106 protein-coding genes and 1 tRNA gene (1 of these 107 running past the window's edge) are annotated in these 111272 nt (G+C 62.0%); 70 read left to right on the top strand and 37 right to left on the bottom strand.

Annotated features, from left to right (window positions below):
• From CSE6_RS16335 to CSE6_RS16230, 22 genes are all read left to right on the top strand, one after another.
• Window positions 1–659, top strand: a 659-nt coding sequence (locus CSE6_RS16335; protein ID WP_152668593.1) for a phage portal protein, incomplete at its 5' end; no start/stop codon positions are given.
• A complete protein-coding gene (locus tag CSE6_RS16330; protein ID WP_059441001.1) occupies window positions 631–1329 on the top strand; it encodes an HK97 family phage prohead protease in 699 nt (232 codons plus the stop codon). The genes CSE6_RS16335 and CSE6_RS16330, both read left to right, overlap by 29 nt.
• A 12-nt stretch (window positions 1330–1341) precedes the next feature.
• A complete protein-coding gene (locus CSE6_RS16325; protein WP_059441000.1) occupies window positions 1342–2736 on the top strand; it encodes a phage major capsid protein in 1395 nt (464 codons plus the stop codon).
• Between the two features lie 52 nt (window positions 2737–2788).
• The gene (locus CSE6_RS16320) at window positions 2789–3082 is read left to right on the top strand and encodes a HeH/LEM domain-containing protein (RefSeq protein WP_059440999.1); all 294 of its coding nucleotides are present in this window, start codon (window positions 2789–2791) and stop codon (window positions 3080–3082) included.
• On the top strand, window positions 3079–3531 hold the full coding sequence (locus CSE6_RS16315; protein ID WP_059440998.1) for a head-tail connector protein: 453 nt from the start codon (window positions 3079–3081) through the stop codon (window positions 3529–3531). The genes CSE6_RS16320 and CSE6_RS16315 overlap by 4 nt, the downstream gene beginning before the upstream one ends.
• Entirely contained in the window at window positions 3528–3851 is a 324-nt protein-coding gene (locus tag CSE6_RS16310) for a phage head closure protein (RefSeq protein WP_193751132.1), read from the top strand. Before CSE6_RS16315 ends, CSE6_RS16310 begins: the two co-directional genes overlap by 4 nt.
• Window positions 3844–4392 carry an HK97 gp10 family phage protein gene (locus CSE6_RS16305; RefSeq protein WP_059440996.1) on the top strand — a complete coding sequence of 183 codons (549 nt, stop codon included), beginning with the start codon at window positions 3844–3846 and terminating at the stop codon, window positions 4390–4392. The genes CSE6_RS16310 and CSE6_RS16305 overlap by 8 nt, the downstream gene beginning before the upstream one ends.
• Window positions 4392–4733 (top strand): DUF3168 domain-containing protein, encoded by a 342-nt coding sequence (locus tag CSE6_RS16300; RefSeq protein WP_059440995.1) that lies wholly within the window; start codon window positions 4392–4394, stop codon window positions 4731–4733. Before CSE6_RS16305 ends, CSE6_RS16300 begins: the two co-directional genes overlap by 1 nt.
• 42 nt (window positions 4734–4775) lie before the next feature.
• Window positions 4776–5129 carry a hypothetical protein gene (locus CSE6_RS16295; protein WP_152668592.1) on the top strand — a complete coding sequence of 118 codons (354 nt, stop codon included), beginning with the start codon at window positions 4776–4778 and terminating at the stop codon, window positions 5127–5129.
• A gap of 99 nt (window positions 5130–5228) precedes the next feature.
• The gene (locus CSE6_RS16290) at window positions 5229–5882 is read left to right on the top strand and encodes a phage tail tube protein (RefSeq protein WP_059440994.1); all 654 of its coding nucleotides are present in this window, start codon (window positions 5229–5231) and stop codon (window positions 5880–5882) included.
• A gap of 2 nt (window positions 5883–5884) precedes the next feature.
• Window positions 5885–6280, top strand: a complete 396-nt coding sequence (locus CSE6_RS16285) for a phage tail assembly chaperone (RefSeq protein ID WP_059440993.1) — start codon at window positions 5885–5887, stop codon at window positions 6278–6280.
• Between the two features lie 8 nt (window positions 6281–6288).
• Complete coding sequence (locus CSE6_RS16280; protein ID WP_059440992.1) at window positions 6289–6597, top strand: DUF1799 domain-containing protein; 309 nt, start codon at window positions 6289–6291, stop codon at window positions 6595–6597.
• Window positions 6597–9548: a phage tail tape measure protein gene (locus CSE6_RS16275; protein WP_083994749.1), complete on the top strand. Its 2952-nt coding sequence runs from the start codon at window positions 6597–6599 to the stop codon at window positions 9546–9548. Before CSE6_RS16280 ends, CSE6_RS16275 begins: the two co-directional genes overlap by 1 nt.
• Before the next feature lie 15 nt (window positions 9549–9563).
• Window positions 9564–10175: a DUF2460 domain-containing protein gene (locus CSE6_RS16270; protein ID WP_059440991.1), complete on the top strand. Its 612-nt coding sequence runs from the start codon at window positions 9564–9566 to the stop codon at window positions 10173–10175.
• Window positions 10172–11056, top strand: a complete 885-nt coding sequence (locus CSE6_RS16265; RefSeq protein WP_059440990.1) for a DUF2163 domain-containing protein — start codon at window positions 10172–10174, stop codon at window positions 11054–11056. The genes CSE6_RS16270 and CSE6_RS16265 overlap by 4 nt, the downstream gene beginning before the upstream one ends.
• Window positions 11053–11472, top strand: coding sequence for a C40 family peptidase (locus CSE6_RS16260; protein WP_059440989.1), 420 nt, complete (start codon window positions 11053–11055; stop codon window positions 11470–11472). The genes CSE6_RS16265 and CSE6_RS16260 overlap by 4 nt, the downstream gene beginning before the upstream one ends.
• A 2-nt stretch (window positions 11473–11474) precedes the next feature.
• A complete protein-coding gene (locus CSE6_RS16255; RefSeq protein WP_059440988.1) occupies window positions 11475–14231 on the top strand; it encodes a phage tail protein in 2757 nt (918 codons plus the stop codon).
• Window positions 14228–14935 (top strand): hypothetical protein, encoded by a 708-nt coding sequence (locus CSE6_RS16250; RefSeq protein ID WP_059440987.1) that lies wholly within the window; start codon window positions 14228–14230, stop codon window positions 14933–14935. The genes CSE6_RS16255 and CSE6_RS16250 overlap by 4 nt, the downstream gene beginning before the upstream one ends.
• Window positions 14932–15948: a hypothetical protein gene (locus CSE6_RS16245; RefSeq protein ID WP_059440986.1), complete on the top strand. Its 1017-nt coding sequence runs from the start codon at window positions 14932–14934 to the stop codon at window positions 15946–15948. The genes CSE6_RS16250 and CSE6_RS16245 overlap by 4 nt, the downstream gene beginning before the upstream one ends.
• A gap of 60 nt (window positions 15949–16008) precedes the next feature.
• Window positions 16009–16305, top strand: a complete 297-nt coding sequence (locus CSE6_RS16240) for a hypothetical protein (RefSeq protein WP_059440985.1) — start codon at window positions 16009–16011, stop codon at window positions 16303–16305.
• Window positions 16302–16772 (top strand): lysozyme, encoded by a 471-nt coding sequence (locus tag CSE6_RS16235; protein WP_059440984.1) that lies wholly within the window; start codon window positions 16302–16304, stop codon window positions 16770–16772. The genes CSE6_RS16240 and CSE6_RS16235 overlap by 4 nt, the downstream gene beginning before the upstream one ends.
• Window positions 16769–17263 carry a hypothetical protein gene (locus tag CSE6_RS16230; RefSeq protein WP_059440983.1) on the top strand — a complete coding sequence of 165 codons (495 nt, stop codon included), beginning with the start codon at window positions 16769–16771 and terminating at the stop codon, window positions 17261–17263. The genes CSE6_RS16235 and CSE6_RS16230 overlap by 4 nt, the downstream gene beginning before the upstream one ends.
• Window positions 17264–17327: 64 nt before the next feature.
• Here the strand turns inward: CSE6_RS16230 and CSE6_RS16225 are convergent, their stop codons facing one another.
• The 6 genes from CSE6_RS16225 to CSE6_RS16200 all read right to left on the bottom strand — a co-directional run bounded on the left by CSE6_RS16225 (window position 17328) and on the right by CSE6_RS16200 (window position 24201).
• On the bottom strand, window positions 17328–17540 hold the full coding sequence (locus CSE6_RS16225) for a hypothetical protein (protein ID WP_059440982.1): 213 nt from the start codon (window positions 17538–17540) through the stop codon (window positions 17328–17330).
• Window positions 17527–17844: a hypothetical protein gene (locus CSE6_RS16220; protein WP_083994750.1), complete on the bottom strand. Its 318-nt coding sequence runs from the start codon at window positions 17842–17844 to the stop codon at window positions 17527–17529. Before CSE6_RS16220 ends, CSE6_RS16225 begins: the two co-directional genes overlap by 14 nt.
• Window positions 17845–18040: 196 nt before the next feature.
• A tRNA-Ser gene (locus tag CSE6_RS16215) sits at window positions 18041–18130 on the bottom strand.
• A gap of 273 nt (window positions 18131–18403) precedes the next feature.
• Window positions 18404–20701: an NADP-dependent malic enzyme gene (locus tag CSE6_RS16210; RefSeq protein WP_034359675.1), complete on the bottom strand. Its 2298-nt coding sequence runs from the start codon at window positions 20699–20701 to the stop codon at window positions 18404–18406.
• A 169-nt stretch (window positions 20702–20870) separates the two neighbouring features.
• Window positions 20871–22358, bottom strand: a complete 1488-nt coding sequence (locus CSE6_RS16205; protein WP_003063711.1) for a nucleobase:cation symporter-2 family protein — start codon at window positions 22356–22358, stop codon at window positions 20871–20873.
• Window positions 22359–23016: 658 nt separating this feature from the next.
• Window positions 23017–24201, bottom strand: coding sequence for an MFS transporter (locus tag CSE6_RS16200; protein ID WP_045840331.1), 1185 nt, complete (start codon window positions 24199–24201; stop codon window positions 23017–23019).
• Between the two features lie 127 nt (window positions 24202–24328).
• On the opposite strand from CSE6_RS16200, the gene CSE6_RS16195 reads away from it, so the two are divergent.
• Window positions 24329–25303, top strand: a complete 975-nt coding sequence (locus tag CSE6_RS16195) for a LysR family transcriptional regulator (RefSeq protein WP_059440980.1) — start codon at window positions 24329–24331, stop codon at window positions 25301–25303.
• Between the two features lie 84 nt (window positions 25304–25387).
• On the opposite strand, the gene CSE6_RS16190 is transcribed toward CSE6_RS16195, so the two are convergent.
• From CSE6_RS16190 to CSE6_RS16175, 4 genes are read right to left on the bottom strand one after another with little or no spacing between them, the layout of a single operon-like run.
• Entirely contained in the window at window positions 25388–26665 is a 1278-nt protein-coding gene (locus CSE6_RS16190) for a M20/M25/M40 family metallo-hydrolase (RefSeq protein WP_003063718.1), read from the bottom strand.
• The gene (gene uraD / locus CSE6_RS16185) at window positions 26662–28437 is read right to left on the bottom strand and encodes a 2-oxo-4-hydroxy-4-carboxy-5-ureidoimidazoline decarboxylase (protein WP_034359668.1); all 1776 of its coding nucleotides are present in this window, start codon (window positions 28435–28437) and stop codon (window positions 26662–26664) included. Before uraD ends, CSE6_RS16190 begins: the two co-directional genes overlap by 4 nt.
• A gap of 7 nt (window positions 28438–28444) precedes the next feature.
• On the bottom strand, window positions 28445–29401 hold the full coding sequence (gene puuE / locus CSE6_RS16180) for an allantoinase PuuE (protein WP_059440979.1): 957 nt from the start codon (window positions 29399–29401) through the stop codon (window positions 28445–28447).
• A complete protein-coding gene (locus tag CSE6_RS16175) occupies window positions 29398–30075 on the bottom strand; it encodes a GntR family transcriptional regulator (RefSeq protein WP_019043607.1) in 678 nt (225 codons plus the stop codon). Before CSE6_RS16175 ends, puuE begins: the two co-directional genes overlap by 4 nt.
• Window positions 30076–30287: 212 nt before the next feature.
• Here CSE6_RS16175 and CSE6_RS16170 point away from each other — a divergent pair, with 212 nt between their 5' ends.
• Entirely contained in the window at window positions 30288–31640 is a 1353-nt protein-coding gene (locus CSE6_RS16170; RefSeq protein WP_059440978.1) for a glycerate kinase, read from the top strand.
• 248 nt (window positions 31641–31888) lie between these two features.
• Here the strand turns inward: CSE6_RS16170 and CSE6_RS16165 are convergent, their stop codons facing one another.
• Window positions 31889–32806: a LysR family transcriptional regulator gene (locus CSE6_RS16165; RefSeq protein WP_003052436.1), complete on the bottom strand. Its 918-nt coding sequence runs from the start codon at window positions 32804–32806 to the stop codon at window positions 31889–31891.
• A gap of 109 nt (window positions 32807–32915) precedes the next feature.
• On the opposite strand from CSE6_RS16165, the gene gcl reads away from it, so the two are divergent.
• The 3 genes from gcl (at window position 32916) to glxR (ending at window position 36652) form a co-directional block, all read left to right on the top strand.
• Entirely contained in the window at window positions 32916–34706 is a 1791-nt protein-coding gene (gene gcl / locus CSE6_RS16160) for a glyoxylate carboligase (protein ID WP_003063995.1), read from the top strand.
• A gap of 146 nt (window positions 34707–34852) precedes the next feature.
• Window positions 34853–35656: a hydroxypyruvate isomerase gene (gene hyi, locus CSE6_RS16155; RefSeq protein WP_059440977.1), complete on the top strand. Its 804-nt coding sequence runs from the start codon at window positions 34853–34855 to the stop codon at window positions 35654–35656.
• An 84-nt stretch (window positions 35657–35740) separates the two neighbouring features.
• The gene (gene glxR / locus CSE6_RS16150) at window positions 35741–36652 is read left to right on the top strand and encodes a 2-hydroxy-3-oxopropionate reductase (RefSeq protein WP_003063991.1); all 912 of its coding nucleotides are present in this window, start codon (window positions 35741–35743) and stop codon (window positions 36650–36652) included.
• 96 nt (window positions 36653–36748) lie between these two features.
• On the opposite strand, the gene ggt is transcribed toward glxR, so the two are convergent.
• Window positions 36749–38578 (bottom strand): gamma-glutamyltransferase, encoded by a 1830-nt coding sequence (gene ggt / locus CSE6_RS16145; protein ID WP_059440976.1) that lies wholly within the window; start codon window positions 38576–38578, stop codon window positions 36749–36751.
• 304 nt (window positions 38579–38882) lie between these two features.
• On the opposite strand from ggt, the gene uraH reads away from it, so the two are divergent.
• Window positions 38883–39233 (top strand): hydroxyisourate hydrolase, encoded by a 351-nt coding sequence (gene uraH / locus CSE6_RS16140; RefSeq protein ID WP_003070903.1) that lies wholly within the window; start codon window positions 38883–38885, stop codon window positions 39231–39233.
• Window positions 39234–39368: 135 nt separating this feature from the next.
• On the opposite strand, the gene CSE6_RS16135 is transcribed toward uraH, so the two are convergent.
• The gene (locus CSE6_RS16135) at window positions 39369–39758 is read right to left on the bottom strand and encodes a DoxX family protein (RefSeq protein WP_034353709.1); all 390 of its coding nucleotides are present in this window, start codon (window positions 39756–39758) and stop codon (window positions 39369–39371) included.
• 326 nt (window positions 39759–40084) lie between these two features.
• On the opposite strand from CSE6_RS16135, the gene CSE6_RS16130 reads away from it, so the two are divergent.
• Entirely contained in the window at window positions 40085–40669 is a 585-nt protein-coding gene (locus CSE6_RS16130; protein WP_034353706.1) for a YSC84-related protein, read from the top strand.
• Between the two features lie 84 nt (window positions 40670–40753).
• On the opposite strand, the gene CSE6_RS16125 is transcribed toward CSE6_RS16130, so the two are convergent.
• A complete protein-coding gene (locus CSE6_RS16125; RefSeq protein WP_080746093.1) occupies window positions 40754–41164 on the bottom strand; it encodes an energy transducer TonB in 411 nt (136 codons plus the stop codon).
• Between the two features lie 265 nt (window positions 41165–41429).
• On the opposite strand from CSE6_RS16125, the gene xdhC reads away from it, so the two are divergent.
• Together xdhC and CSE6_RS16115 are read left to right on the top strand one after the other, a co-directional pair.
• Window positions 41430–42260, top strand: a complete 831-nt coding sequence (xdhC, locus tag CSE6_RS16120) for a xanthine dehydrogenase accessory protein XdhC (RefSeq protein ID WP_059440975.1) — start codon at window positions 41430–41432, stop codon at window positions 42258–42260.
• A gap of 291 nt (window positions 42261–42551) precedes the next feature.
• Window positions 42552–43868, top strand: coding sequence for a urate hydroxylase PuuD (locus tag CSE6_RS16115; RefSeq protein WP_059440974.1), 1317 nt, complete (start codon window positions 42552–42554; stop codon window positions 43866–43868).
• A gap of 240 nt (window positions 43869–44108) precedes the next feature.
• Here CSE6_RS16115 and CSE6_RS16110 read toward each other — a convergent pair whose 3' ends face one another.
• Complete coding sequence (locus CSE6_RS16110; protein ID WP_059440973.1) at window positions 44109–44906, bottom strand: helix-turn-helix domain-containing protein; 798 nt, start codon at window positions 44904–44906, stop codon at window positions 44109–44111.
• Between the two features lie 94 nt (window positions 44907–45000).
• Here CSE6_RS16110 and CSE6_RS16105 point away from each other — a divergent pair, with 94 nt between their 5' ends.
• The gene (locus tag CSE6_RS16105; RefSeq protein ID WP_238585725.1) at window positions 45001–45672 is read left to right on the top strand and encodes an MSMEG_1061 family FMN-dependent PPOX-type flavoprotein; all 672 of its coding nucleotides are present in this window, start codon (window positions 45001–45003) and stop codon (window positions 45670–45672) included.
• 59 nt (window positions 45673–45731) lie between these two features.
• Here CSE6_RS16105 and CSE6_RS16100 read toward each other — a convergent pair whose 3' ends face one another.
• Entirely contained in the window at window positions 45732–46373 is a 642-nt protein-coding gene (locus tag CSE6_RS16100; protein ID WP_034380552.1) for a TetR/AcrR family transcriptional regulator, read from the bottom strand.
• 243 nt (window positions 46374–46616) lie between these two features.
• On the opposite strand from CSE6_RS16100, the gene CSE6_RS16095 reads away from it, so the two are divergent.
• The 20 genes from CSE6_RS16095 (at window position 46617) to CSE6_RS16000 (ending at window position 73423) form a co-directional block, all read left to right on the top strand.
• A complete protein-coding gene (locus tag CSE6_RS16095; RefSeq protein ID WP_370545712.1) occupies window positions 46617–48311 on the top strand; it encodes an ABC transporter ATP-binding protein in 1695 nt (564 codons plus the stop codon).
• Window positions 48305–50074 carry an ABC transporter ATP-binding protein gene (locus CSE6_RS16090; protein WP_059440970.1) on the top strand — a complete coding sequence of 590 codons (1770 nt, stop codon included), beginning with the start codon at window positions 48305–48307 and terminating at the stop codon, window positions 50072–50074. The genes CSE6_RS16095 and CSE6_RS16090 overlap by 7 nt, the downstream gene beginning before the upstream one ends.
• The gene (locus CSE6_RS16085; protein WP_034353672.1) at window positions 50074–51015 is read left to right on the top strand and encodes an ABC transporter permease; all 942 of its coding nucleotides are present in this window, start codon (window positions 50074–50076) and stop codon (window positions 51013–51015) included. Before CSE6_RS16090 ends, CSE6_RS16085 begins: the two co-directional genes overlap by 1 nt.
• Window positions 51015–51971: an iron chelate uptake ABC transporter family permease subunit gene (locus CSE6_RS16080; RefSeq protein WP_034380543.1), complete on the top strand. Its 957-nt coding sequence runs from the start codon at window positions 51015–51017 to the stop codon at window positions 51969–51971. The genes CSE6_RS16085 and CSE6_RS16080 overlap by 1 nt, the downstream gene beginning before the upstream one ends.
• Window positions 51968–52744, top strand: a complete 777-nt coding sequence (locus CSE6_RS16075) for an ABC transporter ATP-binding protein (RefSeq protein WP_059440969.1) — start codon at window positions 51968–51970, stop codon at window positions 52742–52744. The genes CSE6_RS16080 and CSE6_RS16075 overlap by 4 nt, the downstream gene beginning before the upstream one ends.
• A complete protein-coding gene (locus tag CSE6_RS16070; protein WP_059440968.1) occupies window positions 52741–53682 on the top strand; it encodes a siderophore ABC transporter substrate-binding protein in 942 nt (313 codons plus the stop codon). The genes CSE6_RS16075 and CSE6_RS16070 overlap by 4 nt, the downstream gene beginning before the upstream one ends.
• Window positions 53683–53780: 98 nt before the next feature.
• Window positions 53781–55985 carry a TonB-dependent siderophore receptor gene (locus CSE6_RS16065; RefSeq protein ID WP_059440967.1) on the top strand — a complete coding sequence of 735 codons (2205 nt, stop codon included), beginning with the start codon at window positions 53781–53783 and terminating at the stop codon, window positions 55983–55985.
• Window positions 55986–56298: 313 nt separating this feature from the next.
• Window positions 56299–56778: a sigma-70 family RNA polymerase sigma factor gene (locus CSE6_RS16060; RefSeq protein WP_059441008.1), complete on the top strand. Its 480-nt coding sequence runs from the start codon at window positions 56299–56301 to the stop codon at window positions 56776–56778.
• A 1-nt stretch (window position 56779) separates the two neighbouring features.
• The gene (locus CSE6_RS16055) at window positions 56780–57733 is read left to right on the top strand and encodes a FecR domain-containing protein (RefSeq protein ID WP_059440966.1); all 954 of its coding nucleotides are present in this window, start codon (window positions 56780–56782) and stop codon (window positions 57731–57733) included.
• Between the two features lie 266 nt (window positions 57734–57999).
• On the top strand, window positions 58000–60417 hold the full coding sequence (locus tag CSE6_RS16050) for a TonB-dependent receptor (protein WP_238585724.1): 2418 nt from the start codon (window positions 58000–58002) through the stop codon (window positions 60415–60417).
• A 390-nt stretch (window positions 60418–60807) separates the two neighbouring features.
• Window positions 60808–61446 (top strand): Crp/Fnr family transcriptional regulator, encoded by a 639-nt coding sequence (locus CSE6_RS16045; protein ID WP_034353656.1) that lies wholly within the window; start codon window positions 60808–60810, stop codon window positions 61444–61446.
• Window positions 61447–61694: 248 nt separating this feature from the next.
• Window positions 61695–63770, top strand: coding sequence for a diguanylate cyclase domain-containing protein (locus CSE6_RS16040; RefSeq protein ID WP_059440965.1), 2076 nt, complete (start codon window positions 61695–61697; stop codon window positions 63768–63770).
• 155 nt (window positions 63771–63925) lie between these two features.
• Window positions 63926–64858, top strand: a complete 933-nt coding sequence (locus tag CSE6_RS16035) for a LysR family transcriptional regulator (RefSeq protein WP_003067150.1) — start codon at window positions 63926–63928, stop codon at window positions 64856–64858.
• Window positions 64859–64934: 76 nt separating this feature from the next.
• Window positions 64935–66494, top strand: a complete 1560-nt coding sequence (locus CSE6_RS16030) for an ABC transporter ATP-binding protein (protein ID WP_034409603.1) — start codon at window positions 64935–64937, stop codon at window positions 66492–66494.
• Window positions 66487–67581: an ABC transporter permease gene (locus tag CSE6_RS16025; protein WP_034409601.1), complete on the top strand. Its 1095-nt coding sequence runs from the start codon at window positions 66487–66489 to the stop codon at window positions 67579–67581. Before CSE6_RS16030 ends, CSE6_RS16025 begins: the two co-directional genes overlap by 8 nt.
• 3 nt (window positions 67582–67584) lie before the next feature.
• A complete protein-coding gene (locus CSE6_RS16020; protein ID WP_003052482.1) occupies window positions 67585–68505 on the top strand; it encodes an ABC transporter permease in 921 nt (306 codons plus the stop codon).
• Between the two features lie 52 nt (window positions 68506–68557).
• Entirely contained in the window at window positions 68558–69703 is a 1146-nt protein-coding gene (locus CSE6_RS16015; RefSeq protein WP_059440964.1) for a BMP family ABC transporter substrate-binding protein, read from the top strand.
• 194 nt (window positions 69704–69897) lie between these two features.
• A complete protein-coding gene (locus tag CSE6_RS16010) occupies window positions 69898–71055 on the top strand; it encodes a BMP family ABC transporter substrate-binding protein (RefSeq protein WP_059440963.1) in 1158 nt (385 codons plus the stop codon).
• Window positions 71056–71236: 181 nt separating this feature from the next.
• The gene (locus tag CSE6_RS16005) at window positions 71237–72211 is read left to right on the top strand and encodes an aromatic ring-hydroxylating dioxygenase subunit alpha (RefSeq protein WP_059440962.1); all 975 of its coding nucleotides are present in this window, start codon (window positions 71237–71239) and stop codon (window positions 72209–72211) included.
• A gap of 168 nt (window positions 72212–72379) precedes the next feature.
• The gene (locus CSE6_RS16000) at window positions 72380–73423 is read left to right on the top strand and encodes an adenosine deaminase (RefSeq protein WP_059440961.1); all 1044 of its coding nucleotides are present in this window, start codon (window positions 72380–72382) and stop codon (window positions 73421–73423) included.
• A 105-nt stretch (window positions 73424–73528) separates the two neighbouring features.
• Here the strand turns inward: CSE6_RS16000 and CSE6_RS15995 are convergent, their stop codons facing one another.
• The 3 genes from CSE6_RS15995 to glaH all read right to left on the bottom strand — a co-directional run bounded on the left by CSE6_RS15995 (window position 73529) and on the right by glaH (window position 76287).
• On the bottom strand, window positions 73529–73969 hold the full coding sequence (locus tag CSE6_RS15995; protein WP_034353633.1) for an HIT family protein: 441 nt from the start codon (window positions 73967–73969) through the stop codon (window positions 73529–73531).
• Window positions 73970–74021: 52 nt separating this feature from the next.
• Entirely contained in the window at window positions 74022–75263 is a 1242-nt protein-coding gene (locus tag CSE6_RS15990) for an alpha-hydroxy acid oxidase (protein WP_059440960.1), read from the bottom strand.
• A gap of 100 nt (window positions 75264–75363) precedes the next feature.
• Window positions 75364–76287, bottom strand: coding sequence for a glutarate dioxygenase GlaH (glaH, locus tag CSE6_RS15985; RefSeq protein WP_059440959.1), 924 nt, complete (start codon window positions 76285–76287; stop codon window positions 75364–75366).
• A 104-nt stretch (window positions 76288–76391) separates the two neighbouring features.
• On the opposite strand from glaH, the gene CSE6_RS15980 reads away from it, so the two are divergent.
• The 3 genes from CSE6_RS15980 (at window position 76392) to dcd (ending at window position 79453) form a co-directional block, all read left to right on the top strand.
• Window positions 76392–77288 (top strand): LysR family transcriptional regulator, encoded by an 897-nt coding sequence (locus CSE6_RS15980; RefSeq protein ID WP_059440958.1) that lies wholly within the window; start codon window positions 76392–76394, stop codon window positions 77286–77288.
• A gap of 242 nt (window positions 77289–77530) precedes the next feature.
• Complete coding sequence (gene guaD / locus CSE6_RS15975) at window positions 77531–78823, top strand: guanine deaminase (RefSeq protein WP_034380513.1); 1293 nt, start codon at window positions 77531–77533, stop codon at window positions 78821–78823.
• 63 nt (window positions 78824–78886) lie between these two features.
• Window positions 78887–79453, top strand: a complete 567-nt coding sequence (gene dcd, locus CSE6_RS15970) for a dCTP deaminase (RefSeq protein WP_003052512.1) — start codon at window positions 78887–78889, stop codon at window positions 79451–79453.
• A 77-nt stretch (window positions 79454–79530) separates the two neighbouring features.
• Here dcd and nadB read toward each other — a convergent pair whose 3' ends face one another.
• From nadB to CSE6_RS15955, 3 genes are all read right to left on the bottom strand, one after another.
• Window positions 79531–81057 carry an L-aspartate oxidase gene (nadB, locus tag CSE6_RS15965; RefSeq protein WP_059440957.1) on the bottom strand — a complete coding sequence of 509 codons (1527 nt, stop codon included), beginning with the start codon at window positions 81055–81057 and terminating at the stop codon, window positions 79531–79533.
• A 15-nt stretch (window positions 81058–81072) separates the two neighbouring features.
• On the bottom strand, window positions 81073–82206 hold the full coding sequence (gene nadA / locus CSE6_RS15960; RefSeq protein ID WP_059441006.1) for a quinolinate synthase NadA: 1134 nt from the start codon (window positions 82204–82206) through the stop codon (window positions 81073–81075).
• Between the two features lie 213 nt (window positions 82207–82419).
• Window positions 82420–83379 carry a delta(1)-pyrroline-2-carboxylate reductase family protein gene (locus CSE6_RS15955; RefSeq protein ID WP_034380508.1) on the bottom strand — a complete coding sequence of 320 codons (960 nt, stop codon included), beginning with the start codon at window positions 83377–83379 and terminating at the stop codon, window positions 82420–82422.
• Between the two features lie 157 nt (window positions 83380–83536).
• On the opposite strand from CSE6_RS15955, the gene CSE6_RS15950 reads away from it, so the two are divergent.
• The 3 genes from CSE6_RS15950 (at window position 83537) to CSE6_RS15940 (ending at window position 86509) form a co-directional block, all read left to right on the top strand.
• Window positions 83537–83857: a hypothetical protein gene (locus CSE6_RS15950; RefSeq protein WP_059440956.1), complete on the top strand. Its 321-nt coding sequence runs from the start codon at window positions 83537–83539 to the stop codon at window positions 83855–83857.
• Window positions 83858–84000: 143 nt separating this feature from the next.
• Entirely contained in the window at window positions 84001–84876 is an 876-nt protein-coding gene (locus tag CSE6_RS15945) for a neutral zinc metallopeptidase (RefSeq protein ID WP_034353614.1), read from the top strand.
• A gap of 211 nt (window positions 84877–85087) precedes the next feature.
• On the top strand, window positions 85088–86509 hold the full coding sequence (locus CSE6_RS15940) for a DEAD/DEAH box helicase (RefSeq protein WP_059440955.1): 1422 nt from the start codon (window positions 85088–85090) through the stop codon (window positions 86507–86509).
• A 60-nt stretch (window positions 86510–86569) separates the two neighbouring features.
• On the opposite strand, the gene CSE6_RS15935 is transcribed toward CSE6_RS15940, so the two are convergent.
• Window positions 86570–87424, bottom strand: a complete 855-nt coding sequence (locus CSE6_RS15935; protein ID WP_059440954.1) for a symmetrical bis(5'-nucleosyl)-tetraphosphatase — start codon at window positions 87422–87424, stop codon at window positions 86570–86572.
• A 272-nt stretch (window positions 87425–87696) separates the two neighbouring features.
• Between CSE6_RS15935 and CSE6_RS26505 the strand changes: the two genes are divergently transcribed.
• The 4 genes from CSE6_RS26505 (at window position 87697) to CSE6_RS15915 (ending at window position 90436) form a co-directional block, all read left to right on the top strand.
• Window positions 87697–88047, top strand: a complete 351-nt coding sequence (locus CSE6_RS26505) for a hypothetical protein (RefSeq protein WP_238585722.1) — start codon at window positions 87697–87699, stop codon at window positions 88045–88047.
• Window positions 88028–88441 carry a hypothetical protein gene (locus CSE6_RS15925; RefSeq protein WP_238585721.1) on the top strand — a complete coding sequence of 138 codons (414 nt, stop codon included), beginning with the start codon at window positions 88028–88030 and terminating at the stop codon, window positions 88439–88441. The genes CSE6_RS26505 and CSE6_RS15925 overlap by 20 nt, the downstream gene beginning before the upstream one ends.
• A 391-nt stretch (window positions 88442–88832) precedes the next feature.
• Window positions 88833–89123, top strand: a complete 291-nt coding sequence (locus tag CSE6_RS15920; RefSeq protein ID WP_003052529.1) for an H-NS family nucleoid-associated regulatory protein — start codon at window positions 88833–88835, stop codon at window positions 89121–89123.
• Window positions 89124–89245: 122 nt separating this feature from the next.
• Window positions 89246–90436, top strand: coding sequence for an FAD-dependent monooxygenase (locus tag CSE6_RS15915; RefSeq protein WP_034353607.1), 1191 nt, complete (start codon window positions 89246–89248; stop codon window positions 90434–90436).
• 61 nt (window positions 90437–90497) lie between these two features.
• Here the strand turns inward: CSE6_RS15915 and CSE6_RS15910 are convergent, their stop codons facing one another.
• Complete coding sequence (locus tag CSE6_RS15910) at window positions 90498–91763, bottom strand: MFS transporter (RefSeq protein WP_059440953.1); 1266 nt, start codon at window positions 91761–91763, stop codon at window positions 90498–90500.
• A gap of 114 nt (window positions 91764–91877) precedes the next feature.
• A complete protein-coding gene (kynA, locus tag CSE6_RS15905; RefSeq protein WP_003067178.1) occupies window positions 91878–92753 on the bottom strand; it encodes a tryptophan 2,3-dioxygenase in 876 nt (291 codons plus the stop codon).
• Between the two features lie 155 nt (window positions 92754–92908).
• Here kynA and CSE6_RS15900 point away from each other — a divergent pair, with 155 nt between their 5' ends.
• A complete protein-coding gene (locus tag CSE6_RS15900; RefSeq protein WP_052088300.1) occupies window positions 92909–93787 on the top strand; it encodes a methylated-DNA--[protein]-cysteine S-methyltransferase in 879 nt (292 codons plus the stop codon).
• 89 nt (window positions 93788–93876) lie between these two features.
• Window positions 93877–94869: a DNA-3-methyladenine glycosylase gene (locus CSE6_RS15895; RefSeq protein ID WP_059440952.1), complete on the top strand. Its 993-nt coding sequence runs from the start codon at window positions 93877–93879 to the stop codon at window positions 94867–94869.
• A 21-nt stretch (window positions 94870–94890) separates the two neighbouring features.
• Here CSE6_RS15895 and CSE6_RS15890 read toward each other — a convergent pair whose 3' ends face one another.
• Window positions 94891–95466, bottom strand: a complete 576-nt coding sequence (locus tag CSE6_RS15890; protein WP_003052541.1) for a helix-turn-helix domain-containing protein — start codon at window positions 95464–95466, stop codon at window positions 94891–94893.
• Window positions 95467–95563: 97 nt separating this feature from the next.
• On the opposite strand from CSE6_RS15890, the gene CSE6_RS15885 reads away from it, so the two are divergent.
• Complete coding sequence (locus tag CSE6_RS15885) at window positions 95564–96973, top strand: SLC13 family permease (protein WP_059440951.1); 1410 nt, start codon at window positions 95564–95566, stop codon at window positions 96971–96973.
• A 34-nt stretch (window positions 96974–97007) separates the two neighbouring features.
• Here CSE6_RS15885 and kynU read toward each other — a convergent pair whose 3' ends face one another.
• The 5 genes from kynU to CSE6_RS15860 all read right to left on the bottom strand — a co-directional run bounded on the left by kynU (window position 97008) and on the right by CSE6_RS15860 (window position 102138).
• Window positions 97008–98315: a kynureninase gene (gene kynU, locus CSE6_RS15880; RefSeq protein WP_059440950.1), complete on the bottom strand. Its 1308-nt coding sequence runs from the start codon at window positions 98313–98315 to the stop codon at window positions 97008–97010.
• A 140-nt stretch (window positions 98316–98455) separates the two neighbouring features.
• Window positions 98456–99088 (bottom strand): arylformamidase, encoded by a 633-nt coding sequence (gene kynB / locus CSE6_RS15875; RefSeq protein WP_059441005.1) that lies wholly within the window; start codon window positions 99086–99088, stop codon window positions 98456–98458.
• A 138-nt stretch (window positions 99089–99226) separates the two neighbouring features.
• The gene (locus CSE6_RS15870; protein ID WP_059440949.1) at window positions 99227–100606 is read right to left on the bottom strand and encodes an amino acid permease; all 1380 of its coding nucleotides are present in this window, start codon (window positions 100604–100606) and stop codon (window positions 99227–99229) included.
• Between the two features lie 94 nt (window positions 100607–100700).
• Window positions 100701–101501, bottom strand: coding sequence for an AraC family transcriptional regulator (locus CSE6_RS15865; protein ID WP_059440948.1), 801 nt, complete (start codon window positions 101499–101501; stop codon window positions 100701–100703).
• Window positions 101502–101511: 10 nt separating this feature from the next.
• The gene (locus CSE6_RS15860) at window positions 101512–102138 is read right to left on the bottom strand and encodes a LysE family translocator (RefSeq protein WP_059440947.1); all 627 of its coding nucleotides are present in this window, start codon (window positions 102136–102138) and stop codon (window positions 101512–101514) included.
• A gap of 226 nt (window positions 102139–102364) precedes the next feature.
• On the opposite strand from CSE6_RS15860, the gene CSE6_RS15855 reads away from it, so the two are divergent.
• Window positions 102365–103096 carry a Stp1/IreP family PP2C-type Ser/Thr phosphatase gene (locus CSE6_RS15855; RefSeq protein WP_059440946.1) on the top strand — a complete coding sequence of 244 codons (732 nt, stop codon included), beginning with the start codon at window positions 102365–102367 and terminating at the stop codon, window positions 103094–103096.
• A gap of 22 nt (window positions 103097–103118) precedes the next feature.
• Here CSE6_RS15855 and CSE6_RS15850 read toward each other — a convergent pair whose 3' ends face one another.
• A complete protein-coding gene (locus tag CSE6_RS15850) occupies window positions 103119–103439 on the bottom strand; it encodes a YkgJ family cysteine cluster protein (protein ID WP_034353576.1) in 321 nt (106 codons plus the stop codon).
• Between the two features lie 258 nt (window positions 103440–103697).
• Here CSE6_RS15850 and CSE6_RS15845 point away from each other — a divergent pair, with 258 nt between their 5' ends.
• From CSE6_RS15845 to CSE6_RS15835, 3 genes are read left to right on the top strand one after another with little or no spacing between them, the layout of a single operon-like run.
• Window positions 103698–104030: a FeoA family protein gene (locus CSE6_RS15845; RefSeq protein WP_034409559.1), complete on the top strand. Its 333-nt coding sequence runs from the start codon at window positions 103698–103700 to the stop codon at window positions 104028–104030.
• Window positions 104027–105961: a ferrous iron transport protein B gene (gene feoB / locus CSE6_RS15840; RefSeq protein ID WP_059440945.1), complete on the top strand. Its 1935-nt coding sequence runs from the start codon at window positions 104027–104029 to the stop codon at window positions 105959–105961. The genes CSE6_RS15845 and feoB overlap by 4 nt, the downstream gene beginning before the upstream one ends.
• 13 nt (window positions 105962–105974) lie before the next feature.
• Complete coding sequence (locus tag CSE6_RS15835) at window positions 105975–106169, top strand: hypothetical protein (RefSeq protein WP_003067100.1); 195 nt, start codon at window positions 105975–105977, stop codon at window positions 106167–106169.
• 146 nt (window positions 106170–106315) lie between these two features.
• On the opposite strand, the gene CSE6_RS15830 is transcribed toward CSE6_RS15835, so the two are convergent.
• The 4 genes from CSE6_RS15830 to CSE6_RS15815 form a co-directional block, all read right to left on the bottom strand.
• Window positions 106316–106681, bottom strand: a complete 366-nt coding sequence (locus CSE6_RS15830) for a YkgJ family cysteine cluster protein (protein ID WP_059440944.1) — start codon at window positions 106679–106681, stop codon at window positions 106316–106318.
• Window positions 106682–106803: 122 nt separating this feature from the next.
• The gene (locus CSE6_RS15825) at window positions 106804–107067 is read right to left on the bottom strand and encodes a hypothetical protein (RefSeq protein WP_034353567.1); all 264 of its coding nucleotides are present in this window, start codon (window positions 107065–107067) and stop codon (window positions 106804–106806) included.
• Window positions 107068–107281: 214 nt separating this feature from the next.
• Window positions 107282–108202 carry an ornithine carbamoyltransferase gene (gene argF / locus CSE6_RS15820; protein ID WP_059440943.1) on the bottom strand — a complete coding sequence of 307 codons (921 nt, stop codon included), beginning with the start codon at window positions 108200–108202 and terminating at the stop codon, window positions 107282–107284.
• An 18-nt stretch (window positions 108203–108220) separates the two neighbouring features.
• Window positions 108221–109417 carry an aspartate aminotransferase family protein gene (locus tag CSE6_RS15815; protein WP_034380459.1) on the bottom strand — a complete coding sequence of 399 codons (1197 nt, stop codon included), beginning with the start codon at window positions 109415–109417 and terminating at the stop codon, window positions 108221–108223.
• Between the two features lie 236 nt (window positions 109418–109653).
• Here CSE6_RS15815 and CSE6_RS15810 point away from each other — a divergent pair, with 236 nt between their 5' ends.
• Window positions 109654–109980 (top strand): DUF3579 domain-containing protein, encoded by a 327-nt coding sequence (locus CSE6_RS15810; RefSeq protein ID WP_003052588.1) that lies wholly within the window; start codon window positions 109654–109656, stop codon window positions 109978–109980.
• 78 nt (window positions 109981–110058) lie between these two features.
• On the opposite strand, the gene CSE6_RS15805 is transcribed toward CSE6_RS15810, so the two are convergent.
• Window positions 110059–111272: the 3' portion of an MATE family efflux transporter gene (locus tag CSE6_RS15805; protein WP_059440942.1), read on the bottom strand. 163 nt of this gene lie beyond the right edge of the window; only the last 1214 of its 1377 coding nucleotides appear in the window; its start codon lies off the right edge, out of view; the stop codon is at window positions 110059–110061.

Here is a 111272-nt window from a genome sequence, read left to right as displayed (position 1 = left end):
CAGCCATCGGCCTGGCCATCGCCACCGAGCGCAGTCAATCTTCCATGCATGCCAACGGCTTGCGTCCAAGCGGCACCTACACCGTGACGGGCAGCCTGACCGAAGAGCAGCACACGCGGCTCAGCAAGTGGGTGAAGGACCAGGGCGGCCCCGAGAACGCTGGCACCCCCCTGGTGCTGGACCGGGATGCCAAATGGTTGAGCACCTCGGTGAGCGGCGTTGACGCTCAGCACGTCGAAACACGGCGCCTACAGGTTGAGGAGATCTGCCGTGGCTACGGGGTGTTCCCCATCATGGTGGGGCACTCCGACAAGACCAGCACGTTCGCCAGCTCCGAGGCCTTTTTTGCTGCCCACCGGATCCACACGCTGGCGCCCTGGCACAAGGCCTGGCGCGACCGACTGGACGAAACGCTGCTCGATGGCTCCGGATCGCTGTTTGTCGACTTCGACACCCGTTACATGGTGGCCGGCTCCTTGAAGGACCGCGCAATGTGGGCTCGGACCATGGCAGAGACCGGCATCTGGACCCGCAACGAAATCCGCGACGAGGACGGCAAGGATCCCCTGCCGGGCCTCGATGAACCGCTGACGCCACTCAACATGAGCACCGGCAAGCAAGGGAGCGACGATGAAGATCAAGACAATGCAGCGCCTTGAGCGCAAAGACGGGCCCGGCGGCCGCGAGGTTCGCTCCTATGCGCTGCAGATCAAGGCTACGGGTGACGATGGCTCTATTGAGGGATATGGATCCGTCTTCGGGGAGCGAGACTCTTACGACGATGTGATCGCGGTGGGTGCCTTTGTGGATAGCCTGAAGGCGCACAAGGCGGCGGGCACCATGCCGGCCATGCTCTGGCAGCACGACGGCGCCAAGCCAATCGGCATCTGGACGGAGATGGTTGAAGACAGCAAGGGTCTGCGCATCAAGGGCCAGCTGGCGCTGGAAACCAGCCTGGGCAAGGAGGCCCATGCACTGCTCAAGATGGGCGCGCTCAATGGCCTGTCCATCGGGTTCATATCCAAGCAGTGGGCCTATGACCGAGATACCGACGTTCGCACCTTGACCGAGGTGGACCTGTGGGAGGTGTCACTGGTGACGTTCCCTGCTAACGGCAAGGCCCGAGTGACGAACGTGAAGGCGGCCGACGATCTGGCCGCCCCGAAAGATGCTGAGCGGCTCCTGCGTGATGCAGGTTTCAGCAAATCTGATGCGACGGCCTTTGTGTCGCGCGTCATGCGGATGGGAGAAGCGCGGAGAGAGTCCGCAGATTCGACCGCTGCGGCAATGCGTTCGGCCGACCGGCTGCTCGCTTCCCTCCAATCCTGAAGAAAGCACATCATGAAGAAAACTGTTCTGGCCCTGATGGCCATCCACATGGCCGCCTTCCAGACCAAGGCCGACGCCCTGGGCGTGTACGAGCGCCGCGACGATCCCACCATCAAGACCGTCTCCGACGCTCTGGACAAGATCGCCACGGCCTTCGAGGAATACAAGAAGACCAACGATGCGCGCATCGAGGCCATCAAGACCGGCAAAGGCACGGCCGAACTCGATGCGAAGCTCTCGCAGATCGATGGCCACATCGAGGCCCTGGGCGAGGTCAAGTCCAAGCTGGAGAAGATGGAGACCAAGCTCTCCCGCCCCGGCGCGATGGACCCAGCCCGCCAGGAAGGCGAGAGCAAGGAGGCGGCTGAATACCGCAACGCCTTCATGGGCTGGATGCGCAACCCCGGCGACCCGGAGCGTCGCACCGCCCTGCAACAGCGCGCCCGCGAGCTGAAGAAGTCGCTGCGCGTCGAGGGCAATGATGACGACGGCTGGGAAACCCGTGCCACGCAAACGACCACAACCACCGGCTCGGCTGGTGGCTTCGCGGTGCCCGAGATCATCGAGCGCCAGATCGCGCGCCTGGGCCTGGAAATCAGCCCCATCCGACAACTCGCCACGGTGCGCACTGTGGGCAGCACCGACTACAAGGAGCTGTTCGACGTGGGTGGCGCCGGCTTCGAGTGGGTGGGTGAGACCGATACCCGCAACCAGACCGACACCCCCAACCTGGCCGAGGTGACTCCCACCTTCGGCATGGCCTCTGCCAAGCCCCAGGCATCGGAGGAGTCGCTGGACGATATGTTCTTCAACGTCGAGGACTGGCTGATCTCCAGTGCCTCCGAAGCCATTGCCCAGGGCGAGGGTGCAGCCTTCGTGCTTGGCAACGGCACCAAGAAGCCCACAGGCTTTCTGGCGGGTCCTGCCCCGGTGGCTACGGATGACAAAACCCGCGCCTTCGGTGCGCTGCAGTTCATTGCCTCTGGCGAAGCCGGTGCGATGCCCACGAACCCGGATGTGTTCCTGGATCTGGTCTATGCGCTGCGCGCCCGCTACCGCACGAATGCCAAGTGGGTGACAAACCGCCTGGTGCAGGCCGTGCTGCGCAAGTACAAGGACGCCCAGGGGCAATACCTCTGGCAGCCTTCCCTGCAGGCGGGCCAGCCCGCAACGTTTCTGGGCTACGGCATCACTGAAGCAGAGGACATGCCGGGCGTCGCCGCCAACGCCTTCCCCTTGGCCTTCGGCGACTTCAAGGAGGGCTATCTGATCGCCGACCGAGTGGGTATGCGCATCACCCGCGACGAGATCACTACGCCTGGCTTCGTCAAGTTCTACGTTCGCAAGCGCGTGGGCGGCAAGCTGCGCAACACCCAGGCGATCAAGCTGCTGAAGATCTCGGCCTGATCCTGCGAACGGCAACAAGGGCCCCGGCGGGGCCCTTTCATTGGAGAGCACCATGCAACTGAAAGTGATCAAGGCGTTCGACTGGGCGCATCGCGGCGTTCAGGTCGAGCATTTCGAGGCCGGCAGCATCATCGATACCGAAGACGAGGATCTGATCCGTGTGGCCACAGGCGAGGGATGGGCGGCTGAAGACGATGGAAGCGCGCCGCAGGCCAAGCCTTCTGCAGGTCTGAAAGTCGATGAGCTCAAAGCGGCTTTGGCGGCCAAGGGCATTGAAATCCCTGAAGGCGCCAAAAAGGACGAGCTCGCCGCACTGCTGGACGCTCAAGGTAGCGAGCAGCAATGAGCCTGATTGCCATCGAGCGTGCCAAGCAGCACCTGCGCGTGGATGGGCTTGATGAGGATGCCCTGATCACAGGGCAGCTCATGGCGGCTGAGCGCCTGGCCATGGCCTGGATCCGTCGCAACGTGTATGCCGATGCTCAGGCGTTGGCGGCTGCGGTGGCGGCGGTGCCGGCAGTGCTCTCGGAGGCGACAAGCGCCTACGAGGGTGCGCTGGAGCAGGCCATGGCGCTGCCGAATGCACTCGAGCGGCACGCGGCCATTGCTGCCGCTCAGGAAAACTACGACGACGCCCAGGGCGAGGCCAAGCGCACGCGCCGCGGGCGGGTTCTGGATGACCTGTTTACCTCGGGGGTGCTGCTCACGCTGGGGGCGCTCTACGAAAACCGCGAGATGCTGGAGCCGCCGCCCGTGGCCCAGTTGCTTCTCGATCCACTGAGGGCATATGGATGAAAGCCGGCACTCTTCGAGACCGCATCCGCATCCAGCGCCGTTTGCCCGGCGGAAGCTATGGGCAGCCGTCCAACACCTGGGAGGATGCGCTGCCAGGGCCCATCTGGGCCAACATCCGCTTTGCTTCCGGAAGTGAGACTATCCGGGCCGGGCAGATTGCCAGCAAGGCCCAGGCCAGTATCCGTATCCGCAAGCGCGCGGGCATCACGGCCGAGATGCGTGCGGTGTGCGATGGGGTGGAATACGCAATCAAGGCAGTGCTCCCTGATCACCAGCACCGCGAATATGTGGATCTGGTCTGTGAGGTAACCAATGGCTAGGGGAGCCAACTCCCTGATTGCTGCGGTCGATCTTTCGGGCCTTGAGTCGCTGTTCGATGATCTGGGAGACGCTGCCGAGGAGGCTGCCCGGCCGGCTGCCCAGGCTGCGGCCCAGGTGTTCTATGACACCGCGAAGGCCAACGTCGGCAGGATAAAGAAGCTCTCTGGCAACCTGGACAAGGCCATCTATCAGGCGTTCTCGCCCGAGAACAGTGGGCAGGGCGTTGCCGAATATCACATCAGCTGGAACGCCAAGACCGCGCCGCACGGCCATTTGCTGGAGGTCGGATTCTGGCAGCGCTACCAGGTGGTGCTGACCCGAAAGGGCTGGGTGACGCTGGCGCGGCCGCAGAGCGCCGGCAAGAAAAAGCCGCGCCGCCGGGCCAGCCAGGCGGAGAAAGATGCCTACTACCTGCCACGCCCAGGCGGGCCGGTCTACGTCCCTGGCAAGGCCTTCATGCGCGGCGCGCTGCGTGCGGAGCCGGCGGCTGTACTGGCCTCTGCTGATGTGCTTTGGCAGGCATTGGAAAGGGTGAAGTGATGGATGAAGCTCTGCATGAAGCCATTGCGGCCGTGATACCGAGCTGCTACAGAACCGTAGCCCCAGCCAATGCGCCTACGCCTTACGTGATCTGGCAGCGAATCGGCGGCGACACCAGCGAATACCTGGACAACGAGGATTCTCAGGTGGATACCGCCGATGTGCAGATTCGGATCTTCAGCCCAGACATTCGAGACCCAGAGCGGCTGATGCAGCAACTGGTGAGCGCGCTGCGGCGGCACCCCGACCTGACCATTCGCCCGGTCGGCAACTTCCGCGATGACTTCGACCACGACATGGAGCTGTTTTCTGCAGATCAGGATCTGTTAATTTTTTACTGAAGCACCTTTGATAGCATTCCTTCCTTCTATTAGGAGGTGGGAATGCGTTCTTCTGCGCTGTTTGTTTCTTTGGCACTGTCTTCAGCGGCCTCATTTGCGCAGTCCGTGCATTTGAAGTGTGATGTAGACAGTGTGAATGGCGGCCCTCGCAACGAGCGCTGGGTTGAAATTGATCAGACACATAACTTGCTACGTGATGGTGGAGTTTCAATGCCGCTTGTTTCGACCGTCGATGTGTATGGAGGCATTACCAGCCCGGTAGCCGGATTCCGAACCAAATATGAAATCAATCGGAGTACGGGTGAGATCTTAATAACTGAATATAAGAATCGCACTGTTGCATGGGAGCTCAAGGGCACATGTGACAAAGCAGAGCCTCCAAAGAGAAAATTTTAAGTACCAGTCCGCCTTTCAGGCGGCATTTTTGCCCGAAAGGGCCATTAACCCGCCACGGGAAGCCTGGCGGGTTTTTCTTTGCCTGAAAGGGGCACAACCATGCGCAAAGTTCCTCTGCCCGACGGGGCAAAACTCTATCTGTACACCGCCGCTCTGACGGCCTTGGCTGCCGGTGAAATGTCCAATGCAGCGCACGCGGTGGTGGAGGTGGCCAACACCTTGATGGTCAACGCTGTCGTGGTCATTACCAGCGAAGACTATCCCGAGTTGGAAGGGCGTGTAGCCAGGGCCAAAGCTGTGACCGCTGATAGTGTGACTCTGGACGGCGTCGATACCCTCGACCTCTCCAAATTCCCGCCCGGCGGCACTGTAGCCCTGATTCCGCTGGTGGCTGACGAATGGCAGCGCCTGCCTTATGTGCCTACTTTTGGGCTGACCGGCGGCGATATCAAGACCGGCACCAGCTCTTACCTGGACGTCCCTGATGACCAGGAGTTCGGCCTGGGCCGCAACGCGCGCCGCCTGGAATACACCATCAGCTGGAAGCAGGACGGCGAGGCCCGTGCGGCACTGCAGGCCTCCGATGGCATGGAGTCTGTGCACCGTTTGCAGTTCAAGGACGGCTCTGCTAGCTACTACGTGGGCGAGCTTGCCTACGACGATGTGCCCAGCACTGAAAAAGGCAGCGAGCAGACCACCAAGTCCACGGTGCTGCTGCGCGGTGCACCCACCAACCTGGCCAAGGCAGCTTGATCATGAGCGAGCAGATCGCACGCCAGATCGTGCTGGGCCAGCGGCCCAAGGGCATCGTCCATTCCCTCAAGATCACCATGCTGGATGGCACGGAGGGGCTGTTGCCCGTGACGTTCCGCTACCGCGACCGCGTGGAGTTTGGCGAGTTCCTGGACAGCCTTCACGGGGTCCAGGTCCCGAACTTCGATGGCACGGCTGCCAATGCCTCCAAGCAGTTACAGCGTGGGGCTGTGCAGATCAACGGCCAATACATCTTGAGCTGCCTGGAGGATTGGGGGCTTGACGTTCCCTTGACTCTCGACAACTGCATTCAACTGGCGCGTGAGATCCCTGCCGCCGTGCAAGCGGTGATGGAGACCTATCGTCAGATCTGCATCGAGGGCCGCCTGGGAAACTGATTGCGGCAGTGCGCGCCCGGTACACGCAGCTCCCGGATGCCCAGTACCTCAAGGACTGGGGGCTGCCTGTGAGCCAGTACGCCGACATGTTCAGCGTCGAGGTATGGCCTGAAAACTGGACCGCCTGGCGCCTGTTCGAGGCCCTGCAGACGCAGTGGCGCGTCGGCGCAGGCGGTGTTGTGGGCCTGGACTACGGCGTGCTGGCCGATGAACTGCGCGCGCGCGAAATCCCCCATGAAGACCACGACCGGCTGCGCGCCGAAGTGAGGGTCATGGAGGCTGCCGCACTTCAAGAAATCTATGCCGAGGCCGAATAATGAGCGATACCGACCGCCGTAAAGTCCAGATTGAGGCCTCGATGGACGCCACAGGCGTGCGCGAGGGCGGCGCCGATGCAGTGGCCGCCGCCAAGGAAATGGCTGCAGGCGTGGAGGCTGCAGGCAAAAAAGCGGCACAGGGTCTCAAGCCACTGGAGACCCAGCCGCAGCAGGCTGCTGCAGCCATGTCTCGGGCTGAAAAAAATATGGTCGGCAGCATCCAGCGCGCGACCGCGGCTCTGCAGTCCGGCGGCAAAGCCGGATCTGACTACTACGACATGCTGGCCAAGCAGCGCGGCATCTCGGGTGACGTACTTAAGCCCTATATCGACCAACTGCGCCAGGCTGAGGCCGCGCAGAAGGCCCTCAAGCAGTCCGGCGGCATCAGCGAGGGGCAGCGCAATGCGGCATTGCGCGGCGTTCCCGCCCAGCTTCAGGACGTGGTTGTTTCGCTGGCCGGCGGTCAAAACGCCATGACAGTGTTCTTGCAGCAGGGGTCGCAGCTGCTCACCACGTTCGGCACTGCTGCTGAAATGATCAAAGGCCTGGGTGGGTACATCCTTGGCCTGGTCAACCCTCTGACGGTCCTTGGAACTGCTGCGGGCCTGCTTGCTGTTGCGTTCTACCAAGGAAGCCAGGAGGCCCGTGAATATTCCAAAGCGCTGATTCTGTCGGGCAACGCTGCCGGCACGACGGCAGGGCAGCTCGCCCTCATGGCCGAAAGTCTCGGCTCCAAGAAGGGCCTCACCCAGTCCGGCGCGGCGGAAGCGCTGACGCAGATTGCTGCAACCGGCAATGTGGCGACCGAGACCATTTCCAAGGCCGCTGAGGCGGCTTTGCGCTTTGACCAAGTGGGCGTGCCTATCAAAAACACGGTCAAGGACTTTGAGGAGTTGGGCAAGTCTCCCGTCGAGGCTTCTTTGAAGCTGACTGAGCAGCACCGCTATCTCACTGCCGAGATCTTCAGCCAGATCAAGGCCCTTCAAGACCAGGGGCGTGAGGCAGAGGCGGCCAAGCTCGCCCAGGAGGCCTATGCGGACTCCATCATCGGCCGCACGACCCAGCTGCAGGAGCATGTGGGTTTGCTGGAGCAGGCCTGGAAAGGTTTGGCCAAGGGCGCAAAAGCTGCCTGGGATGCCATGGCTGGCATCGGTCGTGGAACGACGGTCGAAGAGCAATTGCAGCGGCAAATGCAAGTCGTGGCGACTTTGCAGGAAAAGCATGATGACTATGTCGCGCGCTACGGCAGTGGCCGAAACAACAGCGAGGCTCTACTCAATGCAGCCCAGGCTCGCATGCTCGAGCTGCAGGGGGAGGTCAATGAGGCTACGACGAAAGCCATGGCTGAAGGTCATGCGCAGCAGGTTCAGAAGGCCGGAATCAAAGCCATTGAGGCCGTGAGCAAAGCCAATGAGCGCGCACTCACCAAGCAGGAGCAGAAGGTAAAGGCGCTTGAGGACTATGAAAACAACATCGCCAAGATCAGAGCAGCCAACCCCAATGACGCGCTACTAGATCCCAAGCTCATTGCCAAAACCAAGGCCAGCATTGAAGAGCAGTTCAAGGAGAAGGGCGGCGGCAGGGGTGGCAGCACGGCTCCTGCCTCGCGCCGGCTTGACCTCTCCGAGATCCAGAATGCTGCCCGCGAGGAAGTGCGCATCATCGACGGCAAGCAAAAGGACCTTGACCGCCTGCGTCAGTCCGGTCTGATTGATGACCAAGGCTACTACAGCCAAAAGCGTTCCCTGATCGAGGAGTCCAGCAAGGTGGAAGAAACCGCCCTGCAGGAGCAGATAGCCCGTCTTCAGCAAGAGAAGGTCAAGGGCAGCGATGCGCTGGCCGTCAAAAAGCAGATTTCGGATACCGAGTCCAAGCTGGCCGCCAAGCGGCTGGAGACTGGCGAGAAGCTCAAGGCTCTGTCCTTTGAGGAGACTCTTGCTTTGGACCGTCAGCGGTTAGCCATGGAGTCTTTGGCCGAGTCTCATGCTCGATCACTGGAGCTAATTGAGCGCTGGCAGCAGCGCGAGGTGAGCACCGCATGGATGGGGAGCAAAGATCGGCGCAGAGCTGAAGAATTGTGGGGTATTCAAGATCGTTATCTGTCGGAGGAGCGGCGACTTAAGGATCAGAGGATGTACACCGTTGGTCTATCAGAGGGCCAGCGGGTACAGATTGATCAGCGGTTGGCTGATTTGAAAAAGGAAAAAGAGCGCGAGCTTGGTATTCATAGAGATACATACGCTCAGCTGGATTTGCTGCAAAGCAAGTGGGAGCTGGGCGCGGGTTTTGCCATGCAGAACTATGTGGACCAGGCGGCCAATGTGGCACAGCAAACGGCAGATGCGTTCTCCAATGCCTTCAGGGGTATGGAGGATGCACTGGTCAAGTTCGTGACCACGGGAAAGCTGTCGTTCACGGATCTGGCCAACAACATCGTGGCCGACATCACCCGCATCATCATCAAGCAGCAGCTCAGCAATGCGCTGGGCGTGGCTGGTACTGGTGGGAGTGGTGGCAGCGGCCTCATGGGGCTGTTGGGCCAGGGTCTGGGTCTGCTGACGGGGGCGCCTTCTATCGGCAATGCTGGCTGGGGCGATTACAGCGCAGAGGGCTTGGCAGCAGCGTTTGGCGCGGTCCCCAATGCGCTGGGCGGTGTCTACGACAGTCACAGTCTGAGCGCTTACCGCAACCAGATCCACGACACGCCTCAGTTCTTTGCATTTGCCAAGGGGGCGGGGGTGTTTGGAGAGGCCGGGCCAGAGGCAATCATGCCGCTGACCAGGGCTCCTGACGGCAATCTGGGTGTCAGAGCACTGTCTACTGCTGTGGGTGGCGCGACAAATTTCAACATCACTGTGCAAATGCCGCAAGGCGCAAGCCGGGAGACCGCGCTGCAGTTCGGCCGGACGGTGGGCCGGCAGATCGCTGTCGCGCAGTCCAGAAACGGCTAGAGAAACGGAAACGCCATGGCATTTTTTGAAGAGCTGTTCCCGCCGCGCATCAGCCGGGAGGCAGAGGGCGGGCCGCGCTTTATCAACAGCAAGGCCTACTCTGCATCGGGCCAGCGCATCACCAACCGGGAGGCGAAGTACCCGCTGCATGAGTACACCATCGCGCACCCGCCGCGCAAGCAAGAAGACTTTGAGGCCCTACGGGCCTTTTTTTATGTCGTGGGCGGCGATGCCGATGCTTTCCGCTTCAAGGACTGGAGCGACTTTCAGGCCACCGATGCCAACACCACGCTGACCGCCGTGGCAGGTGTTGCCAACACCTGGCAGCTGTGCCGCACCTATGTCTTTGGCAGCCGCATGTTTGTGCGCCCCATTTCAAAGCCCGCCAAGGGCTGCAAGGTGCAGCGCATGCGCGCCGGTGTGCCAAGCATGCTGGCAGTGGTGCCGGACATCAGCACGGGCCGGGTGGTCATTGCCGACCACATGGCTGGTGACAGCTACCGCTGGATGGGCACTTTTCATGTGCCGGTGGCCTTCAAAGACCCGTCCGCCGTCTGGAAGGTGCTGGGCGGCACAAAGTTGATCACCGAGTGGTCCGGCATCGAGCTGGAGGAGATACGCGTATGAAGCAGATCCCCGCAGCCCTGCAGGCCCACTATGACAGCGGTGGCACCAGCTTGGCCAGTGCCATTGTGATCAAGCGCACGGACGGCAAGGTGTTCGCCTTCACCAGCCACGATCAGCCCCTGGTGCTGGACGTCAGGGCCTGGGGCACAGACAACGCTGCCCTGGTGTTTGACTGTAAGCAGGGTCTGAGCGCCAGTGGCATCACGGCAACCAGCGGCTTTGCCGTGGACAACCTGGAGCTGACCACGCTGGACGATGGCAGCCTGTTTGTGCGCGAAGAGGTGGCTGCAGGCCTGTGGCAGAACGCCGAGTTCCGCCTGTTCCGCTACCGCTGGGATGTGGCGGCTCCCACCATCACCAACGATGTGGAGCCGCTGATGCGCGGATGGCTCGGCGAGATCACGCTGGGCGCGGCCACGCTGACCGTGGAGCTGCGTGGCCTCAAGCAAAAGCTCCAGCAGTCCCTGGGCATGGTCTCGCAAAAGACCTGCCGCAGCCGCCTGGGCGCCACGGGCTTGGCTCAGTGCAATCGCAGCCTGGTCGACCTGACCCATGCCGTGACGGTGATAGCGGTCACTGACAAGCGCACGTTCACCGTGAGCGGTGGCCTGCCCGAGGACTACCTGGGCGAGGGGCTACTGACCTGGAAGACCGGCGCCAATGCCGGCCTAACCCAGAAGGTGCGCAGCCAGAGTGCCGCCGGCGTGGTCACTCTGGTGCTGCCCATGGTGCTGCCCATTGCAGTGGGCGACCAGCTCACGGCCGTGGCCGGCTGCCGCAAGCGCCTGACCGAAGACTGCAGCGGCAAGTTTGGCAACGCCATCAATTTTCAGGGGGAGCCGCACCGGCCCAGCCCTGACGTCATCACGAGGCCTGTATGAATCTCATTGTGCAAGCGGCCCGCCGCTGCATTGATACGCCGTACCACCACCAGGCGCGCAAGCCCGGGGTGGGCCTGGATTGCGTGGGCCTGGTGGTCTGCACGGGGCAGTCTGTGGGCGCCCTTGGTGCCGGCTTTGATGTGCGCGGCTACCGCCGGGTGCCGGATGGCTTCTCGCTCATGCACCACCTGGATGAGCAGCTGGACCCCATCGAGCGCGCCGACATGCGCCCGGGCGATGTGATCTGCGTGGCCTTTGACGGCTATCCGCAGCACATCGGTGTGCTGGGCGATTACGCCCATGGCGGGCTGTCCATCATCCATGCCAGCAGCTCGGCGGGCCGGGTGATCGAGACCCGTCTTTTGTTCTCCGCTGCCATGCGCTTTGTGGCGGCTTTCCGTTTCCGAGGGGTATAGCCATGGCGCAGTTGGTTGTTTCTGCTGTGGGGGCAGGCGTCGGCTTCATGGTCGGTGGCCCCGCAGGTGCCAAGGTGGGCTGGATTGCAGGTGCTCTGCTGGGTGCCTATGCCTTTGCCGAGAAGCAGACCCAGGAAGGTCCGCGCCTGAGCGATCTCAAGATCACGGGCACGGACTATGGTGAGCCGCTGCCCTGGGTGCAGGGCTCGCCTCGCATTGCAGGGCAGATCATCTGGGCCAGTGAGCGCCGTGAGCACAAGCACACGGAGAGCCAGGGCAAGGGGGGCGGCGCCGAGAGCACCAGCTACACCTACACCTGCGATCTGCTGATTCTGCTGTCCGAGAACCCCATTGCGGGCGTGGGCAGGGTGTGGGCCAACAGTGAGCTGGTCTACGGCCAGGGGGAGGCCAAGGACGGCTTCTGGCGGGAGATGCGGGTCTATGCCGGCACGGCCGACCAGATGCCCGACCCGCTCTATGAGGCAGCCGTGGGCACGGGCAATGCGCCCGCCTACCGGGGCCACGGCTATGTGGTGATCGAGAACCTGGACCTGGGCGGCAGCGGGAACATCCCCAATCTGACGTTTGAGATTGGCACCTCGACCACCAGCAGCAATATCACCTGCATTGCCGTCATCGACGAGAACGACGCTCAGGATTCGCAGGAGGGAGTCGATGCCAAGTGGGCGGACTTCAGCGAGCGCTTCCCCAAGCGCCGCATGTTCCTGCTATGCCCGACGCATCCCTATCTGCCGCTCTATACCCCGCAGGACCCAGGCCCGAACTTCATTGGCCCGATCCCTGTAGCCCGTGATGAGGGCAGTGTTGCTCTGCGCTCGGATTGGTATGACCTGTGCGGCCTGGATGCGCTGCCGATGCACAGCTCGATTGCCCTGTTCGTCGATAACTCGGGCTCGATGACCACCAATACGGTGCGCGCCTCCTATAACTACTTTATGCAACGCTTGCAGGAGCGCAGCATCAGCGTGGTGGTGGTCGAGAACGGTGATGAGGACTACATCACGCCGTTCAACCGCTATCTGGATATTCCTGGCGGCAGCGATGTCATCAGCCGAGATCTGGAGGGTGTGGCCAGCAGCATGCTGTTCCGGGCCGGCTACGCGGCAGCCGACTTTGATGCGGTGCCGCTGCGGGACCTGGAGAAGCCCCTGCGGGCGCTGACGCTGTCCCAGACCGCCAACACCCGCAGCGCCCTCGAAGTGCTGCAAAAGGGCTGGTTCTTCGAGTGTTCGGCGACCGACAAGCTGACCCTGCGCCCGCGCGCAGTGGCACCCGTGGTGCGCATCCCGTTCGTGGATCTGGGCTTTGGCAATGACTTAGGTGGCGCCGAGGAGCCGCTGGCGCTCAAGATCGGCAACGACCTGGAGCAGCCTGCCCAGCTCGCGTTGACCTACGCCAATATGGCGGCCGACTACAACGCCGACACGCAGTTCTCGGACCGCCTGGTGACCGGGCAGGCCAGCACCGAGACTCTGCAGGTGCCCTTGGGCATGCTGCCGGCAGAGGCCAAGGCGGTGGTTGATGCGCTGCTGTTCGACATGGCGGCCAGCATGCACAGCACCACGCTCAGTGTGCCGCTGCGCTACGCCTACCTGGAGCCCGGCGATGTGATCGAGGCCGTGGCCCTGGATGGCCGGGTGCTGCGCATGCGCATCATCACACGCAAGGACCAGCAGATGTTTCTGGAGCTGGAATGTGTGCTCGATGACGTGGGGGCGCTTGAGAGTGCGGCCATCACGGATGAAGGCTATGTGAGCGTCACCGAGCCGACCCGGGTGCCGGACACGGTCTGGGAGGCCATGGACATTCCCATCCTGCGCGATGCCGATAACGCTTCAGGTTTCTACCTGGCCGCAGCGCCTGAGAGCATCAACTTTGCCACCGACCAGTGGCGCGGCGCCGTGGCGGCGGCCTCCTGGGATGGGGTGGACTACATGCACCTGCAGACCCTGCTGGATGCCGCCGTGCTGGGCCAGAGCACCACGGTGCTGCCGGCCTGGGCCGGCGGGGCGGTGTTTGACGAGGCCAGCACGCTGACCGTGCGCGTCTGGGGGCAGCTGGCCAGCAGCACGCGAGAGACCATGCTCCTGGACGACTCGGTCAATGCACTGCTGGTGGGCTCCGAGATTGTGCGCTTCAGGTATGCCGAGCTGCTGGCCTCCGATGTGCCGGCCAATGTCTACACCTACCGGCTCAGCAGCCTGTTGCGTGGTCAGCGTGGCACCGAGTGGGCCATGGCCGGGCATGCCGTCAACGAACGATGCGTGCTGCTCAACACCCGGCTGCGCCGCCAGGCTACCCAGCCCAATGAGGTCAACATCCCCGTGCAGCTCAAGGTGCTGACCAGCGGGCAGCTGCTCAGCAGTGTGGAGCCCCGCACGTTCACCGATACCAGCGTGGCCCTCAAACCCTTCAGCCCGGCCGGCCTGCGCGGCCTGGTGGATACGCAGGGCGTGCACCTGAGCTGGCAGCGCCGCACCCGGCTTGCATACCGCTACGGCGGCATTGCGCCGGTGGTTCCGTTGGGGGAGGCGACGGAAAGCTACCGGGTGCAGGTCCGGAATGGGGCAACGCTTGTGCGAACCGCAACCGTCTCCAGCTCTGCCTTTGTCTACACGCCGGCCATGCGCGCAGCCGATGGGCTGGCCGGGGGCGAGTTGCTGCGCTTTGCGGTGGCGCAGATGTCGGCTGCTGCCGGCGCAGGCTACGAATCAACCATAGAAAGGGTCTGCACATGAGTCTGCAGCAATGGCTCCCGGCGCAGGACTCGCCGGAAGTGATCGTCAACGAGAACTTTGCGGCCGTGGCGCACATGGCGGTCTACGCCAAGGACGCCACCACCACCACGGCCCTGACCTGGGGCTACCTGGGTGGGCGCTGGGGCGGCTTTGCGGTAGCGGCGGGCACGCTGACCCTGGCGGCCAGCAGCACGCTCTACCTCACGGTCAACCGCGCAACCGGTGTCATCAGCGCAAGCAGCAGCAATGCGTCATGGACCAATACGGACGCTCATGCCCGGGCATACAAGCTCACGACCGGCCCAGCCACGGTGACAGCCATCGAGGACCATCGCGCCGGCCTGGGCGGCGTGCACGGCATCAGCAACACTGGCGGCTCGTCGGGTGGCGGCGCAGCGCCGGTGGTGCCCGATGCAACGACCAGCCGCGCCGTGACCTTGGCCGATGTGGGCAGCTATCTGCGCTTCACAGCCTCTGGCGCCAAGGCCTGCACGTTTGATGTCGCCGCGGGCTTCACCACGGGCCAGGAGGTGCACATTGCCAACCGCTCGGCCAGCGGCAATGTGACCCTGTCGGCAACGGGCATCACGCTCAGCCCGCCCAAGGGTGGCACTCTGAAGCTGGAGCCGGGCGACACCGTCACGGTGAAGTTTGTGAGCACTGCCAGCGCCGATGTGTTCGGCAGCACGGAGGCTGCAGCATGATCCCTGGAATCACAGCAAGCCGGATCAAGGCCGGTGGCTCAGGCAGCGCAGGAACGGTCTTTTTAACGGTGCCCGCGCAGTCGGAGACCATGGCCGGGTTCCCGCTGACCATCGATCTCTCTGGTATGCCGGGGAGCTGGTGGGACAGCCTCAAGCATGCCGACGGTGGAGATATCCGCATCGAGCAAAGCGGGGTGCGCATTCCTGTCGACATTGTCTCGATCAACGCAACGGCCAAGGCGGGATTCCTCGTTGCGCGTGTCGATTTGTCCGGCACTTCCGTCAGCACGATCAAGGTCTCGTGTGGCGATGCTGCCAACGTCTTGCCGCCCCATACCGATCCCTATGGGCGCTATGCCGTATGGGCCGGATATGCGGGGGTCTGGGCTCCCGGTATCAGCATGGCAAGCCGCGCACAAAGTGGTAGCGCGCTATCCAATTCCGGTGGCGCGGCAGTCATCGTTGATGCCTCGAAGCCATTCCTGGGGAAGGCGATTTCTCATGCGGACTCACGATACCTGTACGCCAGTGCCGTGCAGAGCACTCAAGTCTGGACGGTTTCCTGCACAGCGAGTGTCTCTTCTATTGAAAGCTTTTACTCCAGGGGCGCCATGTCTCTGAACAATCAGGGCTCAACCAGCACCCGGTTTTCAGTTGCTGGTAGGCCTGCGACGGTTTGGGACGCCTGGAGTTCATCCGGTTCTTGGATGGGGTCGACTGCAGCATTGACTCTTTCAGATCCGACCAGACTTGCGCTTCGCTCGAATGGAAGCACTCAGGTGGATCTGTTTGTCAACGGTAGCAACGTAAGAACGAGGACCGGTTACGGCGCTCTGCCTACTTCTGAAGCCGCGGACTTTCTTCTCGGTGCGACCGGAAATGCAGGGGAGAACTTGGTCGGACTGACTGGCGGCATCTGCTATGTGTTTCCCGGACTTCGCTCAAACGCATGGCTGTCCGCAGAGTCCCAGAGCATGAAAAACCCCGGTGGCTTTTACGCCATCACCGGCTAGATCAACCCGCTTCGGCGGGCGGCATTGACGCGCGCAAAGCATTTATTGCCTGGGAGGGCTATGGACGACTACGGCGACGAATTGCCGGCGGTGACGCGCCAGCAGATCAATGAACGTTTTGACAAGGGGAGTGAGCGCATGGCCGCCATCGAGCGCGATTTGAAGGCAGTCACGCAGCAGTTGCAGGAGCGCGATCAGCAACTGGCGGATCTGCTGGAGTTTTTTACCGCCATGAAGGGCGCATTCAAGGTGCTGAACTGGGTGGGCAAGGCATCCAAGCCGCTGGCGTACATCGTCATGCTGGGTGGGGCGTGTGTTGGCTTCTGGACGGCCGTAAAGGCGGGAGGTACTCGATGAACTGGAAAGAAAAACTCATTGCCACTATCGGCGGCGCTGCCGTAGTCCTGGCTGTGCCGCTTGTGGAGAAATACGAGGGCACAGTGCTGCGCAGCTACCGCGACCCGGTGGGCATCATCACGGCCTGCACGGGTCACACCGGCCCCGAGCTCAAGATGGGTCAGACCTACACCCGCCAGCAGTGCGAGGAAATGCTCTACAAGGACTTGGCCAAGCATGCCGACGCGCTGAGCTGCGTGCGTGCGCCGCTGACGGACGGGCAGCGTGCGGCATTCCTAAGCTTCGCCTTCAATGTGGGGGATGACGCCTTCTGCCGCAGTACCCTGGTGCGCAAGGCCAATGCGGGCGACTTCGGCGGCGCTTGCGCCGAGCTGAGCCGCTGGATCTATGCCAGCGGCAAAGAACTGCCCGGCCTGGTCAAGCGCCGCGCGGCAGAGCGGCAACTGTGTGAGGCGGGCCTGGGATGACCGGCGCATCCCGTATCTGGCCGTGGCTGGCTCTGGCCCTTGCCCTGCTGCTGGCTGTGCAGACCCAGCGGCTGGCCAAGGTCGAGACTTCACATGCAAAAGCGGATGTGGCTCAAGCCCAGCAATCGCAAGCTGCTACAGAAAAGAAAGCGGAAGCCGTGGTGAAGCACGGTGCCGCCCAACAGGGAAACACCCATGACTACACGCAAGAAATGGCCCGCCTGGCGGCTGGCCGCGCTGCTGATGCTGCCCGCATTACAGGCCTGCAGCACGACATCAGGAGCGCTGCAACCCGCAACGCCCAGCTTGCGAGTGACGCCGCTGCCTGCCGAGGTCTCGCAGATCAGCACCAGCGACTCGCAGCCATTGCTGCAGAGGGCGCAGGCCTGGTTGGAGACCTTGGCAGCCTGGTCCAAAAGCGAAACGCCCAGGTGATCCTATTGCGCGGCCAGATTGCAGCCGACCGAACATTGCTCGAGCAGTTGAAATGAAAATCCTCCCCGGTGCTTCGGCATTGGGGAGGCTTTTTTGCTTATGCGCTGGCCGGTGGTTGCATCAGGGCTCGCAGTCCTCGTAGATCCAGGCTTTCATTTCTTCGTACACGTCCGCACTGTGAAAGTCCAGGCACTGGGGGTGCTTGGACTGCAGAAACTCATAAAACAGATGCATGGCTACACCCATGGCCATGTAGTCCGATTCGGCCATCAGGTCGCTCCAGCTGTACCAATGGTCAATGATGGCGCTGCGCGCATCTTCACGTCGCATCATTTTTCTCCCCTGGGATGCATATCCATGCTTGCCTGATAAAACTCTGCGTATACGTACGACTGCCATTCAGTCTCATGCTGCCCTTGTCGATGGCCACGAGATTGCAGCAGTTCAGCGCCTCGATGACATCGTTAATACCTGGAGGGGCGCCGGGTTCTGGAAGTAGGTGCGCTTGGTTCTTGGGCATGCCGGTGCCGGGCAGCTTTGAATGCATATACAGCCATCCATACGCGCCGTTCGCCTGCGCGATTTCAGGCGGCAGCCGCTGTCCGTCTTCGTACAGTTGATAGATGGTGCACCACATACTGTGCATTTATACAGTATTTCATTTACCCCAATTGCAAGCGAGCGCTTGCGATCACGCGCGGATCTCTTGCGGGGGTTGGCTGAGATGCAAAAAAGCCCCGACACCTAGCGATGTCAGGGCTCTTTTTTAATGTGGGCAGGTTTGTGGGCGTGCCATCGAACCAATATGCAAGTAGTTGATTTTATTGATCAACTGGCGGAGGCTGTGAGATTCGAACTCACGGAAGGATCACTCCTTCGGCAGTTTTCAAGACTGCTGGTTTAAACCACTCACCCAAACCTCCGGATGGCAGGATTCTACACAAGGATTGTGCGCCGTTCGGCATTGCGCGCATTTTGCTTTGTCTATGAAAACCATAGCACATGGCGCTTGCTGTATCTCGACTGGCGTTCACTTTTCATCATGGCGCCTGACATGAGCGTTTGCTGCGCGCGTTACAGGCAGTCGTGAATGAGCGCAGGGTTCAAAGCTCAAGGCTCGGCATGGGGCAAAACAAAACGCCCCTAAGGGCGTTCTGTTGCTGCCTCGGGCGGGATGCCCGAGAGATTGCGCAGGATCAGCTGCGCAGTGCGATGGCCTGAGCTGCTGCCAGAGCGGTCATGTTGACCACACGGCGCACGGTGGAGGAGGGGGTCAGCACGTGGGCGGAAGCCGAGCAGCCCATCAGGATGGGGCCGATGGTGGTGCCATGGCCGCCCGTGGTCTTGAGCACGTTGAACAGAATGTTCGCGGCGTCGAGGTTGGGGCAGATCAGCACGTTGGCTGCGCCGGTCAGCGAGGACTCGAGCAGTGAGTGGCTGCGCACGTTGGCGTCCAGGGCCGCATCGCCATGCATTTCGCCATCGCATTCGATGCCGGGGTTGGCGGCAGCGAACAGGTCGCGTGCAGCGCGCATCTTGCGGGCCGAGCCGCGTGTGGACGAACCGTAGTTGCTGTGCGAGAGGAAGGCCACCTTGGGTGGCAGGCCGAAGCGGGCCACTTCGTCGGCAGCCATCTTGGCGATCTCGGCCAGTTCTTCGGCGCTGGGAGCGTCGTTGATGTAGGTGTCGGCCACGAACAGCGTGCCGGATTCCAGCATGACGGCGTTCACCGTTGCGAACTCGTTGGTGCCCTTCTTCAGGCCCAGCACGTCTTCCAGATGGGCCAGGTGGCTGTCGAAACGGCCCACCAGGCCACACAGCATGGCGTCGGCATCACCCAGGTGCACCATCAGGGCAGCGATCAGGGTGTTGGAGCGGCGCACCGCAGCCTTGGCGGCTTCGGGGGTGACGCCGTTGCGGCCCATCAGCTTGTGATAGGTTTCCCAGTACTGGCGGAAGCGGGGATCATCTTCGGGGTTGCAGATTTCCACGTCCTTGCCCAGTTGCATGCGCAGGCCGGCCTTGGCAATGCGGGCTTCGATGACGGCGGGGCGACCGATCAGGATGGGCTTGGCCAGGCCGTCGTCCACGGCAACCTGCACGGCACGCAGCACGCGCTCGTCTTCACCTTCGGCATAGGCCACGCGCTGCAGATTGGCCTTGGCGGCTGCAAACACGGGGCGCATGAACATGCTGGTCTGGTAGACAAAGCGCGTCAGGCTCTCGCGGTAGGCGGCGATGTCTTCGATGGGGCGGGTGGCGACACCGGATTCGGCGGCAGCCTGGGCCACGGCGGGAGCGATGCGCAGGATCAGGCGCGTATCGAAGGGCGTGGGGATCAGGTAGTCGGGGCCGAAGGTCAGCTCCTTGCCCTGGTAGGCGGCGGCGACTTCGTCGCTGACGTCCTGCTTGGCCAGAGCGGCGATTTCACGCACGCAGGCCAGCTTCATGGCTTCGGTGATCTTGGTGGCGCCGCAGTCCAGCGCGCCACGGAAGATGTAGGGGAAGCACAGGACGTTGTTGACCTGGTTGGGATAGTCGGAGCGGCCGGTGGCCACGATGCAGTCCGGGCGGATGGCCTTGGCCAGTTCGGGGCGAATTTCGGGCTCGGGATTGGCCAGGGCCAGGATGATTGGCTTGTCGGCCATGGTCTTGACCATGTCGGCAGTCAGCACGCCGGGAGCCGAGCAGCCCAGGAACACGTCGGCGCCGTCGACCACGTCGGCCAGGGTGCGGGCTTCGGTGTTCTGCGCGTAGCGCTGCTTGGAGGCGTCCAGACCACCGGGGCGGCCTTCGTAGATCACGCCCTTGGAGTCCACCATGTAGACATTGGAGCGCTTGATGCCCAGGCCCACCATCACGTCGACGCAGGCAATGGCTGCCGCGCCGGCGCCGGAGACGGCCACCTTGACGGAGCCGATGTCCTTGCCAACCAGTTCCAGGCCATTGAGCAAAGCGGCGCTGGAGATGATGGCCGTGCCGTGCTGGTCGTCATGGAACACCGGAATGTTCATGCGCTTGGACAGCTCCTGCTCGATGTAGAAGCACTCGGGAGCCTTGATGTCTTCCAGGTTGATGCCGCCCAGGGTGGGTTCCATCGAGGCAATGATGTCGATGAGCTTGTCGGGATCGCGCTCGGCCAGTTCGATGTCGAACACGTCCACGCCGGCAAACTTCTTGAACAGGCAACCCTTGCCTTCCATCACGGGCTTGGAAGCCAGCGGGCCGATATCGCCCAGACCCAGCACGGCGGTACCGTTGGTGATCACGCCGACCAGGTTGCCGCGCGAGGTGTACTCGGCTGCGGTCGAGGGGTCTGCCTCGATGTCCAGGCAGGGATAGGCCACGCCCGGCGAATAGGCCAGGGACAGGTCACGCTGGTTGGACAGGGGCTTGGTAGGAGTGACGGAAATCTTGCCTTTGACGGGGCTGCGGTGGTATTCGCGGGCCGCATCGCGCAGGGCTTGTTCGGCGGAGGACAGGTTTTGTGTCATACGAAATATTTATCAGCAAGTTGCTTCTCGGAGCTTACCGGATGGCAAGAAGCATTTTGAGTCAGGTCTGTTTTGCTTCAACTATATCGACAACAAACCCCCTGGCGCACTGTGGGGCGGCAGGGGGCTTGGGCCGGCCGGTAAGCCAGCGTTTGCTTCGGGCTGGCGTTTAGTGAGCGTCAGCCTCACGTGCTGCGTTGATGGCAGCGCTGTTGTCTTTGGCGGCTCCGTTAAAGAAAAGATTCAATGCCACGGCGGTAATCGAGGACAGCAGGATACCGGATTCAATCAGCGGATGGATGGAATGGGGCATCCACTGACGGAAATTAGGGGCAACCAGAGGAATCATTCCCACGCCGATGGACACTGCCACGATCATGGCGTTGTTCTTGTTGTTGCGGAAATCCACGTTGGCCAGGATGCGGATGCCGGTGGAGGCCACCATGCCGAACATCACCAGACCCGCGCCGCCCAGAACCACGGTGGGCAGGGATTCGATCAGCGCGCCCATCTTGGGCAGCACGCCCAGAACGATCAGGATCACGCCACCGGCCACGCAGACCCAGCGGCTGAGCACGCCGGTCACGGCCACCAGACCCACGTTCTGGGAGAAGCTGGTGTAGGGGAAGGTGTTGAAGATGCCGCCGATCAGGGTGCCCAGACCGTCGGTGCGCAGACCGCGGGTCAGTTCGTCCTGTGTGATGTCGCGCTTGGCCATGTCGCCCAGGGCCAGGAACATGCCTGTGGATTCGATCATCACGACCACCATCACCAGACTCATGGTCAGGATCAGGATGGGGTCGAAGACGGGCATGGCGATCTGGAAGGGCAGTACCAGCGTGAACCACTCGGCCTTGGCGACCTTCTCGAAGTTCATCAGGCCCATGGCCACGGAGATCACGCCGCCGATCAAGATGCCCATCAGCACCGAGATATTGGCCAGGAAGCCCTTGGCAAAGCGTGCGATCAGCAGGATGGACAGCAGCACGATGCCGGAGACCGCAGCGCCTTGCAGATCGGCGTACTTGGGGTTGGGCATGGTGGGCAGCACCGAGAAGCCCTTGGGGATGGCGGGCAGCGAGGAGCCGGGAGCGCCGGCCATGGCCTGGGCCTCGGCCAGCCACTTCAGGTGCTCGGGGTTGGGCACGGAGGGGGCGGTCGGGCCCACGGGGTTGCCGAAGATCCAGTTGATGCCCACACGCATCAGGCTGATGCCGATGACTGCGATGATGGTGCCGGTCACGACCGGTGGGAAGAAGCGCAGCATGCGGCTGATGAGCGGCGCAATGAGGATGGAGATCACCCCCGCGCCTATCACCGAGCCAAAGATCAGGCCTGCGCCGGCATTGCCGCCGGTGCTCTGTGCCATGGACACCATGGGGGCCACGCTGGCAAAGGTCACGCCCATCATCACAGGCAGTTTGATGCCGAACCACTGGGTCGCACCCATGGCCTGGATCAGGGTGACCAGGCCGCAGACGAACAGGTCGGCGGAGATCAGGTGCGCGACCTGCTCAGGGGGGAGGTTCAGGGCACGGCCAACGATCAGCGGCACGGCGACGGCGCCGGCATACATGACCAGAACGTGCTGCAGACCTAAGGCGGTGAGCTTGCCAAATGGCAGAACCTCATCCACGGGATGCACTTGGGATGTCATAAAAACATGTCTCCTCACTCTATATTGGCTTCAGGTTGGCATGCGATTCGCGAATGGCATGCAATCCATACAAAAAGTGTATACAGCTCATAACGCACAGCATCTAGCGGTAAACCCTGCTCAAAATTCAGTTTCTGGATGGGGTATCAATAGTTATGTTTTTCACGCATAACCATCTAAGGTAATTACTGATTGCTATTAAATGTGTAGCTTCTGACTCTTTGTTTTTCTAATTTTCAGAATGAAACATATTGAAATCATTTGATATCAAGCGATTGATGCTTTGTTTTTAATAGCAAAAATTGCGCGATATGCAATTGCAAGGGATCTGGCTCCGGTTATGCGTGCGTAGGTTTCGGGTCTTGAAACATCTAGTGAAAGAAAGTGCGTTGCCACCTTGAGGCAGCTTGCATGCATTAGCGTTGAAGAAGGTGAAAAAAAAGGCGTCAAGCCCAGAATTGGTGCACCGCTGTGCAAAAGCGTGCATGGGGCCTGCAAAGAGTTCATGCCTTGCCATGGGGCCTAAGCTGCTGCAAAAACCATGCCGAGTTGCTGCACAAGCAAAAAAGGCGACCTTGAGGTCGCCTTGGAGTGGAGTTCGTTTGCGTTGCTGCAGGCAGGCTGCCGCCTTGTGCCGCCTTGGTGCCGCGCCTGAGTTTCAGTGCATTCCCGCCGCCATGGCCGAAGTCTGATCTGGACTGCTCTGACGTGGCGCGAAGCTGGCCATGAGCAGCGCTGCTGCTGCAGGCATGGCGGCAGCCCAGGCCAGCCAAGTCAGGCTCATGCCCTGCGCGATCACCGCTCCGCCTAGCCAGGCACCCAGGGCATTGCCCAGATTGAAGGCCGCGATATTGAGGCTGGACGCCAGATTCATACCGGCCTCGCCTGCAGATTGCAGCACGCCCATCTGCAGCGGCGCCACGGTGGCAAAGGCGGCAATGCCCAGCAGCAGCACAAAGGCAATGGCCAGGGGCGTGCTGGCAAACATCCAGCGGCCCGCGATCAGCACCAGCATCAGGGCGGCCAGCGATACCCATAGTGCGCGCTGTACGCCAAAGCGGTCGGCCAGCTTGCCGCCCGCATGGTTGCCCAGGGCCAGGCCCGCCCCGAACAGCAGAAGGGTGAAGGCGATCATGCGGTTGTCCATTCCCGTGATCTGGGTCAGCAGCGGCTCTATATAGGTATAGAGGGTGAAGACGCCGGCAAAGCCGATCACCGTCAACAGCAGACCACGCCACATGGCGCCATTGCGCAGAACGGTCAGCTCCTGGGTCAGGCCCTGAGGGCTGGGCATGCTGAGTGCGCGTGGCACATGGCGCAGCAGGATCAGCAGTGCGACCACGCCTATGCCGCTGACGCTGGCAAATGCCATGCGCCAACCCCAGTGCTGGCCGATCCAGGTGCCGAAGGGAACGCCCAGCAGCGTGGCCAGGGTCAGGCCGGAAAACATCAGCGCGATGGCCGAGGCTTTCTTCTCGGGCGCCACCAGTTGCGTGGCGACGACTGCGCCCACGCCGAAGAAGGTGCCGTGGGTCAGCGAGGTCAGCACGCGTGCTGCCAGCAGCCAGCCATAGCTGGGCGCCAGGGCGGCGGCGGCATTGCCGGCGATGAACAGCAGCATCAGGCTCAGCAGCAGCAGCTTGCGCGGCCAGCGGCGCGAGGCCAGAGTGAGAACGGGAGCGCCCACGGCGACGCCCACGGCATAGCCCGAGATCAGCGTGCCCGCCGTGGGGATGGAGATATGAAGATCCTGGCTGACCTGGGTCAGCAGGCCCATGATGATGAATTCCGTGGTTCCGATGCCGAAGGCACCGGCGGCCAGAGCAAGCAATGCTGCAGGCATGAAAACGTCCTTGTGAAAATTCCGCGAAGGGCTGAACTGTGAACCTGTGGCAGAAGGTGCGCTAGCCCTTGATGCGGACATGCATTTGTTCCTGTGGGGAATAAATGGCATCTTTATGATGTGATTCATGAAGAATTCCATGGCTATGCCTTCGCTGCAGGAGCACAGCGCGGACCGCTTTGTGGAGCTGCAGACCTTTGTGCAGGTGGCCCAGCAGGGCAGCTTCTCGGCAGCGGCGCGTCTGCGCGAGGTCTCGCCCTCGGCGGTCAGCAAGATCGTGGCCAGGCTCGAAACCCGGCTGGGCGTGCAACTGCTGCGCCGCAGCACCCGGCGGCTGGAGCTGACGGCCGAGGGAGAGCAGTTGCTGGAGCAGGGCCGGCAGTTGCTGGTGGACTGGCTGGCGCTGGAATCCTCGGTCACCCGGCAGGGCCAGCCCACCGGCGTGGTGCGCATCAATGCCAGCTCGTCCACGGGCAACCGCCTGCTGGTGCCTCTGGTCGGTCCGCTGATGCGGACCTGGCCGGGCCTGCAGCTGGACCTCAGCTTTACCGATCATGTCGTGGACCTGATAGCGGCTCGCGCCGATATCGCCTTGCGCTGGGGAGAGCTGCCGTCTTCGGACATGGTGGCGCGCAAGCTGGGGCACACGCGCCAGGTGATCGTGGCCTCGCCGGACTATCTGCAGCGCTTTGGCAGACCGGCGCATCCCGATGAGCTGGCAGGCCATGTGCGCATCGGCTGGAACTACCCGCGAGCCATACCGCACTGGCCGTTTGTGGTGGCGGGCAAGGCGGTGACGGTGAGCATGGGGGAGGTGCTGCGCGTCAACGATGGCGAAGCCATGGCCAATCTGGCCAAGGCCGGGGCGGGCCTGGCGCGGCTGTCGCTCTATCACGCCTGGGACGATTTGCATGCGGGCAGGCTGCAGGTGTTGCTGGAGGAATTCAATCCCGGGGATCTGCAGCCCATCCATGCCGTGTATGTGGGCAAGCCCGGCCAGTTGCCAGTAAGGACGCGGGCGGTGCTGGATTTTCTGGCCAGCCATGTGGACCTGAGCCATGCCGAGCAAATGCCCGCCGGCCTGCTGGTGTCGCGCACATAAAAAAAGAGCCCGGACGAATCCCGGCTCCTTGAAAAACCTCCATCCAGACAGAAGAAGGCTAGGCGTTCAAACGGTGTTTGGTGCTCAGGCAGTCAGGTCCACCAGCGAGCGGGCCACCACCTTGGTGGCACGGCGCAGGTCTTCCAGCACCAGGCGCTCGTCGGAGCGCTTGGCATGCGATTCCAGCACGGTGCGGGGGCCGGCGCCGTAGATCACGCCGGGGATGCCGCGCTCGACGTACAGGCGCACGTCGGTGTACAGAGGCGTGCCCACTGCAGGAGGCACTTCGCCGAAGATGGCTTCGCCATGCTTCTGGATGGCGTCCACCAGGGGCTTGTTGCCGTCCAGGGGGGTCATGGCGTTGGCCAGCAGCAGGCGCTTGATGTCCACGCGCACGGCGTCTTCGCCGGTGTAGCCGCCCTGGGTATTGAAGTCTTCGATGGCCTTGGCGATCACAGCACGGATGCTGGCTTCGACTTCCACGGGATTCTCTTCAGGAATCATGCGGCGGTCGATCTTGAGCATGACCTTGCCGGGCACCACGTTGGTGTTGGTGCCGCCGTCGATGCGGCCGACGTTCAGGTAGGGGTGCTTGATGCCGGGCACTTGCGAAGTGACTTGCTTGTACTTGACGTTTTCGCCGTACAGAGCAGTCAGCAGCACGGCCGTGGCTTGCAGCGCGTCCACGCCGGTGTGGGGCACGGCGGCGTGCGCCATCTTGCCCTGCACGGTGATTTCCATCTGCAGGCAGCCGTTGTGAGCAGTAACGACTTCGTAGCTGAAGCCTGCTGCGATCATCAGGTCGGGCTTGGTCAGGCCCTTTTCCAGCAGCCAGCCGGGGCCCATGATGCCGCCGAACTCTTCGTCGTAGGTGTAGTGCAGCTCCACCGCGCCCTTGGAGGGCTTGGCCACGGCTTCCAGAGCACGCACGGCGAAGGTGAAGGAGGCGAAGTCGCTCTTGCTCACGGCAGCGGCGCGGCCATAGAGCTTGCCGTCTTCGATCTCGGCGCCGTAGGGATCCTTGGTCCAGCCTTCGCCCGGAGGCACCACGTCGCCGTGGGCGTTCAGGGCGATGGTGCGGCCACCGTCACCGTAGGGGCGGCGCACGATCAGGTTGGTGATGGACTCCATGCCATAGGCCTTGACGTCGGCTTCGGGCACGACGTGCTTCTCGGCGTCGAAGCCGAAGCCCTTGATCAGCTCGGCAGTGCGTTCGGCGTGGGGTGCGTTGTTGCCGGGAGGCGTGTCCGTGGGCACTTGCACCATGGCCTGCAGAAACTTCACTTCTTCGTCGAAGTGCTCGTCAATCCATGCATCGATGGCGGCGTAGGTGGCTTGCTTGTCTTGATTCATATTGGTCATTGCTGTTCTTGAGCCAGTTGGTGGAGGAGGTGGGTGAAGGCATCCACGGACAGTTGCATGTCGTCGGAGGTGGAGGCTTCCAGCGGGTTGTGGCTGATGCCGGCGTTCATGCCGCGCACGAACAACATGGCCTGAGGCATGATTTCGTGCAGCTTCATGGCGTCGTGACCGGCGCCGCTGGGCATGCGGAACAGGGGCACGCCCAGTGCGTCGACAGCGTTTTCCCAGCGTTTCTGCCATTCGGGAGCGCTGGGCGCAGCCGCTGCCTTCATGGACAGATCGGTGGTGTAGCGAAGGCCGCGGCGTTCGGCGATCGCAGCCATCTCGGCCATGATGTCGTTGATCATTGCGTCGCGCTGCTCGTTGGTGGGCGCGCGCAGGTCCAGCGAGAACTGGCAGCGGCCGGGCACCACGTTGACCGAGCCTGAAGGCACGTTCAGCTGGCCGATGGTGGCCACGCTGTCGCCATCCTGGCCGGCGCGCTTTTCGATGTACAGCGACAGCTCGGCCACGCCGGCGGCGGCGTCGCGGCGGCGGTCCATGGGCGTGGTGCCTGCGTGGCTGGCCATGCCGATGAATTCGCAGACATAGCGGGCACTGCCGTTGATGGAGGTGACGATGCCCAGGGGAATGTCCAGCTCGTTGAGCACGGGGCCCTGCTCGATGTGAACTTCCACAAAGCCCAGGTACTTGGCGGGGTCACGTTCCAGCTTGGGGATGTCGTCGATGCACAGGCCGGCATGCAGCATGGCTTCGCGCAGCGTGATGCCGTCGGCGTCCTTTTGCTCCAGCCATTCCTGCTTGAAGTCGCCCACCAGGGCGCCCGAGCCCAGGAAGGTGGCCTTGTAGCGTTGACCTTCCTCTTCCGAGAAACCCACCACTTCGATGTTGAAGGGCAGACGCTTGCCTTGCTCGGCCAGTTGCTTGACGCAGGCCATGGGCACAAAGATGCCCAGGCGGCCGTCGTACTTGCCGCCGTTGCGCACGGTGTCGTAGTGGCTGCCGGTCAGCAGGGTCTTGGCGCCTTCGGTGGCGGCCTTGTAGCGGCCCACCACATTGCCCACGGCGTCGATCTCGACCTCGTCGAAGCCGATCTCGCGCATCCAGTGGCTGATGCGCTGGGCGCAGGCGCGGTGGGCGTCGGTCAGATAGGTCACCGTCAGCTGGCCTTTTTCGGCGTAGCCGGGGTCGCTGTTGGTGGACAGGCGTTCCTGCCAGTCCCAGACTTCGTTGCCTTCGACGGGCTCGTAGCCGAACTTGTCGTTCAGGCGGATCTCGGCGATGCGGTGGATGTTGCGCAGTGCCTCGGCCTGTTCGTAGGCAGGGTGGTTGAACATGCGGCGCTCGAAGGTCGCAATGATCTCGGCCTTGCTCAGACCCAGACCGCGCGCGCCGCGCACGGCCAGGATGAAGGGGAAACCGAAGCGTTTGCCGTATTCGGCATTGAGCTTGCGGATGTGCTCCAGCTCTTCGGGCGTGCAGTTGGTCAGGCCTGCCTTCTTCTGCTCATTCGTCGATTCGGCGGTGAGCGTGTTGGTCTCCATCTGCTTGCCGGCCAGCTCCGGGTGAGCGCGGATCAGATCGAGCTGGGCCTGTTCGCTGGACTCGGCCAGCACCTTGGCCATGGCGTGCTTGATATGCGCCATGGACTTGAAGGGTCGCTGCTCCAGTGCCTTGGCGGCAATCCAGGGCGAGTGCTCGTACAGGCCATCGAGCAGGTCGGTGGCGGTGGCCGCATCGGCGGCATTCAGTTGTTCCAGGGTCAAAGCCATGTCGCAATCAATCCTTGCAAGGGAAACGCTCGGCCCAGTGACGAGCCAAATCAATACGGCGGCACACCCACACGTTGTCGTGCTTCTGGATGTGGTCGAGGAAGCGCTGCAGCGCTGTAATCCGGCCGGGACGGCCCAGCAGTCGGCAGTGCATGCCTATGCTCATCATCTTGGGGGCGTTGTCGCCGCTGGCATTGCCCTCGGCGTACAGGACATCGAATGTGTCCTTCATGTACTGGAAGAACGGATCGGCATGCGAGTAGCCCTGGGGCAGGGCAAAGCGCATATCGTTCACGTCCAGCGTGTAGGGAACGATGAGCTGGTTGTGCGTCGTGCCGTCGCTCTTGGCGACCTTCATCCAGAAAGGCAGGTCGTCGCCGTAGTAATCGCTGTCGTAGGTAAAGCGACCGGCATCGGCCACGATGCGGTGGCTGTTGGGGCTGTCGCGGCCGGTGTACCAGCCCAGGCCGTGGTCGCCGCCCGCGCCGTACAGCTCTTCAAAAATGTCCACGCATTGCAGCATGTGGGCGCGCTCGATCTCTTCGGGCACGTTCTGGTAGTGAATCCACTTCAGGCCGTGGCAGGCCACTTCGTGGCCGAGTTCCTCAAAGGCCTGGGCCAGCTCGCGATGCTTTTGCAGCGCCGTGCCCACGCCGAACACGGTCAGCGGCAGGCCGCGCTTCTCGAACTCTTTCAGAATGCGCCAGACGCCTGCTCGCGAGCCGTATTCATAGATGCCGTCCATGCTCATGTGACGGGCCGGGTAGCTGGCGGGATTGAACATCTCCGACAGAAACTGCTCGCTGCCGGGGTCGCCATGCAGGATATGGTTCTCACCGCCTTCTTCGTAGTTCAGCACGAACTGAACGGCCACGCGGGCTTTGCCGGGCCATTCGGGATGGGGCGTGTTGCGGCCGTAGCCAATCAGGTCGCGTGGGTAGGAGGCGGTGGAATCGTAAGTCATAGGGATACGGATGAAAGTGCCATCGACAAATCGTTCGTTGGCAAATCGCGGTCGAAGGTCAGGCCTGCTTCCACGTGGTCCAGGTGCAGCTGCATCAGCTGCACCGCATGTTCGGCATCGCCCGCAGCCAGTGCGGTCACGATGTCGGCATGTTCTTCGTGCGAATGCTCGGCCGCCGATGCAGACTGGTACATCAGGGTGATCAATGCGCAGCGGGAAATCAGCTCGCCCAGCAGCTGAGCCAGCACCTCGTTGCCCATGAGCTCGGCCATGCGCACGTGGAAGTCGCCCAGCAGTTCGGTGCGCTGGCCCACGTCATTGGCTTCCATGGCCTTCTTCTCGGCAGCCACATGCTGCTTGAGGGCGCGAATCTTGGCGGCACTGCTTTGCTTGACAAAGCTGCGCACCATCTCGGCTTCGAGCATGCGGCGCACGGCAAACACCTGGCGCGCCTCGTCCACCGAAGGCGTGGCCACAAAGGCGCCGCGGGCGGGCTCGAGCCGGATGAGACGGTTTTGTGAAAGCTGAAACAAGGCCTGGCGCACCAGGGTGCGGGAAACTCCAAAGTGGTCGGCCAGCTTTTGCTCGGCGAGCTTGGTGCCGGGCATCAGGCGATGCTCGACGATGGCCTTGGTCAGGCTTTCGACAATGAAACTGGTGGTGGAAGTTTCCATAAATCCATCATAGCGGTTGAAGACAAGTTTTGTATACAGTTTCTGTTCACCAAACATGGTGTTTGTATCGATGTTCAGGCGCAGAAAGCTGTGCGCAAGCGCGCAAACCCAATGGGAGCAAGGGCTTGCAACATTGGTATTGCAAAGATCAGCAGTGTTGTGACTGGGGGGCCTCTGTAAGGGAAAAAAGCCCGAATGCACAATGCGCAGCTATGCAAGCACAGAATACATCCTCGCGCGCGCAGGCCGCGGCAACGCCTGTTCCCCAGCAAGACCCGGCTGGCTTTCTGCGTCATCTGTATGACGTGGCAGTGCGCAATGCCCTGCCCATCGAGGGTCTGGCGCGTCATCTGCCCAAGCCGCCCAAGGGCCGCACGCTGGTCCTGGGCGCCGGCAAGGCCGGCGGCTCCATGGCGCAGGCGCTGGAAGCTCTGTGGCCGCAGGATGCGCCACTGTCGGGCCTGGTGGTGACGCGCTATGCACATATTCCCCCACGCCCCGAAGGGCTGGCTCAGCGCCTGGAGGTGGTGGAAGCCGCCCACCCCGTGCCGGACGCGGCCGGTCTGGCTGCGGCCGAGCGCATTCTGGCGCTGACCGAGGGCCTGACGGCCGACGATCTGGTGATCTGCCTGATCTCCGGCGGCGGCTCCTCCCTGCTGACGCTGCCCGCCGAAGGCATCGACCTGGCCGAGAAGCAGCGCATCAACAAGGCGCTGCTGGAGAGCGGCGCGGCGATTGGCGAGATGAACTGCGTGCGCAAGCACCTCTCGCGCATCAAGGGCGGCCGTCTGGCCACTGCCTGCCATCCCGCCAAGGTGGTGACGCTGACCATCAGCGATGTGCCCGGAGACGATCCTTCGGTGATCGCCAGCGGGCCCACGGTGCCGGACGCGTCGACCTGTGCCGACGCACTGGCCATCCTGGACCGCTACCAGATCGGCATTCCCGAGTCCGTGCGCGCTGCGCTGAAAGCCGGCGAGCTGGAGACGCCCAAGCCCGGCGACGCCCGCTTTGAAGGCCATGAGGTGCATCTGATCGCCACGCCCCTGCAGTCGCTGGAAGCGGCGGCCGCCGCAGCCCGCGCGGCAGGCATTGCCGTGCATGTGCTGTCCGACGAGATGGAGGGCGAATCGCGCGAGGTGGGCAAGGTCCATGCGGCGCTGGCGCGTGCCGTGGCCAGGCATGGCCAGCCTTTTGCCAGGCCCTGCGTGATTCTCTCGGGGGGCGAAACCACGGTGACCATCCGCCCGCGTCAGCCCGGTGCGGCCAAGGGGCGCGGCGGGCGTGCCGGCGAGTTCTGCCTGGGTCTGGCCCAGGCCCTGCAGGGTCAGGAAAAGGTCTGGGCGCTGGCGGCGGACACCGACGGCATCGACGGTGTCGAGGACAACGCGGGAGCCCGTGTCTCGCCCTGCACGCTCAAGCGCGCGGCAGAGCTGAACCTGCGCATCAGCGATCACCTGGATCGCAACGATGCCTATGGCTATTTCTCGGCACTGGGCGATCTGGTGATCACCGGCCCCACGCACACCAATGTCAACGACTTCCGCGCCATTCTGATTCTTTGAAACCATCAAATTGAATAGCTGCTTGCGCAGGCTATTCAGCGGTTTCAAATAGAAAAATATCTGCAGCCACCGTTCATCAAGCAGTAGCTGCTATTTTTATATAGCTGCAGTGTAAAACTGGCGCTACCTATCCCAGTGCTCCGAGCAAGAGCCGCCTCGCGGCGAAGGAGCAGTCCCCTCCGTTAGCGCGCAGCGCGTACAGAAAGGGGAAGGCGGGGCCGCCTAGGCGCGAAGCGCCTCAGGGGGAGCTAGCCCCCTCTTGGCAGATCCTCCCACCAGGCATCGTCGAACTTGCCCTGCAAAAAGGCGATGAAGGACTGCACCTTCTGCGGCACCAGGCGCGGTGAGGGGTAGACGGCGTGGATCTCCTGCTCGGGCAGGCGGCAGGTCTTGAGCACTTCCACCACGCGGCCGTCCTTGAGCGAGTCCTGGGCCACATAGCGCGGCAGGGCCGCAATGCCCATGTGCGAGCGGGCAGCGGCCAGCAGGGCCGAGAGATTGTTGGAGCGCAGCCGCCCGGTGACGGGAATCGACACCGGCTCGCCGCTGGCATTGCGCAGGCGCCAGATATCGTTGCCCTGCACGCTGCTGTAGATCAGCGTGGAATGCTCCTTGAGGTCCGAGGGGCGGCGCGGCGTGCCGTGCTTGCGCAGATAGGTGTTGGAGGCCACCAGCACCCAGGGGTTGACGCCCAGCATGCGCGCGCCCAGCGAGGAGTCGGCCAGCTTGCCCAGGCGCAGTGCCACGTCGATGCCGTTGGCCACCAGATCGGTGTAGCGGTCCTCGAAGCTCAGATCGACCTGCACCTGCGGGTTGTGCTTCATGAAATCCATGGCCAGCGGAATGAGTACACGGCGCCCGAACGCCACCGAGCTGCCGATGCGCAGCTGACCCTGGACCTGGGTCTGGCGCACCTTGACCACGTTCTCCGCCTCGGCCACGTCGCTGACGATGATCTTGCATTTTTCGTAGTACAGCGCGCCGGCCTCGGTCAGGCTCACGCCGCGCGTGTTGCGGTTGAGCAGGCGCACCTTGAGGCGCGCCTCCATGGCCGCGACCTGCTTGGTGACGGTGGGCTGGGTGGTGGCGAATTCCTGCGCCACCTTGGTGAAACTGCCGGTCTCCACCACGCGCACAAACATGTGCATCGCGTCGAGTCTGTCCATGGATTTGTCTCCTATTTATTCTTGGGTGGAATAAATTTTATGGTCTGAGAGCGCCTTCCAGCAAGCAAAGGTCTTGACTAAAGTTCAACCAAGTTTTTAGGAGACCCTCATGGCCAAAATGAAAGCAATCGACGCCGCAGTCCTGGTGCTCGAAAAAGAAGGTGTAACCGTGACGTTTGGTGTGCCCGGCGCGGCCATCAACCCGCTGTACGCTGCAATGAAGAACCACGGCGGCATCGGTCACATTCTGGCCCGTCACGTGGAAGGCGCGAGCCACATGGCCGAAGGCTACACCCGTGCGGTGGCCGGCAATATCGGCGTGTGTATCGGCACCAGCGGCCCCGCCGGCACCGACATGATCACCGGTCTGTACTCGGCCAGCGCCGACTCCATTCCAATCTTGTGCATCACCGGTCAGGCACCTCGCTCGCGTCTGCACAAGGAAGACTTCCAGGCCGTGGACATCGCCTCCATCGCCAAGCCCGTGACCAAGTGGGCCACCACCGTGCTGGAACCCGCCCAGGTGCCACGTGCCTTCCAGCAGGCTTTCCACCTGATGCGCTCCGGCCGTCCCGGCCCCGTGCTGATCGATCTGCCCATCGACGTGCAACTGGCCGAGATCGAATTCGACATCGACACCTACGAGCCCCTGCCTGCCTACAAGCCAGCCGCTTCGCGCAAGCAGGCCGAGAAGGCCATCGAGATGCTCAACGAGTCCGAGCGTCCCCTGCTGGTTTCCGGTGGCGGTGTGATCAACGCCGATGCTTCCGAGCTGATGGTCGAGCTGGCCGAGATCCTGAACGTGCCCGTGATCCCCACCCTGATGGGCTGGGGCACCATCCCCGACGATCACCCCCTGATGGTCGGCATGTGCGGTCTGCAGACCAGCCACCGCTACGGCAACGCCAACATGCTGGCTTCGGACTTCGTGTTCGGCATCGGTAACCGCTGGGCCAATCGCCACACCGGCTCGGTCGAGGTCTACACCAAGGGCCGCAAGTTCATCCACGTGGACATCGAGCCCACGCAGATCGGCCGCGTGTTCGCCCCCGACTACGGCATCGTCTCCGACGCCAAGGCTGCTCTGGAGCAATTCGTTGCCGTTGCCAAGGAGTGGAAGGCTGCCGGCAAGCTCAAGTGCCGCAAGGCCTGGGTGGCTGAGTGCCAGGGTCGCAAGAACAGCGTCGAGTACCTGCGCAAGACCAATTTCGACAACGTGCCGATGAAGCCCCAGCGCGTCTACCAGTGCATGAACCGCACCCTGGACCGCGACACCACCTATGTGTCCACCATCGGTCTGTCGCAGATCGCCGGCGCCCAGTTCCTGCACGTGTACAAGCCCCGCAACTGGATCAACTGCGGCCAGGCCGGTCCTCTGGGCTGGACCACTCCCGCCGCCCTGGGCGTGCGCGTGGCCGACCCCCAGCGCAAGATCGTGGCCCTGTCCGGCGACTACGACTTCCAGTTCATGATCGAAGAGCTGGCCGTGGGCGCGCAGTTCAAGCTGCCCTATGTTCACGTGCTGGTGAACAACAGCTATCTGGGTCTGATCCGTCAGGCACAGCGCGCTTTCTCGATCGACTATTGCGTGCAATTGGCGTTCGACAATATCAACATGGATGAGGGTGATGCGACCCGCGGCTACGGTGTTGACCATGTTAAGGTCGTTGAAGGTCTGGGTTGCAAGGCGATCCGCGTTCATCGCGCCGAAGACTTTGCCCCCGCCATGCAGCAGGCCGAAGCCTGGATGGCCGAGCACAAGACCCCTGTGGTGATCGAGTGCATCCTGGAGCGTGTGACCAACATCTCCATGGGCGCCGAAATCGACAACGTGGTCGAGTTCGAAGACCTGGCGACCGAAAAGGCCGACGCGCCCAGCGCACTGGCCCTGCTGGACTGATAGGAAAACTCCCCCGGAGCGGCTTTGCCGCTTCCCCCTCTCTGCGCGGGAGGGGGCGACGCCTTCGCTGGGGGGGCGCGGCCGGCTTAGGCCCTTGCTTGGCGTCTAGCGCCTGCAACTATTAACGATTACCGGAGACTTTTATCATGCCCCGTTTTGCAGCCAACCTGAGCATGTTGTTCACCGAGGTGCCTTTCCTCGAGCGTTTTGAGCGTGCCGCAAACGCAGGCTTTGAAGCCGTGGAGTTTCTCTTTCCCTACGCTCATACCGTGGAAGAGATCAAGGAGCGTCTGGACGCCACCGGCCTGAAGATTGTTCTGCACAACCTGCCCGCCGGCGACTGGGACGCGGGCGAACGTGGCATTGCCTGCGACCCCAAGCGCGTGGACGAGTTCCGCGCCGGCGTGGCCAAGGCCGTGACCTATGCCCACGCCCTGGGTGTGCCCCAGCTCAACTGCCTGGCCGGCAAGGTTCCTGCCGGTGTTGACGCTGCCGTGGTGCGCCGCACTTTCGTGGAAAACCTGCGTTTTGCTGCCGCCGCCCTGAGCGCCGCCAACATCCGCCTGCTGATCGAGCCGATCAACCCCTTCGACATCCCCGGCTTCTACCTGAACCGCACTGACGATGCCCTGTCCATCCTGGACGAAGTGGGTGCGTCCAACGCCTTTGTGCAGTACGACATCTACCACGCCCAGCGCGTGGAAGGCGAGCTGGCAGCCACCATGCAAAAGCAGCTGGGCCGCATCGGTCACATCCAGCTGGCCGACAACCCCGGCCGCAACGAACCCGGCACGGGCGAGATCAACTACCCCTTCCTGTTCGCACACCTGGATCGCATCGGCTACGACGGCTGGATCGGTTGCGAATACAAGCCCGCCAACGGCACCGAGTCCGGCCTGGGCTGGCTGCAGAAGATCGGCGGCTGGAACAAGGTTGCCGTGGCTGCATGAATGGATGACCCGGTCTGTGGCGCCGGCTCGCAAAGCGCCATTGGCCATCGAATTTGAGTATCAAGAAAACTGAGGAGTACAACCATGAACGCATCGTCTCTCAAGCTGGGCTTTATCGGTCTGGGCATCATGGGCGCGCCCATGTGCGGCCATCTGATTGCTGCCGGCCACCAGCTGTTTGTCAACACCGTGGGCAAGGTGCCTGCCAACATCGCCGAAACCAGCGCCACCCAGTGCACCACTGCTCGCGGTGTGGCCGAGCGCGCCGACATCATCTTCATCATGGTGCCCGACACTCCCGACGTGGAGAAGGTGCTGTTCGGTGAAGACGGCGTGGCAGCTGGCCTGAAGGGCAGCTCCGGCAAGATCGTGGTCGACATGTCCTCCATCTCGCCCGTGGCCACCAAGGACTTTGCCAAGCGCATCGAAGCCGCTGGCGCCCAGTACCTGGACGCTCCCGTCTCCGGCGGTGAAGTCGGTGCCAAGAACGGCACCCTGTCCATCATGGTCGGCGGCCCCGATGCAGCCTTCGAACGCGTCAAGCCCCTGTTCGACAAGATGGGCAAGAACATCACCCTGGTGGGCGGCAACGGCGACGGCCAGACCGCCAAGGTGGCCAACCAGATCATCGTGGCTCTGAACATCGAAGCCGTGGCCGAAGCCCTGCTGTTTGCATCGCGCGCCGGTGCCGATCCAGCACGTGTGCGTGAAGCCCTGCTGGGCGGTTTTGCCTCTTCCAAGATCCTGGAAGTGCATGCCGAACGCATGATCAAGCGCACTTTCGACCCTGGCTTTCGCATTGCCTTGCACCAGAAGGACCTGAACCTGGCCCTGTCCAGCGCTCGTCAGCTGGGCGTGTCCCTGCCCAACACCGCTCAGGCTCAAGAGCTGTTCAACAGCTGCGTGGCCCACGGCGGCGCTGCCTGGGATCACTCGGGCATGGTGCGCGCCCTGGAAATCCAGGCCAACTTCGAAATCGGTCAGAAGGCTGAATAAAGAGAGGTGGGGAGGGCGGCCACTGGCCAAGCGTACGGCCAGCAGCCGCCTCAAGTGAAAGCCGCGCTCGGGGGAGCGCGGCTTTTTTGTTCAGCGTCAGTAACCCATGGTCTTTCCGTCAGGGTTGCGCGGGTCCGAAGCGCCGCGCAGCAGGCCGTCGCGGATCTCGATGGTCTGCGTGCGGCCCATGGATGCCTTCAGTGTCACCTTGTGGCCCCATTGTCTGAGCAGGGCCAGCGTATCGGGGCTGAAGCCTTTTTCAACGCGCAACTCGTCTGGCGTCCACTGGTGATGAAAGCGCGGCGTGGCAGCCGCTTCGGCCGGGTTCATGCCGAAGTCGATGTGATTCACGACTTGCTGCAGCACCGTGGTGATGATGCGCGCTCCGCCCGGACTGCCGGTGACGAGAACCGGCTTGCCGTCCTTGAGTACCAGGGTCGGTGTCATGGAGGACAGCGGCCGCTTGCCGGCCTGCACGGCATTCGCGTCGCCGCCCACCAGACCATAGGCATTGGCCACGCCGGGCTTGGCCGAGAAATCGTCCATCTCGTTGTTGAGCAAAATCCCCGTGCCCTTGGCGACGATGCCGCTGCCGAAATTGGTGTTCAGCGTATAGGTCACGGCCACCGCGTTGCCGGCCTTGTCCACCACGGAGTAATGGGTGGTCTGGTCGCTTTCATAAGGCTGGGGCCTGCCGGGCCGGATGTCCTTGGCGGGCCTGGCTTGCTGGGGCTTGATGCTGGCGGCCAGCTCGCTGGCATAGCTCTTGGAGATCAGCCCCTTGAGCGGAATCTTCACGAAGTCCGGATCGCCCAGATACTCGGAGCGGTCGGCATAGGCGAGCTTCATGGCCTCGGTCATGTAGTGCACGCTTTGCGCGCTGTCGGCACCCCATTGATTCATGGGCCAGCGCTCCATCATGTTCAGGATCTGAATCAGGTGCGCGCCGCCCGAAGAGGGCGGAGGCATGGTCACGATCTGGTAGCCGCGATAGCTGCCGCGCACGGGCTCGCGCTCTGCAACCTTGTAGTCGCGCAGGTCCTGCAGGCTGAGGGCATTGGCGTGCGGCGCCATCTCTGTCACGATCTTCTGTGCGATCGCCCCTTCGTAGAAGGCCTTGGCGCCCTGCTGGCTGATCAGGCGCAGGGACTGAGCCAGATCCTTTTGCACCAGCCTCTCGCCGCTTTGCAGCGGAGCGCCGTTCCTCCAGAAAACGGCCTGGGTGGCGGGCCAGCGGCCCATATTCCTTTTTTCCTGATCCAGAGTCTTGGCCAGGGTGACGCTGACGGGATAGCCCTTGTCTGCCAGCGCAATCGCCGGTGCCATGACCCTGGCCAGCGGCATGCTGCCCCAGCGCGAGAGCGCGTGCGTCATGCCCGCCACGGTGCCGGGCACGCCTACGGCGTAATGGGTGTAGAGCGATTTGCCGTCGATGACCTTGCCGGCGGCATCCAGATACATATTGCGTGACGCGCCTTTGGGTGCCACTTCGCGGAAGTCCAGCGCAATGTCCTTGCCGCTCCGCGCGTCGTGCACCATCATGAAGCCGCCGCCGCCGATATTGCCGGCATTGGGCAAGGCCACGGCCAGGGCAAAACCCACGGCCACGGCGGCATCGACGGCATTGCCGCCCGCCTTGAGAATATCCACGCCGATCTGCGTGGCCAGCTCCTGCTCCGAGGCCACCATGCCGTTCTTGGCGATGACGGGGTGAAAGACATCCAGCTCGAAGTCATATGCGGCAGCTGCAGCCTGGGCGGCGGCGGTCTGGGTGACGGCTGGCGCTGCGGCCTGAGCGGTGGCGTCGTTACGGATGGCCGCGCGTTCGTTGCTGGCGGGCTCTAGCGTGGCCGTGCTGCTGCAGGCGCTCAGGCCGGCCAGGGCGATGAGCAGGCTGGCTGCCAGGGCGGTGGTGCGCAATTGCATGCGTTGTCTCCTGTTCGCTTGATGAATCGGGCCAGTGTATAGAGGCTTGCACAGATGCCAACCGGACAGAGCTGGCTATGTGCCTGAAAGTCAAGGCAGAAAAGCCTTTGATGGAGTACAGGAACTGTATACACTTTAGCGATCAAAGCGCTGCGCTCATGCGCGAGCAGACTTTGTGATGGCATAGATGTTTCAGGGCTTACGCAAACAGGAATGCAACAACGGTCTGCCTGAACCCGTTTTGCGTAAGTCGTGTGTTTGATACAACCAAGGGCAGTGGCAAACTGCCTGTGAGGAGATTTCCATGGGCCTGAGCACCCACGTTCTCGACACCATGAATGGCTGCCCCGCCGCAGGCATGGCTGTCGAGCTGTTTTCCACCGAAGGCGACAAGGCCACGCTGATCAAGAGCCTGGTGCTCAATCATGACGGCCGCACCGACGCGCCGCTGTTCGACAACAACACGCTCAAGGTCGGCACTTACCGTCTGACCTTTGATGTTGCGGCCTACTTCAAGGCCCGTGGCGTGCAACTGCCAGAACCCAGCTTTCTGAACAAGGTGAGCCTGGACTTCGGCGTGGCCAATGTGGAGCAGCACTACCATGTGCCTTTGCTGGTCAGCCCCTGGAGCTACTCCACCTATCGCGGCTCCTGAGCGGGACGTGAGTCTCTCGAAGCGGGAGACATGGCAAAAACAAGAGCGGCTTGCGCAGGTCATTTCAAGGTTTCAGCATTAAAAGGCATTGAAACCAAGATATGACAGGCGCAAGCCGCTCCTGTTTTTAAGGACTTATTTGCCCTTGGAATACGCCATGGCCACGACCAGGGCGCTCACGAAATAAAAGGCCTGCAGCTCCAGCGCCCAGCCGCCGGTGTTGTTGAGCATCAGAATCTGCCGGGTGTGCATCAGCGCAAATGCCACCACCATATTCACCGCAATCACCAGTGCGGCAGGCACCACCCACAGGCCCACCAGCAAAAGCAAAGGCGCGACCACTTCGCCCAGATAGACGGCATAGGCCAGAAATCCCGGCGCACCCAGGCTCTCGACCTTCGCCTCAATGCTGCCTATGCCATAACGAATCTTGGCCCAGCCGTGCAGCAGCATGAGCAAGGCCAGGGTGACACGCAGCACAACCAGAGCTGCCTTGGGGTGGTGAAAGTAATTCCAGAACTTCATGAACTTCCTGTCGTCCGCGCGATGCTTATATCAACAATGCTAGCGCCTGTTTCAGACAATTCGTCGGATTGCCTATGGATGGGGCCAAGTCTTGTCTTATGTTCATGTTGTAGGTCTTTTTCGACAACTGCTCTTGCCTTCTGTAGGCCAATGGCGCAAGCTGTAACCGCTGAGTTTTATCGGCAACGCTGCGCACTAGCATCGTGCCAACCCTGTTTCTGACAGCTTTGCATCGGGGGGATGTGCAAAAGCGACTCAATGTCGGACTGCAGGACCTTCTACCTCTGAAATGTGTCTGCACATTCATCCCATGAAAGGATATAGGTATGCGTCAAATTTCTCTGCGTTCTGTTGCGATGGCTGCTGCACTGGCTGCCGGTGCCATGACCATGACGGCCTGCACCACGACCAAGCCTGACACGGCATCGGCTCCCCGTGCCGATTCCACAACGGTCAATACCCGTGCCAATGCAGCTCTGGAGCGCCTGTACCAGACCGCACCAGGATCCAAGGAAATGGTGCAACGCGCCAAGGGTGTGCTGATCTTCCCGTCGGTGATTGGCGGCAGCTTTGTGGTCGGGGTGGAGCATGGCCGCGGCGTACTGCGCGTGGGCGGTCAAAACCGTGGTTTCTACAGCACGACAGCGGCCTCTATCGGATGGCAAGCTGGTGGTCAGTCCAAGGCTGTGATCTATGTGTTCAACACACAGGAGGCGCTGGACAAGTTCCTCAAGAGCGACGGCTGGTCCGTGGGGGCTGATGCCACCGTGGCAGCTGGCAAGATCGGTGCCAATGGCAGCGTGGACACCACGACTGCTCAGGCTCCGGTCACCAGCTATGTGCTGACCAACGCGGGCCTGGAGGCCGGCGTATCGCTGCAGGGCACGAAGATCACCAAAGTGGTCGAATAAGCCTCGCCTGGCTTGTGACAACAAAAAACCGGCCTTGGCCGGTTTTTTGTTGTCCGATGCATCGGGTTGCATCGCTGTGCGCTTTTACTGGCCCAACTGACCTTCGGTCAAGGTGTCGAGCTGGAAGCGTCCCGACTTGTCCCACAGCCAGGTGTCGGTATAGGTCACGCTGCGACCCGGAGCCGGGAAGGGGGCGGCGGAGCGAACGGCTCGCTCGATCTCGGCCACCACTTCGGGGGCATGGCCTGGCTTGCGCATCCAGTGCAGGTTTTTCACGCGGCCCTGGCCGTCGAGTTGAACCTGCAGCACGCCGATCGCATACAGCATAGGCGGCAGCATACCCTGGTAGATGCGGCCGGAGTTGCGTTCATACAGATGCTGGGCGGCCTGCTTGCGATAACTGGGGCTGGCCTTGTCGGCGGGCGTCGTGCCGATGGATGGGCTTTGAGGTGCGATCTGACAGGCGGTCAGCACCGCTGCAACGGCAGCCATCATCCCGGTCCGCAGCCAGTTCAGGGGGCGGCGGGCTGGTGTGGTGCGGGTGGGGTTGTGGGTTTCAGACATGACGCCAAGCGTAGCCGCAAATGGATGGAGGCAGCAGCCTGGGGACACAATTCTGAAGCCTCCTCGTGAAAAATCTGCAACGACTCGTCAAATCCGGTCCGGATATGCATCCGATTAATGTGCTCATACGCTTGTCTGTCTATTGCGACTCGCAAAATGCATGAACATCGGTCATCAAAGCAATCGGCGTTCAGTCATGTGGAGCGAAACACAGCAAGGAATCTTGAACCGTCTGGCGCAGCAGCCGCTGTGCTGGGTGCAGGTACAGGCCACTCGTGGCTCCGTGCCCCGCGAGGAGGGGGCCTGGATGGCGGTGTTCGCCGATGAGGTGATGGGGACGATCGGCGGTGGTCATCTGGAATGGCAGGCCATTGCCCAGGCGCGCCAGCTGCTGGCGCAGTGGGACGCAGACCCCTCAGCCTTGCGCGAGCATATCCAGCGGTATGCGCTTGGCCCCAGTCTGGGGCAATGTTGCGGCGGTGCGCTGGAGCTGCACTTTGCATGGTTTGACGCCCGCGATGCGCAACGTCTGCGGGCCTTGATGCCCGAGCCGTCGCAATGTGTGGCCTTGTTCGGCGCTGGCCATGTGGGGCATGCGCTGGTGCGCATTTTGCGCAGCTTGCCGTACCGCGTGGTCTGGGTGGACAGCCGTGATGCAGTCTTTCCCGTGGAGGAGCAGATAGGGGTGCAGTGCGAGCACTCCGATCCGGTGCAGGCCGCGGTGGCAGAGCTGCCGCCGCAGTCGCAGGTGCTCATCATGAGCTTCAGCCATGCCGAAGACCTGGAGGTGGTGGCGCGATGCCTGCTGCGCCAGCGCGAGCGAGGAGATCTGCCTTTTGTGGGGTTGATTGGCAGCAAGACCAAATGGGCCAGTTTCAGCAGCCGCTTGCGCAGGCGAGGGTTCAGCGATGCAGAGCTGGCTCACATCACCTGCCCGATCGGTGTGCCGGGCATTACCGGCAAGGAGCCCGAGGTGATCGCTGTGGCGGTGGCGGCGCAGCTTCTGCAGCGCTTGTCTGCGAGCTGATGGTGCAATGAATGCCCTGATCTGGTGCGTGTGGCCGCAAACATGCGGTTACCTGCCCTAAAAATCAGGCCCGATCCTTGCATATCGCTCTTGTATTAGGGAAATCTCTAGGGTGATTTATCCCTGATTCGAGAGTTGCGGCAGCAAAAATTGCATACACTTTCGGTCGACAGAATGGTCGCAGCGGTGCCCCGTGTGTAACGTCCGGGAGCGCGGCCTTTTCTTCTGCTCAGAGCGCCCGCAGTGGTGAGCAGGTTGTTCGGCAGCCCCACGCTGCCAAGGTTGAGAGCTATGGAAAGCTACATTCTCGACTGGGCCGGCCTGCTGTTGCGGTGGCTCCACGTCATTACCGCGATCGCCTGGGTCGGTTCCTCCTTCTACTTTGTGTTCCTGGACAGCAGCTTGACGCCGCCCGTGGATGACGACCTGAAGAAGCAGGGCGTTAACGGCGAACTCTGGGCTGTGCACGGTGGCGGTTTCTACCACCCCGTCAAGTTCAATGTGTCTCCTCCCAAGATGCCGGATCACCTGCACTGGTTCTACTGGGAAAGCTACACCACGTGGCTGTCCGGCTTTGCCCTGCTGACGGTCTCCTACCTCTGGAACGCCAACATCTATCTGGTCACTCCCGGCGACCCCAATGCCATGAGCACCGGCGCTGCCGTGGCTTCGGCTCTGGGCTTCCTGGTGGTCTTCTGGCTGCTGTATGACTTCATCTGCCGCACTTTCGGCCAGAAGAAGAATGGCGATGCCACCGTCGGTGCCATGGTTCTGGTGCTGGTGTGTATCGCAGCCTACCTGGCCTGCCACATCTTCCCCGGCCAGGCAGCCTTCCTGCTGATGGGCGCGATGATCGCGACGTCCATGAGCGCCAACGTGTTCTTCTGGATCATCCCTGGCCAGCGCAAGGTGGTGGCTTCGCTCAAGGCTGGTGAGCCTGTGGACCCACGTCACGGCCAACGTGCCAAGCAGCGCAGCGTGCACAACACCTATTTCACGCTGCCCGTGCTGTTCGCCATGCTGTCCAATCACTATGGCTGGTTGTACAGCCACAAGCTGAACTGGCTGGTGCTGATCGGCATGATGTTTGCCGGTGCTGCCATTCGCCAGTTCTTCGTGATGCGCCACGGCTACAAGCTGGGTCGCAACAGCCACCCCTGGCCTTACGCTGCTGTCGGCGTGGCTGCTCTGCTGGCCGTGTTTGTCTGGCTCAAGCCTGCACCTGTGGCAGCAACTGCTCCAGTAGCGGCTGCTCCAGCGGCACCCGCAGCCGGACAGGTTGCAACTCCCGCGGCCCCTGCAGCTGAAGTCGCAACTCCTGCAGCCGAAGCCGCGTCACCTGCTGCTGCTCCCGCAGCCGCTGGCGGAGAAGGCTTTGCCAAGGTCAATGCCGTCTTCCAGCAGCACTGCGTGGTGTGCCACGGCACTGCCATCCAGCAAAAGGCTGTCCGTCTGGACTCCCCCGAAGCTGTGAAGTCGCATGCCCAGCAAATCTACCAACAGGTGGTGCAGCTGAAGAAGATGCCTTTTGGCAACCCTGCGGCTCTGTCCGACGACGAACGCAACCTGATCAAGACCTGGTACGAGTCCGGCGCTGCCGTGAACTGACTATCAGCTGTTCGGGGTAATTGAAGTCGTAGGCAGCGATCTGGTATCCATGCGGCTTTCTGTGGAGCTAGGTTGCGTCAGCAAAGCCTAGACTCCTTCTCCTCGTAAAAAGCGCTCCTTGTGAGCGCTTTTTTTATTGAAATTCAACATTAAGGCTGCGGTGATGCGGTGTTGAACAAGACGACTGCAGCAAATGAAAGTGTGAAGTCCGCCTTGGGCTGAGGACTCAACTGATCCCTGCTAAACGGCTTTCAAGCGTGATCGATAACATGCCGGCGTTTCACCGAAGGTCCGGCGAAACAGGCTGATGTAAGCGCTGATACTGGCATAGCCGAGATCCAGTGCAATGGCTGTAATGCTTATGCCTTCGGCAAGCATTTCAAGTGATCGCAATAGGCGTACGCGCTGGCGCCAGGCAGTGAAATTAAAGCCTGTCTCGCTGACAAACCTGCGACTGAGAGTGCGCGAGCTGATGGCCCCGAAACTTGCCCAGTCATCGATGTTGCGCTCGTCGGCTGGATTGGCTATCAAAGCTTTGGCGATACGTTGCAGACGCGCATCTGCTGGTATGGGCAGACCAAACTCCTCAACCGGCAGGCTTCTGATCTCGTCCAGAACCACAGCGCATATATGTGACTGTGCTTGACTCGATAGATCGGAGGCTTGCGGCATGGAGCTGGCAATACGCAGCACCGCTTCGCGCAGCAGGCCCGATACCCTGATGATGCAGGGTTGTGCCGGCAAATTGGCGCATGCGGCTTCTGCCACATAGGCGCTCCAGCCATGGTAGGGGCCGAAGGAGCGCCCAGCGTGAGCATGATGGGGAGGAAGCCAAACGGCATGTATGGCCGGCACCACCCAGAGACCGCCATCGACCTGCACCGAGATCAGGCCTTTGATTGAACCAAACAATTGACCGCGTGCATGCTGATGCATCTCGGAAGAGAGTTCACTCTCCAGCATTCGAGTGGCCGCTACAACACTGGGCCCGTCAGGGGAGTCCATATAGGAGCCCAACAGATGCATGAGATCAGGCATGGCGGATTTGAGTTATCTAATGGCCGATAAATTCTACAGCCGCCACATCACCTAGGCCTACGCTTGCAACTTTCCTCAAACACAGGAGTTTCACGTGCCTTTATCAAAAGACTCGGCGGATCAAGGGTTGCACGAGAGCAGTCAGTCAGATGCAGTTGATCTGAATCGGCTGTACGCGCGCCCAACGGAGCGAATTCAGAAAGCGGTTCTCGATCATTTGATGGATTTCCACAAGGCGTATTTGGCAAAAGCGACGTTTTTCTGTCTTGCCACGGGAGATGGGAATGGCTTGGATGCATCGCCACGCGGAGGTCCTCCCGGTTTCGTGCGGGTACTGGATGCACGCACCTTGGTTTTTGCGGACTGGCCCGGCAACAATCGCATTGCCTCCTTGCGCAATCTTCAGAATGACGACCGGTTGGCGATGCTGTTTCTCTTCCCTGGTCTGGAAACCTTTTTGCGAATCAATGGACGCGGTCGAGTTTCATCCGATGGTGACCTGATGCAAGAGTTGCGAGAAGGGATCAAGGTGCCAAAAACTGCAATAGTGATTCGGATCGATGAAGTTTTGTTCCACTGTGGACGTGCCATCAATCGCGCTCGGTTGTGGCGTGACGAGAGTCATCTGGACCCCAATCATCTGCCTACAGTCGGAGATGTGATGGCTGGCCTGGCCCAATTGCAGGGTGACGCTCAATTCACATCAGAACAGATCGTTCACGCAAATGAGCGCTACTCAAGTGCCGTAAGAACTGAGCTTTATTGAGCACTCACAGCTTCGCCACATCTCTGCCGCATGCCCCCTGCGGTCTCGCAGGACTCAAATTACTTGTTTATGCGGGCGCCGATCTTGGGGTCTGGCCTGCTTTCGAGTAGCCCCAGGGCTCCTGCTATCAAGGCATGGGTTCCCTCAAGCAATTCTGCCTCCATCTCTGCCTCTTGCAGTTGCCCGTCCGCTTCGTCAAGCGGCTCCAGGCGGGCTGCGGCATACACCGTGTCGGCCGCAGAGATGCAAAAGAAGGTCACGGTGGAGAGCAGCCAGCGTGATTGTTCCTTGGTGATGCCGTAGGCCTGTGCAATATGGGCCTGATGGGCGCTGATCTTCTCCAGCATGGCCGGTGTGGCCGCCAGGCGGCGAATCACGAAGGGAGTGACGCCGGGGTGCGCTTTTACGAACTGTCGTGTGGACGCAGTGAACCCCATAAGGTATTCCTCCAGCCCGATCTGCTGAGGGCTTGTTGCCTGCGGCAACTCCCAGCGCTTGAAGATTTCCTCTGCAATCAGGTGTTTGAGTGCTTCCAGGCTTGGCACATGCTTGTAGAGCGCCATGTGGCTGACGCCCAGTGCAGCGGCAACGCCGACGAACGTAATGCCAGGAAGGCCGATGGAAATTCCGGCGTCTGCAATTTTCTCTCTGGTGATGGAGCGTGGTCTCCCACGAGTCGAGGGCTTGGGTGTGTGGGGCATACGCTGGTTCTCAGTCTCTGGGCGAGATTGTCGGTGATTCACATCACTCGTCGTAGACCTATTGCTTGAATCGTTTTGAATTAGTTTATCATCATGAAACTAATTATCGTAAAGCTTCTCGTTCGCATCTTTGTGAGAGATAGCCTTCTTCCATATCGAATGTCTACCTCTGAATCGCTTGCAGTTGCTGCCAGACCCGCGCAGCCGATCGCCCGGATATTCGCGCCTGTTCGCGGGCGCTTGATGCTTGCTGGCCTGAGCGCTGCAGTTGGCACCATGTTCACGCTGGTGCCACTGGCGGTCATCGCGCATATCGTCAAGCAAGCCTTGCTCGATGACTTGGGGGGCATATGGGTCAGCATCGCTGTCGGAGTGCTGTGCATGTTCGTAGGCATGGGTTTGGTGATCGTCGCCGAGCTGATCGCGCACCTGGCAGACAACCGCCTCACTTACGATCTGCGCCTTGCTGTAATCAAGCGGCTGTCGCAAGTGCCTTTGGGCTGGTTTACTGCCCGCGCCTCAGGGGAGGTCAAGCAGGCGCTGCAGGACGATATCGCGACGCTGCACAGTCTGACTGCGCATTTCTATACCGCCGTGGGGCGTGCGGCCGGGGCGATCGTGATTGCAGTGATTTATCTGTTTGTGCTGGATTGGCGCATGGCGATCTTTGCGCTGCTGCCATTTCCCGGATTCTTCGTTTTTCTCAAGCGCGCAATGAAAGCCAGCAATGCGCACATGCAGGAGTTCGTTGCGCGACTGGGGCGGATCAACAGCGCTACGGTGGAGTTTGCGGGGGGGATTCCGGTCATCAAGGCATTTGGTGGAGCGAGCCCGGTCCACGCAGGTTACAGAGATGCCGTGGATGGATTTGCCAGTGCCTTTACGGATTTCACTCGCCCGCTGGTGATCTCCATGGCTCGTGCGCATGCATTGATTGCGCCTGTGACCGTGCTCGGTGTGGTGCTGGCTTCTGGCGCTGCGTTTGTTGCCATGGGCTGGATGCAGCCTCTTGATGTATTGCCGTTCGCACTCGTCGCGCCCGGTATTTGTGCGCCGCTTTTGCTTTTGCATACCTTGCTGCATGACCTGCAGGGTGCAACCGGTGCGGCCCAGCGCGTGCTGGCATTGCTGGACACTCCGGTGCTGCCGCAACCGGCGCCGGGGCAGCCATCGCATCCTGAAGGCAATGCCGTGCGTTTCGAGCAGGTGGGTTATGCGTATGCGGCAGAGCATCAGGTGCTGTCCGGCATCAGCTTTGACATGCAGCCCGGCACCGTCACGGCCGTGGTCGGCCCTTCGGGTTCAGGAAAATCCACGCTGGCACGTTTGCTGTTGCGGTTTTTCGATCCCGCACAGGGGCGCATCACTCTGGGTGGAGTCGATTTACGGCAGATCACCAGCACAACCCTGTATCAACGCATTGGCTTTGTGCTGCAGGAAGTGCAGCTGATTCACGCCAGTGTGCGCGAGAACATTGCGCTGGCCAGTCCATCGGCCACTATGGAGGAAATCGAGGCAGCAGCCCGCGCAGCTCACATCCACGATCGCATTCTGGCGTTGCCGCGTGGCTACGACTCCGTGGTTGGCGAGGATGCGCAGCTCTCTGGTGGTGAACGCCAGCGCCTGAGCATTGCCCGGGCAGTGCTGCTGAATCCGCCCATTCTCGTGCTGGATGAAGCTACCGCATCTGCAGATGTGGAAAGCGAAGCCTTCATTCAGGACGCACTTTCTCGCTTTGCACGCGGGCGCACCTTGCTGGTGATTGCACACCGGCTCGACACCATTGTGCATGCGGATCGCATTCTGGTGCTGCGCGATGGAGAGATTGCCGAGCAAGGCGGACATGCGCAACTGCTGGCTGAAGACGGTCTCTATGCGCGGCTGTGGCAGCTTGGTGCTTATGTCAGCCCGATGCCAAAGAGTGAGCTGCCATGCTGAAGACCTTTTTGAAGTTGCTGGGTGATGATGCACGCCTGCTGCACCGCTACTCATGGATGGCTGCTGCCTACGGTGTGCTGTGCGGTCTGACGATGGCTGCGCTGCAACCGTTGCTGACGCATTGGTTGCAAGGTGACTGGCGTGCAGCCATGGGCTGGCTATGCGTGCTGCTGCTGGGTGTGCTGCTGTCATGGATTGCCAGACGTGTCGTGGAGCAGGCGGGCATCCGTGTCGGCGTGGCGGTTTTGCAAAGCGGACGCCATCGCCTGGGCCTTCATATGGCGAGCCTGCCCATCGGCTGGTATACGCCGAAAAATACCGCGCGCATCGGCCATGTGGTGACGCAGGGGATGATGGGCATTGCGCAATTGCCAGCGCATGTTTTCACTCCGCTCATCAGTGGTGCGGCCACGGCCGTGATCGTGTTGGTGGCACTTCTGGTTGTGAGTCCGGTCCTGGGGCTCACTGCGCTGATTGCGCTGCCATTGCTTGCAGGATCGTTTGCATTGACCTCGTCGATGTCGGCGCGCGCCAATGCAGCTTTTCAGCGCGACTTTGCCCAAGCCAGCCAGCGTGTGGTGGAGTTTGCCCAGGCCCAATCCGTGCTGCGCGCGTTCAGCGGTGATGGCCGCAGCACACGCTTTCTGGAGCAGGCCATCACCGAGCAACGTCAATCCGGACTGCGGCTGGTGGTGTTGTCATCGCTGTCCTCCGTATTCTGTGTATGGACCGTGCAGCTGATCTTTGCCGTGCTGTTGGTGGTCGCGATATCCGGTTTGAACGCAGCGTCCGGTGGCTCTTTGTCCACAGCGCAAATCATTGCCTTGGCGGTTGCGTTATTGCTTGTGGTGCGTTTTATCGAGCCCTTGCAGGAAATCGCCGGCTACGCAGAAGAGCTTAGGAGTGCAGGCTCGCAGCTGCAAGCAGTACAGGAGCTATTTTCCGTGCAGCCGCTGCCGCAACCGAAGCAGGCAACACTTGTTGGCGATTCTTCCGTGGAGTTGCGTGATGTGCGGTTTCAATATCCAGGGTCTGCAGATGAAGTGCTGCACGGTGTGAGCTTGCATGTGCCGCCGCGCAGCATGACGGCGCTGATAGGTGCATCTGGTTCCGGCAAGTCCACGGTGATGCGACTGATCGCCCGTTTCTTCGATGCCACGCAGGGGAAGGTCTTGATCGCAGGCGTGGATGTCCGTGACATTGGCGATGCGCAACTGGCCGGGCAAATCAGCCAGATCTTTCAGGACAGTTACCTGCTTTGCGGCAGCATTGCCGACAACATCCGCATTGGCAAATCGGACGCCAGCGATGCGCAAGTTCTGCAAGCTGCGCATCAGGCCGGGCTTGATGAAGTCATTGCGCGATTGCCAGACGGGGTGCTGACGATGGTGGGCGAAAACGGCGCACGTCTTTCCGGAGGCGAACGCCAGCGCATAGCGATTGCCCGGGCCTTGATCAAGGAGTCCCCCATCCTGCTGGTGGATGAAGCCACTGCTGCGCTGGACGCAGAGAACCAGTCCATCATCGCTCAAATACTTGCACGGCTGAAGGGGCAGCGCACGCTCATTGTGATCGCGCACCAGCTCTCCACCATTGCCATGGCCGATCAGATTGTGGTGCTGGAAGGCGGCGGCGTGGTAGAGAGCGGATCACCTGCGCAGTTAAAGGCAAGTCAGGGTCGCTATGCCCAATTGCTTGCGCAGAGCCGCGCTGCCAAAGGCTGGCGCATGGACGCAGTGCAAATGTCTGGGGATTCCGTGTGATGCGCAAGCGTTGGTTGCTGGTGTTTGCTGTGCTGTGCGTGGTGTCCGTGCTGCTGGGGGCGCGGCAGATGGTGTGGTCGGACGTGCTTTCATTCTCCGGCGATGCCTGGCTCACCCTGACTGCAAGCCGCTTGCCGCGTTTGGCGGCGCTGGTGCTTACGGGGGCGGGTCTGTCGGTGTGCGGCGTGATCCTGCAGCACATCGTGCGCAACAAGTTTGTGGAGCCGGGCACCACAGGGGGGCTGGATGCGGCCAAGCTCGGTATCTTGGTGGCGCTGACCGTGATGCCTGCTGCGGGAACCCTGAGCCGGATGCTGTTTGCGCTGGTGTTCTGCCTGATGGCAAGTCTGCTGTTCATTGCCGTGATTCGACGTATCCAGTTTCGCAATCTGGTGCTGGTGCCCGTCGTCGGTCTGATGTACGGCAGCGTGCTCACCTCGATTGCCGAGTTCTATGCATACAGCCACAACATTCTGCAAAGCATGCAGGGCTGGTTGCTGGGTGACTTTTCCCGCGTGGTGCAAGGCCATTACGAGATTCTCTACATTATTTTTCCGGTAGTGATGCTGGCCTATCTGTATGCGCACCGCTTCACTGTGCTGGGCATGGGCGAAGACATCGCCACGAGTCTGGGCCTGGGTTATGCAGCCACGGCCATCATCGGTTTGGTGCTGGTGGCATTGACGATCTCTGCCACGGTGATTGCCGTGGGGGCGATTCCTTTTGTGGGCCTTGTCGTGCCCCAGCTGGTTGCCATGCGCTGTGGTGAGAACTTGCGACGCACATTGCCATTGGTGGCTTTGGGAGGTGCATCACTGCTGCTGGCCTGCGACATTGCAGGCCGCCTGGTGATGTACCCGTTCGAGGTGCCTATCGGCCTTACTGCCGGTGCGGTGGGCGGTGTGATGTTCCTGGTGCTGATTGTGCGGGGACTTCGCTGATGCGCATGTCGTTGACCAAGACCTGCTGGTTCGCAGCGCTGTCGATTGCACTCCTGGCGCTTGCTTTTGTGCTGCTGGGCTCGGGACTGGATACGGATTATGTGATCCCCAAGCGCCTTGTACGCCTTGCGTCGATTGTCATCGGCGGCATCTGCGTGGCAGTGTCGGCCATAGTGTTTCAGGCGCTGGTGAACAACCGCATTCTGACGCCTTCCATCATGGGTTACGAGGCCGTGTATCTGCTGTGGCAGGCCATGCTGCTGTTGCTGCTGGGTACACATGGCTTGAGCATGCTTGGCGTACACGGGAATTTCCTCGTCTCCGTGCTGTTGATGCTGACCTATTCATGGGCACTTCAATGGTGGCTGTTGCGCCGCGGCCGCAATGATGTCTATGTGCTGCTGCTGCTCGGTCTGGTGCTGACCATGGTGATCGGCACGTTCACCCAGTTTGTGCAACTGCGCATCAGCCCCGGCGAGTTTGCAGTGTTTCAGGGCGTGAGCTACACATCCTTCAATCGTGCCAAGCCGCAGACTTTGCTCTATGCAGCCATTGCGGTAGCGGTCGCCTGTGCCGTGGTCCGCAAGACGCTGGCGGTGCTGGATGTGCTGGCTCTGGGGCGTGAGCAGGCCATTTCTCTGGGCGTGCCGCATGGCCGGTATTTGCAGATCTACCTGGCGCTGATCGCCATTTTGGTGGCGCTGTCCACCAGCCTTGTGGGACCCACAGCCTTCATGGGCATCTTTGTGGCCAACATCGTCTACGCCCTGGTTCCGCATGCACGCCACCGCGTCACGCTGCCGCTGGGGTGTGTGGTTGCCATTGCCATTTTTCTTGCCGCTCAACTGCTGGTTGAGCATGTTTTCAACTACAAGACCACCGTCAGCATCCTGGTGAATCTGGTGTGCGGTGTGTATTTCCTGGCACTGATTGTGCGCAAACGGGGTGCAGCATGATGGGTGTCAACCATCTTTCCAAGCAATATGGCGGCAGGACGGTGTTGTCAGACGTGAGCGTGGAGTTTCCTGCTCAGCGCGTCACATCGCTGATCGGACCCAATGGTGCGGGCAAGTCCACGCTGCTCATGCTGATGGCGCGCTTGCTGGAGCCCAGCAGCGGTGCGATTCAGTGGCAGGCACGTGACGTCAGCCGAATTCCCGTTGCCGAATACGCACGGCATGTTGCCACGCTGCGCCAGGCCCCCGGCTTCAATATGCGCCTGACGGTGGAAGAGCTGGTCGCTTTTGGACGTTTCCCGCATAGCCGTGGCGCGCTGACTGTTCAGGATCGCCGAGCCATGGATGAGGCAATCGCCTTTCTGTCTTTGGAGTCGCTGCGTCACGCTTTCATCGATGAGATCAGCGGCGGCCAGCGGCAGATGGCATTTCTCGCAATGACGATTGCGCAGCAGACAGATGTGCTGCTGCTCGACGAGCCACTCAACAACCTCGACATGAGGCATGCCGTACAGATCATGCGCGCACTGCGTCGCCTCTGCGACGAGCAGGGCCGCACCGTGATTTTGGTGATTCACGACATCAACTTTGCGGTCAATTACTCGGACCACATAGTCGCGCTCAAGAACGGAGCCCTGCGCTTTCATGGCACCGCTCAGGACGTGGTGACCGAGACGCGCATGGCCGATCTGTACGAGCTGGATTTCGAGATCACGCGCAATCAGCGTGGCTGTTTCTGCAATTACTTCACATTCAGGGAAGATCACTCATGAATTCGTTGCGCAGGCAAATCCTGCTCTCTGTTGCCGGCATGGCGGCTTTGTCCTCCGCGCCAGGCATGGCCCATGCCTATGAGACTGTTTCCATCCGTCACAAACTGGGCACCACGCTTATCAAGCGTCTGCCGCAGCGTGTGGCGGCGCTGGAGATGAACGAGGTGGACTTCCTCGATCAGCTTGGCGTGCCCGTTGCGGGAATGGTGAAGGACTACGTTCCCCATTTCCTCGCCAAGTACAAGGGCGACGCCAAGGTGCAGGACCTCGGCGCCATCGTTCAGCCCAATCTGGAGCGTGTGCACGCGCTGCGGCCGGATCTCATCCTGATGACATCGCTGCAGGCCGACAAATACGAGGAGCTGGCTGAAATTGCCCCCGCCTTGTACTACGAGGTGGACTTCAAGAACAGCGAGAAGGGACATATCGAAGTCGTCAAGAACCATCTGCTGACCCTGGGCCGCATATTCAACAAGGAAGGGCTTGCCAGCGCCAAGGCTGCAGAGCTGGATGCACAGGTTCAACAGGTGCGGCGCATCACGCAAGGTCGGCCGGAGCGGGCCATGATCGTGTTGCACAACAACGGAGCTTTCAACTCCTTCGGCCTGCAATCGCGTTACGGCTTTGTGTTCAGCGCGCTGGGCGTGAAGCCCGCAAGCTCTGCGCTGGAAACCAGTCTGCATGGGCAACCCATCTCCAGCGAATTCATCCAGCAGGCGGATCCGGAGATCCTTTATGTGGTGGATCGCACTGCGGTGATGGAGCGCCGCCCCGTCATCAATGCCGATGGCATTGCCAATCCCTTGCTGCGCCAGACCAAGGCCTGGAAGAACGGGCGCGTGGTGTTTGTCGATGCAGATGCCTGGTACACCACAGGTGCCAGCCCAAGCTCACTGAAGCTGTTGTTTAGCGATGTGCTCAAGGGCTATTCGCGCTGATTGCTTCTTTATTTGTCATAGCCAGGTCCATACCCAGCCAGCAGTTCTATTAAGCATGCGGTGCAAAAACGTCATGCATGTATCGACAGGAATCGGGTATGCCCAAGAACCCAGGTCTCATTTCACAAAATTTTCTGACGACTCCTCCATTTGCGCGCCGGCGTAGCGTGATGTGCCCCTATGTGCTGCTGGGACTGGCCATGGGCAGTCAGCTGGCGGGAGCGGCGCACGCCCAAGTGCAAACCAGCGAGGTCGAGGCCACTCTGCCACAGGTCACCGTGCAAGAAAAAGTCGCTCCCGTCACCGCTCCCTATGCGGGGGGCCAGGTCAATTCCGGCGGTCGTGTCGGCCTGTTGGGAGACAAGGACTTCATGGAGACGCCCTTCAACACCATCAGCTATACGGAAAAGTTCACGCAGGATCGTCAGGCAAAGACCATTACCGATGTGATCTCTGCCACCGATCCCACGGTGTTCAGCAATGGGGTTGCCGCGTCATGGAGCGAGAACTACTCGATTCGCGGTTTCTCTTCGAGCAGCTCGGACATGACGCTGGGCGGTCTCTACGGCATGGCTCCTTACTACCGCACCACGCCGGAGATGTTCGAGCGCATCGAAGTCCTCAAAGGACCGTCCGCATTGCTCAATGGCATGCCCCCTGGAGGATCAGTAGGGGGGGCCGTCAACCTGGTTCCCAAACGCGCTGCCAGCGATCCCATCACGCGGCTGACTACCACCTATATGTCGGATTCGCAGTTTGGCGGCCATATTGATCTGGGACGCAGATTTGGCGCAGACAAGCAGTTCGGCATCCGCTTCAATGGTGTTTACCGTGGAGGTGAAGGGGCGGTAAACCAGCAGGACAAGAAATCCAGGCTTGCATCATTGGGCCTTGACTGGCGTGGCGATCGAGCCCGGATCTCCGCCGACTTCTACACCAGCGATGACCGCGTGAACGGCGTGACGCGAGGCATCAGTCTGGCTCCGGGCGTGGCCATTCCCAGGCCGCCCAAGCCTGAGACCTTGCTGAACCCCAACTGGTCGCATGTACACAACCAGGACAAGGCGGCGATGGTGCGCGGTGAATTCGATGTGAACGATCAGGTAATGGCCTACGCGGCCTTCGGCGTCAGCAAAACCGACTATGAATACAACGGCGCGATGTCGGCTCAGGTGCTCAACGCTGCGGGCGATTTCAAGACCGCCATGGGACAACTGGCCTTCGAGCAGAAAAAGCGTTCGGCTGAAATTGGTCTCAAGGGAAGGCTCCAAACCGGAGCCATCAAGCATCAATGGGCGCTCAATGCAACGCACTATGCTCACAAGCAGGACGACTATGGTCGCCGCAGCGTGCCGGGTGCAGACTGGACTACCAACCTCTACAACCCGGTCTGGGGACCGGAAGCGCCCTTTGTTGCGCCGCACATCTCGCACACCGAGGTGCGCCTGAGCAGCTATGGCCTGGCGGACACCATGTCATTTGCCGAAGATCGTGTGCAACTCACCCTGGGTGTGCGCCGCCAGCAAGTGGTCAGCGACGCCTTCAGTATCACCACGGGGGCGCGCACTTCGCGATATGACCAAAGCGCTACATCGCCTGCTGCAGCATTGCTGTTCAGGGCGACAGAACATGTTTCGGCCTATGCCAATTACATCGAAGGCCTGAGCCAGGGCGCAACCGCACCAATGACCGCGGCGAATGCGGGCGAAGTATTTGCGCCTTACAAGACCAAGCAGAAAGAAGTGGGTGTCAAACTTGATCTTGGGGAATTCGCGCACACACTCAGTCTGTTCGAGATCACACGCCCCAGCAGCTATACGGACCCGGTCACCAATATCTTCTCGTTCGGCGGCGAGCAGCGCAATCGCGGCATCGAATGGGGCTTCTGGGGATCGCCGCTGCGTGGCGTACGCCTGATAGGCGGGATTGCCTACACCGCGCCCAAGCTGACGCAGACCGCAGGTGGCGTCAATCAGGGCAAAGTCGCCACGGGTGTACCCAAGCTGCAAGGAAAATTGGGTGCTGAATGGGATGTTCCTGCCATTGCCGGGCTGACTGTTACGGGTAATGCCACGGCGGTGTCCAAGCAATATATCAGTGCGGACAACAGCCTTTGGGCGGCAGGTCGTGTGACCTACGACCTCGGTGCACGCTATGCAACCAAGGTCGCCGGCAACCCAGTCACGTTTCGCGCGACGCTGCTGAACGTTTCCAACAAGGCCTATTCGGGCATGCCACTGCTGTCCAGCTTGGCACTGGGGGCGCCGCGTACGCTTGCACTGTCGGCAACGGTTGACTTCTGACGAGGGTGTGCTGGAGCGGGGCTGGAGGGGTTGCTGGAGTTTGCAGCCAGGCCTCTGGTCTCCAGGTGGATGACGCTCTTGCTAATTCAGAGCAGGTACGGATCCGAGATCCTTTGACGACGGCCGCGCAGTTGATGCATCTGCGCGGCTGCTATGACTCTTGGCCGGACCGGGTCTGGCTTGGCGGAGGGCTGTGGGGCTTTTGCATAGGTGAGAATGGGTATCATTTATGTAGAATCGTTGCATTTCCAATGCACGAGAGACTTCGGTGCCTACCCACGCCAACAGCATCGCCAGTGAAGCACTTGGCAGCATGTACACACTGCACAACCGCTGGCTGATCTCCTGGCTGCAGCGCAAGCTTGGCAACCGTTGTGATGCGGCAGACATTGCGCAGGACACATTCACGCGCATTTGGACAACTGCCAGAACGCAAGCAATCGAAGACATCAGAGAGCCCAGGGCTTATCTGACAATCGTCGCCAGGCGATTGATGATCAATCACCTGGAACGCCGCTCGCTCGAACAGGCATATCTTGCCTCCTTGCAGCTGTTGCCTGAGGCCACCGCGCTCTCTGCGGAGGCTCGAGCCATCTTGCTGGAGACCCTGGAGGAGCTGGATGCATTGCTGGGAGAGCTTCCAACGAAAGTTCGCACTGCATTCCTGCTTTCGCAGCTCGAAGGGCTTGCTTATGAGGAGATCGCCACGCAGATGAAAGTAAGCGTGCGTACGGTCACCCGCTATATGGCGCAGGGCTTCCGGCAATGCCTGCGCGTGATGCTGGACGCCTGAAATGAGTGCAATCGATGCAAGCATTCTCGATGAGGCCGCTCAATGGCTGGCTCGTCGGCATGCATCGGATTTCAGCGAGGCAGAACAGGCCGAGCTTGCCCGATGGCGCAGCCTCAGTGCAACCCACGAGGAAATCTGGCAACGCATAGAGCAACTGAAATTCCGAATGGATGGTGTTCCCTCGGCAGTCGGCATGGCCGTTCTGGATCGTCCACGTGCTGCGGGAAATCGCCGGCAGATTCTGCGGGCATCGGCACTCGCTCTGGCAACTCCAATGCTTGGCTGGTTCTCCTACCGCTATCTGCCATGGCACATCTGGAATGCAGACTTCAGAACAGCAACAGGCGAAAGACGCGAACTGACCTTGGCTGACAACAGTCAGGTGCTGTTGAATACGGCTTCCGCAATAAGCGTTCAGTTCGATGGCAAAGAACGTCTGATCCAGCATCTTGCTGGTGAGATTCTGGTGGAAACCGCACACCTGAGCGAATACAAGACCTTGCCCTTTGTTGTCCAGACTGCCGATGGGCGGCTGCAGGCACTGGGCACCAAATTCATCGTTCGAAAGCATGCACGAAGCACGACGCTGTCGGTGCTGCAAGGCGCGGTGCAGGTAATGCCTGCGCATTCCAGGCAATCGCTTGTCGTGCAGGCTGGCGAGCAAGTGAACTTCGATGCTCACAAGGCGGGGGCCTTCACCTCGCTGCAATCCCACGCCGATGCCTGGACTCGGGGTGTGCTGTATGCCGAGAACATGCGCTTGGCTGACTTCCTGGAGGAGTTGCAGCGCTATCGCGAAGGAATCCTGCGCTGCGATCCAAGTGCTGCTGAGCTGCTTGTGTCCGGCACATTCCATTTGCGCGACACAGATCGTATTCTCGAGCTGCTGGCTCGGACCCTGCCAATCCATAGGCAGCAACGCACCCGTTACTGGATAAGCATCACGCGTTCCTGAAGTTTCCCGGGATCAGGTTCTCGCATGCTGCCCTCGGAAATTCAGGTCGCAGCGATGACTCTTTTAAATCGCTGTCCTGTTTTTCAATCTCGCCTGTCAAGTGCATCAAGACCCGTTTATTGACAGCCAAGAGGATTGAGCAGATGCCCGAAAATTACGTCCGAAAACCCAACAGGAACGCCAATGCGATGCGACTGCGCCCGGTCGCAACGGCAGTCAGAGGAATTTTTGTTGCCATTGTCGGCGCAGCCGCTATCGGTTTGCACATGCCAGAGGCTTTTGCTGCAGATCCGGTTACCAGTCCTGCGCAGAAGTCCTATCAGGTGGCCGCTGGCCCAATTGGCCCCGCGCTGATGGACTTTGCAGCTCAGGCAGGTATCAATCTCAGCATGGATCTGAGCAAGCTCAAGGACAAGCGTACTCCTGGCCTGTCTGGTTTCCACACCGTCGATAGCGGTTTTGCACATTTGCTCCAAAGCTCGGGACTGAGTGCACGTCGTCTAAGTGAAGGCAACTATGCACTGGAAGTCCCGGGGACCACCAAGGCATCCATCGAGCAAAAGAGCAGTGCTTCCGTGCCCGTCAGCGGCCAAGGCTCTCCGGAGCTTGCCGCCGTGACGGTGACGGCACGTACCCAGAATAATCTCGTTGCGCCGTCCCGGCAGGTCAGTATTCTCGAAGCTGAAGAAGTTCAGCAGCTTCGGCAAGGCTCCGACAGTCTGGCAACCATGCTCAGCAAAGTCGTCCCAGGGATGGCCGATTCCAGCCACACAATCACCGACTATGGGCAGACTCTGCGCGGCCGGAACATGCTGATCCTTGTGGACGGGGTTCCACTGAACACCAATCGCGACTCATCCAGAAACCTCGCCAACATCAATCCTGCAGACATCGAACAGATCGAGGTGCTTCGCGGCAGCAGTGCCATCTACGGCAGCGGCGCAGCAGGCGGCATCATCTCTGTGCGTACCAAACGCCCCTCGGGTGAGACCAAAGCAGAGACCATCGTGACGGGATCTGCACCGCTGTCCAAACTCAGAGGCGCCGGGCTTGGAGCCGAAGTCCAGCACTATCTTTCTGGCGGCGGCGATGTGGTCGACTATTCCGTCAGCCTGGGCGCAAAGCATGTCGGAGGCTCTTTCGATGCCAAGGGGAACCGCATTGCACCAGAGCCCAGCCAGGGAGACTTGTTCGACTCCAATATCTACAACGTGTCGGCCAAGATCGGCTTCAAGCTGGACGCAAATCAACGGTTTCAATTCTCCGCGAGCCACTACAACGCGAGCCAGGACACTGACTATGCATCCGATCCGTCAGTGGCCCGCTTGCCCGCAGGTACGGCAGCCGCCAGGCCTATCAAGGGCTTGGTACTTGCAGATCAAAACCAGATCAAGAACACCATGCTGGGTCTTGACTATGAGAACCGCGATCTCGCAGGCAGCGCCGTGGCGGCTCAACTCTATTACCGGGATTTTTATACGCGCTTTGCGCCCTTCGATGCACGAGCCGTTCCTGTGCGAGGCGCCAACGTCGATCAGTCCATGCAGAACTCCGATGTGTTCGGTGGTCGCCTGACCATCAAAACACCTCTTGGACAAGAGAAGAACACCTTGCTGATCTGGGGGGCGGACTTCAATCACGAGCGCACCGACATGCCGATCGATATCTTTGATCCCAAGGCCTATGACGCCAGTGGAGGTCTGGTGTTCAACAAGATTGGCCGCCTGATCTATATGCCTCAGGTCACGACCCGAAGCATTGGCGCTTTTGCCCAGCTGCAACACAAATTCAACGATCAGTGGTCTGTGGAAGGCGGAGCGCGCTACGACCGAGCTCAGGCCAGCTTCAACGACTTCACCCCTTTGTCGCAATCGAAACTGCCCAGTCCCCAGTCCGTCTCTGGCGGTACCGTTAAATATGGCTCATGGTCTTACAACCTGGGCACGGTTTTTGCACCTATCAAGGGACACGAGTTCTATGCGTCCTACAGCCAGGGCTTTGAGCTACCGGATATCGGGGTCGTGGTACGCAATGCCACAGCGGGCTTCAACATCGGCAACTCCAACCTGCAGGCCGTCAAAACAGATACCGTGGAAGTCGGTTGGCGCGGCAAGTTTTCCAACGTCATTACCAACCTGGGAGCCTTTCAATCGAGCTCCGACCTCGGTGCCGTGCAGAGCTTCAACAACGGACTCACGCTGCTGCGAACCAAAGAAAAAATCAGGGGGATCGAAGGCGGCCTCGATTACTTCAGCGACGATGACCGCTGGAGCAGCGGTGGGAGCTTTACCTGGATGAAAGGTCGTGAACTCCCGCAGGGCTCAAGCCTTTATCAGGGCATGACGGGCTATCGTATTCCGCCCCTCAAACTGACTGCCTATGTGGAATACCGTCCCAATGCCAGCTGGAGCCACCGTATCCAGGCAAGCGCATATGCCTCCAAGGATTACCGCCTGGATGGCAAGACCAGCTTTGGGCGCCATGACACCAAAGGCTACACCACAGTGGACTTGATCAGCCAATGGAAAATCGACTCCAAGAACCGCGTATCGCTCGGTGTGGAAAACCTGCTCAACCGCAACTACTTCCCGCTATACAGCCAGCTGCTTCGCAATAACAACAACACCAGCCGTCTCCCTGCAGCGGGCACTGTGTTGCGAGTCAGCTATGCACACACTTGGTAGGTGCGCGTCATACAAGCCGGTCGAAGGTTGGCGGTGATTTGCGCGCCTGATCTGCTTGAGCTGTCTTGACGTAGGGGCACTTCGGCGACTGCTTGCCGTTTTTGTCAGTGTTCCCTGAGAGTCTGCTGCCTTAGCTGGCTTCCTGTGTCCGGTAAGGAATGACAGCTATCGGCAATCCATGGTCGACGGGCAAAAAGATGCAGTGATATGAGGCGCCTGGACGAGTTTGTTTCCGGGGCTGAGTTGTGTTTACGACGTTGTTGATCTGGAATATCGACTTGTCAGGTCCAAAGGGCCGCAGTTTCGACTGCGGCCCTTTTTGCTGCTCGGCCCGGCTTGTTGACTTGGCTCAATATGAGCCGGGGCAAAGCCCGGCACAGTGTGGCGCATATGTTCACCATGCCCTCCATGTCGCAAATCGCTTCCACGTTTGGGCAGCCTGAGAGCTTTGCTCCAGGCTCTTGGCTCAGGCAACGTCGCCAACCCCTCGATTCGGTGCTGTATCTGGAAAGCGGCAGCGTGATGCTCGGGGTCGGGCAGGATTCGGCCATGCGCCATCAACTGGGGCAGGTGGAAGGGCCGACCTGGCTGGATGCCGCTTTTGCGCTGCAAGAGCGTCCTTCCTGCCTCGATATGCAGGCGCAGACGGCCGGGCGCATCTACATCATTCCTCTGGCGCGCTTTCTAAGCTCTGTGGCGGAGCTTGCACCCGCCGTGCAGCACTTGCTCAAAGATCTGGCCAGGGCCTATTGCTCGCAGACCGAGCTGGCGGTCAGCCGCCTGGCTCAGGACGCCGAAGCTCGCTGCGCCCAGTGGCTGCTGAACCATGCGAGCCCGGGAGGAAATGACAATGCCCTGCATGTCACCCTCAAGGCACGTAAACGCCTGATTGCAGCGCAACTGGGTATTGCGCCGGAAACATTCTCGCGCGTGCTCCGACAGTTGCGAGAGCATGGGCTGATTGCCGGGCGAGGCAATGTCATTGAATTGCCCAAGCCCGGCGCACTGGAGGTGCTGGCGCTGGGGTAAATACCGGGCCGGGTTGCAGGCCATGCAGCGCTTGGCTTCTGCTCTGAGCAGGAGCTTGCGGCGTAGCATTTGTCGACAATCTCCGGGGTTTCCTCTCGTTGGGTTGCAGACATCGGCTCTCTATATTGAGGCCCATGTCAGATGCTGTCTTCTCCCTGCAAGCAGAGCCGCCATGGGTTGCGCCGTCGCAGCCAGAGGAGGTTGCTGCCGCGCCACAGTCTGGGCGGATACGCAGAGGCCCAGGCCCCATGCTGCGCAGCATGGTGCTTGTTGCCATGATTGCCGTGCTGCTGGCTGGAGCTGGCGCTGCGGGCTGGGTGGCTTATTCACTGCGCCGGGCGGTCATGGACGGAGCGCTGCCGGCGCAGACCAAGGCGTTGGAATACGCGGCTCGTTCGCTGGCCTTCAGAGTCGAGCAGCAGCAAAAGCCCCTGCATAGTCTGTCCTCTGTGCTGGCGGGCCATATGCATGATTCTCCGGAATCACTGCAGGCCATGCTCAAGCAGCCCACATCCATGGCACAGCAGTATGAGCAACTTCAACTGGCTGATGGAAAAGGGCAGTTGCTGGTCAATCTGCATCAGGAGCAGGCGCTGGCCGCAGAACAGCTTGAAGAGCCGCTGCGTGAAGTGCTCAAGCGTTCGTTGGCGGAGGGCAAGCCGATCACCCAAGCCTGGGTGCGTGCCAGTGATGCGGGCCTGCAGCTGGAGTTTCAGAATGTCGTGCCGGTGCGTGATCTGCAAGGCAAGTTGCAAGGCGTTCTTGGCGGCAGCTACCGGACGCCTTTGTCGGTGTTGTTTTCGCTGGAGGTTGCCTCTGCCGAAGCGGGTAGCCAGTTGCTGCTGATCGACCGTGATCTGCGTCCGCTGGCTCTCAGCAGCAAAGGGCAGTGGCAATTGCCCCCTGCCTTGGGAGATGCTGCGCTACCTCGCGGGCTGGATCAAGCCTGGCTCAAGACGGCACAGACCGGTGCGGTCAGTGAACAGAGAAATAACCAGCTCTGGAGCGCCATGCCGCTGCCTTGGGCGCAATGGACTCTGCTGAAGGTCAGCAACGTTCAGGAATGGGTGCCGGGAGTCTCGGTCAAGATGATGGGCTGGCTGGCCACGGCCCTGCTGTTACTGGCTGGACTGCTTGGAGCGGTGCTTTGCCTGATCGCCTATCCGCTGACGGCCTTGTTCCGCTCGGCAGAGCAGGCTTCTCGACGCGGGCTGATGTTGGAAGTGGACTTGGGCAGCCGGGGGGACAACTGGTGGCATGGCCTGTCCGATCATGACTGGGGAGAGGCCCAGACCCTGCGCACTGCCTTGCAGGCCCTGGGCGGTGGATATGAGGCGCATGGCGAGCTGGAGCGTGATTTGCAAATGCAGTTGCAGACCTTGATGGACTATGCCCCCGTAGGTTTGATCGTGACGCATGGCTCGAAAGTGCAGCGTGTGGGCATGCAGGCAGCCAGAGTACTTGGCTATCAGCCTCAGGAAATGCAGGGCCTGGCTGTGCGAGATCTGTGTGCCAGCGATGCCGACTATGAGGATCTGATGGGGCGGGTCCGGCGGGCTCTGGATACTTACGGACAATTTGATAGCGAAGTCTGCTTGGTACGCAAGGATTCAAGGCCGATATGGGTAAGAATTCACGGTCAGAGCATGCAGCGCATGCACAGGGCCTGGGAGCAGTCGGGCAAGGCGCTGGATGGTCAATACCTGGTCTGGGAGCTGGAGGATGTGACCACGCAGCGGCAGTTGCGCGAGCAATCGAGCTGGAAAGCCATGCACGATCCCTTGACCCGTCTGCCCAACCGAACGGCGTTTGCTCTGCGGCTCAAGGAATGGCTGCGCGAATATACGACTCCAGACTATCTGGAGAGCCTGGGCGGTGCGAATGTGATCGCCCGTTCGCAGAGCGAGCCCAAGGCGCATGGCATCGTGCTGTATGTGGACCTGGACCACTTCTCCCAGGTCAATCGCCAGGGCGGGCGTGAAGTGGGTGACGAGGTGCTCGGCCATATCGCCCGGTTGATCGAATCAACGGTACGCCCTCATGGCTGGGTGGCCAGGGTTGGGGGCGATGAATTTGCCATTCTCATGGCTGGAATCAGCCGGGAAGAGGGCATGCGCCATGCGCAGCTGCTGTGCATGGCCATCCAGGACTGGGAGGGCTCCTACCAGGGGCAGCGCTATATGTTGAGTGCCAGCATCGGCATGTTGCTGCTGGATGCCAGCTACCACACGGCGGCCAGCGCCTTCAAGGGGGCCGATATGGCCTGCTACGCCGCCAAGCGCAAAGGGCGCAACCGTGTGGAAGTGATGACGGCTGCGGTCTGAGCCGGATTGCGCATGCTGAATTCAAGGCAGATATGACAGCCTAGAGGGCAATCCCTTGGCTGCTCAAAGGGGCTGACTGAGTTACGCTCTGCGGCTGCTTTGTATACAAAATGGATGAGGCTGGCCGTGCCAAAGCGCCCGGATGGCCGTGACCTATGCGTGACCAGACCTTGTTCGACAAGATAGATTTGCACCTGATCAGGGTGCTGCACACGGTGCTGACGGAGCGTAGCGTCTCCAGGGCAGCGCTGCGACTGGGCATGCACCAGCCGGCGGTGTCTGCAGCACTGCGGCGTCTGCGCGAGCTCGCTGGCGACCCTTTGCTGGTGCGCTCCGGGGCACAGATGCAGCCTACCGATGTGGGGCTGCGCATGGTGCAACCCTCGGCAGACATTCTGCGTGCGGCCGAGGGGCTGTTCAGCGATGCGCGGCAGTTTGACCCGCGCACCTCGACTCGTACCTTCCGCATTGCGGCCAGCGACTATCTGGATCCCCAGTTCCTGCCGCGGCTGATGTCGGCCATGAAGGCACAGGCCCCGCATTGCCCGGTGGACTTTCTGCCGCTGAGCGCCGAGGCGCATTACGAGGGGCAACTGGCCGATGGCGAGATCGACGTCGTCATCGGAAACTGGCCGCAGCCACCGGAAGGCCTGCACATGGCCAAGCTGTTCGAGGACGAGGTGGTCTGTCTGGTCAGTCCCAAGCATCCGGCAGTGCGCAGGGGCTGGGATGTACAGCAATGGCTGCAGGCCGAGCACATTGCGCCAACCCCGGCCTATCCCGGTGCCCTGGGCGTGATAGACGAACAATTGGCAGGCATGGGCTTGAGCCGCCAGGTGGTGGCACGCTGCGCGCATTTCAGCCTGATTCCCGACATGGTGGCATCAAGCTTGCTTGTCATGACCTCGGGCAGATTGTTCTGTGAGCGTTTCAGCGAACGTCTGTCCCTGGCCATACTGCCTTGCCCCGTGGAATTCCCTCCGTTGGTCTATTACCAGCTCTGGCATGCGCGTTCGCATGCCGGAGCCGCCACACGCTGGCTGCGAGAGGTGGTTCGCAACGTTGCACTAACGCTGCGAAATCAATAGCTTGTATCGTATTCCTGTTCAGCGCATAGAGCCTGTTTGAGTCAATTTGTTATTTGAATTGAGAGACAATCCAGCGATGAATCCCCCCCCGACACATTCCCCATCTGCGAGTGCGCCTGCGCGTTTGCAGCTGGAGGGTATTACCAAGCGGTACCCGGCTGTGGTTGCAAACAGCAAGGTATCGCTGAAAGTTAAGCCCGGCGAGATCCACGCCATCCTGGGCGAAAACGGCGCTGGCAAGTCCACGCTGATGAAGATCATCTACGGTGCGGTCAAGCCTGACGAGGGAGCCATCCTGGTCGACGGCAAGCCGGTGCAGATCCGCAATCCGCAGGAAGCCCGGGCACTGGGCATTGCCATGGTGTTCCAGCATTTCAGCCTGTTCGACACGCTGACCGTGGCCGAGAACGTCTGGCTGGGCCTGGACAAGAGCATTGCACTGGCCAAGGTGATCGAGAACATTCAGGCTACGGCCCGCGATTACGGTCTGGAGGTGGACCCGCATCGCCCCGTGCACACGCTTTCCGTCGGCGAGATGCAGCGTGTGGAAATCATCCGCGCCCTGCTGACCAATCCCCGCGTGCTGATTCTGGACGAACCCACCTCGGTGCTCACGCCCCAGGCGGTGGAGATGCTGTTTGTGGTGCTGCGCCGCCTGGCTGCGGAAGGCTGCTCCATCCTCTATATCAGCCACAAGCTGCATGAAATCCGCTCGCTGTGCACGGCCTGTACGGTGCTGCGCGGCGGTGTGGTGACGGGGGAGTGCAACCCGGCCAACGAGACCAATGCTTCGCTGTCGCGCATGATGATCGGCTCGGAGCCGCCGGAGCTGGAGCACCGCACGGCCAATACCGGCGATACGGTGCTGCGTGTGCAGGGGCTGACGCTCAGGAGCCAGGACCCCTTCGGTGTCGATCTGCAGAGCATTGCGCTGCAGGTGCGTGCGGGCGAAGTCGTCGGTATTGCAGGCGTCTCCGGCAACGGTCAGAAAGAGCTGATGTATGCGCTGTCCGGCGAGGACACACGCGCCGAGGCCGAGGCCGTGCAGTTGCTGGGCAAGGGCGTGGGACGCATGGGGCCGAGTCGGCGCCGTGGCATGGGCCTGCACTTTGTGCCTGAAGAGCGCCTGGGGCGCGGTGCCGTGCCCAGCATGGGCCTGGCCCACAACCTGTTGCTGACGCGCAAGACCGCAGTGGGCAAGGGCGGCTGGATTCGCATGGCGGCGCTGCAGGCGCAGGCGCGGGACATCATCGGCCGCTTCAACGTCAAGGCCGGCGGTCCGAACTCGGCCGCGCAGTCGCTGTCGGGCGGCAATCTGCAGAAGTTCATCGTGGGTCGTGAAATCGATGCCAGGCCGCGTCTGCTCATCATCTCTCAGCCCACCTGGGGGGTGGATGTGGGGGCTGCGGCGCAGATTCGGGGCGAGATTCTCAAGCTGCGCGATCAGGGTTGTGCCGTGCTGGTGGTCAGTGAGGAGTTGGACGAGTTGTTTGAGATTTGTGACCGCCTGCATGTGGTGGCCAAGGGCCGCCTGAGCCCCTCGGTGGATAGAACAGCTGCCACGGTGCAGCAGATTGGTGAATGGATGAGCGGCCTGTGGGATGCGGCAGTCGTGCAGGGAGGTGCCCATGCTTAAGCTGGAACAACGCCCCCAGGCATCGAAGTTCTGGACCTATGGCTCGCCGATTCTGGCGTTGCTGATCACCGTGCTGGTAGGGGTCTGCCTGTTCGCCCTGCTGGGCAAGGATCCGGTCAAGGGCTTGCAGGCCTTTTTCTGGGAACCCATCAAGTCGGGCTATGCCCTGGGCGAGCTGGCTGTCAAGGCCACGCCTTTGCTGCTGATTGCGCTGGGGCTGGCCGTATGCTTTCGCTCCAATGTCTGGAATATCGGTGCCGAAGGCCAGTTCGTCATCGGGGCGGTGGCTGCAGGCGGCATTGCCTTGCTGGCTGACAAGACCACAGGGCCCTGGATCGTGCCGGCCATCCTGATCGCCGGCATGCTCGGCGGCATGCTCTGGGCGGGCATCGTGGCCTTGCTGCGCGACCGCTTCAACGCCAACGAGATTCTGGTCAGCCTGATGCTGGTCTATGTGGGCACGCTGGTGCTGGGCTATCTGGTCTATGGTCCCTGGAAGGACCCCATGGGATACAACTTCCCGCAGACCAAGAGCTTTGAGCGCGTCACGCAGATTCCTCGGCTGGTGCAGGGCATGCGCATGAATATCGGCGTCATCATCTCGCTGGTGGGTGCCGGTCTGCTGTGGGCGTTTCTGTTTCGCACGCGTGCAGGTTTTGCCTTGCAAGTCGGCGGCCTGGCGCCGTCGGCGGCACGCTATGCCGGCTTTTCCTCGCGCAAGGCGCTGTGGACGGCGTTGCTGATCTCCGGCGCCACAGCCGGTCTGGCGGGAGCGCTGGAAGTCGCTGGCCCTCTGGGTCAGCTCACGCCCTATGTGCCCGCCGGCTACGGCTTTGCGGCCATCATCGTGGCCTTTGTGGGGCGCCTGCATCCTGTGGGCATGATTTTCTCGGCCATTCTCATGAGCATGTTTTATATCGGTGGCGAGCTGGCGCAGTCGCGTCTGGGCCTGCCCAAGGCGCTGACCGGCGTCTTCCAGGGACTGCTGCTGTTCGCGCTGCTGGCCTGCGACACGCTGGTGGCCTATCGCATCCGCTGGGTGGCAAAAAAAGCCGGCAGCGCCATTTCTGCAGTTAAGGGAGCCTGATCCATGGAATCCTATGCACTGCTGCTGGGCTCCACCCTCAGCGCCGGCACCGTTCTGGCGCTGGCGGCCCTGGGCCTGCTGATCAATGAAAAATCGGGCATCGTCAATCTCGGTGCCGAAGGCATGATGCTTTGCGCCGCCATTGCCGGTTTTGCTGCTACCGTGCACACCGGCAATACCTGGATGGGCTTTGGCGCGGGCATGCTGGCAGGGGCCTTGCTGGCCGCCATCTTCGGGGGACTGGTGATCTGGTTCAACACCAATCAGTACGCAACCGGTCTTGCACTTTCGCTGTTCGGCGCGGGCTTCTCGGCTTTCGTGGGCCTGGGCTATGTGCAGGCCAAGCTGCCCGAGCTGCCCAAGTACTCCATCCCGGGCCTGGCAGATCTGCCGGTCGTGGGCCCGGCCTTGTTCACGCTGCACCCGCTGGTCTACGGCGCCATCGTGCTGGCTGCCCTGATGGTCTGGTTTCTGTACCGCACGCGTGCGGGCCTGGTGTTGCGTTCGGTCGGCGAGTCGCCCTCGTCAGCCCATGCCCTGGGCTACCCTGTGCGCCGCATCCGTCTGATGGCCGTGATGTTTGGCGGTGCCATGTGCGGTCTGGCGGGGGCGTTCATCTCGGTGGTCTACACGCCGCTGTGGGTGGAGAACATGGTGTCGGGTCGAGGCTGGATTGCTCTGGCGCTGACGACTTTTGCGACCTGGCGGCCGGCTCGCGTCCTGCTGGGCGCCTATCTGTTTGGCGGCGTGACCATGTTGCAGTTCCATCTGCAGGCCACAGGGGTTCAGGTGCCTAGCCAGATTCTGTCCATGCTGCCGTATCTGGCCACCATCGTGGTGCTGGTGCTGATCTCCCGGAATCCGACCTGGATTCGAGCCAATATGCCGGCTTCCCTGGGAAAACCCTTCTACCCTGGAGCGTGATGCCCAAATGTGGTGCAATCCGTTTTTCAAAAATAATGAGAGGACAACTTCAATGACAACTCTGGGCAAACGCGCTCTGATCAAGATGATCGGCCTGTCGGCTGTTTCCATGGCTGTGCTGACCGCTTGCGGCAAGAAGGAAGAAGCACCTGCAGCTCCTGCCGCCGCACCTGCGGCGGCTCCTGCTGCTGACAAGCTCAAGATCGGCTTCATGTATGTGAGCCCCATCGGCGACGGCGGCTGGACCTTCCAGCACGAGCTGGGCCGCAAGGCCATCCAGGAGAAGTTCGGCGACAAGATCGAGACTTCCATGGTCGAGAGCGTGCCAGAGTCTGCAGACGCCGAGCGCGTGATGCGCGACATGATCGGTCAGGGCAACAAGCTGGTCTTCGCCACCAGCTTCGGCTATCAGGACTTTGTGCAAAAGGTCGCCGCTGACGTCAAGGATGTGAAGTTCGAGCACGCCACCGGCTACAAGACGGCCGACAACGCAGCCGTGTACGACACCAAGACCTTTGAAGGCGCTTATCTGGCCGGCATCGTGGCGGGTGCCATGACCAAGACCAAGACTGTGGGCGTGGTGGCTTCGGTGCCAATCCCCGAAGTGGTGCGTAACATCAACAGCTTTGTGCTGGGCGCTCAGAGCATCGACCCCTCCATCAAGGCCAAGGTGGTCTGGGTGAACGAGTGGTTCGCTCCTCCCAAGGAATCCGAAGCCGCCAACAGCCTGATCAACGGCGGCGTGGATGTGATGTACCAGAACACCAATTCTCCAGCCGTGCTGAAGACGGCCGAGGAGCGCGGTGCCCGTGCCTTCGGCAAGGACGGCGACATGAGCGGCTTCGCGCCCAAGGCTCATCTGGGCTCGGCCGTGATCGACTGGACTCCTTACTACAGCAAGGTGGTGGAAGACACGCTGGCAGGCAAGTGGCAGACCGGCAACTTCTGGTGGGGTGTGAAGGAAGGCGCCATCGACCTGAAGAAGATCGCTGACGACGTGCCCCAGGAAATCAAGGACAAGGTTGAGAAGGCTCGCGCCGGCCTGAAGGACGGCTCCTTCGCCGTCTGGACCGGTCCCATCAAGGACAACACCGGCAAGGAACTGCTGGAAGCCGGCAAGGTTGCCGATGACGCCTGGCTGCGCAGCATCAACTTCTATGTGAACGGTATCGAGGGCAATGTGCCCGGTGCCAAATAAGCACTGTTTGCGGGGCGCCTGAGCTGCGTCCGATCAAAGGCCCCTAGGGGCCTTTCTTTTTGCGCTGTCGTTTTCAGGATACCTATCTGCAATTTGGCGCAGTTTATGCATATATTGCCCAAGGTGTAACCGGTATCCATGGGCTTGCGCTCCTGTCGGTTTCAAACCTCACTCTTTGTTCCAAGGAAACTTTAATGACTGATTTGCACAAGCGTTCATTGATCAAGGTCGCCGCACTGACGGCTATTGCCTCGGCCGCTCTAGTGGGCTGCGGCAAGAAGGAAGAAGCAGCTGCGCCGGCAGCAGCCCCCGCTGCCGCTCCTGCGGCCGCTGCTCCCGAACCTCTGAAGATTGCTTTTGCTTATGTCGGCCCGGTGGGCGACGGTGGTTGGTCCTTTGCCCATGACCAGGCCCGCAAAGCCCTGGAAAAAGAGTTCGGTGACAAGATCAAGACCAGCTATGTGGAGAGCGTGCCCGAAGGTGCCGATGCCGAGCGCGTGCTGCGCGACATGGCCTCGCAGGGCAACAAGCTGGTGTTCGGTACCACCTTCGGCTATATGGACGTGATCCAGAAGCTGGCCCCCGAATTCGCCGATGTGAAGTGGGAACACGCCACCGGCTACAAGACCGCCGCCAATGTCAGCACCTATGACAGCCGCACTTACGAAGGTGCCTATCTGGCCGGCATCATTGCCGGTGGCATGACCAAGTCCAACACCCTGGGCGTGGTGGGCTCGGTGCCTATTCCCGAAGTGATCCGCAATATCAACAGCTTCACCCTGGGCGCCCAGTCCGTGAATCCCAAGATCAAGACCAAGGTGGTCTGGGTCAACGAATGGTTCAGCCCTCCCAAGGAGACCGAAGCTGCGACCAGCCTGATCAACGGCGGCGCCGACATCCTGTTCCAGAACACCGATTCGCCGGCGGTGCTGAAGACGGCCGAGGAAAAGGGCAAGCGTGCCTTCGGCTGGGATTCGGACATGACTGCCTATGGTCCCAAGGCTCACCTGGGCTCGTCCATCATCAACTGGGCGCCTTACTACATCGACTCCACCCGCAGCGCGCTGGAAGGAAAGTGGAGCAGCCGCCAGACCTGGTGGGGCGTCAAGGAAGGCGTGATCGACATCGTTTCACTGGCTGACGACATTCCAGCCGACCTCAAGGCAAAGGTTGAGGACGTGAAAAAGGGACTGAAGGAAGGTACATTCACCATCTGGAAGGGCCCTATCACCGGCCAGGACGGCAAGGAACTGATCGCTGTCGACAAGGTTGCCGATGACGGTTTCCTCAAAGGCATCAATTTCTACGTCAAGGGCGTGGAAGGCAAAGTGCCCGGCGGCGACGCCAAGTAAGCACTGCTGATCAGGCATCGCGCCGCCTCGTCGCACCGATTGCGGCCTGTGGCGCATGTCTTCAAGGCAGACCCCGGGTTTGCCGGGTAGTGTTGGCTGTTAGCAGTCGTCCAGACACGACTTGCAGCGACAGGGCCGCCGCAGAGCGGCCCTTTGTATTTCGATAATGACGAGTATCCCCATGACTGAACGTACCCTCTGGCATCCTGTTGCCCAATCCTCCGAGGTGGTGAGCGCGCCGTTTTCCGTGCTGCTGCTGGAACAGCCGCTGGTGCTGTGGCGCAATACCGAGGGATTGGTGCAGTCCTTTGTGGATCGCTGCCCGCATCGCGGTGCACGCCTGTCCATGGGGCGCGTGGAGAACGGACATCTGGAGTGCCCCTATCACGGCTGGCAATTCTCCTCCGGTGGCCAATGCGTGAAAGTGCCCGCCGTGCCCGATTTCACTCCCCCCGCATCGCAGCGCGTACGGGCCTTCGAGGTGCAGGAAGCCTACGGACTGATCTGGGTGCGCCTGGAGTCTTCCGGCAGCCAGCTGCCCGTGTTCGCTGCCGAGACGGATGAACATCTGCGCAAGGTGAACTGCGGGCCTTACGATGTGGCGGCCAGTGCACCGCGCATCATCGAGAACTTCCTCGACATGTCCCACTTCGGCTTTGTGCACGAAGGCTGGCTGGGCAGCCGTGACGCCACGGTCATTGCCACTTACAAGGTGGAGAGCACCTCCACCGGCGTGCTGGCGACAGGCTGCAAGGCCGTGCAGCCCCAGTCCAATCTGCACTCCACCCAGGCGGCCGAGGTGGAGTACACCTACGAGGTGACCGCGGCCTACACTGCCGTGCTGACCAAGATTCCCGAAGAGGGCACTTCCAAACAGGGCTGGCGTGAGCAGATCGGCCTGTTCATCTGCCCTGTCACTCCCGAAACCAGCCGCGTCTGGTTCCGTCTGGCGGTCGCGGACTTCGAATCGACCGATGAGCAGTTGCAGACCTTCCAGCACACCATCTTTGTGCAGGACCAGCCTGTGCTGGAGTCGCAACTGCCCAAGGCCCTGCCGCTGGATCCGCGCGCAGAAATGCACTCGGCGGCCGACCGCATGTCGTCGGCTTATCGCCGTTTCCTGAAGGCCCAGGAGATCGCCTTCGGAACCTGCTGAGACAGGCCTGCCCGGCCTGGCGTCCATGCGGCTCGCCGGGAGGCCGCGCCAAGGGCTTGTGGCCGCCTGGCCGAAGTCACAGACTCGTCGGGGCTGGCCATATGGCTTGAGCTGCGCCGGTTTGATAGGCTAGACATTGAATGGCGCGTAGCGCCAAGGAGAATAAAGATGAACACCGTGCCTGCCGTAGATGTTTCCCGTCTGCCGGAGCTGCTGCGAGCCATGCCCAAGGCCGAGCTGCATATGCATATCGAGGGTTCGCTGGAGCCCGAACTGATTTTTGCGCTGGCGCAGCGCAACAAGGTGGCTCTGGCCTATGACAGCGTGGAAGCTCTGCGCGCGGCCTATGCCTTTACCGATCTGCAGAGCTTTCTGGACATCTATTACGCGGGTGCCAGCGTGCTGCTGCACGAGCAGGACTTCTACGACATGGCGCGCGCCTATCTGGACCGCGCCGTGGCCGACAATGTGGTGCACACGGAAATCTTCTTTGACCCGCAGACCCACACCGAGCGCGGCGTGGCCATGGAGACCATCATCAACGGTCTTTACCGCGCCTGCCGCGATGCGCAGATCGAGCAGGGCATTTCCTCCTCGCTGATCCTGAGCTTTCTGCGCCATCTGAGCGAAGAAAGCGCCCTGCAGACGCTGGAGGCCGCGCTGCCGCTGCGTGACCGCTTCATCGGCGTGGGGCTGGACAGCAGCGAGCTGGGCAATCCGCCCGAAAAGTTCGCCCGCGTTTTTGCGCGCTGCAAGCAACTGGGCCTGCACCTGGTGGCCCATGCCGGGGAGGAGGGGCCGCCTGCCTATATCTGGGGTGCTCTTGATGTGCTGAATGTGGAGCGCATCGACCATGGCGTGCAATCAGAGCAGGATGCGCTGCTGATGCAGAGGCTGGTCAAGGAGCAGATTCCGCTGACGGTCTGCCCTTTGTCCAATCTCAAGCTCTGCGTGATCAAGGACCTGGCCGATCACAATTTGCCGCGCCTGCTGGCGGCCGGGCTCAAGGTCATGATCAACTCGGACGACCCTGCCTATTTCGGCGGCTATGTCAACGAAAACTACACCCAGCTATTTGCTGCCACGGGCATGGGCGCGCCCGAGGCCTACCAGCTGGCGCGCAACAGCCTGGAAGCGAGCTTTGCCAGCGAGGCGCAGAAGGCCGAGTGGATTGCAAAGCTGGATGCAATATTCGCGCAATTTTCGGCTTAAAAATAGGAGCTTCTAGCGCTTGCTATATGTGGATTTCAGATGGTTTTCTATCTGAAATCTATGAATATCAAGCGCTGACAGCTCTTTTTTTATCAGTGGCTTGCTTCAGGAAAGCTGGGCCTTGATGCGCTCAGCCAACTCTCCCAGTGCCGCAAAGCCAGGCTCCTCGCGCTTCCAGACCACGGACAGGCCATCGCCCTCGAAACGCGGCAGCACATGCAGATGAAAGTGGAACACCGTCTGCCCCGCAGGCGCGCCATTGGCCTGGAAGATATTGATGCCGTCTGGATCGAAAGCCTTGTTCACCGCAGCCGCCACGCGCTGGGCCGTCTGCATCACCGCGCCGGCTTCCTCGGGCGTCAGCTCCAGCAGATTGACGGCATGGCGCTTGCTGGCTACCAGCACATGGCCGCGCGTGGCCTGGCCGATGTCCATGAAGGCGATGGTCAGATCATCCTCATAGACCTTGGCCGATGGAATCTCCCCTTTGACGAGCTTGCAGAAAATGCACTCGCCAGGGGGCGAGTGGTCTACAAACATGGGCATGACGCTCTCCTTTTTTATGGTTCAAGCGTTCTATCTTAGAGGCTGAGCGGTTTCAGCCCCGCGTCGCGCGTAGGCAGCCTGGGGTGATCTCGGCCATGGATGTCGCGCCCAGCATGGCCATATTGCGGTCCACTTCGTCGCGCAGCAAGGTGATGGCGTGGTCCACGCCCTGTGCACCGCCAACTGCGGCTGCGTACATGAAGGGGCGGCCCAGAAACACCATGCGCGCGCCCAGGGCCACGGCCTTGAGCACATCGCTGCCGCGGCGAATGCCGCTGTCCATCATCACGGCCGTGCGGTGGCCCACGCGGTCCACCACATAGGGCAGCATCTGCAGCGGCGCGACCACGCCGTCGAGCTGACGGCCGCCGTGGTTGGAGACCACGATGCCTTGCGCACCGATATCGGTGGCCATCACGGCATCGTCTTCGTTGAGGATGCCCTTGATGATGAGGTTGCCTTTCCAGCGCTGGCGAATGCGTTCGATGTTCTTCCAGTTCAGGTGGTCACGGCCCGAGGTGTCGCGGATGGCGGTACCCGACAGCAAAGGCGCGCCGCGCGTGGCAAACGAATTCTCGAAGTGCGGCATGCCGTGGTTGATCAGCGTGCGCAGCATGGTGCCCACCATCCAGCGCGGGCGGGTGATGCCGTCATAGGCCAGGCGAAGCGAAGGGCGCAGCGGCATGGAGAAGCCCGTGCGCACATTGTTTTCGCGGTTGGCCCAGACGGGGATGTCCACGGTGATGACCAGGGTGCCGAAGCCTGCGGCTTCGATGCGGTCGATCAGGCCGTCGATGCGCGTGGTGTCGCCGGGCAGATAGGCCTGGAACCAGGTAGACGGTGCGGCCTTGGCTACATCTTCCATGGGGATCAGCGAGGTGCCGCTCATGATGGCGGGAATGCGGTTGGCAGCCGCCGTCTGTGCCAGCACCAGATCGCCTCGGTAGGCATTGATGGCGCTGATGCCCACGGGGGCTACGCCGAATGGCGAGTCCCAGGTCTGGCCGAACAGCTCGACCTTCTGGTTGCGCTGCGACACATCCACCATGACCCTGGAGCTGAAGCCGTATTGCTGGAAGCTGTCACGGTTGGCCTGCAGCGAGACGCAGTCTTCAGCCGCGCCGGAGACATAGCCAAACAGAGGGCGGGGCAGGTGCTTGCGTGCGGCGGCCTCGAAGTCATGCAGCGACAGAATGTTCTGCAGATGACGGGGAAGCCCTGCGCGTTGGCCGTAGGCGGCTTGCGCTTTGGGGGCGGAGGCTGCGTTTGCAGCAGGGGCTTGTGACGATGCCATGGTAGGGCGCCTCGGGAGCGAAATTCAGGGGTTTAACTGGCTGCGCCCCCGCACACTTGCGGTGCACGGGGGCGTGACAGAAACATCAGGTGTTCAAGGTTTACTGAGCGAATGTACCGCGCTGACGCATCAGCTCGCGGTGCAGTTGCTCGTTACGCTCGAACGGTGCGCGGCCATGCACATAGAAGTAGTTGTTCAAAACCACCAGGTCGCCAGCGGGCAGGCTGACGGTGCGGGTGCCGGGCGAATTTTCCATCGATTCGGACAGGTTCTGCAGATATTCGGCTTCGGCGTCGTTGGCGGGCTGCACGAACTGGTCGATGAAGGAGATCGACAGGCCGAACTCGCCGTGGAAGAACACGGGGCGTTCCACGCGCTCGTTCACGTTCTTGGAGCCCGGGGCCTTGTACAGCAGGGGCTTGGCGCCCAGCGGGTCCTGCACGAAGCAGTCCAGCTCGCTCCAGTCGTCCAGGTGCAGAAAGCGCGACTCGCCGCCCACGGCGTTCTGCTCGTCGAACTTCATCATCAGCAGCCAGTCGGTGGCTTCGGTCACGAAGGTACCGTCGGTGTGCATGGTGAACAGACGATAGGCCTGGCGCAGATAGGAGTCGCTGGCGTCGGTGTGCTTGACCAGGAAACGTGCGTAGTACTTGTTGGACATGGAGTCGTGGTTGGCCGGGCCCAGGATATGGCCGATGGCGGTGCCGAACTTCACGTAGTCGTCGCTATCCTGGCTAACGCCTTCCAGACCCAGAACAAAGCCGCCATGCTTGCGGTCCTTGATGATGTTCACCAGGGTCTCGCCAAAGTCGGCACCCATGTGGGCCTTCAGGCGGCGTGCCAGATGAAAGCGCATGAAAGGCACGTACTCGAGGTTCTGCACGTCGATATCGCGCACATTGGCCAGGAAGGCGTTCAGGGCTTCGGTGTTCAGGGTCAGCTTCAGCAGGCGGGGATGCTCGGGGTGAGCGGCGATCTCGTAGGCGGCAGGCTGAATCAGTTGCTGGGGGGTAGTAGCGTTCATGGTGGGCGGGTACTTCAATCAGGAATGGTGTGATTGAACACTTCTTGTTTGATACGATCTACGGGGTTAAATGCATTTTTTGATAAGAATTTCAGATTAAATCCATGCTCAGCTACCGCCAACTCGAGCACTTCGTCACCGTGGCCCAGGAGCTGCATTTCTCGCGTGCCGCCGACAAGCTGGGCGTGGCCCAGTCCGCCGTCAGCGTGCAGGTGCAGCAACTGGAGCAGCAGCTGGGCGTGCGCCTGCTGCAGCGCAACAAGCGCAAGCCCATCACGCTGACCGATGCGGGCGAGCTGCTTTATGACGAAGCCGTGGCCGTGCTGCGCCATATGGAGCGGGCCCAGCAGATCGGGCAGCTGGCGGCCCAGGGCATGAGCGGCCATGTCAAGCTGGGCTATATATCCTCGTCCGTGACCTCGGGCGTGCTGGCGCGCATGCTCACGCAGTTCCGCCCCGGCCATGAGCAGGTGCACATGCAGGTGCTGGCCATGGAGACGCCGCGCCAGCTGCAGGCGCTGCAGCAGGGCGAGATCGATGCCGGTCTGCTGCGGCCGCGCCGACGCTACCCCGAGGGCGTCAAGGCGGTCATCGTGCACAGCGAGCCCTTCATGGTGGCACTGGCCGAGAGCCACCCGCTGGCACGCCATGAGTCCATCAGCGTGGCCGATCTGCGCGGCCAGACCTTTATTGCGCCGCAGTTCATCAACGAAAGCGAAGGCTTTGCCGAGGTGTTGGCGCGGCTGGCCGAGACGGCCGGGTTTTCGGCTCGCGAGGCCTATCGCGTCAACGACTTCGTCACGGCGACTAGCCTGGCTGCTGCCGGGTATGGCATTGTGGTGCTGCCCGAGTCGAACCGCCTGCTCAATCAGCCGGGCGTGGCCTTCAGGGCGCTGCGCGACTTCAAGGAAAACGTGCACATGGCACTGGCCTACCGCGAGCGCGAGAACTCGCCCGCGGTGCGCGCCTTTCTGGCCGTGGCCAGAAGCTGCGCCGCCTAGTTACGCGGCTGCGGGCAGGGCGGTGTTGCAGCGCAGGGTTTCGGGTGTTTAACTACCTAAAGTGATAGCTGCTATCGCTTGCTGATATTGGTTTATGGATACAAATTGCATTGAAATCAATGCATGAAAAGCGCAACAAGCTTTGTTATTGATAGCGCAAGCCCTGGCCTGCGCGCAGCCGTATAGCCTCTATAAGCGCTGCCGTGTTCCGCAGGCAAGATCGGGCGCGTAAGCTCTGGTCCATGAAAATCTATCGTAGTGCCCTGCTGCGCTTCGCCGATGACGGCCAAGCGGTTTATGACTCCGACGCCTTGCTGGCGATTGCTCCCGATGCCGCAGGTGTGCAGCGCGTGGTGGCTGCGGGCAGCTGGCAGGCGCTGGCCGACCAGTACCTTGAGCGCGAAGGCGTGCAAGTCATTAACCTGCCCGGCAAGCTGCTGGCACCGGGCTTTGTCGACCTGCATATCCACTACCCGCAGACCGATGTGATCGGCGCGCCGGCCCCGGGCCTGCTGCCCTGGCTGGAGAACTACACCTTCCCGCACGAGTCGCGCTTCCACGACCGCGAATATGCCGATGGCGTGGCCGATTTCTTCATGAACGAGCTGCTGCGCAACGGCGTGACCACGGCGCTGGCCTTTGCGACTTCGCATCCGGCATCGGTGGACGCCATCATGACGGCTGCGCAAAAGCGCAGCATGCGCATGATTGCCGGCAAGGTACTGCAGGACCGCAACAGCCCCGACGGCGTGCGCGACGACACCGAGCAGGGCCTGATCGACACCGAAACCCTGATCCAGCGCTGGCATGGCGTGGACCGCCTGGGCTATGCGATCACGCCGCGCTTCGCGCCCACCAGCACGCCCGAGCAGCTGCGCGGTGCGGGCGAACTGGCAGCCAGGTACGGCGATGTCTGGATCCAGTCCCATGTGGCCGAGAACCTTGACGAAATTGCCTGGGTCAAGGAGCTGTTCCCTGCCGCGCGCAGCTATCTGGCGGTCTACGACGACTTCGGCCTGATGCGCGAGCGCGCCGTCTATGCGCACAGCATCTGGCTCGATGAAACCGACCGCCAGCTCATGCATGACACGCGCTCGGCAGCGGCCATCAGCCCGACCAGCAACCAGTTTCTGGCCAGCGGCTATTTCGACTACCTCAAGGCCGACCAGGCAGGCATGCTTTACGGCCTGGCCAGCGATGTGGGCGGCGGCATGAGCTTCTCGCCGTTTCGCACCATGCAGGCCGCCTATGTGGTGGGGCGCGAGAGCCATGCCAAGCAGGGCCAGAGCCTGTCGCCGCAAAACCTGTGGTGGCAGCACACGGCAGGCGCTGCGCGTGCGCTGGGCCTGCAGGGCGTGATCGGCAATCTGCAGCCCGGCTGCGAGGCCGACCTGGTCGTCATCAACCCCGGCTGCACGCCGCTGCTGGCGCGCAAGACGGCCCAGGCGCGCAATCTGGACGAGCTGCTGTTTGCCATGATCATCCTCGGAGATGACCGCCTGATTGAGCAAACCATTGTTTCTCAAGCAAAATAGCGGTCTTGCGCTTGATTTGTGAGCGCACAACGCTATGAAAAATCAAGCGATACAGGACTTCTAATGAGCATCAAGAGCGACAAATGGATCCGTCAGATGGCGGAGCAGCACGGCATGATCGAGCCTTTCGAGCCTGGCCAGGTGCGCCAGGTCGACGGCAAGAAGATCATCAGCTACGGCACCTCGAGCTATGGCTACGACATCCGCTGCGCCCGCGAATTCAAGGTCTTCACGAATATCCATAGCACGGTGGTGGACCCCAAGAATTTTGACGAGAAGAGCTTTGTCGACTTCGAGGGTGACTATTGCATCATCCCGCCCAACAGCTTTGCACTGGCCCGCACGGTGGAGTATTTCCGCATCCCGCGCGACGTGCTGACCGTCTGCCTGGGCAAGAGCACTTATGCGCGCTGCGGCATCATCGTCAACGTGACGCCCTTCGAGCCCGAGTGGGAGGGCTATGTGACGCTGGAGTTCTCCAACACCACGCCGCTGCCGGCCAAGATCTATGCGGGCGAAGGCTGCGCCCAGGTGCTGTTCTTCCAGGGCGACGAGCAATGCGAAGTCAGCTACAAGGACCGCAACGGCAAGTACCAGGGCCAGCATGGAGTGACCCTGCCCAAGGCCTGAGGCCTGTTGCTCCGCCAAAAAAGCCCGCTGCGGATACAGCGGGCTTTTTTGCTTTCCTGGATGGCTGCTGGGCGGGATCAGGCGGCTGCTGCTTCGAGGGCCGGCCAGTCCAGATTGCAGTGCGCGCCCACGCTGGCATGGCGCTGCAGCGCCGCGTCCACCATCAGGCTGCACAGGGCCAACTGGTTGCGCAGTGCAGGGTCGACACCGCGCCATTGAGCGCGCCACAGCACCAGTTGCTTGGCCGCTGCAATCAGGCTGTGGTTGCTGCGCACAATGCCCACGTTGTGCAGCATGAGCTGCTGCAGCGATTGGCGCATCTCCTGCTGGCTTTCAGCGCTCAGGCTCTTGCCGGGCTTGCGCTGCCTGCCAGGAATGGCAGCGGGCTTGTGCAAGGGCTGCTCGGCCATGCGCAGCGCGGTAGACCTGCCCATGACCACGCACTCCAGCAAGGAGTTGCTGGCCAGGCGATTGGCGCCATGCAGGCCGGTGCGGGCCACCTCGCCAATCGCCCATAGCCCGGCCACGGCAGTGCGGCCGTCCACATGGGCCTGTACACCGCCGCAGGCATAGTGGGCACAGGGCGCAACGGGGATGGGCTGGGTGGCAATGTCTATGCCGTACGCAGCACACAGTGCCATGACGCCGGGGAAATGCTGCTCCAGCCAGTCGCGGCTGCGGTGTGTGATGTCCAGCAGCACATGGGGCAGCTGGTGGGCACGCATCTCGCGGTCGATGGCGCGGGCCACGATGTCGCGTGGCGCTAGTTCAGCGCGTGGGTCGTGGCGCAGCATGAAGTGCTCGCCGGGCTGGCCTTGTCGGTCCGGCAGGCAAAGCAAGGCTCCTTCGCCGCGCAGCGCTTCCGAGACCAGGCCCACGGACCGGCCGCCCACCTGCAAGGCCGTGGGGTGGAACTGCATGAATTCCAGGTCGCGCACGACACAGCCCGCGCGCCAGGCCATGGCAATGCCGTCGCCGGTCGCCGTGGCCGGGTTGGTGGTGCTGGGGTAGATCTGGCCCATGCCGCCCGTGGCCAGCACGGTATGGCTGGCCAGCATAGGCTGCTGCTGGCCATCGGCATTGCGCACGTTGGCACCCACGCAGCGCTGCTGCACGTCCAGCAGCAGTTCCATGGCGGTGCAATGCTGCAGCAAGGTGATGTGCTTCAGATGCCGGCAGGCCTGCAGCAAGGTCTGGTGCACGGCCTGCCCGGTGCGGTCGGCCGCATGCACAATGCGCCGGGCGCTGTGGCCGCCTTCGCGCGTCAGGTGCAGGCGGCCGTCTGCATCGGTGCTGAAGGGCACACCCAGGGCCTGCAGCCAGGCGATAGCCTGGGGGCCTTGCTCCAGGATGCGGCGCACGGCGCCTTCGTCGCAGAGGCCGGCGCCGGCGACCAGCGTGTCCTGAACATGGGCTTCCAGGCTGTCGACGGGGTCCAGCACAGCGGCAACGCCGCCTTGGGCCCAGGCGCTGGCGCATTCGTCGGCACTGCTTTTGCTGAGCACGGTGATGCGCAGTGTGTTGGGCAGACTGAGTGCCAGCGTCAGGCCGGCAAGTCCAGAGCCGATGATGAGTACATCGCTGCAAGTCTGAGATTGGGGCATGGTGCTTGTCCTCTCTCAGGCCGGACCGAAGTTCTGGAACAGGGCTGCATCGCGTTCCAGCTCGCCACTGGCGCGTACCGGCTGGCGCTGGGCAGCGGCAAAATCCAGCATGCGCTGTATGGGCCTGCGGGCGGCCAGGCCCAGCGTCGCATCAAGCTCGATGGCACCGCTGCCTTGCAGCAGGGTCCGCTCCACGCCCGGCAGGCTGTTCATGGCCATCCAGGGGCAGAAGGCGCAGCTTTTGCAGCTGCCGCCCGTGCCCGCCGTCGGGGCAGGCAGAAAGCGCTTGCCCGGATAGCGCTGGCGCATGTCGTGAAGAATGCCCTGGTCGGTGGCGACGATAAAGGTGTCGGTGGGCAGCCTGCCCACGGCGGCGATCAGCTGGGTGGTGGAGCCCACCACATCGGCCAGCGCAGTGACGGCGGCCGGCGATTCGGGGTGAACCAGAATCGCGGCCTCGGGGTGGGTATTGGCCAGGGCCTGCAACTCGTCGGCCTTGAATTCGTCATGGACCACGCAACTGCCCTGCCACAGCAGCATGTCGGCACCGGTCTGTTGCTGGATGTGGCTGCCCAGGTGGCGGTCGGGTGCCCAGAGGATTTTCTCGCCGCGCGCGTGCAGGGCGGCTACGATGTCCTGTCCTACCGACGAGGTGACCACCCAGTCGGCCCGGGCTTTGACGGCAGCGCTGGTGTTGGCATAGACGACCACGGTGCGGTCGGGGTGGGCGTCGCAGAAGCGGCTGAACTCGTCGGCCGGGCAGCCCAGGTCCAGAGAGCAGGTGGCATCGCCGTCGGGCATGAGCACGGTCTTCTCGGGGCTGAGGATTTTTGCGGTCTCGCCCATGAAGCGCACGCCGGCCACGATCAGGGTCTTGGCGGGATGGTTGGCACCAAAGCGCGCCATCTCCAGGGAGTCGCCCACGCAGCCGCCGGTATCGCGTGCGAGGTCCTGCAATGCACCGTCCACATAGTAGTGGGCGACCATGACGGCATTGCGTTCCTTGAGAAGAGCCTTGATGCGCTGCGCCGTCTCGCGCTGCTGCTGGCGGTCTTGCTGCGGCAGCACCCTGGCCCAGGCCTGGCCTGTGCTGCACTGGCTGCTGCTGCCCGGTGCGGGCTGGTCGAATTCCACGGTTCTGATCGTCATCGTCTCCATCCTGAGTTGCGCTGTTAAATATTTATACTCAATCTGAGTATTATTAAAACCGCTTTTTTTGAATTTGTCATCAGGGAGACAAATTAGGCTGGATGGCGTTGCTTTTCAGCGCAGTCAGTGCTTGGGAAGACAATCCAGAGTATGGATGGATCGCTTATTCAGCAATGACTTGATGCTTCTGAAAAATGAGCAAATGGAAGATGCTCAGGTGGGTTGCCTGAGCAGGTGCTGGCGCAGGGCCAGGCGGGTGGCGGCCAGATCCCAGCCGCCCCAGCCGCAGGATTTGAAGAGTACAGGCTTCGTGGAGCGCGACCAGTCCTGATGCACCACGGCGGCCAGCGTGGGCAGGGTGTCGACCTCGATGCCGGCCTGCAGCAGGTCGCCGGCCTCGTGCGCAGCATCGGCGGTGTCTACGACGATCTGGCCCTGGTGCAGAAAGCGCCGGCACAACTCGGGATCCAGTTCCACCATTTGCGGCGTGAAGGCGCCGACAGCGCAGACAAAGGCATCGGGTCTTGCCGCCTCATGCAGCACCACGGCCTGCGCGGGCGTGCAGGTCACGATCAGCGGGCAGTGCCGGGCGGCTTCCTCCAGGTCGTCGGTGATGCGCGCATGCAGACCCAGGTCGCGGGCCTCGTCTGCAAGCCGCTGCGCGCTGCTGGCACTGCGCGAGTGAATCCAGACCTCCTGCGTGCCAAGGCCCTGGGCAAAAGCCTGCAGATGGGCGCTGCCCTGCACGCCGGCGCCGACGATGAGCAGGGCGCCTTGAGGCCTGGGGGCCAGGCGGCGCGCTGCCAGCAGCGATACGGCTGCGGTGCGTCTGGCCGTGACGGTGGGGCCGTCCAGAATCAGTTGACGCACTCCGGTCGCTGCATCAAAAACCACGATATCGCCCTGAATGGTAGGTCTGCCCATCCGGGCATTGCCTGGCGTGAAACTGATGAGCTTGGTCATGACCACCTGGCCATCGGTGGCCGGCATGCAGAACAGGCAATTGCCCGCAGCCGTCGGCATGACGATGCGTGGCGGAACCGAGACACTACAACTGTTTTGCAGCTGGCGCAAAAGTGCTTCGATCTCATCGGCCAGGGCGGACCATGGCAGCAGTGCGGCAGTGGCGCGGGCGTCCAGAGACGCTGTCGAGGGCTGGGTCTGGGCATTCATGGGCAGTCGTATGGGGGCAGCGGACAAGCTTCTGAGCTTACAGAATTGCAAGCCCGGCCCGGTGTTGACCGACAGAATCTCGCTGCACGAACGCTTCTGGCGAAGGCTGCCAGCGCGCACAATAGCCACTGTCTTATCCATCGATTCTGTCGTACACATGTTTGGCTTTTCTCCCCGCTCCGGGCAACGCAAGGACCCTACCTGGACACAAGCGCCTTCCAGCCGTGGTCATGTAGAGCCTGTCTGGCGGGATGGCGGCTCGGCTGCAAGCTATGAGCCGACCCAGCAGCAGGCGGCAGCACCGCGCAAATCCTCTTCGGCCAAGCTCTGGGTATCGGCGGCCCTGGCGGTGGTGGGCCTGCTGGCAGTGGCCTTTCTGTTTCTGAGTATGGTCGATGTGGTGGAGGAACAGGTAGCCCGCAACCAGCCTCAGTCGATGCCTGGCGCGCCGGGCGTGCCCTTGACTGCCGGCCGCTGAACACCAGGCCAAACGTCAACAATGCTGCGCTGCAGCTTGACTGAGGTGGCAAAAGCACAGCTTGATACCTGCATTCGGAGCCGCAGCCCTTAATATCGCCACCCGGCGCAGGCCGCGTGCAACACAGCTAAGGAGTAAGCACCATGAGATGGGAAGGTAACCGCGAGTCGGACAACGTCGAGGATCGCCGTGGAGACGGTGGTGGTGGTGGCGGTGGTTTTCCCATTGGTGGTCGCAGCATCGGCATCGGCACCGTGGTGCTGGCGCTGATTGGCTGGGGCGTGTTCGGCATCAACCCGCTGACCACGATTGGCGTTCTCTCCGGTGGTGGCTCGCCCCAGGTGCAGCAGGCTCCAGCGCATCGCCCGGCTGGCGATGACCAGGGGGCCAAGTTTGTCTCCACGGTGCTGGCTTCAACCGAGGATGTCTGGACCCAGATCTTCCGTGAGGGCGGTGCTCAGTATCAGAACCCCAAGCTGGTGCTGTTCACCGGCGTGACGCGCACGGCTTGCGGCACGGGACAGTCAGCCATGGGGCCGTTTTACTGCCCGGGTGACTACAAGGTCTATCTGGACATGGACTTCTTCAACACCATGAGCCGCCAGCTTGGTGCTCCCGGCGAATTTGCGCGCGCTTATGTGGTTGCCCATGAAGTGGGCCACCATGTGCAGAACCTGCTCGGCATCTCGGGCAAGGTGGACAGCATGCGTGGCCGTGTCAGCGAACGGGAGCAAAATGCCATGTCCGTGCGCCTGGAGCTGCAGGCCGACTGCCTGGCCGGCATCTGGGCCAACAAGTCGCAGCAGGCCAAGAGCTGGCTGGAGCAGGGCGATATCGAGTCGGCGATGAATGCCGCACAGCAGATCGGCGACGACAAGCTGCAGCGCGAAGCCACGGGCACGGTGCGTCCCGACAGCTTTACCCATGGCTCCAGCGCCCAGCGTGTGCGCTGGTTCACCCAGGGCTACAAGAGCGGCAGCGTCAAGGCCTGCGATACCTTCGCAGCTCAGTCGCTTTGAGCCACAAGCTGGCCTGAACCAGGCGTGTGCACTGTCACACGCCTTTGTTTTTGGGGCGGCAGAATGTGAAAATCCGGGTTATCCCGATAGATTGCACGGGATATTGGCAAGGCTTTTTACGCGTGAAAACAGAGGGGGCGAAGGCTTTTCATCTGCAGAAAATCACAAAGCCAACGCGAAAAACCCACTCGGTGCGACAATAACGCCCTCAATGACAAGCTCTTTCTCCAATCTTCACTTGGCTGAGCCCCTGGCACGCGCAGTGGCCGACATGGGCTATGAGTCCATGACTCCGATTCAGGCGCAGGCCATTCCGGTGGTATTGACCGGCAAGGACGTCATGGGCGCAGCCCAGACCGGCACAGGCAAGACGGCGGCTTTCTCCCTGCCCCTGCTGCAGCGCCTGATGCGCCATGAAAACGCCTCGGCATCGCCTGCCCGCCATCCGGTGCGTGCCCTGGTGCTGCTGCCCACGCGTGAGCTGGCCGACCAGGTGGCACAACAGATTGCCCTGTACGCCAAGTACACCAAGCTGCGCAGCACCGTGGTGTTTGGTGGCATGGATATGAAGCCCCAGACCATCGAGCTGAAAAAAGGCGTCGAGGTGCTGGTGGCCACGCCCGGTCGTCTGCTGGACCACATCGAGGCCAAGAATGTGGTGCTCAATCAGGTGGAGTATGTGGTGCTGGACGAGGCCGACCGCATGCTGGATATCGGCTTTCTGCCCGATTTGCAGCGCATCCTCTCCTATCTGCCCAAGAGCCGCACCACGCTGCTGTTCTCGGCCACGTTCTCGCCCGAGATCAAGCGTCTGGCCGGCAGCTATCTGCAGGATCCTGTGACCATCGAGGTGGCTCGTCCCAACGAGACTGCATCCACCGTGGAGCAGCGCTTCTACAAGGTCACGGATGACGACAAGCGTTACGCGATTCGTTCCGTGCTCAAGGAGCGCGACATTCGCCAGGCCTTCATCTTCTCCAACAGCAAGCTGGGTTGTGCGCGTCTGACGCGTGCCCTGGAGCGTGACGGTCTGCGTGCCGCCGCACTGCATGGAGACAAGAGCCAGGACGAGCGCCTGAAGGCGCTGGAAGCCTTCAAAGCCGGCGAGGTGGATCTGCTGGTCTGTACCGATGTGGCCGCGCGAGGTCTGGACATCAAGGACGTGCCCGCAGTCTTCAACTACGACGTGCCTTTCAATGCGGAAGACTATGTGCACCGCATCGGCCGTACCGGCCGAGCCGGCGCATCGGGCCTGGCAGTGACTCTGGTGACCGATCATGACAGCCGCAATGTGGCCGACATCGAAAAGCTCACCAAGAAGAAGATCGAAGTCGAGCCCGCGCCCATGCTGGATTTCCGTCCCGCACGCCGCAGCCGCAGCGACGAGGAGTATCGTCCGCGTCGCGAGCGCGAATTCGATGCAGCATCGCGTGGTGGTCATGCGCATCGTCCATCGCGCATGGCCCAGCGTCCTGTCAATCTGGATCCGTTCTTTGACAAGCCCTATGAGGCCAGCAGCGTCAGCGAGACCGCATCCTGGGACAGCAAGCATGCAGCCCCGGTCAAGAGCACAAGCATCAAGCCCAAGCGCAAGATTGCCGCTTTGTTCAAGGCTCCCGTCGTGGCTTCCTGAACACGGGGTCATCGCGCCACAAGAAACGCCTGCGGATGCAGGCGTTTCTTTTTTGAAGCATCAGCCCTTGCTGCCAGGCACCTGAGCCTGTGGGCACTGCAGCTGTATCAGCTCTCGTTCGTTCATGCGCTCCCCGATTCTCATCATGCTGAGGCAGCCTCCCCAGACGCAACCGGTGTCCATGGCCATCAGATCGGTCCGGTTGACATGGCCCAGCGTGGACCAGTGCCCAACAGCCATGGGTGTATCGGCAGTGAGCCGGCCCGGCACATCGAACCAGGGCATCAGTCCTTCGGGTGCGTGATCGGCGGATTCCGCGCTCTCAAAATCCATGACGCCGTCGGCACTGCAAAAACGCAGGCGGGTAAAGGCGTTGACGATGCAGCGCAGCCGGTCATCGCCTTGCAGGTCGGTGGACCAGCGATCGGGCTGGTTGCCATACATATTCTGCAAAAAACGCCCATGGTCGGCATGCTGGAGCACGGCCTGAACTTCGGTGCTCAAGGCCACGGCATCCTGCACATTCCATTGAGGAAGCACGCCGGCATGCACCATGAGAAGGTTCTCACCCAGCGCATTGGTGTGCAGGCGAGCCAGAGGCTGCTGGCGCAGCCAGTGCAGCAGGGCATCGCAATCGGGTGCGCTCAGAACCTGGGCCAGAGTGTCGCGCTTGCTTTGACGGCGAAGCCCCCGGGCTGCGGCCAGCAGGTGCAGGTCGTGATTGCCGAGCAGAGGGCGAATGGCATCGCCGCCCTGCATGCAGCGGCGCAATACCTCGGCGGATTTGGGGCCGCGATTGACAAGGTCGCCGAGCACGTAAAGTGTGTCCCGACTTGCGGAAAAATCCACGGTTTGCAATAAGCGCTCGAAAGCGTCATCGCAGCCCTGGATGTCCCCGATACAGTAAAGTGCCATGGTCTTCTTTCTGGTGGACGAGTCAGGGATTTTCTGCTGTTTGCATTGCTGACACTGCTTAACGGGGTGTTTGTAATGTCGAAACTGGCATTGGCCTTCCGATTGCAGGGCAGGATTGCCAGCTTTGGCAAAGTTCGTGAGCAGGACGCCCAAGCTGTGCTGGAGTTGCTTGAGAGTCCACGCAGTTTCTGTCTTTCGTGCAGCTTGGAATTACCTCCATCGGACGCTCAGCGGTATTGGGGTGGGGTTGCGGTCAGCGATGGATTGGCCGTTTGGCTGATATCTCCGGGAATATCGGAAAAGAGAGCAACCATTTCGGCAACGACTATCGTCGTAACTGCTATTACATTTATAACGATTATCTTTGGAGAGCTGGCTCAAAAGCGTATCGGGCAGCCCTATTCAGAGCTGGTTTCGGCATGGCAAGGCGCTCCATGGCCTGGGTTGCATCTATCGCAAAGTCCTTTGTGCGTTTGTTGTCATTTTCAACGCATGTCATATTGACTTTGCTGCGGATTAGTGAGTTCGCCTGTGCAGCAATGACCGAGGAAGAAATCGCAGCTGGTTTGGAGCAGGGGCGTCAGCCGGGTTTGATGGAGGTGCATGAACATCAGGCGGCGTAAGCGTATTTCATTTAGACGATATTTATTTGACGTATTTAATGTTTTTTTGCGCCGATATGTATTGTCTGGGTGGCGAAATGGCGATGCTTCAGGTTCTGCAGGCCTGTGCCTGGTTGTTGCCCGGATGGAGAGCTGGGAAGACATCCTGGTTACTGCATGCCGCAGCCCGCTGGATGAGATGCAAGGCATCATCGGCGTGCCCAATAGGCCGGTAGTCGCTGAGAAATCACAAGACTTGCAAGGAGAGCAGGCGCTGGCTTTGAAATTTTTGCCTAAGACTTGGTGCGAGATGAGGTGGCTGGATCAACTGCGTGCCAATGCAGGGAGCGGGGTGTTTGTCGTCGAGGAATATGGGGCGGAGCAGAGCATCACGACATCGCATGGTTGGCTCTAAGTCAGTGCCAGAGAGCTTTGCTCCTTGGAGGAGGCTGAGGCCTGGGCAACTCGCAGAGAAGACGGATTCTGACTGCTCAAGGTGCTGGTGCCTATTCAGAATTGAAGGCCGGGCTGACTATTTGAGTATTGCCAGGCGAAGGCTGGGGGCACCATAAAGCGCCGGCCGGGTTATTCCCTGCCACAGCAGCCATTTGCCCGGTCTGGAGTGATTTGGATGAAAGCGTATCGACAAGATATTGGCAGCTCCGGAGGCTGAATAGCTATTTATTAACACGTAGTTGCATTTTATAAATATTCTGAATTGTGGTTTTTGCTTACTCAGAAAATTATGAATTTGAAATTCCGGCATTTATAATGAATCCACTTTAATCAACCAAGAAGCGCAAATCATGAGCACTTACAAGGAACTCCTGAAGCAGAGAGAAGAGCTGGAACAGCAAATCAACGAAGCCCGTTCGCGTGAACTGGCCGAAGCCGTGAGCAAGGTTCGCGGCCTGATTGCCGAGTACGGCTTGACTGCTGAAGATGTTTTCCCTCCCGCTCGCGCGCGCTCTTCCGCCAATGCTGGCGCCAAGGTGGCTCCCAAGTATCGTGATCCTGCAACGGGTCAGACCTGGACCGGCCGCGGCAAGCCACCAAAGTGGATTGCAGACCAGGATCGCGAAAAGTTCGCCATTTGATCTGCTTTTGCGCACGTTGAAAGAGCCCGCCTTGGCGGGCTTTTTTCATGGCTGCAAGGTTTGCGGCAGCGCAAACAAGAGTTCTCTTCGATGCTGATGACTAAGCGGCACAATAAGAGTCCATGAACAAGCAGGTGTTGATTGCGGGGGGCGGTATTGGCGGTCTGGCAGCAGCCATTGCGGCGGTGCGGGCTGACTGGGATGTGCGCCTGTTCGAGCGTGCAGCGCAGTTTTCCGAAGTCGGAGCCGGTATTCAGCTGGGACCCAATGTGGTGCGCTGTCTTCAGGCATGGGGGCTGCAGCGATCGTTGCAGCAGGTCGTGGCCTGTCCTTTGTCCTTGCGAGCCTGCAGTGCCGTGACGGGACAAGAGCTGGGGCGATTGCCCCTGGGCGCAGATATGGTGCAGCGCTATGGAGCCAGCTACCTCACCATTCATCGCGCCGACCTGCACCAGATTCTGCTGGAGGCCTTGCAGGCTCTGCCAGAGGCTCACCTCAACCTCGACCAGTTCGTCAGCAGCTATAGCCAGCAGGACGGCGTGGTCACCATTCGCACCAGTACCGGCAAGCTCATCGAGGGCGATGCCCTGATCGGCGCTGATGGCGTGCGCAGTGCCGTGCGTGCACAGATGCTGGGTGATGGCCCGCCGCGTGTGACCGGGCACCTGGCCTACCGTGCCCTGGTGCATCAGGCCAATCTGCCCAAGCGCTTGCGCACCAGCGAGGTCACGGCCTGGCTGGGGCCGCAATTGCACGCCATTCAGTATCCCGTGCGCCGGGGCGAGCTGCAGAATCTGGTGGTCATTGTGCAGGGGCCGGCCCCCGAGGATCTGGACAGCTGGAATCACTCGGCCAATCTGCCCGATCTGCTCCAGCATCTTCAGGGCGCATGCGCTTACCTGCAGGATCTGGTTCAACATGTTCCCGATGTGGGCGGTGAATGGCGTTTGTGGCCGGTGGCCGACCGGCAGCCGGTGTCGTCAGAGGCCCAGATGGCGCAGGGCCTTGTAGCTCTGCTGGGCGATGCGGCCCATCCCATGCGTCCCTATCTGGCGCAGGGTGCGGGCATGGCCATCGAGGATGCAGCCGAGTTGCAGAGTGCTCTGTCCATGCATGATCTGGATGTCAGTCTGCGGCTGCGCCGCTATGCGCTGAATCGCTGGCAGCGCAATGCCAGGGTGCAGGAACGCTCGCTGCGCAATGGCCGGATCTTCCATGCGACAGGGCCTGTTCGCTGGGGGCGCGATCTGTCGCTGCGCGCCCTGGGCGGGCGCATCATGGATGTGCCCTGGCTCTATGAGGGCGCGCTCTAGCAACCGGTTGCCATAACCGGAATGGTTTTTGCGCCGCTGCCTGCCTGGCAGATAGACAGCTTCAATTGCTGGCCTTGTGCAGCAGCGGCGAAGGTTTGATGAGCTGGTAAGCCAGCACGCCGCTGCCCAGCATGGCGGCAATCATCAGCATCACGGCTTGATAGATGTCGGCATTCTGGCGTTCCGCAACGCCTGCGACCAGACCGGACAGCCACTGCATGAGCGCGGCTCCGAGAAACATGGCCATGGTGAAGATGGACAGTGCGCGTCCCGTCGCGGCCGGTGGGTAGGAGGAGCGCACATCGGCATAGATCAGCGTGCCGTAGCCCGACAGCACGCTCATGACCAGCAGCAGCAGCACGCTGCCTACGGATTGGTGGAGCAGGGCCAGTGCTACAAAAACGGCTGCCATGAGCAGCGCAAAGCGTGCAATGCGCTGGCGACGCCTGGCCGGACCGGGGTCCAGCCGGCCGAACATGGAAGGCACAAACAGCGAAATGACGGAGCAGGCCAGGGCCACATTGCCGGTCGTGACCAATGAAAACTGGTAGCGATCCATCAGCATGGGACTGAGCCAGAGGCCGCGCACGGTGAGAAACGAGGCATAGCTGACCATGCCCAGCAGCACAATGCCCCAGGTATGGGGCAGCAGCAGCAGGCTGCCAAAACCCTGCAGCGCCTGCATGAAGCCGGGCTTGGGCTGGGAGTCCGCAGGAAGCTCGGGCTCGTGCACCTTGAAGAAAATCAGCAGCCAGGACAGCGCACTCAGCACCGCCAGCAGCGCAAAGCCGGCGCGCCAGCCCATGTGCTGCACCAGCCAGGCCATGGGTGTGCCGGTAAACAGCAGGCCCAGCCCGCCCAGGCCAAGGCCTATGCCCGAGAGGTAGGCAAATTTATCGGCCGGAAAGTGGCGCGCGATGAACATGGTGCTGGCCAGAAAGGCGGGCGAGCAGCCCACGCCGATCAGCAGCTGACCCAGCATCAGCCAGGAATAGCTGGGTGCGAGTGCGGACAGCGCGGCGCCCGCAATCGACAGCGGAAAGGCCAGCAGCACGGTGCGGCGCAGCCCATAGATATCCATGCCTATGCCCATGAGCAGCTGGGCCACGCCGAAGGACAGCGCAAACAGCCCGGCAAACGATCCCAGCGACTGCGCGGACAGGCCGAAGTCCGTGCGCAGACCGTCGGCGATGATGGAGGTGACGGTTCTGAAGGCCTGGCTCAGAGCAAAGCCAGTGAGCAGGCAGACCAGCATGGCCCAGGCGGAAGAGTCGGGCTTGGGGCTGGTGTTCGGCGCAGCCTCGGCGGCGCTGTGATCGGAGGGCATGGGCAGTTTGTTGCGATGTTAGGTTTTGCACGGAGCCTAAAGAATTCAGGCTGCCCGCGCTGTCACGAAAGAGCAGCAGGGGCAGCCTGAATGGCGATGGCCTTGATGACCGGCCTACAGCTCGGTGCGCAGGCTCCAGATCTCGGGGAACAGCACCACGTCCAGCATCTTCTTGAGATAGCTCACGCCGCCGGTGCCGCCCGTGCCGCGCTTGAAGCCGATGACGCGCTCCACCGTGGTCAGGTGGCGGAAGCGCCAGAGGCGGAAGGCATCCTCGATATCGGCCAGCTTTTCTCCCAGCTGGTACAGATCCCAATACTTGTGCGGATCGCGGTAGACGGTGATCCAGGCCTGTTTCACGCCCTCGCTGGCCTCATAGGGCTGGGTCCAGTCGCGCTGCAGGCGGTCGGCAGGCACGGCGATGCCTTCGCGGGCCAGCAGCTGCAGGGCCACGTCGTACAACGATGGCGATTCGTAGGCGGCCTGCACCTGGGCCAGCAGATCGCTGCGGTGGGCGTGGGGCTGGAGCATGGCCGCGTTCTTGTTGCCCAGTGCGAACTCGATGCAGCGGTACTGGTAGCTCTGGAAGCCGCTGGAGTTGGCCAGATAGGGGCGCATGGCCGAGTACTCAGGCGGTGTCATGGTGGACAGCACGGTCCAGGCGCTGACCAGCTGCTCCATGATGCGCGAGACGCGCGCCAGCATCTTGAAGGCATCGGGCTTGGTCTCGCCCGATGCATTGGCAATGGCTGCCGTAGCCGCGCGCACCTCGTGCAGCATCAGCTTCATCCACAGCTCGCTGGTCTGGTGCTGCACGATGAACAGCATCTCGTCATGGGCGGGCGACAGCGGATGCTGGGCCGTGAGAATCTGGTCCAGATGCAGATAGTCGCCATAGCTCATGTCACGGCTGAAGTCGAGCTGTGCTTTCTCGTCGCGGACGATGGCTGCGCCGCCATGCAGGGGGCAACCGGAGGATTCATTCGTCATGGTCAAATCATCTTTGATAGGTCAGTGCGCGCAGCGTAACCGAATCCGGGCACACAAAGCCTGCAAGAACGTGGATGCAAGCTGCCATAGCTTTGCGTAAAGTCGGGACAGTCACAGACCGATGACAGAAAACGCACTCAGCCGAGATTCACGCCATGCCCAGTCCTCTGCCTTTCGCCGCCACTGCAAATTCGCAAACAGATGAGCGCATGATCCAGTGCTGCCGCTGGCTGGAGAGCGAAGAGCCCATGCCTGGGCTGGAGGAGCTGGCTCAGCGCCTCGGGCTCAGTCCCTGGCAGTTGCACCGCAACTTCAAGCGCGCCACGGGGCTCACGCCCAAGGCCTATGCCAAGGCCCATCGCGGCAGGCATGTGCGTGCCGCGCTGGCGCAGGAGGCCAGCGAGTCGGTCACCGATGCGGCCTATCTGAGCGGCTATGAAGCCAGCAGCAGCTTCTACAAGGACGCCCCGGCCATGCTGGGCATGGCGCCGCAGTCCTATCGCAGGCGCGGCCAGGACCAGCGTATCCGCTTTGCCCTGGCCGAATGCTCGCTGGGCAGCCTGCTGGTGGCCAGCACCGACAAGGGCGTGTGCTGCGTGCTGCTGGGCGATGATCCCCATGCGCTGGTGGACGATCTGCAGCAGCGTTTTGCGGCGGCGCAACTGATCGGGGCCGACGCCCAGTATGAACAGACCGTGGCCCAGGTGGTGGCCCTGATGGAGCAGCCCAGGCTGGGGCTGGCCCTGCCGCTGGATATTCAGGGCACGGCGTTTCAGCAGCGCGTCTGGCAGGCGCTGCAGAGCATTCCGGCCGGCCAGACCGTGAGCTACAGCGAACTGGCCCGGCAGCTGGGCCAGCCCAGCGCAACGCGGGCCGTGGCCAGCGCGGTGGCGGCCAATCCGATTGCAGTGGCAGTGCCCTGTCACCGTGTGCTGCGCAACGATGGCAGCATCTCGGGCTATCGCTGGGGTGTGGAGCGCAAGCGTGCGCTGCTGTTGCGCGAGGCCCAGCAGGCCCAACTCAAGCTCTCTTAAAGAGAGCTGCTATCGCATGCTAATCAGCGTTTTTGGATGGATATTTATCTGAAATCGTTGATTGATGGGCGATAGCAGCTATGAATTTAATGAATGAAGCGCGGGCACGCTCCGACGTTGCCCCTGTGATAGAAAACCGCATGCTGCTTGAAGTCTCCATTGTCCTGCCCGCGCGTTACCGCTTCGATGAATTCGTGCATTTCCATGATCGCGACGAGCAGCAACTGGCTGAGCGGGTCGATGCCGGTGCGCACAGCCTGCACAAGGCCATCATGTGGAAGCGCAGTCCCGCCTTGCTGCAGCTGCAATGGCAGACCGGACAGGTGCAGGCCAACCTGCATGCGCCGCACGCAGAGCCGGCCGAGGCAGACCTGGCCGCGTTGCAGGCCATGGTGAAACGCATGCTGGGGCTGATCTACGCGCCCGACCAGTTGGAGTTGGCGCATGGCGACCACCCCGAGCTGGGCGCGCTGCTGTCGCGCCAGGCCGGCCTGCATGTGCCCGGCTCGCCCACACCCTTCGAGGCGCTGACCTGGGCCATCACCGGCCAGCAGATCACGGTGGCCGTGGCCGTTTCGCTGCGGCGCAAGCTGATCGCGCTGGCGGGCGAGCTGCTGGCGCAAGGCGGGGACATGCCGGCCCTGCACGCCTATCCCGATGCACAGCGCGTGGCGGCCTTGGGGCTGGATGCGCTGCGCGGCGCTGGCTTTTCCCAGGCCAAGGCCCAGACCCTGCTGGCCGTGGCCCAGGCCGTTGCCGAAGGCCGGCTGCCGCTGGACGACTGGGCCGCCCGCAGCGCCGCCGGGCGCTGGAGCGAGGAGGATGTGGCCGCTGCCTCGGCGCAATTGTTGGAGGTCAAGGGCATCGGGCCGTGGACGGTGAACTACACCTTGCTGCGCGGCTATGGCTGGCCCGACGGCAGCTTGCACGGCGATGTGGCGGTGCGCCGGGCCATAGGCTTGCTCACGGGTGGCGACAAACCCGATGCGCGTGCCGCCAGCGACTGGCTGGAACAGTTCAAGCCCTGGCGCGCGCTGGTGGCCGCGCACCTCTGGGCCTCGCTGGCCGACAGCGCCTATTGAGAGGCGACAGGCGGCAGCGCTTCAGAGCGGCGGCGACAGCACCAGCAGCAGCAGGCGTGCGGGCTGGCCCGAGGCGTTGGCCAGCCGGTGCTCGCTGTCCACCACCAGCGTGGCCGTGTCGCCCGCATGCAGCAGCACCTGCTCCTGGGCGGTGAAGACTTCGATGCTGCCTTCGAGCACGTGAAAGACCTCGCGTGTGCCTGCGCGATGGGCCGCGAAATGGCTGGAGACCGCATGTGGCGGAAAGCGGTAATGCACGAGGTTCACACCCGCGCTGGGGCTGGCCAGGGCCAGGCGCTCCACGCCGCTGGCCTCGTCGACAAAGCGCAGATTCTCGCCGGCGCGCGTGATTTGAGCGCTGGGCGCGCTTTGCACCAGCTCGCCCAGCTCGCAGCCCAGGCCCTGCGCAATCGCCATGGCATTGCGCAGGCTGGTGGCCAGCAGGCCGCGCTCCACGCGCGACAGCGCACCCGGCGAAACACCGCTGGCCTGGGCCAGCTGATCCAGTGTGATGCCCAGCTGGGCGCGGCGCGCGCGGACGGCGGCGCCGAAAAGCGCATCCTGCTCCGATGCCTGCGATGCGGTGGTGGAGTTCAAGTCTGGCTCCTTGTCATGGCGTCTGTTCTTGTGTTGAAAATTTTCCCATGAGAAAATAATTTTGCGTATAGGAAATTATTTTTCGAGGATAAATGCAATGTACATGTTTATCAGTGCCTTGCCCGTGGCCACCGTCATCGCCGTCCTGCTGGCGGGCTGGCGCTCGCTGCATGCCGCAGCGCTGGGCGTGGCGGTGGCGCTGCTGGTGATTGCCCTGGCGTTTGCGCAGCCCGCTTCAACATGGCTGGCCGCCGGCATGCACTGGGCGCCAGTGTTGCTGGAAGTGCTGTTGATCGTGGCCGGCGGGCTGCTGCTGTCCGAGGTGCTGCGCGAGTCAGGGGCGCAGAAGGCCCTGGCCGACTGGCTGCTGGCCAGGGCCGGCAGCGGCACGGGCGCCGTGCTGCTGGTGGTGCATGGCATCACGCCGTTTGCCGAGTCGGTCACCGGCTTTGGCGTGGGCGTGACCATAGGCATACCGCTGCTCGCGCACTTCGGGCTGTCGCCGCGCAAGGTGGTGCTCATCGGCCTGCTGGGCCTTTGCGCCGTGCCCTGGGGCTCCATGGGGCCTGGGACGCTGGTGGCGGCCACCATGGCGGGTCTGCCGTTCAAGGAGCTGGGTCAGGCTTCGGCCCTGGTCAGCGTGATTCCGTTTGTCATCACCGGCATGGCGGCGGCGGCTCTGGCGAGTGCGCCGGGCCGTCGCTGGCCGGCTCTGCTGCAGGGCCTGCTGTCGGGTCTGTTGCTGACGGCAGCCGTGGCTCTGGTGAATACCCTGGCCGGCACGGCGCCTGCGGGAGCGCTCGGTGCCTTGCTGGTGGTGGGCTGGCATCTGCTGCGCCTGCGCGTGTCGCGGGCGGACGCGGACAAGCCGCCTCTGAGCGCGCCGGGGCGGCGTGCGCTGGCCGCCTATGCGCTGCTGCTGGGCGGTGTGCTGGCGGCCGCAGCGCTGCTGCGCACCCTGGAACTGCCCGCTACCTGGCATGGGCTGGCCTCGCCGGGGCTGTGGCTGCTGGTGGCAGCGGTTTTTTTCACGCGAGGCCGGCCGGCGCGCCCATCGCTGGCAAAGGTCTGGCGCTCCTGGCTGCAGGTGGCGCCGGTCACGGCGCTGTTCATTGTGCTGGGCGTGCTGATGGCGGTTTCGGGCATGGCCGCGCAACTGGCGCAAGCGCTGGCCCGCAGCGGGCCGCTGTATCTGCTGGCTGCACCCTTTGTGGGAGCGCTGGGTGGCTTCGTGACCGGCTCCAATACCGGGGCCAATGCCATGTTCGCGGCCACGCAGGCCGAGATCGCCCAGGCGCTGGGCGCGCCGCTGCTGCCATTCATGGCCGTGCACAACGTCAGTGCCTCGCTGCTGCTCATGGCTTCGCCCGGCAAGGTGGAGATGGCGGTGCAACTACTGGCGCAAGGCGCTGCCCAGCGGCGCTGGGTGCAGCAAAGCGTGCTGATGCTGGACCTGGCCGCCGTGGCTCTGATGGGCGTGCTCAATTGGAGCTGGGCGCGGGCCTGATCGGAGGTCGCCCGGCCCGCCCCCGGTGCCTGCTTCAGGTCACGGCGTGTACGGTATTGAACTCGGGTCGTTGCCATTCGCCCGATTCCAGCACCTGGCGCAGATGCTCGACGGCATTCCAGACATCGGCAAAGCCCACATACAGCGGCGTGAAGCCGAAGCGCAGAATGTCCTTGTGCCTGCCCGTGCCGCCGTCGCCCTTGCGGAAATCACCGATCACGCCGCGTGCAATCAGTGCCTGGACAATGGCGTAGGCGCCGCTGCCCTGGCCATTCACGCCCAGGCCTTCTTCCCGGGTCAGGCAGACCTGGGAGCCGCGTGCCGCATGTTCGCGCGGTGTCGCCAGACCCAGGCCATGGTCCTGGCAGCGCTCTTCCACGAGCTGGATGAACAGATCGGTCAGCGCCAGCGATTTCTTGCGCAGCGCGGCCATGCCGCCGAAAGCCTCGGCTTCGGTGTAGATGTCGATACCGCACTGCAGCACGCTCATGCTGATCATGGGCTGGGTGCCGCAGAGATAGCGCTGTATGCCCTGGGCGGGGTGGTAGTCGGGCACGAACTTGAAGGGCTCGGCGTGGCCGAACCAGCCCGACAGCGGTTGCCAGAAACGGTTGATCAGGCGCGGATGCGCCCAGACAAAGGCCGGCGCGCCGGGGCCGCCGTTGAGGTATTTGTAGCTGCAGCCCACGGCAAAGTCGGCATCGGCGCCCTTGAGGTCCACGGGCACGGCACCTGCGCTGTGGCACAGATCCCAGACGCAGAGAATGCCTTTGGCATGGGCGGCGGCCGTGACGGCTGCCATATCGTGCATGGCGCCCGTGCGGTAGTTGACATGGGTGAGCATGGAGATCGCCACATCGGTCTGCAGCGCGCCGGCGATTTCCTCGGGTTCGAGCAGCACCAGTTCCAGGCCGTATTCCTGGCAGACGGACTGGGCGATATAGAGATCGGTCGGGAAGTTGCTGCGCTCGCTGATCAGCTTTTTGCGGCCGGGCGCATCTTCGCGGGCGATGCGTGCAGCAGCGCTCAGCACCTTGTAGAGATTGATGGAGGTGGTGTCGGTGAACACCAGCTCGCCCTGGCCCACGCCCAGCCAGGGTGCGAACTGGTTGCCAAGGCGCTCGGGCAGCGTGATCCAGCCCGCCTTGTTCCAGGAGGTGATGAGGTCCTGGCCCCATTCCTGTGTCACCACTTCGGCCGCGCGCGCGGCGGCGGCCTTGGGCTGGGCGCCCAGGGAATTGCCGTCCAGGTAGATCATGCCCTGGGGCAGGGCAAAGCGTTCGCGCAGCGCGCGCAGCGGGTCCTGGGCGTCCAGAGCCTGGCAGTCTTGCAAAGTGGTCATTGTCTTCCTTCTCTCATTTTGATAGCTACTGACGATGATTGTGTCTACGCCAGAGCCGGTTCTGATTCAAATATGGCTGGACTCGAATTCGCCCATTGTGTCCGAGACCGGGGCGGCCCCGCTGCCTCGCACCAAGCGCATCAGAGCAGGCTGCGCAACACGGCACGCACCGGCGAGGCATCGGCTTCGGTGAGTTTGAGTGGCAAGGCGATCAGCTCATAGTCGCCTTCGCTCACTGCATCGAGCACCAGGTTCTCCAGCACGCGCAGGCCGCGCTGGCGGATCACCATATGGCTGTCCAGGCTCTTGCTGCTGGCGGGGTCAATGCTGGCAGTGTCTATGCCGATCAGCTTGACACCCAGGTCGGCCAGCTTTCGCACGGTTTCGGGGGCATAGGCGGCGAGGTCGGCATCCCAGCCGGTGGGCGCTTTCTCGTAGGTGCGCACCAGCACGCGCGCGGGCAGGCCGGCATCGATGGCGTGCGCTATGTGACGCCATTCGATCAGCGGCCCGCAGCCCATGGCGTGGATCACGCGGCAGGGGCCGAGAAAGGCATCCAGATCGACGGCGCCAATGGCCGCGCCCTGCGCATCGTAGTGCAGCGGCGCATCGGCATGCGCGCCCACATGGGGCGAGAGATGAATGGCGCTGACATTGACCGGGCAGCCCGGGCCAATGCTGGCCACCCATTCCTGGCTATAGGGCGTGTCGCCCGGGAACACCGGTGCGGCAGGATGAATGGCAGGAGAAATATCCCAGATCTGGCGTGTCATGGTGGAGGCAAGCATAGTTACTACAGGCTGGCATGTGTGGGCAGGGACACCGAGCAAGGGCCGCCCCGCAGCGATGGTGTCGTCCTCCTCCCGTAGCGCGCAGCGCGTAGAGAGAGGGGGAAGCGGCGGGGCCGCCGCTCAGGGGGTGACCTTCTTTTTCCTATACCAAAGAGCATAGACCAGCACCAGCACGATCAGAAACGGCACGCCCACCAGCACGGTGGTGTGGAACTCCTTGGTAAACAGCGTGGTGACGATCACGCCCGCCATCAGCAAGGCGCCTACCAGGGTCAGCACGGGAAAGCCCCACATGCGGAACTCCAGCTTCTGGCCAGGATGCTCGCGCTGCCAGCGCGGGCGGAAGAACAGATGGGTCACGAACACCATGAACCAGGCAAACATGGCGCCGAACATGGCAATCGACATCATCAGCTCCAGCGACTGCTCGGGCTTGAGCACGTTGAGCACCATGGCCACGGCCATGCCCAGACAGGAGACGGCAATCGCGCCCAGCGGCACTCCGCTTTTGCTGAGCTTGCTCAGACCCTTGGGGGCATAGCCGCCGCGCGAGAGGCTGAACATCATGCGCGAGGTGACGTAGAGCTGGCTGTTCATGGCCGACAGCGAGGCCAGCAGCACCACGAAGTTGAGGGCCGCGGCCGCGCCGGGGATCTGCAAAATCTCCATCACCTTGACGAACGGGCTCTTGTCCGTGCCCGCATGGCTCCAGGGCACGACGGCCAGCATCAGTGCCAGCGATAGCAGATAGAACAGCACCAGGCGCAGCACCGTGGTACGGAAGGCGCGGGTCACGGCCTGCTTGGGGTTCTGGGCTTCGCCGGCAGCAATGGCAATGGATTCCAGGCTCAGATAGCTGAAGATGGCCACGATCACGCCGACCCAGGTGCCCCACCAGCCGTTGGGGAAGAAGCCGCCATCAACAAAGTAGTTGTCGAAGCCCACGCCCTCGGGTCGGGTGCCGAAGACCACATAGGCAGCAATCAGGATGAAGGCCACGATGGCGATGACCTTGACCATGGAGAACCAGTACTCGACCTGGCCGAAGGCCTTGACGCTGGTGGCATTGACGGCGGCCAGCAGGGCCGAGAACAGCGCCACCCATACCCATTGCTCCACGGCCGGGAACCAGTAGGCCATGTACTTGCCCACGGCCGTGACCTCCATGCCCACGGCCAGCACCACGGCACCCCAGTAGGCATAGCGCACCACAAAGCCGGCCAGAGGGCTGATGTAGTGCTCGGCGTAGGCGCCGAAGGAGCCCGAGGTGGGGTGGGCCACGGTCATCTCGGCCAGGCATCCCATGAGCAGCAGGCCGATGAAGGCGCCGATGGCGTAGCTGATGAGCACGCTGGGGCCGGCAAAGCCGATGGCAAAGGCGCTGCCCATGAAGAGACCGGTACCGATGGCGCCACCGATGGCGATCATGGTCATCTGGGCCGAGTTCAGGTGCTGCTGCAGGCCTGTCTCGCGTTGCTGAATACTGTCAAAGTTGGCCATTGCTGACTTGCGCGTGCGAAAAATCGAAGCGGCAAGTATCCCGCGAATGACCGGCTGCGGCGGCGTGGCGGCGAATGCCCCTGACCCGGCCGGCTCAGCGCTGCGTGCCGGCGTAGTTGCCGGGCGTCAGCGCATGATGGGCCTTGAAGGCGCGCTGCATGTGGGCCTGGTCGGCAAAGCCCATCTGATGAGCGACCGAGGCCAGGGGCTCGCCCTGGGCCAGCAGGTGGCGCACGCCATTGAGGCGCAGGTTGAGGCGGTAGGCCCCGGGCGTGACGCCGGTGACGGCCCTGAAGCGGCGGATGAAACGGCTGGGGCTCATGCCGCAGCGCAGGGCCAGGGCCTGGACGCTGGTTTCGTCTTCGGGGCTGCGGTGCATATGCTGCAGCGCGGGTAGCACGGCATCGGCGGGCTGGGGCACTGGGGCAGCGGAGTCGGCGGCGCGGCCCAGCAGCAGCAGGAAATCCACCAGCGATTGCCCGTGCTGCTGCAGGTCCGAGTCCGTGGCGCTGCCGGCAAGCGGCTGGCAGAGACTGTCAGCCCAGCGCGAAATGGCCGGCTCGTGCAGCGCGCGTTGGGCAAAGCGCAGGGCGCCGACGCCGAGCCGCTCATGCACCCAGTCGGCCTGTACGAACAGCATGCGGTAGGACCAGGGCTGCAATGTCTCGGGGTTGCAGGCATGCCAGTGGCCGGGCTCGATCAGCACCACGCTGCCCGCGCTCAATGTTTCGGGGCCATCATCGTGAAGAAACAGGGTCTCGCCCTCATCCACAATGCCTATGGAGTACTGCGCATGTGCATGCAGCCGGTAGCTGAAGCAGGACTGGCGGCTGATGCGCAGCTCGGCCCAGGGCAGGGCCGGGTGGCGGTGGAAGCGGTGGCTGGGGGCTGGCATGGCAGCGTCATCATGCCAGCATGCTGACCACGCTTGCCACCAGCACCATGGCCAGGGCCTGGTTCAGTCGCTGCTGGCGCAATGGGGTGCTCAGCCACCGGGTCAGTGCGTGGCCCAGCGCGGCCCAGCAGCCAACGCCGAGCAGGCAGGCCAGCAAGGAGACGCTGCAAAACAGCAGCAAGGCGGTTGGCAGCGAGACCTGCTGCGCGGCCAGCGGGGCGACAAACATGCCGATGCCCGAAAGCGCCACCAGCCAGGCCTTGGGGTTGAGGCTCTGAATGGCAATGCCTTGCACGAACGCTCCGCCTGGACCGGCCGGCAGTGATGCGGGGGCGCTCTCCCTGGCCGCCCGGCCATGGGTCCCGGGGGCATTGGCCAGCTGCCAGGCCAGCCAGAGCAGATAGAGAGCACAGACGCGCGGCGCCCAGCGCAGCAGCTCTGGCTGCTTGAGCAGCCATTGCCCGCTCTGGCCCATCAGCCAGACGATGACGGCGTAGCTGAGGCTGGCTCCCAGTACATAGCAGAAGGCGGCGCCAGCGCGGCCGTTGCCATGGCGCAGGGCCAGCACGTTCACCGGCCCTGGCGTGATGGCGCCGGCCAGTGCAAATCCGGCCATGGCCAGAACAGAAGAAAGCATGGACAAACCTGAAACAAGAGGTCGCCAGTCTGAGTCCTTGGCTTTTCCAGGTATTGAACAAAATTGCGCCTTTGCTTGGTTAACAAGTGCAAAACGGCTCTTTTCGACCGACACAAGAAGGTGACTTGCGTTACGCTTGAATGCTTTCGCGAACCTGACCCCCGTCCCATCTTCCATGTCATCCGCAGCAGCTTCTAGCCCATCCCGAGTCTGGCCGGCCGTACGCATGGTGGGGCGTGCAGACATGGGTCGACAGCGCAGCAATAACGAAGACTCGGTGGGGCTGGAGCCGCAGGCCAGGCCCTGGCCGGTTGCCGTGCTGGCCGACGGCATGGGCGGCTATAACGCGGGCGAGGTGGCCAGCGTCATGGCCGTGGAGCTGATCACGACCAGCGTGCAGCACGGTCCGGCAGCCGATGAATCCATGCTGGCAGCACAGTGCGAGCTGACGGACGCCCTGCACATGGCCAATACGGCCATCTATGCCGCCGCGCAGTCCACGCCCGGCTGCAGCGGCATGGGCACCACGGTGGTGGCCGCCCTGGTGCTGGCGAGCGAAGTGCTGATTGCCCATCTGGGCGACTCCAGGGCCTATGCCTGGCGTGCCGGCCGGCTGCAGCGCCTGACGCGCGACCATTCGCTGGTGCAGCAGGATATCGATGCCGGCCTGATCAGCGAGGCCGATGCCAGGACCTCGCGCTACGGCCATCTGGTGACCAGAGCGCTGGGTGTGATGCCCCAGGTGGAGCCGGAGCTGAACCACTGGCCGCTGCAGCAGGGTGACCGCATCCTGCTGTGCTCGGACGGCCTGACCGATATGCTGAGTGACGCCAGCCTTGCCTCCCTGTTCGATGAAAACCTGCCGCTGGCGCGGTTGCAGGAGGCCTTGATCGAGGCGGCCAATGCCGCGGGAGGCAAGGACAATATAGGCGTGGTGCTGATTGAGCAGGGCGCCTGATCCCCGGATCTGACCGGGACTCTTAGATCAGACCGCTTTCCAGCGGAGGCAGCTGATGGCGCTGGCGCACGCGGTTGCAGGCGTCCGAGCCCGCGGCGAACTCCCGGCAAGGGGAGGGGCGCCATTCATAAATGCCGCAGTACGCCTTCTCTCCCACCTTGCCCACCAGAGCTGCACAGCGTGGCCTGGCCCAGTCCGTGCCGCGCATGCGGCAGGTGTAGTCGGTGACTTCCTCAACCAGCCCTGCGGGGACACTGCCCCCATGCTCCTGGGACTCGTGCACGGAAAAATCGACACGAAAGGACGCACAGCAGGCGCCGCAGCTAAGGCAGGGGTGGGTCATTGGAGAGGCGGAATTTTTCCGGTGGGGCGGCGATTTTCGCAGCTGTGCAAATCCTTTGGTTGTGCCGGGCCGTAGATTTGTCAACCGCGCCGCTCAATACCCGCCCAAAAGTCCATGCTGCTGGTGCCAATTCGCCACCGTTGTGCACCAATCGCCTACAGTAAATGGAAAATGAGAATCAAAATCAATTAATAATGCGCTATGAGTTCTTTGCAGTCCCCCTCGGCGAGGTCTGAGGCAGTGTCAGTTACTTCGTCCATGAATGCTCTTTCTGTTCAAGCGTCTGAATCCGGCGTGCCATCTTCCAGCGCTGCAGCCACGGCCGCCGCAACCGGGCCCATCATGGGTCTGGATCAGCTGGTGGTGAATCAGCCAGCCCGGGTGGTGGATCTGGCTTCCTCCGAAGGCGAGGATGAAAACCTGCTGCTCAGACTCATGGAAATCGGCTTTCTGCCCGGCGAGTCCGTGCGCGTCGTCGCCACCGGCTTTCCCGGCCCCGACCCGCTGGCCGTGCGCATAGGCCAGGCGACGTTTGCGCTGCGCCGCCACGAGGCGTCCCAGGTGCTGGTGCAGCTGGAGGCCGCAGCATGAACGCGCGCGAATCCCAGATCACCATGATGAGCCCTCAAGCTGCGGAGCAGGCGCCCCTGCGTGCCGCGCTGCTGGGCAACCCGAATTGCGGCAAGACGGCGCTGTTCAATCTGCTGACCGGCGCCCGCCAGAAGGTGGCCAACTACGCGGGCGTGACCGTGGAGCGCAAGGAAGGCTGGCTGAGCACGCCCGGCAAGCGCCGCGTGCGCGTGCTGGACCTGCCCGGCACCTACAGCCTCGATGCGCACAGCGAGGACGAGCGCATCACGCGCGACATCGTCAAGGGCCAGCACCCGCGCGAAGCGCCGCCCGAGTTGCTGGTCTGCGTGACCGATGCCACCCATCTGCGTCTGAACCTGCGTCTGGTGCTGGAGGCACGCGCCCTGGGCCTGCCCATGGTGGTGGTGCTCAATATGAGCGATATGGCACGCCGTCAGGGACTGGTCATCGACAAGGCCAAGCTCAGCGAGCTGCTGGGCGTGCCCGTGGTGGAGAGCGTGGGCGTGCATCTGTCCGGCGCCAAGGATTTGCTGGCCTGGCTGGACAGCGATCAGGCCAGGCAGCTCAAGGCGCCGACGCTCGAAGGCCAGTTCAAGCCCGTGACGGGCAGCAATTCGCGCGCCCAGCTGCTGGCCCTGCACCAGCAGGTGGCCGAGATCATGCGCCAGACCGTGCAGGAGCCCGCGGCTCCCACGCAGCGTGACGATCGCATCGACTCCGTGGTGCTGCACCCGCTGTGGGGCACGCTGCTGCTGGTGGTGACGCTGTTCCTGATGTTCCAGGCAGTGTTCAGCTGGGCCGAGCCCCTGATGGACGGTATCGAAGGCCTGGTCAGCGACTTCGGCCAGTGGGTGCATGGCGTGATGCCCGATGGCGTGCTGCGCAGCCTGCTGGTGGACGGCGTGATTGCCGGCACCGGCTCGGTGGTGGTCTTTTTGCCGCAGATTCTGATTCTGTTCTTCTTCATCCTGGTGCTGGAAGACTCGGGCTATCTGCCGCGCGCCGCCTTTTTGCTGGACCGCATCATGGGCAGCGTGGGCCTGTCCGGACGCTCCTTCATCCCGCTGCTGTCCAGCTTTGCCTGTGCCGTGCCCGGCATCATGGCCACGCGTTCGATCTCCAGCTGGCGCGACCGTCTGCTGACCATCATGATCGCGCCGCTGATGACCTGCTCGGCACGCCTGCCCGTCTACACGTTGCTGATCGGAGCCTTCATCCCTGAGCAGACCGTGGCCGGCTTCTTCAATCTGCAGGGCCTGGTGCTGTTTGCCCTCTATGTGGGCGGCATCGTCAGTGCCATGGCCGTGGCCTGGGTGGGCAAGCTGGCCACCAAGGTCAAGACCCGCACGCCGCTGCTGATGGAACTGCCTTCCTACCGCATCCCCAGCCTGCGCAGTCTGGTGCTGGGTCTGTATGAGCGGGCCATGATCTTCCTGCGCCGCGTCGGCGGCATCATCCTGACCGTCAGCATCGTGCTGTGGTTCCTCTCCAGCTACCCAGGTGCTCCCGAGGGTGTGACCGAAGGCGCGATTCGCTACAGCTTCGCGGGCCAGATCGGCCGTGCGCTGGAAGTGGTGCTGGCGCCCATCGGCTTCAACTGGCAGATCGCCATTGCGCTGGTGCCCGGCATGGCCGCACGCGAGGTGGCCGTGGGTGCGCTCGGTACGGTGTATGCGCTGTCGGCCGTGGGCGATGACGCCATGGCCCAGCAGCTGAGCCCGCTGATCGCCAGCAGCTGGTCGATGGCGACCGCGCTGTCGCTGCTGGTCTGGTTTGTGTTTGCCCCCCAGTGCATCTCCACGCTGGCCATGGTCAAGCGCGAGACCAATGGCTGGCGCTATCCGCTGCTGATGGCCGGCTATCTGTTTGCTCTGGCCTATCTGGCCAGCTTTGTGACCTATCGCGTCGCCGTGGCCCTGGGCTGGGGCTGAGAAAGGATTGTCTATGTGGCAGGAACTGATAGTGGGCGCCATCGTGCTGGTGGCCGCCGTGTCGCTGGCCTGGCGTTTCATGCCCGCCGGTCTGCGCAGCAAGCTGACGCGGGTTCATCCTTCGCTGGCGCCTGCGGGCAAGAGCGGCAGCTGCGGCGGTTGCAGCGCCTGTGGCGGCGACAGCTGCTCGGATACGCGCAAGGCCTGAAGCGGACACAGTCCTCCTTGTAAAAACATAGCTGCCTGCGCTTGCTATCTATACATTTCAGATACTTTTGTATCTGAAATGATTGATTGGCAAGCGCAGGCAGCTTTTTATTTGGTAGCGATAGTGCTTGCGGGCTTGCCGAAAGCTCAGGCGGCTTCCAGCCAGGGCTGGACTTCCTCATCGCTCAGTGCCGACAGGCCGAACTTCTCGCGCGTGTCGTGGCAGCCGTAGGAGGCAAACGGAAAGTCGCGGCAGGGGCGCGAGCGCTGCTCGTAGATGCCGCAGCCTATGCAGCCCGCGCCGACCTCGGGCAGCTCGCGCAGCGCCACGCAGCGCACCGGGTGGCGCTCCGTGCCGTTCATGCGCGCGCGATTGCCCTTGCCGGGCACTTCATGGGCCAGCTCATCGGGGACGGTGCCGCCCATGGATTGCAGCTCGTAAATGGAAAACTCAACGCGGTAGTTCTGGCAGCAGGCGCCACAGCTCAGGCAGGGGTGGACGGATTCGGACATCGTGTTTCTTCAAGGGTTCAGGCATCGGGGTCGCGCCGTCCTCCTTGGGCAAGGACGGCTTTTTGAGGTCTGGAGGAGAAGCCGGCACGCAGGGCTGCCTGCGGCTTCCGGTGCCTGGGCCACTAGGTATGGCCTTGAAGAAACTTCAGATAGAAGGTGTGGATGCGTACATAAAGTGCACGCACGCGCGCGGCAAAGGATTTGCGCGGGCCGAAGAAGGAGGGCACGCGCGTGTGGCGTGCCATATGGGGCTGGCGCAGCGCCAGCAGGCCGCCGCGCTGGCCGTAGCGGACATCCCCGTGGATGGGGCGCAGCGGAAACAGAAACACCGCCAGCTGGCGCAGGGCCCGCTGGCGGTGTGGGGATGTGATGTGGCTCAGGTGCATGGGTGTGGTGGTATGCAGATGAGCCCGGACGTGCCGAATCAGCCTGGCTGGCGGCCCAGCAGCAGGTACTCCATGAGCGCCTTTTGCACATGCATGCGATTTTGGCTTTGGCACGCGGCATGCTGCCGCTTCACACCCGCGAAGCGGGCATGAGCCTGCGCCCGAATCGCATGCTGGCTCTGGCGAGCCGTCGCGTGCACCGATGTCTTCGCCATCAGTCCACGCGACCCAGCAAAAGGTACTCCATGAGCGCCTTTTGCACATGCATGCGATTCTCAGCCTCGTCCCAGACCACGGATTGGGGTCCGTCTATGACTTCGGCTTCCACTTCCTCGCCGCGGTGGGCGGGCAGGCAGTGCATGAACAGGGCATCGGCCTTGGCCGAGGCCATCATCTCGGCGTCCACGCACCAGTCGGCAAAAGCCTTCTTGCGCGCTTCGTTCTCGGCCTCGTAGCCCATGCTGGTCCAGACATCGGTGGTGACCAGATCGGCACCCTTGCAGGCTTCGAGAGGGTTCTTGAACACCTTGTAGCAGCCGGGGTTGACGGGCTTGCCGTTGAAGGCCAGCTGTTCGTCCACCTCGTAGCCGCCGGGCGTGCTGACATGGACCGTGAAGCCCAGTAGATCGGCGGCCTGCAGCCAGGTGTTGGCCATGTTGTTGCCGTCGCCCACCCAGGCCACCACCTTGCCCTTGATCGAGCCGCGGTGCTCGATGAAGGTGAAGATGTCGGCCAGGATCTGGCAGGGGTGGAACTCGTTGGTCAGTCCGTTGATGACGGGCACGCGCGAGTACTGGGCAAAGCGCTCTATCTTGTCCTGACCGAAGGTGCGGATCATGACCAGGTCGGTCATGCGGCTGATGACGCGTGCGCTATCTTCAATCGGCTCGGAGCGGCCCAGCTGGCTGTCGCCCGTGGTCAGGTGGACCACGGAGCCGCCGAGCTGATACATACCGGCTTCGAAGCTGACGCGGGTGCGCGTGCTGGCCTTCTCGAAGATCATGGCCATGGTGCGGTCGATCAGCGTGTGGTGCTTTTCGTAGCCCTTGAACTTTTTCTTGATCAGGGCGGCACGTTCCAGCAGGTAGTCGTATTCATCTGCCGTGAAGTCGCTAAATTGCAGGTAATGCTTCATGCGGAATTCCTTGGAGGATCAGGCAGCCAGAATAGCTTGAACCAGGGGCTTGAGCCTGGCGACGATTTCGTCGGCTTCGGCCTTGCTCAGGATCAGCGGCGGCACCAGGCGAATCACGGTGTCGGCGGTCACGCTCAGCAGCAGGCCGGCTTCTGCGGCCTGGCCAATCAGCTCGCCACAGGGCTTGGTCAGCTCCACGCCAATCATCAGGCCCTGGCCGCGCACTTCGACGAAGCCTTCGAGGCTGCCCAGTTCAGCCTGCAGTTTAGCTTTCAGATATTCACCCACTTCAGTGGTATGAGCCAGCAGGCCGTCTTCCTCCATGATGCGGATGGTTTCCACCCCGGCGCGCATGGACAGAGGGTTGCCGCCAAAGGTGGAGCCATGGTTGCCTGCCTTGAGCACTTCGGCAGCTGCCTTGTGCGCCACTACGGCGCCCACGGGCACGCCAGAGCCCAGTCCCTTGGCCAGGGTCATCACATCGGGCGTAATGCCGGCCCACTGGTGGGCAAACCATTTGCCGGTGCGGCCCATGCCGGCCTGCACCTCGTCCATGATCAGCAGCCAGCCCTTGGCATCGCACAGCTCGCGCACCTTCTTCAGATAGTCGGCGCGCATGGGGTGCAGACCGCCTTCGCCCTGGATGGGCTCCATCATGATGGCGACGATGTTGGGATTGCCTTCGGTCGCGTCGATCAGGGCTTCGTAATCATTGGGTGCGATGCGGGTGAAGCCAGCGAGCAGATCGCCAAAGCCGTTGCGTACCTTGGGGTTGGCCGTGGCGCTCATGGTGGCGATGGAGCGGCCGTGGAAAGCATGGTCATAGACCACGATTTCGGGCTTGGCAATGCCCTTGTCCACGCCGTATTTGCGGGCGATCTTGATGGCGGCTTCGTTGGCTTCCAGGCCGGTGTTGCAGAAGAACACATTGGTCATGCCCGAGCGCTCGGTAAGCAGCTTGGCCAGGGTTTCCTGGCCGGGCACATGGTAGTAGTTGCTGGTGTGGATCAGCTTGGCCACCTGCTCTTGCAGGGCCGGCACCAGCTTGGGGTGGTTGTGCCCCAGGGTGTTGACGGCAATGCCGCCCAGTGCGTCCAGGTATTCCTTGCCGTTCACGTCCCAAACGCGGCAGCCCTGGCCGCGCTCCAGCGCGATGGGGACGCGGCCGTAAGTGGGCATAACGTGGGGCGAAGCTGCCTCGATGAAAGCGGTCATTGCAAGAATCTCCTGAGAAGGAAGGTCAACGGCGCACGGTGGCGCCTGAAAAATGAGAGCTTTGATTCTAGAGTGCCCGGATAACCCCAACATTGCGGATTGCGCATCGCTGCCATGCAATCAACCTACGCCATTGTGGGGTTGACAGCATGGCTCTTATACAAGAGTTAGAATGCATGTTTAGGCATGTTGGCGGGGATCCCGCCTGGTTGCCGGATCTTTTTGGCGAATATTTGATGGTTACCCCTTCCAGCAAAGAACTGTTCATCATGGGTATGACCCATGCCGGAAAAACCTTTCGACCCAGCGACTGGGCCGAGCGCTTGGCCGGGGTCATGAGTCAGTTTCGCCCTGGTGGTGCCTGCGCCGGAAGCCATCTGAGCTACTCTCCCTGGTGCGTGCCTACGGTGATGAACGGCACCAAATGCGTGGTCATCAACCGGGATCTGCGCGACTACGAGCCCATGGCCTGGGACTTCTGCCTGAACTTCGCCAAGGACAACGATCTGCAAGTGGCCGAGGCCTGCCTGTTGCCAGACAAGCTGCCAGCCGGCAAGAAGTGATTTTTAGGTGCCAAGAGGCGCCGCGCAAACGACAAAGGCTTCCACGGGAAGCTTTTTTTGTATCTGTGCGCAGCGGGTCTAGCTCTGCGCGGTCGTGCTGTCCAGCAGCCGTGACCGGCGCCATGGGCCCCAGCGGTAGTGGGCGATGGATAGCAGCATGGATGCCAGCGCGCTGAGCGGAAAACTCCACCACAGCGCATCCTGCCCCCACAGCGGCTGCAGCCCCCAGGCCAGGGGCAGGCGCAGGCCCCAGAGCGTCAGGGCCAGGATGGCCAGGGGCGCCAGCACCGCACCCGTGGAGCGCACCACACCGGCCAGCACGCTGCTCACGCCCAGCAGCATGAACGAGCCCAGCACGATGCGGTTGAGGTGGCGTGCAGGCTCCAGGGCCGTACTGTCCTCTGGCAGGAACAGGGCCAGCATGGAGCGGTCGCAGGCCAGAATCAGGGCCACGCAGGCGCCGGTCAGCAACAGGTGGCAGGCCACGCCGGCACGCGCCGTGCGCGCCACACGCGACCAGTGGCCGGCGCCCACGTTCTGGGCGGCGATGGTGGTGCAGGCCGAGGCCACGGCAATGGCCGGCATCTGAACATAGGCCCACAGCTGCAGGGCCGCGCCGTAGGCGGCCGAAACCTGGGCGCCATGGGCGTTGATCAGGGTCAGCATCAGCACCAGGGAGAGTGAGACCAGCAGCATCTGCAGGCCCATGGGCAGGCCCTTGATGACCAGGCAGCGCAGCAGCTCAGGCACAGGCCGCCAATGGCGGCGCTGGCGCCAGCCTATCCACAGCGGCAGGCGCTGCCAGCGCAGCCAGGCCAGCAGGCCCGCAAGGCCGAGGCTGTTGGCCACCAGGGTGGCCAGGGCCGAGCCCGCCATGCCAAGGCCTGGCAGGGGGCCGGCGCCGAAAATGAACAAGGGGTTGAGCAGGGCATCGCCCAGGGCCACGCCCAGCAGGGCCACGAAAGGCGTGCGACTGTCGCCTGTGCCGCGCAGCACGGCGGCCACGAAGATCAGCAGCAGCATGGGCGGCAGCGCGAGAAAGAGCACGCGCAGATAGTCCACGGCCAGTGCGGCGGTGGCAGGCTCGGCCCCCATTGCACCCAGCATGGGGACGGCCAGCGGCCAGCCCAGGGCGGCCATCAGCAGGGACATGCCCAGAAACAGGCTGGCACTGGTGCCTGTGATGCGGCGGGCCAGGGCCCAGCGGCCCGCACCCACGGCCTGAGCCACCAGCAGATTGGCGGCCTGGCTGATGCCGAAGACCAGAGCAATCAGCGCAAACAGCAGATTGT

This window comes from Comamonas sp. E6 (assembly GCF_001010305.1).
In the GTDB taxonomy this organism is placed as follows: Bacteria; Pseudomonadota; Gammaproteobacteria; order Burkholderiales; family Burkholderiaceae_C; genus Comamonas; species Comamonas thiooxydans.
The sequence above is the reverse complement of the archived record's forward strand: the minus strand, read 5'-3'. Positions and strand labels throughout refer to the sequence as shown.

Coding starts and splice junctions, on each gene's coding strand:
- CSE6_RS16025 (WP_034409601.1), top strand. CDS start 66,487: ATGCTTAAGCTGGAACAACGCCCCCAGGCATCGAAGTTCTGGACCTAT.
- CSE6_RS16050 (WP_238585724.1), top strand. CDS start 58,000: ATGCCAGAGGCTTTTGCTGCAGATCCGGTTACCAGTCCTGCGCAGAAG.
- ggt (WP_059440976.1), bottom strand. CDS start 38,578: ATGCAATTGCGCACCACCGCCCTGGCAGCCAGCCTGCTCATCGCCCTG.
- CSE6_RS16315 (WP_059440998.1), top strand. CDS start 3,079: ATGAGCCTGATTGCCATCGAGCGTGCCAAGCAGCACCTGCGCGTGGAT.
- uraH (WP_003070903.1), top strand. CDS start 38,883: ATGGGCCTGAGCACCCACGTTCTCGACACCATGAATGGCTGCCCCGCC.
- CSE6_RS16035 (WP_003067150.1), top strand. CDS start 63,926: ATGCGTGACCAGACCTTGTTCGACAAGATAGATTTGCACCTGATCAGG.
- CSE6_RS16170 (WP_059440978.1), top strand. CDS start 30,288: ATGCAAGCACAGAATACATCCTCGCGCGCGCAGGCCGCGGCAACGCCT.
- CSE6_RS16000 (WP_059440961.1), top strand. CDS start 72,380: ATGAACACCGTGCCTGCCGTAGATGTTTCCCGTCTGCCGGAGCTGCTG.
- puuE (WP_059440979.1), bottom strand. CDS start 29,401: ATGACTTACGATTCCACCGCCTCCTACCCACGCGACCTGATTGGCTAC.
- CSE6_RS16200 (WP_045840331.1), bottom strand. CDS start 24,201: ATGCCTGCAGCATTGCTTGCTCTGGCCGCCGGTGCCTTCGGCATCGGA.
- kynA (WP_003067178.1), bottom strand. CDS start 92,753: ATGACGAATGAATCCTCCGGTTGCCCCCTGCATGGCGGCGCAGCCATC.
- xdhC (WP_059440975.1), top strand. CDS start 41,430: ATGTGGAGCGAAACACAGCAAGGAATCTTGAACCGTCTGGCGCAGCAG.
- CSE6_RS15945 (WP_034353614.1), top strand. CDS start 84,001: ATGAGATGGGAAGGTAACCGCGAGTCGGACAACGTCGAGGATCGCCGT.
- kynB (WP_059441005.1), bottom strand. CDS start 99,088: ATGACACGCCAGATCTGGGATATTTCTCCTGCCATTCATCCTGCCGCA.
- CSE6_RS16225 (WP_059440982.1), bottom strand. CDS start 17,540: ATGATGCGACGTGAAGATGCGCGCAGCGCCATCATTGACCATTGGTAC.
- CSE6_RS15920 (WP_003052529.1), top strand. CDS start 88,833: ATGAGCACTTACAAGGAACTCCTGAAGCAGAGAGAAGAGCTGGAACAG.
- hyi (WP_059440977.1), top strand. CDS start 34,853: ATGCCCCGTTTTGCAGCCAACCTGAGCATGTTGTTCACCGAGGTGCCT.
- nadA (WP_059441006.1), bottom strand. CDS start 82,206: ATGACGATCAGAACCGTGGAATTCGACCAGCCCGCACCGGGCAGCAGC.
- CSE6_RS16260 (WP_059440989.1), top strand. CDS start 11,053: ATGAATCTCATTGTGCAAGCGGCCCGCCGCTGCATTGATACGCCGTAC.
- CSE6_RS16065 (WP_059440967.1), top strand. CDS start 53,781: ATGCCCAAGAACCCAGGTCTCATTTCACAAAATTTTCTGACGACTCCT.
- CSE6_RS16220 (WP_083994750.1), bottom strand. CDS start 17,844: ATGTGGTGCACCATCTATCAACTGTACGAAGACGGACAGCGGCTGCCG.
- CSE6_RS16285 (WP_059440993.1), top strand. CDS start 5,885: ATGAGCGAGCAGATCGCACGCCAGATCGTGCTGGGCCAGCGGCCCAAG.
- CSE6_RS15980 (WP_059440958.1), top strand. CDS start 76,392: ATGCTCAGCTACCGCCAACTCGAGCACTTCGTCACCGTGGCCCAGGAG.
- argF (WP_059440943.1), bottom strand. CDS start 108,202: ATGAAGCATTACCTGCAATTTAGCGACTTCACGGCAGATGAATACGAC.
- CSE6_RS16070 (WP_059440968.1), top strand. CDS start 52,741: ATGAATTCGTTGCGCAGGCAAATCCTGCTCTCTGTTGCCGGCATGGCG.
- CSE6_RS16005 (WP_059440962.1), top strand. CDS start 71,237: ATGACTGAACGTACCCTCTGGCATCCTGTTGCCCAATCCTCCGAGGTG.
- feoB (WP_059440945.1), top strand. CDS start 104,027: ATGAACGCGCGCGAATCCCAGATCACCATGATGAGCCCTCAAGCTGCG.
- CSE6_RS15950 (WP_059440956.1), top strand. CDS start 83,537: ATGTTTGGCTTTTCTCCCCGCTCCGGGCAACGCAAGGACCCTACCTGG.
- CSE6_RS16010 (WP_059440963.1), top strand. CDS start 69,898: ATGACTGATTTGCACAAGCGTTCATTGATCAAGGTCGCCGCACTGACG.
- CSE6_RS16125 (WP_080746093.1), bottom strand. CDS start 41,164: ATGATGGCTGCCGTTGCAGCGGTGCTGACCGCCTGTCAGATCGCACCT.
- CSE6_RS16080 (WP_034380543.1), top strand. CDS start 51,015: ATGCGCATGTCGTTGACCAAGACCTGCTGGTTCGCAGCGCTGTCGATT.
- CSE6_RS15925 (WP_238585721.1), top strand. CDS start 88,028: ATGAACATCAGGCGGCGTAAGCGTATTTCATTTAGACGATATTTATTT.
- CSE6_RS16015 (WP_059440964.1), top strand. CDS start 68,558: ATGACAACTCTGGGCAAACGCGCTCTGATCAAGATGATCGGCCTGTCG.
- CSE6_RS15955 (WP_034380508.1), bottom strand. CDS start 83,379: ATGAATGCCCAGACCCAGCCCTCGACAGCGTCTCTGGACGCCCGCGCC.
- CSE6_RS15910 (WP_059440953.1), bottom strand. CDS start 91,763: ATGCCCTCCGATCACAGCGCCGCCGAGGCTGCGCCGAACACCAGCCCC.
- glaH (WP_059440959.1), bottom strand. CDS start 76,287: ATGAACGCTACTACCCCCCAGCAACTGATTCAGCCTGCCGCCTACGAG.
- CSE6_RS16110 (WP_059440973.1), bottom strand. CDS start 44,906: ATGCCTGATCTCATGCATCTGTTGGGCTCCTATATGGACTCCCCTGAC.
- CSE6_RS15940 (WP_059440955.1), top strand. CDS start 85,088: ATGACAAGCTCTTTCTCCAATCTTCACTTGGCTGAGCCCCTGGCACGC.
- CSE6_RS16250 (WP_059440987.1), top strand. CDS start 14,228: ATGAGTCTGCAGCAATGGCTCCCGGCGCAGGACTCGCCGGAAGTGATC.
- CSE6_RS16045 (WP_034353656.1), top strand. CDS start 60,808: ATGTTCACCATGCCCTCCATGTCGCAAATCGCTTCCACGTTTGGGCAG.
- CSE6_RS16295 (WP_152668592.1), top strand. CDS start 4,776: ATGCGTTCTTCTGCGCTGTTTGTTTCTTTGGCACTGTCTTCAGCGGCC.
- CSE6_RS15860 (WP_059440947.1), bottom strand. CDS start 102,138: ATGCTTTCTTCTGTTCTGGCCATGGCCGGATTTGCACTGGCCGGCGCC.
- CSE6_RS15815 (WP_034380459.1), bottom strand. CDS start 109,417: ATGACCGCTTTCATCGAGGCAGCTTCGCCCCACGTTATGCCCACTTAC.
- uraD (WP_034359668.1), bottom strand. CDS start 28,437: ATGGCTTTGACCCTGGAACAACTGAATGCCGCCGATGCGGCCACCGCC.
- CSE6_RS15850 (WP_034353576.1), bottom strand. CDS start 103,439: ATGACCCACCCCTGCCTTAGCTGCGGCGCCTGCTGTGCGTCCTTTCGT.
- CSE6_RS15935 (WP_059440954.1), bottom strand. CDS start 87,424: ATGGCACTTTACTGTATCGGGGACATCCAGGGCTGCGATGACGCTTTC.
- CSE6_RS15885 (WP_059440951.1), top strand. CDS start 95,564: ATGTACATGTTTATCAGTGCCTTGCCCGTGGCCACCGTCATCGCCGTC.
- CSE6_RS16195 (WP_059440980.1), top strand. CDS start 24,329: ATGAAGAATTCCATGGCTATGCCTTCGCTGCAGGAGCACAGCGCGGAC.
- CSE6_RS16305 (WP_059440996.1), top strand. CDS start 3,844: ATGGCTAGGGGAGCCAACTCCCTGATTGCTGCGGTCGATCTTTCGGGC.
- CSE6_RS16085 (WP_034353672.1), top strand. CDS start 50,074: ATGCGCAAGCGTTGGTTGCTGGTGTTTGCTGTGCTGTGCGTGGTGTCC.
- CSE6_RS15900 (WP_052088300.1), top strand. CDS start 92,909: ATGCCCAGTCCTCTGCCTTTCGCCGCCACTGCAAATTCGCAAACAGAT.
- CSE6_RS16190 (WP_003063718.1), bottom strand. CDS start 26,665: ATGACCAATATGAATCAAGACAAGCAAGCCACCTACGCCGCCATCGAT.
- CSE6_RS16130 (WP_034353706.1), top strand. CDS start 40,085: ATGCGTCAAATTTCTCTGCGTTCTGTTGCGATGGCTGCTGCACTGGCT.
- CSE6_RS16320 (WP_059440999.1), top strand. CDS start 2,789: ATGCAACTGAAAGTGATCAAGGCGTTCGACTGGGCGCATCGCGGCGTT.
- CSE6_RS16240 (WP_059440985.1), top strand. CDS start 16,009: ATGGACGACTACGGCGACGAATTGCCGGCGGTGACGCGCCAGCAGATC.
- CSE6_RS16175 (WP_019043607.1), bottom strand. CDS start 30,075: ATGGAAACTTCCACCACCAGTTTCATTGTCGAAAGCCTGACCAAGGCC.
- CSE6_RS16115 (WP_059440974.1), top strand. CDS start 42,552: ATGGAAAGCTACATTCTCGACTGGGCCGGCCTGCTGTTGCGGTGGCTC.
- CSE6_RS16245 (WP_059440986.1), top strand. CDS start 14,932: ATGATCCCTGGAATCACAGCAAGCCGGATCAAGGCCGGTGGCTCAGGC.
- gcl (WP_003063995.1), top strand. CDS start 32,916: ATGGCCAAAATGAAAGCAATCGACGCCGCAGTCCTGGTGCTCGAAAAA.
- CSE6_RS15845 (WP_034409559.1), top strand. CDS start 103,698: ATGAATGCTCTTTCTGTTCAAGCGTCTGAATCCGGCGTGCCATCTTCC.
- CSE6_RS15835 (WP_003067100.1), top strand. CDS start 105,975: ATGTGGCAGGAACTGATAGTGGGCGCCATCGTGCTGGTGGCCGCCGTG.
- CSE6_RS16325 (WP_059441000.1), top strand. CDS start 1,342: ATGAAGAAAACTGTTCTGGCCCTGATGGCCATCCACATGGCCGCCTTC.
- CSE6_RS16020 (WP_003052482.1), top strand. CDS start 67,585: ATGGAATCCTATGCACTGCTGCTGGGCTCCACCCTCAGCGCCGGCACC.
- CSE6_RS16055 (WP_059440966.1), top strand. CDS start 56,780: ATGAGTGCAATCGATGCAAGCATTCTCGATGAGGCCGCTCAATGGCTG.
- guaD (WP_034380513.1), top strand. CDS start 77,531: ATGAAAATCTATCGTAGTGCCCTGCTGCGCTTCGCCGATGACGGCCAA.
- CSE6_RS16265 (WP_059440990.1), top strand. CDS start 10,172: ATGAAGCAGATCCCCGCAGCCCTGCAGGCCCACTATGACAGCGGTGGC.
- CSE6_RS15995 (WP_034353633.1), bottom strand. CDS start 73,969: ATGCCCATGTTTGTAGACCACTCGCCCCCTGGCGAGTGCATTTTCTGC.
- CSE6_RS16040 (WP_059440965.1), top strand. CDS start 61,695: ATGCTGCGCAGCATGGTGCTTGTTGCCATGATTGCCGTGCTGCTGGCT.
- CSE6_RS16300 (WP_059440995.1), top strand. CDS start 4,392: ATGGATGAAGCTCTGCATGAAGCCATTGCGGCCGTGATACCGAGCTGC.
- kynU (WP_059440950.1), bottom strand. CDS start 98,315: ATGACCACTTTGCAAGACTGCCAGGCTCTGGACGCCCAGGACCCGCTG.
- CSE6_RS15810 (WP_003052588.1), top strand. CDS start 109,654: ATGGTTACCCCTTCCAGCAAAGAACTGTTCATCATGGGTATGACCCAT.
- CSE6_RS16275 (WP_083994749.1), top strand. CDS start 6,597: ATGAGCGATACCGACCGCCGTAAAGTCCAGATTGAGGCCTCGATGGAC.
- CSE6_RS16095 (WP_370545712.1), top strand. CDS start 46,617: ATGCTTGCTGGCCTGAGCGCTGCAGTTGGCACCATGTTCACGCTGGTG.
- CSE6_RS16135 (WP_034353709.1), bottom strand. CDS start 39,758: ATGAAGTTCTGGAATTACTTTCACCACCCCAAGGCAGCTCTGGTTGTG.
- CSE6_RS15865 (WP_059440948.1), bottom strand. CDS start 101,501: ATGCCAGCCCCCAGCCACCGCTTCCACCGCCACCCGGCCCTGCCCTGG.
- nadB (WP_059440957.1), bottom strand. CDS start 81,057: ATGCCCCAATCTCAGACTTGCAGCGATGTACTCATCATCGGCTCTGGA.
- CSE6_RS15825 (WP_034353567.1), bottom strand. CDS start 107,067: ATGCACCTGAGCCACATCACATCCCCACACCGCCAGCGGGCCCTGCGC.
- CSE6_RS16205 (WP_003063711.1), bottom strand. CDS start 22,358: ATGACATCCCAAGTGCATCCCGTGGATGAGGTTCTGCCATTTGGCAAG.
- CSE6_RS16165 (WP_003052436.1), bottom strand. CDS start 32,806: ATGGACAGACTCGACGCGATGCACATGTTTGTGCGCGTGGTGGAGACC.
- CSE6_RS16060 (WP_059441008.1), top strand. CDS start 56,299: ATGTACACACTGCACAACCGCTGGCTGATCTCCTGGCTGCAGCGCAAG.
- CSE6_RS16235 (WP_059440984.1), top strand. CDS start 16,302: ATGAACTGGAAAGAAAAACTCATTGCCACTATCGGCGGCGCTGCCGTA.
- CSE6_RS16090 (WP_059440970.1), top strand. CDS start 48,305: ATGCTGAAGACCTTTTTGAAGTTGCTGGGTGATGATGCACGCCTGCTG.
- CSE6_RS16330 (WP_059441001.1), top strand. CDS start 631: ATGAAGATCAAGACAATGCAGCGCCTTGAGCGCAAAGACGGGCCCGGC.
- CSE6_RS16030 (WP_034409603.1), top strand. CDS start 64,935: ATGAATCCCCCCCCGACACATTCCCCATCTGCGAGTGCGCCTGCGCGT.
- glxR (WP_003063991.1), top strand. CDS start 35,741: ATGAACGCATCGTCTCTCAAGCTGGGCTTTATCGGTCTGGGCATCATG.
- CSE6_RS16255 (WP_059440988.1), top strand. CDS start 11,475: ATGGCGCAGTTGGTTGTTTCTGCTGTGGGGGCAGGCGTCGGCTTCATG.
- CSE6_RS15915 (WP_034353607.1), top strand. CDS start 89,246: ATGAACAAGCAGGTGTTGATTGCGGGGGGCGGTATTGGCGGTCTGGCA.
- CSE6_RS15855 (WP_059440946.1), top strand. CDS start 102,365: ATGGTGGGGCGTGCAGACATGGGTCGACAGCGCAGCAATAACGAAGAC.
- CSE6_RS15895 (WP_059440952.1), top strand. CDS start 93,877: ATGAATGAAGCGCGGGCACGCTCCGACGTTGCCCCTGTGATAGAAAAC.
- CSE6_RS16100 (WP_034380552.1), bottom strand. CDS start 46,373: ATGCCCCACACACCCAAGCCCTCGACTCGTGGGAGACCACGCTCCATC.
- CSE6_RS16075 (WP_059440969.1), top strand. CDS start 51,968: ATGATGGGTGTCAACCATCTTTCCAAGCAATATGGCGGCAGGACGGTG.
- CSE6_RS16290 (WP_059440994.1), top strand. CDS start 5,229: ATGCGCAAAGTTCCTCTGCCCGACGGGGCAAAACTCTATCTGTACACC.
- dcd (WP_003052512.1), top strand. CDS start 78,887: ATGAGCATCAAGAGCGACAAATGGATCCGTCAGATGGCGGAGCAGCAC.
- CSE6_RS16210 (WP_034359675.1), bottom strand. CDS start 20,701: ATGACACAAAACCTGTCCTCCGCCGAACAAGCCCTGCGCGATGCGGCC.
- CSE6_RS15990 (WP_059440960.1), bottom strand. CDS start 75,263: ATGGCATCGTCACAAGCCCCTGCTGCAAACGCAGCCTCCGCCCCCAAA.
- CSE6_RS16270 (WP_059440991.1), top strand. CDS start 9,564: ATGGCATTTTTTGAAGAGCTGTTCCCGCCGCGCATCAGCCGGGAGGCA.
- CSE6_RS16310 (WP_193751132.1), top strand. CDS start 3,528: ATGAAAGCCGGCACTCTTCGAGACCGCATCCGCATCCAGCGCCGTTTG.
- CSE6_RS15830 (WP_059440944.1), bottom strand. CDS start 106,681: ATGTCCGAATCCGTCCACCCCTGCCTGAGCTGTGGCGCCTGCTGCCAG.
- CSE6_RS16230 (WP_059440983.1), top strand. CDS start 16,769: ATGACCGGCGCATCCCGTATCTGGCCGTGGCTGGCTCTGGCCCTTGCC.
- CSE6_RS15870 (WP_059440949.1), bottom strand. CDS start 100,606: ATGGCCAACTTTGACAGTATTCAGCAACGCGAGACAGGCCTGCAGCAG.